At 41.1% G+C, this 115343-nt stretch carries 87 protein-coding genes and 1 riboswitch (2 of these 88 only partly in view); of the genes, 39 read left to right on the top strand and 48 right to left on the bottom strand.

Annotated features, from left to right (window positions below; translation table 11 throughout):
- The 3 genes from AAA970_RS07730 to AAA970_RS07740 all read right to left on the bottom strand — a co-directional run.
- On the bottom strand, positions 1-552 hold the 5' portion of the coding sequence (locus AAA970_RS07730; RefSeq protein ID WP_338236628.1) for a hypothetical protein. 75 nt of this gene lie to the left of the window's left edge; the window shows 552 of its 627 coding nt (coding positions 1-552); its start codon is at positions 550-552; the stop codon falls past the left edge of the window.
- A 2-nt stretch (positions 553-554) separates the two neighbouring features.
- A complete protein-coding gene (locus tag AAA970_RS07735; protein WP_338236629.1) occupies positions 555-776 on the bottom strand; it encodes a hypothetical protein in 222 nt (73 codons plus the stop codon).
- Between the two features lie 1232 nt (positions 777-2008).
- Positions 2009-3829: an arylsulfatase gene (locus AAA970_RS07740; protein ID WP_338236630.1), complete on the bottom strand. Its 1821-nt coding sequence runs from the start codon at positions 3827-3829 to the stop codon at positions 2009-2011.
- Positions 3830-4002: 173 nt separating this feature from the next.
- On the opposite strand from AAA970_RS07740, the gene AAA970_RS07745 reads away from it, so the two are divergent.
- From AAA970_RS07745 to AAA970_RS07755, 3 genes are all read left to right on the top strand, one after another.
- Positions 4003-4842 (top strand): bile acid:sodium symporter family protein, encoded by an 840-nt coding sequence (locus tag AAA970_RS07745; RefSeq protein WP_338236631.1) that lies wholly within the window; start codon positions 4003-4005, stop codon positions 4840-4842.
- A gap of 78 nt (positions 4843-4920) precedes the next feature.
- Positions 4921-6237, top strand: a complete 1317-nt coding sequence (locus AAA970_RS07750; protein ID WP_338236632.1) for an O-antigen ligase family protein — start codon at positions 4921-4923, stop codon at positions 6235-6237.
- Between the two features lie 629 nt (positions 6238-6866).
- Positions 6867-8030 (top strand): transposase, encoded by a 1164-nt coding sequence (locus AAA970_RS07755; RefSeq protein ID WP_338236633.1) that lies wholly within the window; start codon positions 6867-6869, stop codon positions 8028-8030.
- A gap of 91 nt (positions 8031-8121) precedes the next feature.
- Here AAA970_RS07755 and AAA970_RS07760 read toward each other — a convergent pair whose 3' ends face one another.
- Positions 8122-9246: a glycerate kinase gene (locus AAA970_RS07760; protein WP_338236634.1), complete on the bottom strand. Its 1125-nt coding sequence runs from the start codon at positions 9244-9246 to the stop codon at positions 8122-8124.
- Between the two features lie 514 nt (positions 9247-9760).
- Between AAA970_RS07760 and ctlX the strand changes: the two genes are divergently transcribed.
- The 5 genes from ctlX (at position 9761) to AAA970_RS07785 (ending at position 14038) form a co-directional block, all read left to right on the top strand.
- A complete protein-coding gene (ctlX, locus tag AAA970_RS07765) occupies positions 9761-10687 on the top strand; it encodes a citrulline utilization hydrolase CtlX (protein ID WP_338236635.1) in 927 nt (308 codons plus the stop codon).
- 139 nt (positions 10688-10826) lie between these two features.
- Complete coding sequence (locus tag AAA970_RS07770; protein ID WP_338236636.1) at positions 10827-11762, top strand: tetratricopeptide repeat protein; 936 nt, start codon at positions 10827-10829, stop codon at positions 11760-11762.
- Between the two features lie 133 nt (positions 11763-11895).
- The gene (locus AAA970_RS07775) at positions 11896-12270 is read left to right on the top strand and encodes a hypothetical protein (RefSeq protein ID WP_338236637.1); all 375 of its coding nucleotides are present in this window, start codon (positions 11896-11898) and stop codon (positions 12268-12270) included.
- Positions 12267-13241 carry an IS3 family transposase gene (locus AAA970_RS07780; protein ID WP_338236638.1) on the top strand — a complete coding sequence of 325 codons (975 nt, stop codon included), beginning with the start codon at positions 12267-12269 and terminating at the stop codon, positions 13239-13241. Before AAA970_RS07775 ends, AAA970_RS07780 begins: the two co-directional genes overlap by 4 nt.
- Positions 13242-13375: 134 nt before the next feature.
- A complete protein-coding gene (locus tag AAA970_RS07785; RefSeq protein WP_338236639.1) occupies positions 13376-14038 on the top strand; it encodes an IS3 family transposase in 663 nt (220 codons plus the stop codon).
- A 1461-nt stretch (positions 14039-15499) separates the two neighbouring features.
- Here the strand turns inward: AAA970_RS07785 and AAA970_RS07790 are convergent.
- Genes AAA970_RS07790 through AAA970_RS07805 form a run of 4 tightly spaced genes read right to left on the bottom strand, consistent with a single transcriptional unit; the run spans position 15500 to position 19063 of the window.
- The gene (locus AAA970_RS07790; RefSeq protein WP_338236640.1) at positions 15500-16492 is read right to left on the bottom strand and encodes an ABC transporter ATP-binding protein; all 993 of its coding nucleotides are present in this window, start codon (positions 16490-16492) and stop codon (positions 15500-15502) included.
- Positions 16489-17514, bottom strand: a complete 1026-nt coding sequence (locus AAA970_RS07795) for a FecCD family ABC transporter permease (RefSeq protein ID WP_338236641.1) — start codon at positions 17512-17514, stop codon at positions 16489-16491. The genes AAA970_RS07790 and AAA970_RS07795 overlap by 4 nt, the downstream gene beginning before the upstream one ends.
- On the bottom strand, positions 17514-18683 hold the full coding sequence (locus AAA970_RS07800) for an ABC transporter substrate-binding protein (RefSeq protein ID WP_053404900.1): 1170 nt from the start codon (positions 18681-18683) through the stop codon (positions 17514-17516). The genes AAA970_RS07795 and AAA970_RS07800 overlap by 1 nt, the downstream gene beginning before the upstream one ends.
- Positions 18684-18721: 38 nt before the next feature.
- On the bottom strand, positions 18722-19063 hold the full coding sequence (locus AAA970_RS07805) for a MarR family transcriptional regulator (RefSeq protein ID WP_338236642.1): 342 nt from the start codon (positions 19061-19063) through the stop codon (positions 18722-18724).
- 286 nt (positions 19064-19349) lie between these two features.
- On the opposite strand from AAA970_RS07805, the gene AAA970_RS07810 reads away from it, so the two are divergent.
- Both AAA970_RS07810 and AAA970_RS07815 read left to right on the top strand, forming a co-directional pair.
- Positions 19350-20771, top strand: coding sequence for an FGGY-family carbohydrate kinase (locus AAA970_RS07810; RefSeq protein ID WP_053404902.1), 1422 nt, complete (start codon positions 19350-19352; stop codon positions 20769-20771).
- Positions 20772-20937: 166 nt separating this feature from the next.
- Positions 20938-22047, top strand: coding sequence for a hybrid sensor histidine kinase/response regulator (locus AAA970_RS07815; protein WP_338236643.1), 1110 nt, complete (start codon positions 20938-20940; stop codon positions 22045-22047).
- A 459-nt stretch (positions 22048-22506) separates the two neighbouring features.
- Here the strand turns inward: AAA970_RS07815 and AAA970_RS07820 are convergent, their stop codons facing one another.
- From AAA970_RS07820 to folK, 9 genes are all read right to left on the bottom strand, one after another.
- On the bottom strand, positions 22507-23730 hold the full coding sequence (locus AAA970_RS07820; protein WP_338236644.1) for a tetratricopeptide repeat protein: 1224 nt from the start codon (positions 23728-23730) through the stop codon (positions 22507-22509).
- A gap of 35 nt (positions 23731-23765) precedes the next feature.
- A complete protein-coding gene (gene gyrA / locus AAA970_RS07825; RefSeq protein WP_338236645.1) occupies positions 23766-26333 on the bottom strand; it encodes a DNA gyrase subunit A in 2568 nt (855 codons plus the stop codon).
- A gap of 398 nt (positions 26334-26731) precedes the next feature.
- Complete coding sequence (locus tag AAA970_RS07830; protein ID WP_338236646.1) at positions 26732-27910, bottom strand: hypothetical protein; 1179 nt, start codon at positions 27908-27910, stop codon at positions 26732-26734.
- 3 nt (positions 27911-27913) lie between these two features.
- Positions 27914-28888: an FKBP-type peptidyl-prolyl cis-trans isomerase gene (locus AAA970_RS07835; RefSeq protein WP_338236647.1), complete on the bottom strand. Its 975-nt coding sequence runs from the start codon at positions 28886-28888 to the stop codon at positions 27914-27916.
- A 195-nt stretch (positions 28889-29083) separates the two neighbouring features.
- Positions 29084-30151: a response regulator gene (locus AAA970_RS07840; protein WP_053404908.1), complete on the bottom strand. Its 1068-nt coding sequence runs from the start codon at positions 30149-30151 to the stop codon at positions 29084-29086.
- Between the two features lie 96 nt (positions 30152-30247).
- Positions 30248-31867, bottom strand: a complete 1620-nt coding sequence (locus AAA970_RS07845; RefSeq protein ID WP_060686338.1) for an ATP-binding protein — start codon at positions 31865-31867, stop codon at positions 30248-30250.
- 47 nt (positions 31868-31914) lie between these two features.
- Positions 31915-32370, bottom strand: a complete 456-nt coding sequence (locus AAA970_RS07850; RefSeq protein WP_338236648.1) for a response regulator — start codon at positions 32368-32370, stop codon at positions 31915-31917.
- A gap of 225 nt (positions 32371-32595) precedes the next feature.
- Positions 32596-34101: a sensor histidine kinase gene (locus tag AAA970_RS07855; protein ID WP_338236649.1), complete on the bottom strand. Its 1506-nt coding sequence runs from the start codon at positions 34099-34101 to the stop codon at positions 32596-32598.
- A 31-nt stretch (positions 34102-34132) separates the two neighbouring features.
- Positions 34133-34621 carry a 2-amino-4-hydroxy-6-hydroxymethyldihydropteridine diphosphokinase gene (gene folK / locus AAA970_RS07860; RefSeq protein WP_338236650.1) on the bottom strand — a complete coding sequence of 163 codons (489 nt, stop codon included), beginning with the start codon at positions 34619-34621 and terminating at the stop codon, positions 34133-34135.
- Positions 34622-34725: 104 nt separating this feature from the next.
- Between folK and sppA the strand changes: the two genes are divergently transcribed.
- Positions 34726-36486: a signal peptide peptidase SppA gene (gene sppA, locus AAA970_RS07865; protein WP_338236651.1), complete on the top strand. Its 1761-nt coding sequence runs from the start codon at positions 34726-34728 to the stop codon at positions 36484-36486.
- Between the two features lie 90 nt (positions 36487-36576).
- On the opposite strand, the gene AAA970_RS07870 is transcribed toward sppA, so the two are convergent.
- From AAA970_RS07870 to AAA970_RS07890, 6 genes are all read right to left on the bottom strand, one after another.
- Positions 36577-38214, bottom strand: coding sequence for a hypothetical protein (locus AAA970_RS07870; RefSeq protein ID WP_338236652.1), 1638 nt, complete (start codon positions 38212-38214; stop codon positions 36577-36579).
- A 250-nt stretch (positions 38215-38464) separates the two neighbouring features.
- Complete coding sequence (locus AAA970_RS07875; RefSeq protein WP_338236653.1) at positions 38465-39118, bottom strand: potassium channel family protein; 654 nt, start codon at positions 39116-39118, stop codon at positions 38465-38467.
- Positions 39119-39238: 120 nt separating this feature from the next.
- Positions 39239-39700: a methyltransferase family protein gene (locus AAA970_RS27800; protein ID WP_420916714.1), complete on the bottom strand. Its 462-nt coding sequence runs from the start codon at positions 39698-39700 to the stop codon at positions 39239-39241.
- Between the two features lie 137 nt (positions 39701-39837).
- The gene (locus AAA970_RS07880; protein WP_338237710.1) at positions 39838-40935 is read right to left on the bottom strand and encodes an IS3 family transposase; all 1098 of its coding nucleotides are present in this window, start codon (positions 40933-40935) and stop codon (positions 39838-39840) included.
- Positions 40908-41219, bottom strand: a complete 312-nt coding sequence (locus AAA970_RS07885) for a transposase (RefSeq protein ID WP_053404356.1) — start codon at positions 41217-41219, stop codon at positions 40908-40910. Before AAA970_RS07885 ends, AAA970_RS07880 begins: the two co-directional genes overlap by 28 nt.
- 123 nt (positions 41220-41342) lie before the next feature.
- The gene (locus AAA970_RS07890) at positions 41343-42974 is read right to left on the bottom strand and encodes a hypothetical protein (protein ID WP_338236654.1); all 1632 of its coding nucleotides are present in this window, start codon (positions 42972-42974) and stop codon (positions 41343-41345) included.
- 220 nt (positions 42975-43194) lie between these two features.
- Here AAA970_RS07890 and AAA970_RS07895 point away from each other — a divergent pair, with 220 nt between their 5' ends.
- Positions 43195-43833 (top strand): Dph6-related ATP pyrophosphatase, encoded by a 639-nt coding sequence (locus tag AAA970_RS07895; RefSeq protein ID WP_338236655.1) that lies wholly within the window; start codon positions 43195-43197, stop codon positions 43831-43833.
- A 92-nt stretch (positions 43834-43925) separates the two neighbouring features.
- Here the strand turns inward: AAA970_RS07895 and AAA970_RS07900 are convergent, their stop codons facing one another.
- A complete protein-coding gene (locus tag AAA970_RS07900; protein WP_338236656.1) occupies positions 43926-47498 on the bottom strand; it encodes a BspA family leucine-rich repeat surface protein in 3573 nt (1190 codons plus the stop codon).
- A gap of 500 nt (positions 47499-47998) precedes the next feature.
- Positions 47999-50020, bottom strand: a complete 2022-nt coding sequence (locus AAA970_RS07905; protein WP_338236657.1) for a transketolase family protein — start codon at positions 50018-50020, stop codon at positions 47999-48001.
- A 221-nt stretch (positions 50021-50241) separates the two neighbouring features.
- Here AAA970_RS07905 and AAA970_RS07910 point away from each other — a divergent pair, with 221 nt between their 5' ends.
- From AAA970_RS07910 to AAA970_RS07930, 5 genes are all read left to right on the top strand, one after another.
- The gene (locus AAA970_RS07910; protein WP_338236658.1) at positions 50242-52116 is read left to right on the top strand and encodes an LTA synthase family protein; all 1875 of its coding nucleotides are present in this window, start codon (positions 50242-50244) and stop codon (positions 52114-52116) included.
- 617 nt (positions 52117-52733) lie between these two features.
- A complete protein-coding gene (locus AAA970_RS07915) occupies positions 52734-54731 on the top strand; it encodes a transglutaminase domain-containing protein (protein ID WP_338236659.1) in 1998 nt (665 codons plus the stop codon).
- 77 nt (positions 54732-54808) lie between these two features.
- Complete coding sequence (locus AAA970_RS07920; RefSeq protein ID WP_338236660.1) at positions 54809-56641, top strand: DUF3857 domain-containing protein; 1833 nt, start codon at positions 54809-54811, stop codon at positions 56639-56641.
- 4 nt (positions 56642-56645) lie between these two features.
- Entirely contained in the window at positions 56646-58550 is a 1905-nt protein-coding gene (locus AAA970_RS07925; RefSeq protein WP_338236661.1) for a DUF3857 domain-containing protein, read from the top strand.
- A gap of 10 nt (positions 58551-58560) precedes the next feature.
- The gene (locus AAA970_RS07930; RefSeq protein ID WP_338236662.1) at positions 58561-60447 is read left to right on the top strand and encodes a DUF3857 domain-containing protein; all 1887 of its coding nucleotides are present in this window, start codon (positions 58561-58563) and stop codon (positions 60445-60447) included.
- 479 nt (positions 60448-60926) lie between these two features.
- On the opposite strand, the gene AAA970_RS07935 is transcribed toward AAA970_RS07930, so the two are convergent.
- Positions 60927-62123, bottom strand: coding sequence for a BamA/TamA family outer membrane protein (locus AAA970_RS07935; RefSeq protein ID WP_338236663.1), 1197 nt, complete (start codon positions 62121-62123; stop codon positions 60927-60929).
- Between the two features lie 657 nt (positions 62124-62780).
- On the opposite strand from AAA970_RS07935, the gene AAA970_RS07940 reads away from it, so the two are divergent.
- Complete coding sequence (locus tag AAA970_RS07940) at positions 62781-64784, top strand: hypothetical protein (RefSeq protein ID WP_338236664.1); 2004 nt, start codon at positions 62781-62783, stop codon at positions 64782-64784.
- Between the two features lie 58 nt (positions 64785-64842).
- Here AAA970_RS07940 and AAA970_RS07945 read toward each other — a convergent pair whose 3' ends face one another.
- Together AAA970_RS07945 and AAA970_RS07950 are read right to left on the bottom strand one after the other, a co-directional pair.
- Positions 64843-64992 carry a hypothetical protein gene (locus tag AAA970_RS07945; RefSeq protein WP_338236665.1) on the bottom strand — a complete coding sequence of 50 codons (150 nt, stop codon included), beginning with the start codon at positions 64990-64992 and terminating at the stop codon, positions 64843-64845.
- Positions 64993-65788: 796 nt separating this feature from the next.
- A complete protein-coding gene (locus AAA970_RS07950) occupies positions 65789-66409 on the bottom strand; it encodes a hypothetical protein (protein ID WP_338236666.1) in 621 nt (206 codons plus the stop codon).
- A 194-nt stretch (positions 66410-66603) separates the two neighbouring features.
- Between AAA970_RS07950 and AAA970_RS07955 the strand changes: the two genes are divergently transcribed.
- Positions 66604-67110 carry a hypothetical protein gene (locus AAA970_RS07955; RefSeq protein WP_338236667.1) on the top strand — a complete coding sequence of 169 codons (507 nt, stop codon included), beginning with the start codon at positions 66604-66606 and terminating at the stop codon, positions 67108-67110.
- A 443-nt stretch (positions 67111-67553) separates the two neighbouring features.
- Here the strand turns inward: AAA970_RS07955 and AAA970_RS07960 are convergent, their stop codons facing one another.
- Genes AAA970_RS07960 through AAA970_RS07970 form a run of 3 tightly spaced genes read right to left on the bottom strand, consistent with a single transcriptional unit; the run spans position 67554 to position 69558 of the window.
- On the bottom strand, positions 67554-68321 hold the full coding sequence (locus tag AAA970_RS07960; protein WP_338236668.1) for a S1/P1 nuclease: 768 nt from the start codon (positions 68319-68321) through the stop codon (positions 67554-67556).
- A gap of 50 nt (positions 68322-68371) precedes the next feature.
- Positions 68372-69037, bottom strand: a complete 666-nt coding sequence (locus AAA970_RS07965; protein WP_338236669.1) for an HD domain-containing protein — start codon at positions 69035-69037, stop codon at positions 68372-68374.
- Positions 69037-69558: a gamma carbonic anhydrase family protein gene (locus AAA970_RS07970; RefSeq protein ID WP_053404943.1), complete on the bottom strand. Its 522-nt coding sequence runs from the start codon at positions 69556-69558 to the stop codon at positions 69037-69039. The genes AAA970_RS07965 and AAA970_RS07970 overlap by 1 nt, the downstream gene beginning before the upstream one ends.
- Before the next feature lie 34 nt (positions 69559-69592).
- Between AAA970_RS07970 and AAA970_RS07975 the strand changes: the two genes are divergently transcribed.
- The 6 genes from AAA970_RS07975 to AAA970_RS08000 all read left to right on the top strand — a co-directional run bounded on the left by AAA970_RS07975 (position 69593) and on the right by AAA970_RS08000 (position 79688).
- Positions 69593-70879, top strand: a complete 1287-nt coding sequence (locus AAA970_RS07975; RefSeq protein WP_338236670.1) for an anthranilate synthase component I family protein — start codon at positions 69593-69595, stop codon at positions 70877-70879.
- Positions 70880-70913: 34 nt separating this feature from the next.
- A complete protein-coding gene (locus AAA970_RS07980) occupies positions 70914-71702 on the top strand; it encodes a DUF3298 and DUF4163 domain-containing protein (RefSeq protein WP_338236671.1) in 789 nt (262 codons plus the stop codon).
- 328 nt (positions 71703-72030) lie between these two features.
- On the top strand, positions 72031-74373 hold the full coding sequence (locus tag AAA970_RS07985; protein ID WP_338236672.1) for an outer membrane beta-barrel protein: 2343 nt from the start codon (positions 72031-72033) through the stop codon (positions 74371-74373).
- Positions 74374-74613: 240 nt separating this feature from the next.
- Entirely contained in the window at positions 74614-76653 is a 2040-nt protein-coding gene (locus tag AAA970_RS07990) for a S9 family peptidase (protein WP_338236673.1), read from the top strand.
- 896 nt (positions 76654-77549) lie between these two features.
- The gene (locus AAA970_RS07995; RefSeq protein WP_338236674.1) at positions 77550-78767 is read left to right on the top strand and encodes a 6-phosphofructokinase; all 1218 of its coding nucleotides are present in this window, start codon (positions 77550-77552) and stop codon (positions 78765-78767) included.
- Positions 78768-79124: 357 nt separating this feature from the next.
- Entirely contained in the window at positions 79125-79688 is a 564-nt protein-coding gene (locus AAA970_RS08000) for a GNAT family N-acetyltransferase (RefSeq protein WP_338236675.1), read from the top strand.
- Between the two features lie 249 nt (positions 79689-79937).
- Here AAA970_RS08000 and AAA970_RS08005 read toward each other — a convergent pair whose 3' ends face one another.
- Positions 79938-81554, bottom strand: coding sequence for a SulP family inorganic anion transporter (locus tag AAA970_RS08005; RefSeq protein WP_338236676.1), 1617 nt, complete (start codon positions 81552-81554; stop codon positions 79938-79940).
- A 960-nt stretch (positions 81555-82514) separates the two neighbouring features.
- Between AAA970_RS08005 and AAA970_RS08010 the strand changes: the two genes are divergently transcribed.
- The gene (locus AAA970_RS08010) at positions 82515-83372 is read left to right on the top strand and encodes an alpha/beta hydrolase (protein ID WP_338236677.1); all 858 of its coding nucleotides are present in this window, start codon (positions 82515-82517) and stop codon (positions 83370-83372) included.
- Positions 83373-83437: 65 nt separating this feature from the next.
- Here the strand turns inward: AAA970_RS08010 and AAA970_RS08015 are convergent, their stop codons facing one another.
- Both AAA970_RS08015 and miaA read right to left on the bottom strand, forming a co-directional pair.
- Positions 83438-85018: a M1 family metallopeptidase gene (locus AAA970_RS08015; RefSeq protein ID WP_338236678.1), complete on the bottom strand. Its 1581-nt coding sequence runs from the start codon at positions 85016-85018 to the stop codon at positions 83438-83440.
- A 383-nt stretch (positions 85019-85401) separates the two neighbouring features.
- The gene (gene miaA, locus AAA970_RS08020) at positions 85402-86337 is read right to left on the bottom strand and encodes a tRNA (adenosine(37)-N6)-dimethylallyltransferase MiaA (RefSeq protein WP_338236679.1); all 936 of its coding nucleotides are present in this window, start codon (positions 86335-86337) and stop codon (positions 85402-85404) included.
- A gap of 124 nt (positions 86338-86461) precedes the next feature.
- Here miaA and AAA970_RS08025 point away from each other — a divergent pair, with 124 nt between their 5' ends.
- Together AAA970_RS08025 and AAA970_RS08030 are read left to right on the top strand one after the other, a co-directional pair.
- Positions 86462-86827, top strand: a complete 366-nt coding sequence (locus tag AAA970_RS08025; RefSeq protein ID WP_338236680.1) for an arsenate reductase family protein — start codon at positions 86462-86464, stop codon at positions 86825-86827.
- Between the two features lie 42 nt (positions 86828-86869).
- Positions 86870-87050, top strand: a riboswitch (cobalamin riboswitch).
- A 76-nt stretch (positions 87051-87126) separates the two neighbouring features.
- Complete coding sequence (locus AAA970_RS08030; protein WP_338236681.1) at positions 87127-87918, top strand: DUF4465 domain-containing protein; 792 nt, start codon at positions 87127-87129, stop codon at positions 87916-87918.
- A 38-nt stretch (positions 87919-87956) separates the two neighbouring features.
- On the opposite strand, the gene AAA970_RS08035 is transcribed toward AAA970_RS08030, so the two are convergent.
- On the bottom strand, positions 87957-88628 hold the full coding sequence (locus tag AAA970_RS08035) for a VOC family protein (RefSeq protein ID WP_338236682.1): 672 nt from the start codon (positions 88626-88628) through the stop codon (positions 87957-87959).
- Positions 88629-88717: 89 nt separating this feature from the next.
- Between AAA970_RS08035 and AAA970_RS08040 the strand changes: the two genes are divergently transcribed.
- Together AAA970_RS08040 and AAA970_RS08045 are read left to right on the top strand one after the other, a co-directional pair.
- Positions 88718-89440 (top strand): pseudouridine synthase, encoded by a 723-nt coding sequence (locus tag AAA970_RS08040; RefSeq protein ID WP_338236683.1) that lies wholly within the window; start codon positions 88718-88720, stop codon positions 89438-89440.
- Between the two features lie 9 nt (positions 89441-89449).
- The gene (locus AAA970_RS08045) at positions 89450-91198 is read left to right on the top strand and encodes an ABC transporter ATP-binding protein (RefSeq protein WP_338236685.1); all 1749 of its coding nucleotides are present in this window, start codon (positions 89450-89452) and stop codon (positions 91196-91198) included.
- 133 nt (positions 91199-91331) lie between these two features.
- On the opposite strand, the gene AAA970_RS08050 is transcribed toward AAA970_RS08045, so the two are convergent.
- Positions 91332-92096 (bottom strand): hypothetical protein, encoded by a 765-nt coding sequence (locus tag AAA970_RS08050; RefSeq protein WP_338236686.1) that lies wholly within the window; start codon positions 92094-92096, stop codon positions 91332-91334.
- The gene (locus AAA970_RS08055) at positions 92096-93484 is read right to left on the bottom strand and encodes a Tle-like phospholipase domain-containing protein (RefSeq protein ID WP_338236687.1); all 1389 of its coding nucleotides are present in this window, start codon (positions 93482-93484) and stop codon (positions 92096-92098) included. Before AAA970_RS08055 ends, AAA970_RS08050 begins: the two co-directional genes overlap by 1 nt.
- Positions 93485-93566: 82 nt before the next feature.
- Between AAA970_RS08055 and AAA970_RS08060 the strand changes: the two genes are divergently transcribed.
- The 7 genes from AAA970_RS08060 (at position 93567) to AAA970_RS08090 (ending at position 101638) form a co-directional block, all read left to right on the top strand.
- On the top strand, positions 93567-94916 hold the full coding sequence (locus tag AAA970_RS08060; RefSeq protein ID WP_338236688.1) for an ATP-binding protein: 1350 nt from the start codon (positions 93567-93569) through the stop codon (positions 94914-94916).
- Between the two features lie 203 nt (positions 94917-95119).
- Positions 95120-95368: a hypothetical protein gene (locus tag AAA970_RS08065; RefSeq protein ID WP_053404962.1), complete on the top strand. Its 249-nt coding sequence runs from the start codon at positions 95120-95122 to the stop codon at positions 95366-95368.
- Positions 95369-95462: 94 nt separating this feature from the next.
- Positions 95463-97355: a phosphoglycerate dehydrogenase gene (serA, locus tag AAA970_RS08070; protein ID WP_053404963.1), complete on the top strand. Its 1893-nt coding sequence runs from the start codon at positions 95463-95465 to the stop codon at positions 97353-97355.
- A gap of 25 nt (positions 97356-97380) precedes the next feature.
- On the top strand, positions 97381-98490 hold the full coding sequence (gene gmd, locus AAA970_RS08075; protein WP_053404964.1) for a GDP-mannose 4,6-dehydratase: 1110 nt from the start codon (positions 97381-97383) through the stop codon (positions 98488-98490).
- A 764-nt stretch (positions 98491-99254) separates the two neighbouring features.
- Entirely contained in the window at positions 99255-99626 is a 372-nt protein-coding gene (locus tag AAA970_RS08080) for a hypothetical protein (RefSeq protein WP_338236689.1), read from the top strand.
- A gap of 518 nt (positions 99627-100144) precedes the next feature.
- A complete protein-coding gene (locus AAA970_RS08085; protein WP_338236690.1) occupies positions 100145-100504 on the top strand; it encodes a hypothetical protein in 360 nt (119 codons plus the stop codon).
- A 117-nt stretch (positions 100505-100621) separates the two neighbouring features.
- A complete protein-coding gene (locus AAA970_RS08090) occupies positions 100622-101638 on the top strand; it encodes a universal stress protein (protein ID WP_338236691.1) in 1017 nt (338 codons plus the stop codon).
- A 704-nt stretch (positions 101639-102342) separates the two neighbouring features.
- Here AAA970_RS08090 and AAA970_RS08095 read toward each other — a convergent pair.
- Complete coding sequence (locus AAA970_RS08095; protein ID WP_338236692.1) at positions 102343-102612, bottom strand: hypothetical protein; 270 nt, start codon at positions 102610-102612, stop codon at positions 102343-102345.
- A 230-nt stretch (positions 102613-102842) separates the two neighbouring features.
- On the opposite strand from AAA970_RS08095, the gene AAA970_RS08100 reads away from it, so the two are divergent.
- The gene (locus AAA970_RS08100) at positions 102843-104882 is read left to right on the top strand and encodes a M3 family metallopeptidase (RefSeq protein ID WP_338236693.1); all 2040 of its coding nucleotides are present in this window, start codon (positions 102843-102845) and stop codon (positions 104880-104882) included.
- 670 nt (positions 104883-105552) lie between these two features.
- Here the strand turns inward: AAA970_RS08100 and AAA970_RS08105 are convergent.
- Positions 105553-106212, bottom strand: coding sequence for a hypothetical protein (locus AAA970_RS08105; protein ID WP_338236694.1), 660 nt, complete (start codon positions 106210-106212; stop codon positions 105553-105555).
- Between the two features lie 447 nt (positions 106213-106659).
- On the opposite strand from AAA970_RS08105, the gene AAA970_RS08110 reads away from it, so the two are divergent.
- Complete coding sequence (locus tag AAA970_RS08110) at positions 106660-107970, top strand: pyridoxal phosphate-dependent aminotransferase (RefSeq protein ID WP_338236695.1); 1311 nt, start codon at positions 106660-106662, stop codon at positions 107968-107970.
- A gap of 841 nt (positions 107971-108811) precedes the next feature.
- On the opposite strand, the gene hisIE is transcribed toward AAA970_RS08110, so the two are convergent.
- The 9 genes from hisIE to trpB all read right to left on the bottom strand — a co-directional run.
- On the bottom strand, positions 108812-109405 hold the full coding sequence (gene hisIE, locus AAA970_RS08115) for a bifunctional phosphoribosyl-AMP cyclohydrolase/phosphoribosyl-ATP diphosphatase HisIE (protein ID WP_053405054.1): 594 nt from the start codon (positions 109403-109405) through the stop codon (positions 108812-108814).
- Positions 109406-109419: 14 nt separating this feature from the next.
- On the bottom strand, positions 109420-109977 hold the full coding sequence (locus AAA970_RS08120; RefSeq protein WP_338236696.1) for a cysteine hydrolase family protein: 558 nt from the start codon (positions 109975-109977) through the stop codon (positions 109420-109422).
- 149 nt (positions 109978-110126) lie between these two features.
- The gene (hisF, locus tag AAA970_RS08125) at positions 110127-110882 is read right to left on the bottom strand and encodes an imidazole glycerol phosphate synthase subunit HisF (protein ID WP_338236697.1); all 756 of its coding nucleotides are present in this window, start codon (positions 110880-110882) and stop codon (positions 110127-110129) included.
- A gap of 13 nt (positions 110883-110895) precedes the next feature.
- Entirely contained in the window at positions 110896-111612 is a 717-nt protein-coding gene (hisA, locus tag AAA970_RS08130) for a 1-(5-phosphoribosyl)-5-[(5-phosphoribosylamino)methylideneamino]imidazole-4-carboxamide isomerase (protein WP_053405057.1), read from the bottom strand.
- A gap of 95 nt (positions 111613-111707) precedes the next feature.
- Positions 111708-112241 carry a hypothetical protein gene (locus AAA970_RS08135; RefSeq protein ID WP_338236698.1) on the bottom strand — a complete coding sequence of 178 codons (534 nt, stop codon included), beginning with the start codon at positions 112239-112241 and terminating at the stop codon, positions 111708-111710.
- Complete coding sequence (locus tag AAA970_RS08140; protein ID WP_338236699.1) at positions 112234-112776, bottom strand: hypothetical protein; 543 nt, start codon at positions 112774-112776, stop codon at positions 112234-112236. The genes AAA970_RS08135 and AAA970_RS08140 overlap by 8 nt, the downstream gene beginning before the upstream one ends.
- 313 nt (positions 112777-113089) lie before the next feature.
- Positions 113090-113674 (bottom strand): imidazole glycerol phosphate synthase subunit HisH, encoded by a 585-nt coding sequence (hisH, locus tag AAA970_RS08145; protein WP_338236700.1) that lies wholly within the window; start codon positions 113672-113674, stop codon positions 113090-113092.
- 55 nt (positions 113675-113729) lie between these two features.
- Positions 113730-114506: a tryptophan synthase subunit alpha gene (gene trpA, locus AAA970_RS08150; protein WP_338236701.1), complete on the bottom strand. Its 777-nt coding sequence runs from the start codon at positions 114504-114506 to the stop codon at positions 113730-113732.
- A gap of 20 nt (positions 114507-114526) precedes the next feature.
- Positions 114527-115343, bottom strand: the 3' portion of a protein-coding gene (trpB, locus tag AAA970_RS08155) for a tryptophan synthase subunit beta (RefSeq protein WP_338236702.1). Its footprint extends 371 nt past the window's final position; only the last 817 of its 1188 coding nucleotides appear in the window; its start codon lies off the right edge, out of view; its stop codon occupies positions 114527-114529.

Consider the following 115343-nt stretch of genomic DNA (forward strand, 5'->3'; position numbering starts at 1 on the left):
AAGTTTCGCTTCCACCTGGGAAAGAATTTCTTCTTTATCGCTGAGGTCCTTTTTGGAAACTTTGGAGTCCTTTTTCATTTCTTCTACCTTGGCCCGGGCTTCTTTCAATTTTGCCTTTCTTTCCTTTAGCTCCTTTTCGCTTTTGCTGATTTCGTCATTTAGTTGCGCTACATCTTTTTTGACTTTCGCACGCGCTTCTTCAGACCTGATTTTGCCAAATTCTTTCCCGCTTAATTCCCCTTTGTTTTTCCCATGGGCTTTTCCTTTATTGACCTCCTCCGCTTTGCCATTACCACCTTTGTGATTCTCTTTGGCTTCTAATCCAGCTTTTTTGTGTTCCTCGGATTTCCCCTTGGCTTTAGCCTTTTTTTCGGATTTATCCTTCTGTTTTCCTTTGCTGAATTCTTCCGCGGCTTCCTCTACAGTATCCTCTTCCTGTTTTAGCTCAGTTTTATTTTTTCCTTTTCCTTTCCCTTGGGAATTTCCCTGAGCCATAGCGCATACTCCAGTAAAAAGGAAAGAAAGGGTCAATAGGGTTAGTATCTTTCTCATAATTATATTTTCTGTAGTAATGAATCTACTTCCTGTAGTTGTTTTTCGGTTTTTTGGTGAATTTTCTCAGTAGCAGTTTTTATCTCACTACTTACTTTTTCTACCTGTTCCTTTTGTTCTTCGCTAACAGGTGTAGATGATTCTTTTACCTCTTTTTTACCTTCCTGACTTCCGCAAGCTGCTAAAGCAAGGCAAAATAGGCCCATTAAAAATATGTTTTTCATAAGTAAATTGGTTGGTGATTATTGGTGTTAATTAGGTATTTAGCGCATAATAGATTTAAAAAACATTAAAAACAATATTTTTTTAATCTACATCTAATCATTTTTAGAGGTTACTACTGTTGAATATCCTTTTCAATATCATGAAGGAAAGCCTTCTGAGCTAATACGAATACCATAAAGATTGAGGAACCATAATGAATGGTGGAGTAAAAATGGAATTCGCTTTAGAATCCCAGTACCAACAGGAACAGATATAGAAAAATTTTCTGTCTAATTGGTTGGAAAAACAAACAGCTGAGAGCTTTTATGGAAATATGTAAAATAACGGTTCGTGAAGGAGCAGTTTTTCACTATGCCTTTGAAAGGTGATTTTTAATTGTTGAGATTTTCCTGTTGTAGAATTTTTCTTTTTTACACTTTTCTAGCTGATTATCAAGGGGAAGGATTGGTGATTCAAAACAAAAGACCTTCCATTCCCTCAAAGAGGTTGATGTTTCCGACAGGGCTGGTTCCACCAATAACCACTCAATACCGGTGGGATTTTATTATGGATTACCGGTAGGCCAAAGGTCGGCTCCATTTCGGAAATCGACTCACTATTGGGGGAGTTTCAGCCCAAATCGCGCGGAAATGATAATGATATCCGGATTTCTGATGCTCATCAACACCCGTCTGAAAAGGCGGTATATAATTCGGGCTATACGTTCTGGGGCTTTTGCAGTCACCATTTTGTTTGGAGGACCACATCTTATCTGCTTTTTTACCGGCCAGTCCTCCTTTTTTTGGTGATTAACTGCCGGGGCATGGGCATTCATTGCCCTAAGGCGGTTCCTTTTGTTTTCGGTACTAATAACGGCCAGGTGGCTGTGGAGTTATTTTATTCCGGCTCCGCTTTTTGGGATTTCCATGCTTTGATAGTCGTGGAGGCAAAGCACCATAGATTTCTAAATAAAAACACCCTCCCGCATATCGAGGAAGGGTGTTTATTTTTGGAAAAATTAATTTCCTTTTTATATCCATCCCATTCCCATGGGCCTGTGAATGTTGCAGTGAATTAATTATCTAAAGAAATGCCTCATGCATGAATATTCCCTTTTCATAGAACCGATTGTACGTTTCGTTTGGTAATACTGAAAGGTTTTCTCCTCAATTAATGAAAGCATCCAGAGGCTTGCTTTATTTTTTTAGCAATTGACGGAGGTCCAAAACCTCTAGATTATGCTCCAATTTTTTTAAGAGTTGGAAGGGATTGCACTGATATAGATATAGTAAACACCATATTTTTCATTTCCCTCTATAAAGTCAGCGGTCAGGAAATTACGGCCCTTTTCCAGCTCAACAATGCAATCAATGGCCTCGTCTTCTTCGCTAATAGATTTTACCAAATTGTGCGTTCCAATACTGATGTTGACCTTTTCAGGTTTTATTGCTCGGTATTGAAAATGATTTTTGGGGTTTTCTGCAGGCACACCCCAAATTTTTCCCGGGCATTCTTTTGGCCATCGTCTACAAGAAATCTGGTATTTTCCTTTACGGTGAACATCCAGTGCAAATCGGTTATTGGTGTTTTTCATACCTTCAGCGACTTGTTCACTTTTCCATATCCCGCGGTCCGTTCCCATGGCGTGCTGTATGGTCAGTACTACTTCCTCCTGTTCTGGATGTCCCACTAAAGGAGCCGGAAGCTGCTGATAGGGCATGGCCGTTTTGGTGGCTTTCATAAAAGCCTCATTTTCCGCTTTTAATTGCGCTACCATCTCAGGCTGTTGTTGATATATGTCCTTGAGCTGAAGGGAATCCTCCGTAATGTGGTATAATTTTTTACCATGCAGCAAGCGCCATTCATTTTTCAGAATGGCGCTTCCTTGCCAATCATCCGGAGCAGCTGGATCCTGACGGTGGTGGATGAATACCGAGCGGTCAATGTCTTTCTTTTTCTGTAACAAGATCTCAGATAGATCGATACCATCAAGGTAAGCCGTTTCTTCAGGAGTAAAATCACAAAGTTGAGCAAGGGTCGGTAATAAATCCACATGGGCCGCCAGCTGATTACTTTCAAAGCCTGCCTCGATTCCACCTTTTGGCCAGCGAATATAGAATGGTACCCGGTGCCCGCCTTCTTCTTTATTGGATTTATTGCCACGGAAACCTTTATTGAAACCCATGTTTTTTTCATAACTGTAGCCATACTGGGTGCCGTTATCGGTCATGAAAATTAGGATGGTATTGTCTGCCAAACCACTTTCTTTTAAGTATTGATCCAATTTGCCAAAGTTCTCATCAATATTGGCGATCATTCCTAAATATGCCGCGCTGATAATTTGCTTGCCTTCATACTTTTCATAGGGTTGCTTATATTTATCCGCCACTATTAAGGGGGAGTGGGGAGCATTGGTGGCCAGGTAAATGAAAAAGGGTTTGTTTTGGTGGTTTTCAATATGGCGAATGGTTTCCTGAAACCAAACATCGGTACAATAGCCGGTAAATTTTTTGGGTTGGTTGTTTTCGAAATAAGTATCATTGAAATACGTATTCCCCCAATAGTCGGATAATTCTCCCACACCTCCGGAAAGGTGTTGTAGGGAATGATCAAAGCCCACATCGGTCGGGCGCACTGGAAAGTTATCTCCCAAATGCCATTTACCAAAGTGGGCGGTGTGATACCCCTGAGCCCTGAAAACATCCGCAATGGTGGGGAATTCCCTTTGTATAGCATCCCGGCCTTTAAAAGTGGCCCAGGCTCCATTGCGCACCGGGTATTGTCCGGTGATGATGGCCGAACGGGTGGGGGTACAAAGGGGACTCACATGGAAATTACTTAGCCCCGTGGATTCCGCTGCAAATTTATCCAAATTGGGGGTTTTGAGATATGGGTTACCATGGTAACTCAAATCACCAATTCCCTGGTCGTCTGTCATAACGATAATGACGTTCGGTTTATTGGGTTTTGAGATTTGATGGCAGCCGGTAAGAATCATGACTGCCGGAAGTAAAAATGCAAAAAAGCAGAGGCTGTTTTTTTTGTAAGTCTTTAAGAATAAATAGGGATTCATGTTTAAAAAATTTTGAAAATAAAGGTTTAAGCCTAGGAATTTCTACCAGAAAATTAACTGCATTATATTGCAGTATTGGGAACAAAGGCGCCGAATAGTGGGGAGGAAAAGCTTTTTCTTTAGCGGAGTAGCCTAGTTTCAATTTTTTTGTACTGAAAAAAATTTGGATTAGATTGTTAACTGTTTTATTACCAATAGCTTTAGCCTGGTTGATGTTCTGCGTAGGATTAAAGACGGAGCTTTCCGCCTTTAGAAAACTAGGGCAGGAAAAAGTGAAAATAATGCTGGGTGTCGGACTGCAAATTTTGGCTATGCCCTTACTGGTATGGTTGTTTTTACAGGTATTTTATCTCGACAATGTAGTCGCTTTGGGCTTGGTTTTAGTAGCACTTTCCCCGGGAGGAGCTTCTTCAAACTCCATTACCTATCTGAGTCGGGGGAATGTACCCTTATCTATTATGATGACTACTATCAGTAGTTTGTTAGTCCCTCTGACCTTGCCATTCTTTCTTTCGTATTTTACACATTTTGAAATAGCTATTCCTATAGAAAAAACGGTGCTGCAATTATTTGTGGTTACAGTGTTACCTTTAGGGCTGGGCCTACTGTTAGGACATTATTGGGGGCGGAATTCTCGCTGGGTTAATCGATTTGATAAAAGCGCTATTTGGGTTTTTATTTTTATGGTAGGTCTTGTGGTGGGCATGAATGAACATTTTTGGGAACATATTTTTACCTGGAATTCAATTTTGATTTTATCATTCTGTGTGCTGGCTTGTGGCTTAGGTTGGTTAAGCGCGCTATTGTTTAATTTTACGAGCAGGGACCAGGTCACGATGTCCATTGAGGTAGGCATTCAAAATGCCGGGACTGCTATTTTTGTCGCCATGTCTTTATTAGAAATGCCGGAGTCGGCCATCATTCCTTTACAATATGGCGTGTTGATGAATATACCCGCTCTTTGTTTTATTTTTCTGGGAAGAAAAAGAGAGCAATGGGTATTCTCCAGATAATTCTTTCTAAAGTTTATCCGATAAATTCAAAACATTTGCTGGCTGGTGCGTTTTCATTGGTGAGACTCGACCTTAGCCATGGAAATTACTTTTGATCGATTATTTCTTTTGGCCCGTAAAGGGCTATTTTTTTTCCTCCTGATGACCACCGTGCTGCAAATTATTTCTGCTGCGCATTCGGAAAGTATTAATTATTATATCTATTGTGCTTTACTAACGGACATGGTGGCCTTGTGCTATGCTTTGCTGGCAATTCAGCGTAAAGAAGGTATAGTTTTCAATTGGATGATCATATACTTTGCCTATCGCTTCTTAAATGTGATTTTTGTCCGGGGATTTCCGGGAGGCTTTGCCGCTTCCTATTTATTGTTGGTAAATACGATCATAGGACTGGGTTTTTATTTTTTACTTTATCATAATGAACGGAAGGATGTTTTTCGTTTTTGTGTTATTGCCTTAGTAGGCTTAGGTGTTTTTGAAGCCTGTATAGGAATTTCCCAAGCCACTACGGGGGAACCTTATTTTGAAAATTTAGTAGGGGAAGAGCTCCATACTTTTAACCGAAATTATTTCGCTTATATTTTTCCCGGAGGAGCGAAGTCTACTGTTTTGGGATCCGGTACTTTCCGTCACTTCAATGCTTTGGGTTCTTTTTTAGTGGTTGTATTTCCAATCGCCTATGCGCTATGGTATGAGAGTAGGAAGCGCTTAGCGCTTTTTGCACTGGTGGCCATATTTTTGGGTATTGTCTTTACTTTTTCAAGAGGGGCTTTGATCGGTACTTTTTTGATGTATACGATTTTGTATTTTTCCTTTACGAAGGACCGTTGGATGAAAATGGGCCTTATTGTAGCTGGGGGACTGATTATTTTAGCTTCCATTGCGCCACTGCTTATTTCTTATGCCAATGAAACAGGAAATGCCACGATTCGCTTCAATACCTGGATGGAAATGTGGAAACATGCCAAAACAGACTACCGCATGCTGGTATTTGGGTGGGGAGAAAATTACTTCCGCGATCGGGTATTGAACTGGGGCCATGGCGTTTGGATCATGAATAATACGCATAATACCTTCTTCCAAACCCTATTGGAAAACGGGGTGGTGGGCTTTTTAATTTTTGGAATAGCGATTGGCCAATTTATTTTTAAAGCGATACGGTTTAAGAATATTTGGGCCTATGCCGGAATTGCCATGATAGTGGGCTTCGCCTTTTCACAATTCTTCGAACATACTTTTTATGGTTTTGTCGGGACTATTTTCTTTGCGGTATTGGGATTTTTGCAAATCGCAATGCAAGCATCTTTTACTTATGCGGATGATTCAAAAGAGCTAAAAGAGAATAAAAACCTAACAGAACAGTCTGAGAGCCTAAAAGATATGGTGGAGAAATAAATGGGCAGGAGTTTTAGAGGGTGTTTTAATGCAAAAATTCCTAACGAAAATTTGATGTTTTTAAGAAGCGATACCCGATTATTTTGAGAGCATAGCAGCGGTATTGTTGAGAATTTAATCCAAATCGCCTCCTATAATTCGGATTTGTAGTCGGGGGGACGGTTTAAATACGCTCCAGAGGGGCTTATAAGTCTAATCACAGGTCGATGTAGGCATCCAAGCGAAGTCTTTAATATCAACTCAGATAGATAGGGGAGATAATGTTTGATAGCCCAATTTTAAGTAGGCTAGCTTTCTCTTCATTTTTCCTGCCTAACAACTCATTGAAAACTATAGCAAAAATAATTTGGCTTAAACCAGTGTTAAATTGACTCATATGAAAGAAGTCAATTTAACATAATGGCAGACACCTTCTTTTACTGATTAATACTCTTTATTCTCTGATATTACACGAATCAGCAATGACATTAGATTTTTTGTTTTTACGAATAGCTCTTAACACAATACTCCGTAGAGTTTTGAGCTATTGTAAAAAAAAATGGTGACCTGTATATTTGTATCGCCAAACACCAACATACTAAGTCACCATCAAGAGCATCGAAACACTCCTAGCGCAAATATTCCATAAAATGTTAGACATTAACAAATGGGAGAGGGATTTCATGATAGAAAATTTGAAAGGACTACTGTCTTTCCGTGGTCGTAATAATTTCACCAACATGAGTCGATATCTGCGGTACAATGAGGCCACGATTAGATCATGGTATGAAAAATATTTCAATTACCTTTTTTTCAATATTGAGCTCATTAAGACACTTAAAGATGAATTGCGCATCATTGCCTTTGATCCAAGTTATGTTTCCAAAAGTGGTCAACTCACCCCAGGTTTAGGGTACTTTTGGTCAGGCTGCGATAATTCAACAAAAAGAGGTCTAGAAATTACTGGAATAGCAAGTGTTGGCCTCGAAAGTAAAACCGCAATGCATTTAGAGGCCCATCAAACCTTTAAGAGTGAGGACGAGTCATTTAATTTGCTGACCTTTTATGCCAATTTGATTTTGTCAAATGTTGAATTGTACAAGCAAGTATCAGATAGTGTGGTTGTTGATGCTTACTTTTCGCGCTTTACGTTCGTCGATCCGCTAGTAGAAAAAGGGTTTATTATCATTAGTAAATTGGCTAAAAACGCATTTCTTCGTTACAGAAATACTGAACCACCTACCGGAAAAAGAGGGCGACCCAAGGTCTATGGAGAAAAAGTGAAATTTAATAATCTTGACCAAAGACACTTTACACTATGTTTCAAAAATGAAAACTCGGAGGCTTTCGAAGCAGAGGTTCATAGTAAAAGTCTTAAACGATGGATCAAGTGTGTGGTCGTCGTTACTGAGCTTGACAATGGGAAAACCAGACGAGAAATTTTATTCAGTACAGACATTAATCAAAGCGGTTCCGCAATAATTGAGCGTTATCGACTTCGGTTTCAAATTGAGTTTCTATTTCGAGATGCCAAACAATTCACCGGTTTGACTCACTGCCAAGCAAGGAGTAAAAATAAGATACATAATCACATCAATATGTCCCTAACGGCGGTGTCCGTGGCAAAAGCGCTTCACTATTTTGATAATAAAACCGAAGAAAAGGAACCCTTCTCATTATCAAGTATTAAGATGCTATATTTTAATCGAAACTATATCCAAAGAATATTTAAAGGGTTCGGGATTGCCCCCGAACCTTACGATAATTCAGAGCAAATGCTCCAGATAGAGAGATTTGGCTGTATTGCGGCCTAATTCTTTACGGAGTATTGTTAACAGGAATACAAATATATATCGATACAAATAAATAATAGAGCGTTGCTTTCTGAATGAATGGGTTTTGTGCTTATTCACCATATTGACCGATCCATTCCAGCACTGCATTTCTTAAATTTATCATTGCTTGCTTAGGTGCCATTGCCTCGGCTAAAGATTGACCTTCTAGGCTGATTTCATACGCCCTTATCTTTTTTATTTTCAGATCACTGAGGATATCAGCTTCAACTTTTCCTGCAAAGGCAATTATCGGAATTTGATAGGGGAGTGCCCTTTGATAAAGTCCATTCAAGACTTTTCCTTCCAGGCTTTGTCGATCCAATTTTCCTTCTCCAGTAATGATGAGATCTATCTCAGGTAAGAGTCGATCAATATTTTTTGCCTCGCAAATAATATCGAAACCGGGTTTTAACTTTCCATTTAATAAAGCCCATAGTCCTCCGCTGATGCCACCGCCAGCACCGGCGCCTGCAATTTTTTGAATTTCTTTACCATTATGTCGCGCTATAACATGGGCAAAGTTTCTTAAGCCCTGATCCAGTTGTTCGACCATTTGAGCATTCGCACCTTTTTGGGGCGCATAAATAAAAGCGGCCCCCTCTGGCCCAAAGAAGGGGTTTTGAACATCACAGGCAATTTGAAAATGACAGTTGTTTAGCTCCGGCAATACATTTTGCTCGCCAACACGGTGGATACGTGAAAGGATTTGACCGCCAGTACCCAAAATATTTCCCTGCACGTCAAAGAATTCAAAACCTAAAGCTTGTAGCAAGCCCGTGCCGGCATCATTGGTTGCGCTTCCACCGATTCCGATAATGAATTTTCGAATTCCCTTTGCAATCGCCTGCCTAATCATAACACCCGTCCCATAAGTACTGCTTAAACAGGGATTGAATTCTTCCTCCCGAAGTAAGGGAAGCCCGGAAGCGCTGGCCATTTCAATAATGGCGGTATCTTCATTCAGAATATATTGCGCGGTGATTGGCCGCCCCAGTGGGTCAGATGTTTTTACATCCATTATGCTAGAGGAATCCTTTTTTAGGCAGTCTACAAATCCTTCACCACCATCAGCAAGAGGGAAGGCAAATGATTGAATCGTATTTGAAAAATCAGATAAAGCATCCTGAATGATCTGAACCACTTCAGGAGCGGATAAACTACCTTTGAAAGCATCCGGGGCAATTAATATTTTCATATTTCAAAATATCAGTTAGGCCAAGGTAATAAAAACGTGGTATTTAAGGAATATCGGTTTTTATGTGTTTTAAATAAATGGATTAAAGTAACACAATTTCACCTAAGTTATCAACCCCTCAATTTATTGCCTTAACACCAGTAATTTGTATTAAGCTATTAATAGCTGTTGTCTTTGATTTGTAATAGCCCTAATTCAGGCAGGCTTGTATTCTTCTTAATCCTCTGCTTCATTGGAACAATCTTGAAATGGAGCATTAATCTTTCATCCTAACGAGTAGGATTAAGACAGATATCTAGCATGAAAAGCAAAACTACTATCAAACACCATTTTTGGAGGGCTAATTATAGTTATGCCGTTATATTTAAAACCTTGTCTTTTTAGGGTGGAAAGGGCATATTGCTATAACCGATTTGAGGTCAACCGATTATTGCTGCCTTAAAAAAAGATTATCCTCAGCATTTTTTCCATTGAATTGAATGTGTAATTTTGATTAAGGGAAAATAATGAATAGATGAAACAAACAGCCCATACAGTGATGATGGTGCGCCCAGTGCGCTTTGGTTTTAATGTAGAAACTGCGGAAAGTAATGCATTTCAACATTCAGAAACCCAATTAACACCTGCGGAAATTCAACAAAAAGCCTTAGCTGAATTTGATGAATTTGTAGAAAAGCTTCAGGCTAATGGTATTGAGGTTATGGTGGTAGAAGATACCGAACAGCCGCATACGCCTGATTCAATTTTTCCAAATAACTGGATTTCATTTCATGAAGATGGCAAAGTGGTGCTTTACCCAATGCTAGCCAACAATAGACGGCAGGAAAGAAGAACGGATGTAATCGGCAGGCTGCAATCGGAATTTGGCTTTAAAGTCAGGGAAGTATTGGATATTACCAATTATGAAAATCAGGATATTATCCTGGAGGGAACGGGATCCATTATCTTTGATTATCCTCATCAATTGGCTTATGCAACACGCTCCAGCCGTACCGAGGAAAAACTTTTCCGCCAGTTATGTGATCGTCTGGGATTTAAGCCGGTATTGTGTGATGCAGTGGATAAAGACGGCATGGATATTTACCATACCAATGTGGTAATGGCAATTGGTGATCAATTTGCCGTAATTTGTACGGATGCTTTAAAGCCGGATGAGGAGAAGAAAGCCTTTATCGCCAGCTTAGAAAATACCGGACATGAAATAGTGGACATTTCTTTTGACCAATTGTATGCCTTCGCTGGAAATATGATTCAGGTGGAAAATAAGGAGGGAAAGACTTTCCTTTTAATGTCGCAAACTTCATTTGATTCCCTGACAGACGTTCAGAAAAATCAATTGAAGCAATATACTTCACTTTTGCCAATGAATGTTCATACTATTGAACAATTCGGAGGAGGTTCTGTCAGATGTATGGTGGCAGGTGTTCATTTGCCTAAGTAATTTATATTTAACATAATTTAGAGGGATGAAAATTCCCTCTCATTTTTTTATGCAACACCGAAAATTTATCCTCGCTGGTATATTGTTCCTATCAAGCTGTGGTCTTTTTGACAAAGACCAAAGGCGTGATCAGTTTTTTTTGAAAGGGAAAATTGCCATTGAACAGGCAGAATGGGAAAAGGCAGAACAATATTTTGGACAAGCCATCGAGATGGATCCGAATTTTGTGGATGCCTATAATAATAGAGGTGTTTGTCGACAGAAATTAGGTAGAGTGGGAGCTGCCATAGAAGATTTCAATTCCGCATTGGCTTATGATCCAAATTTCACCGGAGCATATTATAATCGAGCCCAGGCTTTTTTAGATTATAAAGAATATTATCAATGCTTAAGAGATATTCAGCAGGTCGCGAAGGTATATCCTGATACTTTACCGGTGTTTTTCACGGAAGGATTAGCGAAAATGGCTTTGTATGAGTACGATGATGCCATCATTGCTTTTGGAAAAGCGATCCAAAAAGATAGCACCAATGAGGAGTTGTGGATTAACCGGGCTTCCAATTATTATTATTTAGGAGATTATTCAGCGGCTAAAGCGGATATACAAAAAGCGATGGAACTCGATGAAAAGAATCCTTTTGCCTTTAATGTCCGGGGAATGATTGCAGCAGCGGAAGGAGATTATCAATCCGCTATTAAAGATTACGGACAAGCTTTAATTATCAAAGGGGGATTGCCTTTTGTACTGAATAATCGCGCTTTTGCGCATTTACAGATGGATCAATTAGGTGCTGCACAAACAGACATTAATAATAGCATTCAAATAGATCCATATAATCAGTGGGCTTACCGAAATAAAGCGTACTTCTTCATTAAAAAGAAAAATTATTCTAGAGCCATCGCGCTTTTGGAAAAGGTCTATGAGAAAGACCCCAATATTCCGCTAACCACAAATTTGCTTGCTTATGCTTATCTTCAGCAAGGTCAGCTAGACAAAGCCTGTGCCTGGCATAATATATATATATCGAAAGAAGAGATTATTGAAGCAGTTTATGAAATTAATACTTGTATTTGAGAGAGGCTACCAGTAAGTGGTTAATAGGCAATGAATTAAAATACTTTATTTAACATAATACAAATTATAATTAAATTTGTAGCGTCCTAAAATTACTTGACACCAATAATATAATTTATTGATTTCAAGAATTATGACTAAAGTACAAAAAGAAAAAAAATCCATTAGCGCTAAAGAAAAACGGACACTTGTTCAAAAATATTACGCCAAACTTGTTTCAAAACAAGAAATTTTGGATGATTACGGAATCAATGAGCGAACCCTTCGACGCTGGTGTTGGTGGTATGAAGAGTTAATCCAAAAAAAGTATAAAATTCGACCTAAGATGAAAAAAAGTGATTTACCGGATGATCCTAAGGCTTTGAAAAAACTGATTATGGAAATTCAGCGGGAAAAAGAAAATGCTGAGTTAAAGGCTGAGGCTATGGAGATTATTGTCGATATCGCCTCTGAATCAACAGGTATTAACTTTAAAAAAAAAGTTGGTGGGAAGCGGTCGACAAAATGAAGCAGCGGTATCCAGCTGTCGGATTAAATCGAATTACCGCTTGTTTTGGATATACCCGACAAGCCTGGTACCAGCATGAAGATGTCTTGATGTCTCATTATGAAGTGGAAAAAGTTGTTGTTGAGCAGGTCAAGAGAAAGAGAAAAAAACTTAAATTGAGGAAGTTAGGCACAAGAAAACTTTATCATGTACTCAATGAAGAGCTTAAGGAATTAGGCGTTTATATAGGCCGAGATAAATTATTTACCATTCTAAGAGAAAATAATTTATTGATAAAAAAGAAAAGGAACCGGGCGATCACCACCAATTCAAATCATCGTTTCAAAAAATATAAGAATCTAATTCAGGGAACCACACCCACCCGACCTGATGAGCAATACGCTGCAGATATCACCTACATAAAGTTGTTAGGCCCAGAGGATTTTTGTTATCTGCACTTGATTACGGATTTGTATTCTCACAAAATTGTTGGGTGGCATCTTTCCCGATCTCTTGCCGCTAAAGAAAGCAGAAAAGCCTTGAAAATGGCGCTTAAACAACGAAAAAACAAGAATTTACCTCTTATTCATCATTCAGATCGTGGGGTTCAATACTGTAGTAATAAATACGTACAGGATTTAAGAAATGCCGGTGTCAGCATAAGTATGACGGAAAGTTATGATCCTTATCAAAATGCTGCTGCCGAGCGCGTGAATGGCATATTAAAGGACGAATTGGACTTGGGTGCCCGATTTATGAGTTTTGAAGAGGCATTTGCCTGGACAAGCGATGCTATAGAGGTTTACAATTTCAACAGGCCTCATCTAAGTATCAACATGTTAACACCGGATCAAGCCCATCAGATGAGTGGGCCAATAAAAAAATTATGGAAGAATTACTATCAATTAAAACTCAAGAATAGGGAAAGTAATAAACCTCTTGAGAAAAGAAGGAAGAAACGTTTTGATGGGGAGTTCATGCCAAGCAAATAGCAAATGCTATTTGCTGCATGGATGAGCTATCAAAATGACCCGCCGGGAGGCTCCACTCCTACTAGTGTTATTGAAATAGTACAATTATTTAGGGAGTATTATTACGTTGAAATGGTGTCAACGTATTTCAGGACGTGACACATCGTTTCAAAAAATATAAGAATCTAATTCAGGGAACCACACCCACCCGACCTGATGAGCAATACGCTGCAGATATCACCTACATAAAGTTGTTAGGCCCAGAGGATTTTTGTTATCTGCACTTGATTACGGATTTGTATTCTCACAAAATTGTTGGGTGGCATCTTTCCCGATCTCTTGCCGCTAAAGAAAGCAGAAAAGCCTTGAAAATGGCGCTTAAACAACGAAAAAACAAGAATTTACCTCTTATTCATCATTCAGATCGTGGGGTTCAATACTGTAGTAATAAATACGTACAGGATTTAAGAAATGCCGGTGTCAGCATAAGTATGACGGAAAGTTATGATCCTTATCAAAATGCTGCTGCCGAGCGCGTGAATGGCATATTAAAGGACGAATTGGACTTGGGTGCCCGATTTATGAGTTTTGAAGAGGCATTTGCCTGGACAAGCGATGCTATAGAGGTTTACAATTTCAACAGGCCTCATCTAAGTATCAACATGTTAACACCGGATCAAGCCCATCAGATGAGTGGGCCAATAAAAAAATTATGGAAGAATTACTATCAATTAAAACTCAAGAATAGGGAAAGTAATAAACCTCTTGAGAAAAGAAGGAAGAAACGTTTTGATGGGGAGTTCATGCCAAGCAAATAGCAAATGCTATTTGCTGCATGGATGAGCTATCAAAATGACCCGCCGGGAGGCTCCACTCCTACTAGTGTTATTGAAATAGTACAATTATTTAGGGAGTATTATTACGTTGAAATGGTGTCAACGTATTTCAGGACGTGACAAATTGAAATTGAAATAAGCTAAAATATGCCTACATCATAAAATAAATAAAATTCAATACAGAAATAAATAAATGCTTTTAGCTACTAAGTCAAAAAAATTAAATGGCCAATGGCATCTATACTTTGTAATTCAATGTACTTAAAAATTCATCGGCGCACCGTAAAAAGCTAACTTATTTGATCAAGGTCAGAAATTGCATTCAAACGGAAAATCTTGACCGCCAGAAAGCCCCGCTCTAAAGCTCTTTTGCTTTCAACAGGGTGCAAAATTTAATCACCCAAACCTGGAGTAGCAGTTTACATTAGCCGGCAATTATTAGCGATAAAATATACACGGCTAAAAACGGAATTAATTATTCTAACAACAGCATAATTTAGCCCATTTATTTACCACACCTGTTGAACGGCCCCCTCCAACTACGCACTAAATTAACCTAAGCGAACTATTGATTTCCTTATGTTGAGATTGTTTCCCCTGATTTTTAGAGGGAAATAATTCCTCACTTTCCCGCCTTGCAGCTATGTGAATTAGGGTTGGTTAACAAGCCTAACCCATACCGAAAATTTGAGTATTGCTGAAACGATAACCGATTTACTTTGACAGAATAGCATCCATCCAATAATTCCAAATCGCCGACGGAAGGTGCGCTTTTAAACACGCGCCTAAGCAAGCCAATTTCGTTTGAGTTATTGCTCCTGTCCAAATTCAATTCCACTATTTGCCAAATTAACCCGGCTTATTAATGCTTTAAATCCTCGATTAACTGTAAAGCGGAAAAAATGAAGGAATAGCTTCCTATTTCCGAGTTTTTTCCAACGAAACAAATGAGGAGAAAGCAAGCTTGACCAATTTTGGGCTATTATAATTCGAAGAAAATAAGTTTTAAAGGGTTGAAAATAAGTCACCCACGATGGTTTAATAAATATAGCGGTGAATAATTCGGGTTAAACAGGAAATAGACCCTACCGGTATATCGAAAATTAGCTATGTCATAATGACGGGGTCCGTGTTTTAGGTTTGCTAAATTTTTTAGCTCTCCATTTTTTTCAAGATTTGATTCGTGTCATAAATGAAAATTTATTCATTTTAAATTTAAACCCTGCCCTTCTTGTCGATTATGTCGCCTTTATAAATCAGTCTCTATATTCTGGATGGAGAGCTATTTCTCGAACTCTTTTCGTTACTTATTTTAGTTTCAAATTGAAACTAAAATAGCGCGCAAAAAAAATGCGGTAGTCGAAATTGACACCGCTCTTTCTAAGACCCTCCTATTTGTCAGAGCTGAAATATAGTTTTGCAATAATAGCCCCTCCTATTATGTTAAATAAGATCTTTACCTACCGCATTTACTAAATCAGATAGTCGCCTATAAATCACTTTATTAAAGACATAGTCATCACCGATTTTCTCTACTTTTTCTTGAACATTGGGATTAATCCCCACTCCAGTTTTTGCAAGAGCTTGTTGGAGCCATTTCTGCTCTAAAGCTGAAAAATTGACGAGCTGAATAGCTTTATTTAACACCAATGGCGCCTCAAATCTTCCACTTTCAGCATTGAAAGTCACTTCTTTTTTCTCAAAAAAAGCGGCAAATTCTCCGGAGAGCACCATCTCCTCCGGCATCCCAAATGCCGAACTTTTTTCCTTATGCAATAAAAGTATTTCATCGCAAAACTGCAGACTCAGGTCAAGCTCATGCGAGCTGATTAAAATCGTTTTGCCGGTAGCCGCCAACTCCCGAAGAATACTAAAAATCACAATCTTATTGGGCACATCTAAATGTGCTGCGGGTTCGTCCAGAAAAATAATGGGGGTGTCCTGGGCAAGTGCCCGGCCAATCAGTGCCAATTGTTTTTGCCCATCGGATAAATCCGTGATGGGTTGTTGAAGGATGTGACCAATGCCCAGCTTCTCCACAATTCGATCCACTATATCAACATCAGCCTGACTATGCCTTCCCCACCAATTGGTATGGGGACTTCGTCCACTAAATATTAATTCCTCTACCGTCAAAAAAGGCGTGCTAATTTTATCGGTAAGCACTACTGAAATTTCCTTAGCCAATGCCTGGTGGGCAATCATAGCCAGGTCTTTACCATTTAAAAAAACCTGTCCCTTTACAATGGGCTGCATTTTCAACAGGCTTCGCATCAGGGTAGATTTACCCACGCCATTTCCTCCAAGGAGACCAATCATTTTTCCGGAATGAATTTCAGCATTTAACCCGGCCTGCACAATATTCCAATGACCTGAGGTTTTCTGCGGATAACCGACCGTTAGATTTTCTATCCTTAACTGCGGAACTTCACTCATGACCTTCTTTTAATAATCACAAAAATTACGATAGGCGCTCCGACCAATCCCGTTACCGCATTCATGGGCAATACGGCCTGACTGTATGGTAATTTGCTAATCAAATCGCAAATTAACATTAATATCGCTCCTCCTAATACCGAGGCGGGAATTAAAGTCTTATGACTTGCCGTTAAAAAAAATCGCCGAGCTAAATGCGGAACCGCAATTCCTACAAATCCTATGGGACCCACAAAAGAAACCGTGGCGGCTGTTAAAACACTGGTGATTCCAATAATCGCTATCCGGATACGCTTGATAGAAAGCCCCATGGATAAGGCATAATTTTCTCCCAACAATAGTATATTCAATGGCTTGGCCATAAAAAAAGCAGCCAAAACACTCATTCCTACCAGGGTTCCCATTACCCATAGTTGGCTATTATTCAAACCTGCTAAACTACCCAGGGACCATAGCAGAAAATCCTGGATCATTTCTGGACTGGAAAAATACTGGCCAATGGCTACAATGGCGTTGGTTAAGAAGCCAATCATCACCCCGACAATTAACAAACTTACTGCATCTTTTAGCCTACTGGCCAATACTAAAATCAATAAAAAAACCATCAATGCTCCCACAAATGCCGCAGCAACCAAAAGCGAACTTTTACCCACATCCACGGTCTGTAGAAATGAGGCGGAAACATTACCTCCAATTCCTAAAACGACCATCGCTACACCAAGGCTGGCACCGGAAGAAATACCCAATACAGATGGACCGGCCAATGGGTTCCCAAAAAGAGATTGCATCAGCAAGCCTCCCACGGCTAATGCGGCCCCAACAATTATGGCCGCCAAAGCTCTGGGCATTCTGATTTTGAAAATGATGGCTTGAATAATTTCATCTTCTCCAGACCCTATTAAATGGGAAAAGGTTTCTGAAAAACTAATTTTTACAGATCCCATTCCCACATCCAGGAAAAAAAGAAGAATCAGAATGAAAATGAGCAAAAGCCAACGAACGGATTTGAATTCTCCTCTCATTAATTAATTGGACGATAATACACCAAAGTGGAATCTGAAAAAGCTTCCGGATGAATAATTTTGATCAAATCCTTCAGCACTAAGTCCGGGTTCAAATAGCCCGTGTACCAAAAGGCATTAACCCCATCAATCTCAAGTCCATTATTATTATAAATTCGATTAAGACTATAAGGTGGAAAAAGCGCATACCTTTCATCCAGGTCAACAAGTTCTTCTTTCGTTTTCACCGGCCCCACATTTAACCAAACCTGAGATTGTTGGGCTTTTTTAAAGACCACTTCAAAATCCACCGGTACTGCCGCAACCACATCATTTTCTTTAAACATAAAATTCCCTCCGGCCGCTTCTATAAACTGGGCAGTAAAACTTTTTCCCCCGGCCATATGCCAAACCCCTTTATAGGGTAAGCCACAAATTACATTCACGGAGCGATCCAAGGTATCAGCAAAGGATTTCCAGGAAAAATAATTTTCTCGCGTTCGGTCAAAGGCTAAAGTAGCGCGCTCAGGCTTATCCAATAACAAAGCCATCACTTTCAACCATTCCGTTCTTCCCAAGGGAGTTTCTTCCTGCCAGGAGGAAATAGGCAACAGGCAAATGCCCTGACTCTTTAATGCCGGATAGGTTTCATCTTGCCCCATATCATCATAAAGCACCACATCCGGTTTCATTGCCAGGATCAACTCTTCATTCAGTTTTGAATAAGCCCCCACTTCTTTAATTTCTCCGGATTCAATTTTCGTACGAATCGTCCTGTCAGGGATATAATCGTGCGCATCAACCCCCTTCAGGGCACTAAGACCTCTTAAGCGGTCCAGCATTCCCACATGGGTATTGGACAGGGCCACTACTTTTCTCACCGGAACTTCAATCACTTTGCTGGAATGGACTCCCTTAGGATAGGGCGTTCCCCGCTTGACCAGATAATATTCTGAGACCTCATGCTTATTATTCAAGCGGCTATGAAGTACTAATTTTTTAAAATTGGAATGTTTACTAATCTCAAAGTTCTTAGCAAATTCTATATTTAAAGAATCCTCAAAAAAAGTATAATCAGTTTGCTGTAAATCAATGGTTTCAGCGCCTTCATTTTTAGTATTATTCGAAGTACCACAAGCCGCGAAAAAACTCACTAAAATCAAGCAGGAATATAGACGGATATTAAACATTAATCTCGTATAGTTAAAAATACCAAAGGAACCATATATTAGCTTATGGTTGCCTTCAAACTATTATGCCACGAATTTAAGAAGTCAATCCCTTTCATGCACAGCTCAGGGGAAATTTCCTTCAAGCTTTTTTTCAACATCTGTTCAATCTCCAGATTCCAAATAGTGCAATTTCGCTTAGCCACCTTGGTAGAATAAATATTTTTTTCCCGGCTATCCTCATTCCCCGGAATTCTCACGACCATGGCTTCGTCCTCCAGCAGGTCCAGAAGCCGAGAAACCTGCACTTTAGATAAGCCCAACCTTTGGCCAATATCATGTTGAGAAATACCCTCCTTTTCAACTACTAATTGCAGGATTAAGAATGACTTATAAGACAATTTGATATTTTTTGATTTAAAAAATTCAAGTATCTGTTGTTCAAAATGATGAGATATAAATAAAAGAGAATGGCTGAAACTAATATTACTCATAATTGCAAATTAAGGCGCTTACTAAAAGATGAGCCAGTAAAGGGCATTATTTTCCAAAGACTATCCCGTATAAAGGCTCATTAAGGGACAAAAAGTTAGGAAAAATTGTCACAAACTAATAATTTCGTATCTTGAATTGAGCAGTCATTCGTGTGCCTGTTCATTTTTTCTATTCCACCATTGAATAACTCTTATGAGTAAATCTGTAATTGCAATTTTTGACATAGGTCGTACTTATAAAAAATTCTTTCTTTTTGACAGAAATTATGAGATCGTTCATGAGGAACTCACTCGTTTCGAAGACATAACGGATGAGGATGGGGATGCTTGTGAAGATTTAAATTCAATTGTAGAGTGGGTAAAGAAAACCTTTAAGGATGCCATGAAGATGAAAGATTTTCAGATTCGTGCATTGAATTTTACCTCCTACGGTGCGAGCTGGGTTCATATCAATAAAGCAGGTAAGCCTGTCACCCCGGTGTATAGCTACTGGAAGCCGATTCCTAAACATATACAGGAACAATTTTATAAAAAATACGGAGACGCTGACAAATTTGCTTTAGCAACCTCCTCGCCGCAACATGGCATGTTGAATGCCGGTATGCAATTATACTGGTTAAAGCATGACAAGCCGGAGGTTTTCAAGAAGATCCACACTTCTCTGGGAATTCCACAATACCTTTCGTATGTGATTACCGGAAAAGCATTTTCTGAAATTACCCATTTAGGATGTCATTCCTCTTTATGGGATTTTAAAAAGGATCGTTCACATGATTGGGTATATAAGGAAAAAATGTATTCCAAATTCCCTCCCATTGTGAACACCACTTCTTCTGAAAAGATTTTTGTAAAAAACCGCGAAGTGAAAGTCGGTATTGGAATTATTGGCGGCGCAGCCTCTATGGTTCCCTACCAATTAGGTTTCGAACGTAACTATGTAGTTTTAACAACCGGTACCTGGAGTACTGCCACGAACCCTTCATTGGATGCCAAAATGACCCCCGAAGATATCTACAACGATAACTTCGATCTTTTGAGTTTCCGTGGAGACGTTATGCGTACGGCCAGAATCTTTTTGGGTAGAGAGCACGAATTTCATTTGCAGCGTATTGCAAAGCATTTTGATATTGATCGGACTTTCTATAAATCGGTAATGGCTGATGAGAGCGTAATTTCTGATCTGATCAACCGCCTGACACCGGAAAGAAGATTTTATCCGCAGTCTGCTTTGGGTAGTCGCTTCTCTCCGGAAGAGCCGGAACCTCTGAATGATTTATCGGCCTTTAGTTCTCCTCAGGAAGCTTACCACCAATTAATTTTGGATCTTTCCTGTCTGCAGGCCTCCTCTATCACCTCTGTGATTGGAGATACGGATGTAGGGAAAGTATTTATGGCAGGTGGATTCTCATACAATGAATCTTTCAAAAGAATTTTGCCGGCTATTTTACCGGACATTCAGTTCTATACGAATGGCGTTCAAAGAGCCACTGCTTTGGGAGCCGCTTTAACACTTCACACCCATTGGAATAAGGAAACCAATTTGGATAACTTACTCCGTTTTGAAATGGTGGAAGAATTAAACATCCCTGATGTGGAAGGCCTGGAACTGGTTTAAAAAACTCCAAAATGACATTTTAGCCCTTTCGAGGGCTTTTTTTATCTACAAATTTTAATATTTAAATTCTAAATGTTATTATAAAACGCAATTTAGATTAATTTTACAAAGCGATAATATCCGCCTTTTTTGAAATTCAACATCGCACTTATAACCAATACTATATATGCAGTCTGCTCAGTTCCATGCAAAAATTTTGATTGTCGATGACATTCCAAAAAATATACAGGTAGCGGCAAATATCCTTAAACAGGAAAATTATAATATTACTTTTGCCAAAAGCGGCCCGCAGGCTTTGGAAAAAATTGAAAAAATAGAATTTGATTTAATTCTATTAGATGTCATGATGCCGGAGATGGATGGTTTTGAAGTCTGCCGAAGAATCAAAGAAGATCCTAAAAATCAGGGAATTCCAGTAATATTCCTGACGGCCAAAACTGAATCGGAGAGTATTGTCAAAGGTTTTGAAGTAGGTGGAATTGACTATGTCACCAAACCATTTAATGGCATTGAGCTATTGGCCAGGGTACGTAATCATATTAATCTCCGAAATACTCAAAAAGAATTAGAAAAAGCTAATGCCACCAAAGACCGCATGTTCTCTATTATCGGACATGACTTACGTGGCCCTATTGGCAATATTAAGTCCATTTTTTCTCTACTCACCGATAATCAAAAAAGCTTTGAACCTAAACAGTTCAAAACCTTTTTGGACCTGGGAAGAGAGTCTGCGGAATCTACCTTTTCCTTATTGGAAAACTTATTAAACTGGGCCCGAAGCCAAAGAAACCAAATTCAATTCAACCCCAGAAAGGTCGATGTTTATCGCCTTACACTGGAAATGATAAATTTAGTTTCGCTACAGGCCTCTCATAAAGATATTGAGCTAGTCAATGAAGTAGAGCCGCACGCCATAGTTTACGCCGATGATGAAATGATTAAAACCATTATCAGAAATTTGTTATCGAATGCGATTAAATTTACTGACGATGGAGGAAAGATCATGATCAGTGGTCAATCGGAAGGAGAGTATTTCCATATGGCGGTCAGAGATACGGGCCAGGGAATGACTGAAGATGTAGTCCAGCAATTAGTGGAAGAAGATGGTTATACCACTTCAGGAACCGCAGGAGAAAAAGGTTCTGGCTTAGGCCTTTATCTTTTCAAAAAATTTGTCAAAATGCATGGGGGAAGTTTTGATATTCAATCCGTTCCTGATCAGGGAAGTATTTTTTCTTTCAAAATCCCACTCCACCCTCCTCAAAAAACAAAGTAATATTTTAACCCGATCATGTGTCGGGTTTTTTATTGCCGAAAGATATTTTTTATGTTAAATAGACCTGCAGTATTTTCTCTCAATTTATATACAAGTACACAACACTGGGAATTTCAAAAGCAAATATGAGAGCACCTTCCCTCAACTTCCCCCAATTTAACCTGCATCCTTAAACCGGAATATTCCTACTTAAACCCTCGTGTTCCCATAAGACGAGAAAAATGAAGAAATTTTTCCTATTTCGACTTTTTCCCAAGCAGGCAGATGAATGTGGAGAACGCAAGCTTACCCCAATTTTGATGATCAACATATCAATAAACAACACCTTATCAGATTGAAAATAGCCGATTTAAGTCTGAATACTGAATTATGAGTGATATAAGTCAGGTTAAGTCGGCTATTTGGACAAAAAAAAAGCCGCTAAAAGCGGCTTTTCCTTATTTTCATACTTGTTATTCCTTATTCAGGTAGAGACTCTAGTTGTGTTTGAATCTCCGCAGCTTTATCTTTCTCACCAATTTTCAAGTAAGTACCTGCCAAAGTTTCCAACAACATGCGATCTTCCGGCTTCAACTCACGTGCCTTTTCGAAATATGGAATAGACTCACGGAATTGTTGTTTTGCCTTGTTTTCTACTTCTTCACCGCGCTTACGGTACTCTTCCATAGACATATCATTTGCCTCATTCCAAGTTGCCGCAGCAGTGTTGTAGTAATTTACGGCGATATTAAATACCGCATCATAATAATCAGGCTTGATTTCTACTGCACTTTCGTAAGCTTTCAATGCACTAGCAGAGTATTCAGCCATTTTCTCAGCATCTTCTGCTTTTTTAGCACCTGCCGCTAATTGATCATAAACATAGCCCAAATCGTAATAAAGGATTTCACTGTTTGGGTTAGCATCGATTTCCTTCTGAATTTTTGCAATAGCCTCCTCTGGCTGATCCAATTTCAAGTAAAGACCTACCATTTCCTGGATAAGGTTTTTATCCATTGGGTAGTATTTACGAGCATCATTTACCGCTGCTAAAGCCGCCTGATTATCTTCCTTGAAAGTTTTCTCAAGCAAAATAACTTGCTGATAATAAATCATATCAGCCGTATCATTCAATGCTTCTTTTGCTTCTACATAACCTTTGAAGTTATCCAAAGATTCTTGCTGCATTTCTGCCTGAGATGCCGCAATTGCAGTATACAAATAGTTAGTCGTATCTGATTTTACGATTTTAGCCTGGTTGAAATACTTCACCGCATTTTCGTAATCCGCCTCGCCATAAGCACCAGCACCTTTGTTGAACAAATCTCCCCAAAGGCCTTCAATTTGCTGTCCAGCCATGATATAGTTAGGAGAAGTTTCTTTCTCTAAGCTTTCAACTTTATGGAAAGCAGCAATCGCTTCTTTCAAAGCCGCCTCATCCAAATTTGTAGAATCTGCAGTAGCTACCGCTGCGTAAATTTTACCTTTGATAAAGTAATCTTTTCCTTTAGGGGCTTTTTTTGCTTTTTCTTTCGCCAACTCATTCATGTAATTGATAGCGTTATCAATTTCAGTCTTAGCCTGGTCAAGCTCACCCTTAGTCAAATAGCCTTCTGCTTTAGACGAAGAACCTTTTGTTACTTGCGCAAATGACATTGTAGCTGCAGTAGCTACCATCAATGCGGTTACAAATAGTCGTTTCATAACGTGATTTTGATAAATGATATAATAATCAGTTTTTAATTTTCTTCTGTTTCCGAATTTTCGTCGGTATTGTCTACCGCTTCATTCGATTCATTACCTTCTGCAGATTCCGCAGGAAGTTCCCCTTCTACATTTTCCAAATCTACCACTTCTTCCAACTGCTGTACGCGCTCAATGGAGGCAATTTCATCTCCTTCCTGAAGACGGATCAATTTCACGCCCTGTGTAGCACGACCCATCACTCTCAAGCCATCCACTGACATACGGATAGTAATACCGGATTTGGTGATGATCATCAAATCATCCGTATCCACTACCTCATTCAAGGCGACAAGCTTTCCGGTTTTTTCCGTGATGTTCATCGCACGAACGCCTTTTCCACCACGCTTGGTAATTCGGTAATCACTCATGAGCGAACGCTTACCAAAACCGTTTTCTGAAACCACCAAAATATTGGCTTCCTCTTCAGAATTAACGGCCACCATTCCGATTACCTCATCCTGATCATCCGCTAAAGTTACCCCGCGAACACCCGTTGCGGTACGGCCCATGGCACGAACATCCTCTTCATTGAATCGGATCGCCTGTCCGGCTTTGGTACCCAACATGATGAAGTCATTACCGGAAGTCAAGGCAACATCCAAAAGGCGATCGCCTTCATTAATAGAAATTGCATTAATACCTCCCTGACGTGGACGCGAGTAAGCACTCAAAATGGTTTTCTTCACTACCCCTTTGGTAGTCACCATCATCAGGTAGTTGTTATTCACATAATCCTCATCACGAAGATCTTTCACATTCACAATGGAGCGGATCTTATCCCCCTGCTCAATATTGATCAGGTTCTGAATCGCACGACCTTTAGCAGTCTTGGATCCTTCCGGAACTTCGTATACACGTTTCCAGAATACGCGTCCCATCTCCGTGAAAATCAACAGGAAGTTGTGAGCGGAAGCTACGAACATCAATTCAGTGAAATCATCTTCCTTAGAAGAAGCACCACGTGAACCTACACCGCCACGTCCCTGTGTTCTGTACTCAGACAATAAGGTACGTTTAATATAGCCCTCATGAGAAACGGTAATCACCATTTCCTCATTTGGAATGAAGTCTTCTACATCAAAGTCATCAGCAGAGTGAACAATCTCGGTACGGCGATCATCACCGAACTTCTCTCTTACCTCTTCTAATTCTTCCTTGATGATGTCCATTCTCATTTCCTCACTATTCAAAATAGCATTCAAATGATCAATCAACTTCTTCAATTCCGCATATTCGTTTTGGATTTTCTCGCGCTCCATGCCCGTCAAACGCTGCAGACGCATATCCAAAATGGCTTTCGCCTGAATCTCCGATAGGGCAAATTTCTCGATCAAAGAGTTTTTCGCCAATTCCGGATCACGGGAAGCTCGAATCAACGCAATGACCTCATCCAGATTATCCAAAGCAATCAGATAACCTTCCAAAATATGGGCTCGTTTTTCCGCTTCCGCCAATTCGTATTGGGTACGACGTACCACTACTTCATGACGGTGCTCCACATAGTATTTAATGATTTCTTTCAGGTTCAAAGTACGTGGACGTCCTTTTACCAGCGCTACGTTATTTACCCCAAAAGAAGACTGTAAAGCAGTATATTTGAAAAGATTATTCAATACGATATTCCCTACCGCATCTTTCTTCAATTCATAAACAATGCGCAAACCTTTACGGTCAGACTCATCGCGAATATCAGAAATCCCTTCAATTTTCTTTTCGTTGACCAAACCAGCAGTTTTCTCAATCATTGCCGCCTTATTCACCATATAAGGGATTTCGGTTACAATGATTTGTTCTCTACCGGTTTTAGTGGTTTCGATCGTTGCCTTGGCTCTCATCACCACTCGGCCCCTGCCCGTTTCAAAGGCAGACTTAACCCCCTGGAAACCATAAATCACACCACCTGTCGGGAAATCCGGGGCGGTAATGTGAGTCATCAATTCCGGAATGGTGATTTCGTTATTGTCAATATAGGCAATGGTACCATTCACCACCTCCGTCAGGTTATGCGGTGGCATATTGGTGGCCATACCTACGGCAATACCGGAAGCACCATTTATCAATAAGTTGGGTAATCTTGCTGGCAATACTTCCGGCTCTTTCAAAGAGTCATCGAAGTTGGGCTGAAAGTCTACCGTACTTTTATTGATATCAGACAATAACTCATCGGAAATTCTTTTAAGGCGAGCCTCCGTATAACGCATTGCTGCAGGAGAGTCACCGTCAATAGAACCGAAGTTACCTTGCCCATCCACCAAAGGATAACGTAAGGACCAGTCCTGGGCCATACGCACCATCGTATCATAAACAGAGGAATCTCCGTGTGGGTGGTACTTACCCAACACTTCCCCGACAATACGAGCAGATTTTTTGTAAGATTTATTATATGTGACTCCTAAGTCCAACATCCCGTACAGCACGCGGCGGTGTACAGGCTTCAAACCATCCCTAACATCAGGAAGCGCACGAGATACAATTACCGACATCGAATAATCGATGTAGGCACCTCTCATTTCATCTTCTATGTTAATCGGAATGATATTTTCATTCTCTCCTTTTGCCATATTGTTTTTAAAAGGTTTGCCCTAAAAAGTACATCCGGGCATATTCTTAAAAATATTTCTAATTCATTTAAGCTTTGACAAAAATAACAGATTTCAGCTGTATTGCACTATACTCAGGGGGCCTTTTAACGTTTTTTAGCTAAAAAATGAGCAACTAATGCCCTATTTGATCAAGCAAATTCAATTTAAAGCGTTTTAGCGCCCTTCTAAGCTTATGAAGTAAAAATTAGACGATAGATTATGTTAAATAACGACCTGAAATACCTTTGTACTGATTGTAGGTTTCAACATTATTTACCCGCCAAACTTAGGGTTGAATTCTGTAGAAAATCTGTAGAATTTCAGGATTTTTTAATAATGATAAACAAAAAAGGAGACTATTTTCCCCACAAACATTACTACTCGCTGGTACCTTTGGAGTTATCTCCTCCGGCGGAATTACCAGCTGGCTTTGGAGCCGCTTTACCACCCTTGCCTTTTTTCAGGTTTTTACGTTTCCAACGCAATTTCTGATAGGTTTGGGGAATTTGGCCAATTTGAGGATTCTGAGGATAGAAAATCGGCTGACCGCGAAATTCCCGGTCTCCATGCTGATGCTTTTGCTGGGTTTCACAATTTCGGATCGGACAACGACGAATCTCAGGTATGGTAAAACTCAAGCCAAAAGTAACCCTAAGACTATTTTGGTTGGTCTTAATGGCAGATGTTGCCCCGGGAATAGTAGTGGAATAGCCTCTGATTTCATAGGACGGACGAATAAAAACCCGAAAGTATTCCGACACATGAAAATACATTGGCAGCGCCAATTGAATATCTACCGTCGGCTTTTGAACATTCTTGTCATATGCACTCCCCAAGCTATATTTGCCAATACCTAATTCAGCAACATAACTCCAGCCCATAAACTGGAAAAACTCATAGCCTACCAATAGATTATATTTGAAATTCCAGGTAGAGAAATCATCCACATAACTTCCAATGAGGCCATTATAGGAATTATAGGGGTTTAAATAATCGAACTTATGATGTTCTGCCTCAAAGCCAAAACCCACTCTAAACTTTTTATAATTAAAGAAAATGGACATATGGATCGGTATGACTCTCGCCCTACCACGATACCCTAATTCCGGAAAATCCTGATTGGAATAATGAGAAACCGTATTGGCCGAATCCAATATCCCATCATCAACACCTCCGCCCGGAGGAATTGGATTAGGGATATCTGGAAAATCCCCTCCATTACCACCACCTCCGGTAATGCTTACAGCCTCTGGCCTTGTTAACCAGTTTCGATAAGCCACCGTATCCATGGAGCCGTTTTCCTGAGGAATGCCAATTAACAAATCATCTCCCCGGTAATACAGATCAAATCCTGACAAATCCTGATTGTAAAAGGATTGTCCCGTTCCCACTCCGGCATCGAAGGAAAACATATTCAGCACTCTGCGCACCGGACTGTATTTTATGGCAGGTCGGGTGGCATAAACATCGGATAAATTGAACTGAGCAAAAGCAGGAAGTGCCCACAAATAACCTATCACGAAGGCTCCAAAATATTTCAAGACGGATCTCTTCATGTTCTAATTATTTGCAGGTGGATTTGCCTTCACATACTCTTCAATGGTAAAAAGAGCGGTGGCAAATGGTAAGACATTCACAAAAGCAGGTGCGATAATGCCATCCTCCGCGCATTGTGCTCTTAAAAAAGAGGGAACAACCGTGACACTCGCATCATAAGCCATGGAACTGGCCATAGTCAGGTAGCCTGTTTTGTTGTATTGCATTTTTGGAAAGGCATGAATAAAGCCTTCAATATAATTGTTTCGCTCATCACCGGCACCATAGTAATAAAGGGTGCTGTCCGTAAAAGCGGTATATTGGGATTGGTCTAAATTTTTAAAATCCATATCCCCACGAAGCCTCCCATAGACCGATGGAGCAGAAACACCAAGTGGATCTTTCACATAATAGACTCCCCGACCTAAATCTTCTACCTCTAAATTTTGTCCGGAATTATCAGAAGCGATGACTTCATTGGCTAATTGCTCTGCCTCGGCAAATTCCCTGGCTTCCCAAGCCGCTTCACTAAAAACCGTAAGCACTTCTACATCTATCCGGAGATGAGTATCAGAAGGTAATAAATCAAAAGCATAAGATTTCCAGGCCAAAGAAGACGGTACTAAAAAACGAACAGACTGCCCTTGATTTAGACCAACCATGGCAGTATCCAAGGATCGTGGCAATAAAGCTTCCGATAAACTTCGAAAACGCTGTACCGCATTATCGATTTCCTGATCCTCTAAATTATACACCACCATACGGGCTTCTACCACCATTCCTGATGAAATCGTTCCTAAGTCAGGGTCACCTGTTGTCTCTTCATATTTATAAGAACCGTTTGGCTGTTTTTCATAGGGTAAATTACTCCCCGCCACATAGTCTTCCAAACTAATCGACACGACATTCTCCCGCTCTACCATGGGAGCCTTGCAGGCCTGAAAGAACATAAACAATGCTAAAATAATAGCAGAGAAAAGTAGTTTGGATTGCATCATAACACAAAAGGCCAATAGCCTGAGCACTATTCGCCGTATACACCTGTTTTTCCTAATTAACGTTCAAAATTGCCTATATTCTTCAAAAATCAAAGATATTTTATGATAATTATGGAAAATACTTACATAAAAAAACACCCTCAAATTCTACCAGGAATTCAAGGGTGTCTTTACTATAAGAATAACAGTTATTTATCAATAAAACCCATTTTTAATGGACTGCAATCTTCCTAATTCAATTACTTTAATATTTCTTCCCCGGATCTCAATCAGCCCTTCATCTTTGAAATCGGCCAAGGTCCGGATAACCGATTCTGTTGAAGTCCCCACGATATTCGCCAGGTCTTCCCGGGTGATGGACATGGTAAAATCACCGGGTTTATCCTTTTCATTATAACGCCCCTCCAGCATGATCAATGCTTCGGCCACGCGCTGGCGAACAGAATTATAAGCCAAATTCAACAAACGCTCTTCAGACTCCTTAAGATTATTGGATAAAATCTTAATGAATTTATGCGCCACTTCTCTTTTACTGGTGAGTAAAGAAAAGAAATCTTCTTTCGGGATAAAGCAAATTTCAGAATCTTCCAAAGCCATCGCAGACTCCGTATAATTCGTTATTTCCAACAATGCCATATACCCAATAAAATCTCCCGCTTTAAAAAGCCCGGTGATATACTCTTTGGCGTCTTCGTTGGTCTTATAGGTTTTTACTTTTCCTTTACTAATGAAGAACAATCCATTTGGAATCGCCTCTTCATGATAAATAATTTCCTTGCGCTTGTAGGTTTTCACCTTGCGATCTTTAGAAAGAGAAGCCAGGTCATTATTCTCTGCCGTATTAAAGAAATCATCCAAACCACCCAGATCCTGAGCAAAATCTTTTTTGAATAAATCACTTTTTTTCAAACGACTCTCGACCGCATTCAATAATTCCATATCATCGAAAGGCTTGGTCAGATAATCATCTGCCCCCATTTCCATTCCTTTGCGAAAATCCGAACGCTCTGCCTTGGCAGTTAGAAAAATGAATGGAATACTCGCTGATGCCGGATTTTTACCCAATAGATAAAGTACACCATAACCATCCAATTCAGGCATCATTACATCACACACAATAAGGTCAGGCAATTCCTTTTGAGCTTTTTCAACTCCTACCTTTCCGTTTTCAGCAGTAATCACCTCATAATTGGCCAACTCAAGGATTTCCGCGGTATTTTCCCGCATCTCATGGTTATCCTCAATTAAAAGTATTTTTTTCATCGGATTTTTCTTAGCGCTCCCCCTGACCCTAAGATCAGAGAAATGAAGGTTATAAATTTGATTGTAAGTTCAGCATTTTTTTTCAAAAAGGAAGCATTAGGCCTCAATTTGATGCGGAATATTAATATGGAAGGTGGTTCCTTCGCCCAGTGCACTCTCAAAGGAGATTTCACCACCAAGCATATCTACATATTTTTTGACAATATTCAGACCCAGACCTGTACCCTGAATATTTTGGGCATTATTGGCCCGGAAGAAACGCTCGAAGATGTGTACTTGCTCTGAGTCCGAAATGCCCATACCATTATCTTTCACGCGCACTTTCATTTGTTCAGCGCGCATTTCAATGCCCAGCACAATTTCCTTTCCTTCCTGCGAATACTTAATCGCATTGGACAACAGGTTGATCAGGATATTTTTAAAGATTTGCGGATCGATCTTGATCACATCTTCTTCCGCACCCTGGAAATCAAAATTAATCTGCTGCCCATTGCGCAAAAGTACCTGAATTTCATCGACCACCTGTTGGGCTTTCTCTTTAACCACTATAGTCTCGGGTGTATTTTTAATTTTGCCCTCTTCCAGTTTAGAAATGGAAAGGAAATCATTCAAAATTCCGGTCAAATTATTTACAGAAGATTTTATCCGCCCGACGTGCTTGTCTCTTCGGTCCTGCTGTTCGCTTTCCGTATACCGCCCAATTAAAGAGGCCGAAGACAAAATAGTACTTAAAGGCGTCCGGAATTCATGTGAAGCAGTAGTTACGAAACGCGTCTTTAACTCATTGAGCTCTATTTCTTTAGCCAAGGATCTCCGAATCTCTTCTTCCGCCTTTTTGGCCTCTGTAATATTTTGCAGCACCAAAAGAATCTGCTTGACATAGCCCAAAGAATTAAACAAGGGTACGCCATTCACTTTATAAGCACTGGTACCAATACTCACCTCAAAAGCTACCGTATTGCCCTGAAAAACAGAATTAAAATTCTCCATCCAGATACCCTTTTCTTCGGTCGCCAAAAAGTCAGTAGCCGGCATACCGATCATTCTTTTGGAGGCCAGACCAAGAATATCCAGTTCCTGTCCATCTATGAAGACAAAATCAAAATTTCGATCTACCACCGAAATAATCCCTTTAGGGAAATTTCGGGCGATGGCTTTATAAAGTCTTTGGGATTGACGTAAGGCTTTTTCGGTCGAACGCCGAACTTCAATTTGCTTTTCCAGTGAATCATTGGACCGCTTCAACTTTTTTACCGCAACGGCCAGTTCCCGCGTACGATCCTCTACGCGTTGCTCCAGCTCTTCATTCAGATGCTGAATATGCACCAGATTCTGCGCATGACGCAAACTATATCGGATAGAACGATCCAGTATGTAGGAATTCAAACCACCCTTATAGACATAATCCGCAGCGCCCACTTCTACCGCCTGGTCATCGACCTGCTGGTCCAGTTGCCCGGTAAGTAAAATCAAAGGAGCGGTAATGCCAAGCTGAACGGCCTCCCGGATTAATTCTATGCCGGTATAGGCCCCTAGCCTATAATCCACCAAATAGACGTCATGATCATGATGACGTATGGCCTGCAAACCATCCTGATAATTAGATATCCATTCAATACTATAATTCCGATTGGGGATTTCGGAAATCAAATCTTTTGTGATAATATAATCCTCCTCATCATCATCAATGAAGAGAATCCTCACCTGATCATCCATAAATGCGGGTTAAAGCTTGTTTTGTTGGGCAATTTATAAAATCACCATCAAAATCTACTAGCCAAAGGGGTTTTATTGAAAGAGAACCAATAGGTACAAAGGGAATTCATCAGGGCGACAAATTCGTCAAATTGTACAGGTTTGTTAAGGAAAGAGTTAACGCCTAAATCGTAGGATTTCACCATATCCTCATCGGCGCTGGAAGTGGTCAATACTACGATAGGAATTCTTTGAAAACAGGAATGCGCTTTGATCTCCTGTAGCGCTTCACGACCATCCTTTTTAGGCATATTAAGATCCAAAAGAATGAGACTTGGCAGTGGATATGCGCTTCTATCCGCATATTTACCAGCGCCGTGCAAATAATCCAACAATTCTTCCCCATCTTCTACAAAAAGCGTTTTGCCTTTATAGTGGCTTGCTTCTAGTGCCTCTTGCGCCAACAAACGATCTTCGATATCATCATCAGCAATTAGAATTACGGGACGGTTGGAATCGATCATATCTTTTCGATGGGTTTAACATTGAAGAATAAATTAGAATAATACAATTAACCTACTTCTTTCTTCCTTAACGCGAGCCATTATATTTCTTTATAGAGATATAAACAAATCAAAATATGATTTTTGTCAAAAATTCTAATTAAAACATGACAATTATCAACTTTTAGTCGCGAATCAAGCCAAAATCACCTTCAAAGCCCTAAAAAATGGACAAAACTACTCCAATCAGACTTCTTTCATCTTTACAGGAATAGTGACATTAAATTCCGCACCATGACCTAGCTCACCTTTTGCGGAAATCCCACCACCATGGAGTTCAGCAATTTTTTTACAAATCGCCAGACCAACGCCGGAACCATCGTATTTCTGACCTTCCAGTCTTTGGAAAATCGTAAATATCTTGTCTACATATTTTTGGTTAAAACCAATACCATTATCCTTTACCGAAAGGTGCACATTTTTCAGTTTCCCTTTCTTCCCGGAAGCCACTGCTTCGGCCTTTATTTGAATAAGCGGATCCACATCCGGCTTTCTGAATTTAAGCGCATTGGAGATTAAATTTTGAAATAGCTGCTGAATCAAAATAGGATCAGAATATATGACCGGCATTTCTCCTAATTCAATGGTCGCATTTTCCTTTTCAATCGCGTACTCCAAATCCATCAGCACTTCCTGCACGATCTGATTCAAATCCACCTCCTTGAAAGTCCCTTTGCGAGAACCCACCCGGCTAAATCTCAGCAGATCATTAATCAGCTTCTGCATTCTTTTGGCCGCATTATTCATCCTGTCCAGATAATCTACGCCGGTTTCACTCAGGTTAGCTTCTTCTTTTACTTTTAGCCGATCTCCAAAAGCGCGGATTTTACGAAGAGGTTCCTGTAAGTCATGGGAAGAGACATAAGCAAATTCTTCCAGATCGCGATTGGAGCGCTCCAGGTCTTGGGCATAGCTTTTCAGCTTGGCTTCCACCGCTTTCATTTCTGTAAGATCGTGAAGAATACAGGTAAACATTTTGCGATCTGGCAAATGCACCACACCCACCGAAAGCTTGACCGGCACCTCATCCCCAGACTGCGTTTTACACAAAATTTCTCTGGAAGAAGGAATAGACACGCCGGGCTCATAAGACAGTAATATTTCATTTTCCCCTTCGCTTTGGCTGTCATTCGGGTGTACCAATTCCTGGAAATTTTTCCCGTACAGTTCCCGTTGTTTGTAACCAAACAGCCCGGCTGCAGTCGGATTTACGGTTTCAATATTTCCCTGAGCATCCAGGGTAATGATCCCATCTGCGGCGCTATTGATAATGGCGTTTAGCTTATTGGTATTTTCTGTAAAACCTTTCTCCAGTATGGCTTCCTGTGATTTATCCAGGATCAGTTCAGCAAAAAATAAAGCATCCCCTTCCATTTTGCGGGAAAGCCAAACATCCGCCGGAAATACATAACCATTTGCTTTTCGGCCTTTCATCCGAAATTCGTCAGAAGGATTCGTTTCTGAAGCCAGTCTGCTCACCCGCCGGATACTATAAAGGTGATCACTATGGTATTCCTCATCATAGAGGACATTTATGTGTTGCCCAATTAGTTCCTGGGATTCCTTTCCAAATAATTCCTCCGCCTTAGCATTAACATGCACAATGGAACAAGCCTCATCGAAAACCACCAAACCGACCATCTGCTCGCGCTGTAAAATCTCATTGGCCCAGCTGTCAAAATTCATCATCATCTTTGCTTTATCAAATGCTTACAACTCCTTATTAATCTGCAGAATAGACCCACACCTTTAAATCATCTTTACAATCGGATAATAGCGCCTTCATATCCTTTTGAAATACCGGATGTTGAAAGCTTCCGGCAATTTCTGCCATGGGCAAAAGGGTGAATTTCCTGTTTTGAATTTCCGGATGTGGCACGGTTAATCTTTGAGCATTAATCTGCTCGTTGCCATAAAACAAGATATCAATATCAATAGTGCGTTCGCCCCACCTTTCATGCCTTACCCTTCCCAACTGTTTTTCAATTTGCTGAATGCCCAAAAGTAAATCCATCGGCGCCAAAGCAGTCTCTATCTCCAATACCTGATTCAGGAATAAGGGCTGCTCTCGCACGCCCCAGGCTTCGGTTTCGTAAATATTACTTTTTCGTAAAACTTTCCCTAAGCGCAAATCAATAGTTTCCGCGGCCTCTCGAAGTAGCTTCTCGCGGTCCTGAAGATTGCTCCCTAATAACAGATATACTCCTTTCATCCTCAAATTATGTTCAACAGTATAAATTCACAAGTCCAAAAGTAGTCAATTATTTAAATTTACATGGTATAGATAAATAGAAATAGAACCTATTTAACAATCCTATGAAATTCTTAAGAAACGTTTTGGCTGCCTTGGTCGCATTGACCCTTTTCTTTGGGCTGCCAATGTTCTTTTTCCTGATGATCGCCATGGTGAGTGGCTCGGCTGATGGATCTGAACCAATCACAAAAGAAAGCATTCTGAGACTGAAGTTATCTACTCCTATAGTGGAACGATTGAATGAGGATCCTATGGACATCATCGCTCAGCTACAGGGGGAAGAGCGACCAATTGGCTTAAATGAAATAAAAAAAGCACTCCAGCATGCGGCCGAGGATGACAAAATTAAAGCTGTATATCTTGAGGCGCCGATGATTTCCGCCGGCCCCAGCACCGCCCTGGAAATACATAAAGCATTGGTTGAGTTTAAGAATGAGAGTGATAAACCGGTATTTGCCTACTCTCCTTATTATAGCCAATTGTCTTATTATGTTGCTTCCGCTGCAGATAGCTTATATATGAACCCGGTCGGGGGAATGGAACTGAAAGGATTAAGCGCCAATATTTCTTTCTTTAAAGGTACTTTAGACAAGCTCGGCATCAAGGCCGAAATCTTTAGAGTCGGAGATTTTAAAAGTGCGGTAGAGCCTTATTTCAGAACGAATATGAGTGAGGAAAACCGCCTGCAGTACCAGGAATTACTTGGAGGTGTAAATGACATTATGCTAGAAGGCATAAGCAAGGGCCGAAAGATTGCCCCGACTGCGCTTCATAATATTTCCGACAGCCTTTTGGTTCGATCCACTCAGGATGCAATGCGATACCAATTGGTGGATGGCTTATTGTACGAGGATGAGGTCAATGCTAAATTAAGAGCCTTCATGGAATTAGAAGAAGATGACAGAATTCCATTTGTTGGGTTGAGCCGTTACAATAGCAGTGTCAAAAACAAAGTAAATACCAGCCGGGATAAAATTGCCGTTATTTATGCTGATGGGGCAATCCAAACGGGCAAAAGCAAGGAAGGAAAGATCATCGGATCAAAGACCCTGATGGAAGAATTGGCCAAAGCCAGAAAAGATGATAAGGTGAAGGCTGTAGTGTTGAGGGTAAATAGCCCTGGAGGTAGTGCTTTAGCGTCGGACATGATCTGGCGGGAAGTATTGCTGACCCGTGAAAAGAAACCCGTGATTGCCTCTATGGGGGATTATGCCGCTTCCGGTGGATATTATATCTCCATGGCAGCAGACACCATCGTGGCCCAGCCAAACACCATCACCGGCTCTATTGGCATTTTTGCCGTATTAATGAATTTTGAGGAATTCCTTAATGATAAAATAGGGATCAGTCATGACATTGTTAAAACCGGATTGTTTTCCGATTTAGGCAACCCTACTCGTCCAATGTCCGCCTATGAGCGTCAAATTATTCAAAGTGGTGTAAATGAAGGCTATGAAATCTTTACTTCCAAAGCGGCTGAGGGCCGTCAGATGTCAAAGGAAGATTTATTGAAAATTGCCGGTGGACGCGTATGGACTGGAGCGAAAGCGCAGGAACTGGGGCTGGTAGATGTCATGGGTGGCATGGAAACAGCAATTGAAATTGCTGCAGATAAAGCGGGACTGGAAGAATATAAAATCTCTTACCGTCCGGAGGTAAAGGATAAGTTTCAAATGCTATTTGAAAACCTGAATGATGAGGTGCAATCCAAAATGGTGGAATACCGCTTCGGACCCTTTGCCAATTATGCCGAGGAACTTCAAAGACTGGAAGCCATTGAAGGACCACAAGCCCGAATGGTATTTGATCTTGAAATTGAATAATCTTCAACAGCAAATAGATTAGTTTAGTCGCAAAAGGCTGCCCTATCAGAGGCAGCCTTTTTTTATAAGCATTGTTCTCCATAGAAATGCTTACTCTTCATCTTCAATTTCAGCCCTCAATTTGCTATCAGGATTATACCGTATAAACCTCCAATTCTTGATGTTTTTGGCCCCCAGAAAAACAAAATCGCCTCTATCGGTAAGGAAGGTATCATTCGCTTTTATTGTGACATCTGCCTGATCAGCATCGAAAAGTACGGAACGATTCATTTGCCCATTTTGATCTATCCGGACCATTATCGCCTCTGTTTTGGTCCATTTCCCCCACTTTACCGTCTTCTTATTCAATTCGGTAAAAAAACAAAATAACTGCCCATTTTGCTCCATTAATTTATAGGAAGCCATTAATCCGGCAACTCCTGAAGCCTCCTGTGCCTTCTCTATACGATGAAATGCATTGATCTTTCCCTGAGCCGAAATATCGAGTAAAGCAATGTCATCCGTATGATCAATTTGTTCAAGGGTGACATTCCCACTTCCATCTTTATGTGAAATCACATGCGTCATCGTACGTTCTCCGGAAAACACATAACCACCATCTGATTTGTATAAGACTTCATTTAGGGTAAACCGATAATCCCTAAACCTTTTTCCGGTAGAGAGAAATCCTTTTGTCTTATTTTTTTCGTTACTAGGCTTGCTGAAACTTCCCGGTAAAACCTGAGCATCCTGTTGTAAAACTTCCCCTTTTTTATTCATGCTAAGCACAACCATTCCTTCAGGTACCGTACTTTCATGCGCTCCAAAAAAAGACATCGCCATTAACCCTTGAGCGGTGGTAATGATATCTGTTGTAATTAAAAATTTATCCTGATAACTAATAGGCGTTATCGTGAGCTGATCTCCCTGTCCAAAACTAATCAATCGATGTTCAAAATTAGGCTCAATCACAAAGGACCGACTATTGGACAGCAGTCCGTTTTTCTCCAAATCTGTAGATTTCTTTACCATTTTCTTATTCGGATAATAAGTCGTCAGTAAATAAACCGTACCATCATTGGCAATCCGGAATTGATCCATGCTATAAATACCATCCTCCATCTGAAAAGACTTCGCCCAACGGTTTGTTGCAGTTTGTTGGTCATCTAACACCAAATACCCAAAACTCACTAAGTAATTTTTCTTATCTGTTAAAGAATAACTTACGAGCAGCTGTGATTTATCAGGCGAAAATTCATGCGTAAAATTGATGTGTTTAAACTTATCTTCAGGAAAATCGACAGCTAATACTTCCTTCGCTCGCCCATTAGGGGCTAAATTTTTACTATTGATCTTTTGTGCGAATAGTCTAATTTTATCCTTTCGCTTATCTTTTACAGAAAGATAAGTAATGATGGACTCCCCTTGCTGTACAACAAACTCCAATTTACTGTTCATATCTGGTAAATCCGGAATGGGAGCAACCTGCTCAATAACCATCGTTTGAGGATTAAATCTACCCAAAAGTTCCGCATGTTTAGACCCAATGACAATACCAGTGGTGTGAACAAGTTTTTCAATAGGGACTAAGACAAAATAGCTACCTTTGGCTGTAGTGGAAATATGCTCTAAATCAGCCCAATATTTTTCCTTATCGATTTTTATCATGGGGCCCATTTGCAGATTTTTTTGGGCATAAAGAGATACACTATTGCATAGCAACAATGCTAAAAGAATAAAATTTTTCACGATTTTTATAGGTTGTTTTGGTTAATAAAAGAAAAAATTATGCACTTGTTCTGAGCATGTAATGATTGAAAGAAAATCAAATTATTTGGAGATTATACTTTCGATTTTCTTTTATGCATTTTAGTGGTTTACTATTTCGATATACAATTTTTTCTCCTAGCGCTTAGATTCAGTATTTCAACTTTTTATAATTTCATTGTATACCGCCTCAATACCTTGAAAATACAGGTATTGCCACAAATGTAAAAAATCACGGAGTACCTTTAGAATTAGAATATTTACTAATCAACAAAGCCATCACCACCGCCAGATAAAACTGACCGGCCATTCCCAAAAACATACTCAACACCCTTGCCAGTGGATGCTGAGGGGTAATATCTCCATAACCCACTGTGGTCAGGGTCATAAAGGAATAATAAAAAGAATCTTTCCAATCACTGGGATCCATATTATTGAAAGCATCCGGGATAGTAATCATAATCGCAATCATGATGAGCGCGCAGTTAATCCCGATAAGCATATATCCGGAAAAGGCCGCATAGAACGTGTTTTGATTGACCTCTGGCGTGCTTAACAAAAATTTCAATACCCGCCATTGAATAAAAGTATAAAAGCCAATGGTATAAAGCAGATAGATATCCTGATACCAAATATTCTCTACAAAATAACCGATCACCTGAAAAATGATTCCTCCTCCACCCAGAATATAGGCATACATTTTTCTTCTACGGTCCGGACTAATGGATATGATAGCGCCCATAGACACCAAAATCAAGCTTAGCGGAAAAAAGAATCGCATGATTTGCCCGTTCGGCAATACCGCGGCCTGAGATAATAACATGAAGCAAAGCATGAAAAACAATACCATGAAATTATTCTTGAGCACAAAGCGGATAACTTTCATTGAATGGGAATTTTGATGAGCAATTTTCTCAAAGTTAAAGCAATAAATTTATCTATTTGTTAAAAGTCAAATTGAAATTTCAATTTCGTTACAAATAAGGAATCAAAATTAATTGCTTCCTCACAAATAACGACGGACGGACTTGCAATAATTATGGTACGCTTCGCCAAATTTTTCCGCCAGAAATAATTCCTCTGCCAGAATGATTCGGTGATAGATTATAATATTAAAAATGGCGATCACCCATGCCCACCAAAGGTGCAATGACAAAGCCGAGGCAAATAATATTAAATAAAGTCCCAGGTAAATCGGATTACGGCTAAATCGGTAAAGCCCGCTGGTTTTCAGCTTTGTCTGTTCCCTGGGGAGACCGAAGCTTAATGAATTTCCCAAAAATTTAAGAGAAGTCAATATGATTAAAATACCTCCTATCAATAACCAAAAAGAAATATCCTTCCACCATATCGAAAAGGAGGGCATGTTGAGCAATTTTTTAAGATAAAAACCAATCAAAACATATCCAGATATTTTGCCCCCATAAAATAACAGGGGTTGAATCGGGGGTATACCAAAAAAATCCATAGACCAATAAATAAAATTTCTAATCTTAAAGCGTATCCTGGTTTAGCCCCCATATTTTCGGACTTTTTTGATTTTGCCTCTTGTGAGGTCTATTTTTCCATTATAAGTTTGTGTTAGCAAAGAACGATCGACGGCGATTAATTTACCGAAGGTTGTAATGAATTTGGAGTGTTGGGCCCATTCACATCCTCATTCAAATATCCCTCCCCATTTAGGGTCGGTATATTTGAGCAAAGAACTTCTCTCTGACTCATAATCCCCGAAAGTTGACTATGGGGTACTGTAAGTCTAAATTTCACCTTTCGCTCGTTTATTACTGTGCGTTCAATCAAATCATATTCCCACGCCTTCCAAAACAAATTGGGACTAAGATGAGCTATTGACCCATGTAATCTAACATTGTTATATTTTTCATAAAACACTTCTAACCTTTCTCTTAATTCCTCTAAGTTCCAAAATGGCGCTTGTCCCAAGCCCTTCTTAAGAATGCTATGAAAGCTTTCAATATGGCCATTCTCCTGGGGCGTATAAGGATGTGTAAAGGTTTGATGAATACTATTTTCCCTTAAAAATTCTTGAACGCTTTTAGCGCTAAATTGAGATCCATTATCATTCCTTAATTCAACATGAAGATCCTGTTTCAATAAGTCATTTGGTTGCAAATAATTATCTATTACCCTTTCCCAGGCTTTAATGACCATTTTTTGATCCATTTGATAGCCAACCGACCAATCTAATATTACTCTTGTAAATGTATCAATAATGCTTAATATATAAGCATGACGCCTATGCTCTGTTACCCAAACCATTTTAATATCCATTTCTAAAACCTGCAATGGGCGTTCTGGGCATACACAGCGATATTTGACGTAATTTTTATCACTAACCTTCCTTTTTTCCTGAAGTAAATCTGCGTCCTTCATCAAACGGAAAACCTTTTTATGATTAATATTATATCCTTCAAGCTTCAATTGACTGGTCATCATACGATAGCCATAATTAGTGATTGGATCTTCTTTTAAGCGCTTAATTTGCCCTATTACATCCTCATTGGGTACTACCGAATGCCCCTTTTGAGTTGTAGTAGTGGCTTTTCTGCCTATATGTTTACGATCTTTAATAGGCTGGTAATAGTATTTGTGTTTTGTTATTTGGGCAATCAAAATAGCTTTATCTCGTTTTAGCCCCAGACCAGTGTATTTTCGTGCTATTTCCGCCCTTTCGTCTGAGGATATTTCTTTTTTAGCAGCTCATCCTTCATTTTGGATTCAAGCTCCTTTTCAGCGATGATTTCCTTTAATAGGGCATTCTCTTTCTCAAGACGCTTTATCTCCTTTAATTGAGGTATAGTCATCCCGCGAGTGAAACCTGCCTCTCCCATGGTTTCATATTTTTTCACCCAATTTTTATAGGTGGCTGGATAAACTCCATACTTACTTAGAGTTTCTTCTACTCCTCTTTCCTCGCATTCTTTTAGAATAGCTAGCTTCTCTTCCTTGGTTCGTGTTACTCTTTTCATCGGATTTCAAATATTGTAAAAAAAAATTTAAGTCCGACTATTTATGGGGCGGAATCAATCCAAAGCACACCATCCGGCTTCGAATTTTGGCTTTCAAACACCCTCTTATCAATTGATGTTCACCTAAAATGAAACCGGACTAAAGTGTGGCTTCATTTGATTTATCCACATATTATTCAATTGTTGCTGCTGTAAGGAGTGATTTTGCGGAAATCTCCCAATGGATTGCCTGCGTTGATTCAATTCCAAATCAATGAGGGACTCTCCATAAAATGAGTGATAATGGAATAAAAAAAGGTGTTCAGTATAATAAGGATAGGTTTGTGCAGTGACATTTAGCGATGGACTGGATAACTCCTCTAATTTGGATACTAAAAAAGATTGAAACGGACTGGAGATCAAAGGGGCTTCTGTTGAAACTGCACCACCCATCTCATCAAAAAGGAAAATGGATACTCCTAGTCCGTTAGTGTCCTGATTCGATAGCTGAGATGGAATTTTATATTCTGTTAGTTTTTTCATTAAACCCTTTACAAATTTATCATAACGCCTCTTATCCACTAATTGATTAATCCATTGTCCATCCTGATACGGAAAGTAGGATCCCACTAATTCCCCCTGACTATATTTTCTGGAAATTTCAATGCCCCTAATGGAATCTTGAAAATGCTCCACCAATCCTGCTTTTTGCTCGGCAATGGCTAGCGATTGTCCATCTGCTAACCTAACCTCTTTAAAAGAAAAGCCTCCCTTGCTCCCATAAACCATATGATAATGAAGGCTACCATCAGGATAAAAAGTTTTCTCCTTACGCTTTTGCCCTTTCTCATTGAACAAAACTTCCCGTCTTAAAGTAATCCCATCCGGATAATAAAAGCTTCTTTTTTTATACCGTTCATTATGCGCTAAACGCTCAAGGCCCTCCATATCATAGGGAATATCCATTTGTTGAATCTCGACCAAAACATCTTCCTGAATGGTTCTAATCACCAAACTCATTCGTTCATCTATAATTTTGTACGCTCCATAAAATACGGCACCCTCCGGACTTCGAAGACTTCTCCAATATTGGTCATAGTATTCCATTTTATTCGGCCAGGCATAGGCTTCATATTCACTGATCATTTTAGGGATGTCCGCCAAATAGGCATATTGACTACTTTTAATTTTTTGGCGCACGGAAACGCAATCACCGAATACGTCCAACCATCTGCTCTCTTTATCCCTGCTGTTCTTCACATATAAAGGAAAAACACCGAGATCTCCTTTCAAACCAAAATAATAATGGTAATGCGATTTGCCTTCTTTTCCCGGCGTTCTGAAAATAGAAAATTTCTCCGTATCCGTTACATGCAGAAGTAAAGCCCCTTTTGCTCCATTTTTTTCATAGGGATGAGGGAGATAGCTGCTGTAAATCAGAGAATCATTCCCCACCTTAACCGCCCGGAGATTTACTAATGGAAAATGGACAGGCTCATCATAAATGGCAGATGAATTATTCCTCACCTTTTTCTTTCGCATGTCTACCATGACCTCCCTTTTCAAAATAGGGCCATGCGTATACACCTCCGCAGGAAGGGCATGCAAAAAATAATTGAAACCAAGAAAAGGGTAACTATCCTCCACATAATCACGATCCAAATAACCGTAAATCACCTGATGAGGTAACAGGTAATGACCAATGGGCAAAGAACCTGTCTGCCCCATGGCACCAAAAGAAAATAAAGACGAAAAAAGTAATAATAGGAATCTCATAAAAAAATTTTAATAAAAATATAAAATTTAAATTTTATATAAAAATAAATAAGAAAATTCCCTTTTATTTCAAAAAAACAACCTTCCTCCCTAATGCTTTTAGGCCAAAAATACTCTTCGAAATAATGATCTACCAAAAGGTTTTGAGCCGAATGGTATTTATTTGAACACTTTAAGCCTATCTTGGCCTTATATTTTTTTTATCCCTTTCAAAAGCTTAATGAAAAACGCAGTAGTTCTATGGACGGGCGGTAAAGATTCTGCCATGGCCCTTTATGAGTCAATGAATAAATACAAAATAGTAAAGTTTGTCACCTTTGTGCCTGCGGTAAAAAAAGATTTTATCGCCCATCCTTTGGGCTTGATGGAGGCACAGTCCGCTGCCATTGGTATAGACCATGACTTTGTGAAAATTGGCGAACCCTATGCCGACAGCTACCGTAAGGCGATTGCCCGGTTGAAAGATGAAGGTATTGAGGTTTTGATTACCGGCGATATTTCTACCATTAATGGCGCCCCCAACTGGATCAGGCAATGCGCTGAAGGATTGGTTGAAGTGGACACTCCCCTATGGGAACATGACCGAAAGCAGCTACTGGAAAAATTTATTCAAAGAGATTTTGAAGTGATCTGCTCCCTGTCCTATAAAGCCTATTTTCAAAGCCCGGTGGTTGGGCAGCGATTAAATGAGGAACTGGTCCGAAAATTTGAAGCCATCAATATTGACCTCTGTGGAGAGAATGGTGAATATCACACTTGTGTGTTGAATGCGCCTTTCTTCAAAAAGAAAATTGAACTTGATTTTGATATCCTAGAGGCCGAAGATTATTTCCATTTGAAAATCAATCACATCAATTAAGGTATTGATCCTCCAATAACATTCCATCCAAAAAAAGCTCACCGGTCACCGATGAGCTTTTTTATGTTAAACAGGATTTCCGGTCTATTATTCTACTCTTTCATCAATTTCCCGATCACCTGACCATTGATCACCAGTTGATAGATACCGGTGCCCAGTGCACTGATGTCAAACTGTGAAGCCACTTCTGAAACTTTTGTTTCCAAAACTACTCTTCCCGAAAGATCCAATATCCTCACCTCTCCTGTGGTTTGCAGTCCTTCGATGAAGACTTGACCTTGGGACGGGTTTGGGTAAAATTTAATTTCCGTCTGTAGCTCATTGGACAAAATACGATCGAAAAGGGCGGTGATTGTATAATCTTCTACCACATTTTCAAAAGTATAAGTGCTTACTGCTCCTACGGATTCGCCCTCTACCAACACATCCACAATTTTGTAATAGGTATCCGGAGTGACTGTGAAAGTTTGGGAATCGCCAAAGGCTACGGAGGTAGTTTCCGGAGAGATGGTACCGTTTTCGGTTTGGCTTACGGTAATTTGATATGCTGCAGGAACAATAATCGCTTTGACGTCTACTGCCTCCACTACAGGATAAATATCATAATAATTCACTGCCCCGACACTTTCTCCGTTGATCAACACATCCGTCAATAAATAATCCTCAAGGGCATAAATCTGAATTGACAATTGGGAACCCTTGCGAATACGATCAATAAAGGGACTGATCACTCCATGATCACCCGCATCTTTTGTAAAGGCAAAGGTCTGCACCACTTCCGCCTCGACAGTGGTCTCTTCCGTCACATTCTCTAGGAGAAAATCTTTGCTATAATGCCCCTGAGAAAAACCATTTACCTTCCAATCTACTACCTCATAGTCTTCCGGCATGGTCAAAGTAAAGTTCTGATCTTCCCCATGCGTAACACTGATTTCCTCCGGACTAATCGTTGCTCCTTCATTCACCGTGGCCGTTACTATATAGCTTTTCAACTTAAAGCGCACATTCACCTGAACCTCTTGTTGAATATTGGCAATCATAAACTCATTTTGCTCATCCCACTCCCTCGTTTCACCATCAACCAAAATTTGATCTATTTCATAAAATTCTTCCGGAACAACTTTTAAAGTAACAGCAGTACCTGCGGTAGCAAAAAGTGGCCCCTCAATATTTCCATTGCCCTCCTTGGATACCGTGATCGCTATTAAATCTTTTTGGAAGAAAGGACGAATATTTTCTCCATCACTGCCGATCCCCCAAAGATTTTCAAAATCCCAGCCGTTAAAATTAGATTGCAATTGAAAATCAACCGTTGCCAATCCCGCAGAGGCATTGGAACCTGGTGAACTGCTTTGACCAGTGGTTTCCTTATCCCAATAGGCGTTCTCCACTAATAAACCGGTGGTATTAACCCCTACCACACCACCGATATTACTGCCGCTGGCTTTTATCAAGCCTGCAGCATAAACATGCGCTGTTCTACCGGCATTATTTCTTGCCACCACTCCCCCTACATTGCTGATTGCCTTTATGTATACGTTGCTATAACTGTTCACAATATTGGCGTTCTGGGCATCTCCCACCAAACCACCAACATAACTGCTCGCATTAATAATTCCATGCGCAGATGCATTTCTAATGTCAGTGGAATAACCTCCTGCCCCCCACACATAATTGGCATAACCCACCAATCCACCTACTTCATTGGTACCATTGAGCTCAACTTGAGCCTTGGCATCAGATACTTTACTATTGATTAAAACACCAGCCACACCCCCTAAACGATCATTCCCTTGCAGGTAACCTTCCACTTTAATATTTTCTATGGCAGTTGTATAAGCATTACCGACAACTCCCACTCCTGTACCCCCATTTATATTATAATCTTTCAAAGACAGATTGCGAATATCAGCACCTGTTGTTCTTCCGAAAAAACCTATATTATCCCTATTCGAATCATCTATTCTCAAAGACTGAATGGAGAAACCATTTCCATTAAAATGAGCACGGAAGCTGACTTCCTCATTTCCTATGGGAGCAAAGCCTTTTCCTTCATTCCAAATTCGGCTTTCTATGGCGTCGATATTTTGGCTTAACTCATAATACGTCCCCGCCTGCCATCTTTCCGCATCTGACAAGCCACCTTCAAGCCCTTCTGACAACCAACGAAGCTCCGCCAAATTAGAAATCAGATAAGGGTTGGACTCTGTTCCCTCTCCACTTGGAGGAAAAGATTCTGTAAAAAACACGGGATATAAATTGGTTTCATCTTCAGTAAAAGTATTTTGATCAAAGTCCCATAGTACAATCGGATAATTATCAAGATCAATAGACCACCCCAAGAATTCAGCCCCTTCTTTTTGGGGATAAAAACTAGGTTCCTTTAACTTCCCACTAAGGTGACCTAGGAAAAGTAATAATGTATCTGAATTTATTTTTTCTTCCTTAAAGCAGTAAACGATTTTTCCACACTCTTTTATAATCTCACTAATATCCCAAAAATTATTATCTATAATTATCTGTCTCTTCTCTAAGGATAAATCATTACAGTAATATTTTGGGGCGTAAAATCTCACATTTTCATTTAATTCTTGTCTAAACCAACTATCCCATAATTTGTCACTCAAGTAGGGAGAATAGTCCTGTGTATTTTCAAACATGAATGCTAAATTTTTCACATTAGAGATTTTCCATGAACTAAGATCTTGATTAAATTTTTCCGCGAAGCGAAACATACTCCCCATGTATTCAGCACTTGCCAAATTCCAATTACTTAAATCACCATTAAAGTTTTTGGAAAATGAAAACATTTCACTCAAATCCTCCACTTCACTAACATTCCATTGGTTTAAATCCCCGTTAAAAGCATTCGAAGCTGAAAACATTAAAGGCATTCTCTTAACACTCCCAACATTCCACATTCCTATATCCTGATTGAAATCTCTAGTATTTGCAAACATAAAGCTCATATCAATCACATTACTCACATCCCAATCTTTCAATTCTCTGTTGAAAGCCAAAGCTCCATCAAACATTCCGGGCATATTTGTAACTGCCCCAACATCCCACGAACTAATATCCCCATTGAAACTAATAGCATCTCGAAACATGAACGCCAAATTAGTTACATTACTTACATCCCAAGAATTCAGATCTTGGTTGAAGTTAGTTGCCTCACTAAACATAGAATTCATCATTTCAACTTTAGAAAAGTCCGGTTTCTCTTCGGTCATCTCTAAAAGATTAGAAGCAGATTTAAACATATAGCCGGTACTGTACCACTTATTTGTTCCCCATTGCTCAACCCGCTTGACTCTTGAAGCATTAATTTTTTCTGAATCATCAGGAGCATAAGAAAAATTACTAAAAGTAAGCTGTGGCAACTTCCCGCTCATACTCACCTGATATTCCCCCGCAGTGGCATAGGTATGATTGACAGTTTCCTCCGAGGAGCTACCTCCTGACGTTGTGGTGCCATCTCCCCAATCAATGGTATAATCACTGGCACCGGAGCCATTTACATCTCCCTTGATCTTTACAAAAAAATCTTTGCTGTCTTCCGGGATTTCTATCGTGATAATAAAAGGCCGCTCTTCCTCAGCGGCATAGGTAAGTTGTGTCAGACTGATCATCAACAGGCTGAACCAAAAAAAGTAAGCTTTCATAATATAGGTTTAAAATTTAGTCAGCTTCGAAGTTAGGGACAATTCACTAAATTTTATATTGAAAAAATCAAATTCAATGTTGTAAATCAACCATAATATTTGACGAAAAATCATCTTAAACCTTATAAATCATTACTAAATAGTAACTTACACCTATAGAATAAAGACACACTCCACTGATGTTAATTATAAATTTATAATTCTTTGATTAGGCTATTATCTTCGCAGATGTTAATTCAGAAATCACCCCTTTTAAATGGAAAGCCGGTAGGATTCAGAAGTACTGCCCCACTACCCTTATCGGGAAGCAAAAAAAGCTCACCGTTCACCGATGAGCTTTTCGTTTTTATGTTAAATAAGATTTGATATCGAAAAACTACAGACTATAGATTGAATCAAGGAGGAGTCAATATAACTTACCTGTATCGAATGAAAAGCATAGAAAAAGCCCGCTGGAGAAACCAGCGGGCTTTACTATTTATATCTTATGAACGCAAATATTAGGCTTTCACTTCCGCCAAATATTCCGTCACTTGCTTCACTACATTTTCACCAGTGAAACCGAATTTCTCATCCAATACCCCTGCAGGCGCAGAATAACCGAAGTGATCCAAACCGAATACCTTACCGAAAGGACCTACCAGGCCTTCTAATGTTACAGGCAAACCAGCCGTCATACCGAAAGTAGGAACGTTCGTTGGCAATACTGCTTGCTGATAAGCTTTATCCTGCGTACGGAACAAACCTTCAGAAGGAGCAGAAACGATACGAACTTTCAATCCGTCGGCTTCAAGCTTTCCAGCACCATCCGCCAAAGTCGCTACTTCAGAACCGGAAGCTACCAAAATTACATCTGGATTCTCCACATCTTTCACGATGTAAGCACCACGCTCAGCACCCAAAGCTTCCGTGTAGGAAACCTGAGATTTGATGTTCTGACGAGAGAAAATCAAAGCCGTAGGCGTCTTGGTGTTCTCCATCGCCATTTTCCAAGCCACTGTGGTTTCATCAGCATCTGCAGGACGCAAAGCCAACAAAGACATATCACCGTGGTGGTTTTTCAATTTCTCCATCAAACGGATCTGTGCTTCCTGCTCGATTGGCTGGTGAGTAGGACCATCCTCTCCTACGCGGAAAGCATCGTGTGTCCAGATATATTTCACTGGCAAGCCCATCAATGCAGACAACCGGAAGGCTGGCTTCATATAATCAGAGAATACGAAGAAAGTCGCTACCGCTACCTGAACACCGCCGTGCAATGCAATACCGTTTGCAATTACCGCCATGGTAAATTCACAAACCCCTGCTTGCAAGAAAGCACCAGAGAAGTCTCCTTTTTTCAATACAGTGGTCTTCTTCAAGAAGCCATCTGTTTTATCTGAGTTAGACAAATCCGCAGAAGAAACGATCATGTTTTCTACGTTCTCTGCCAAGTGACCCAATACGGTTGCAGAAGCTGCACGCGTAGCAACACCTTGCTTTTGCTCAATAGATTCCCAATTGATCGCAGTAGCCTCACCGGAGAAGAATTGCTCCAACTTCGCTGCTAATTCGGGATGTGCTTTCGCCCACTCTGCCTGTGCTGCTTTTTTCTCTGAAGCGTAATCTGCTTTTTCTTCCAATACTTTCGCATAGAAAGCGGCTACATCTTCGAATACTACGAATGGGTTCGCAGCATCACCTCCCAGGTTCTCGATGGTTTTATCCAAAGAAGCACCTGCAGCAGTCAATGGCTGACCGTGAGTAGAAACTTTGCGCTCGAAGCTTTCGCCTTCAGCGGTTACCGCTCCTTTACCCATGATCGTCTTACCGATGATCAAAGAAGGGCGATCATCCGCATTCGCCGCAACCAATGCCTCACGAAGGGCCTCCACATTGTTACCTTCTACGGTAACAACATGCCAGTTCCAGGCTTCATATTTTTTAGCAACATCCTCAGAAGTTACCTCATCCACTTCTGTTGACAGCTGAATATCGTTGGCATCATAGAACATGATCAAGTTCCCCAAGCCTAAGTGACCTGCGATACGACCTGCTCCCTGAGAAATTTCTTCCTGAATACCTCCATCGGAAATGAAAGCATAAGTTTTGTGTGCCATCCACTCGCCAAAGCGTGCTACCAAAAAGCGCTCTGCAATCGCTGCACCTACTGCCATGGCATGTCCCTGACCCAATGGTCCGGAAGTATTTTCAACACCTCGGTCCAAGTCCACTTCAGGGTGTCCTGGAGTTGGGCTTCCCCACTGACGGAAATTTTTCAAATCCTCCATGCTATAGTGCCCCAACATATGAAGCTGGCTGTACAACATCGGAGACATGTGTCCCGGATCCATGAAGAAACGATCGCGGTTGATCCAGCGTGGATCTTTTGGATCGTAATTTAAAAATTCGGTATAAAGTAAGTTAATAAAGTCAGCACCACCCATTGCACCCCCTGGGTGTCCAGACTTTGCTTTTTCTACCATGGAAGCAGAAAGGATACGGATATTATCCGCCGCACGATTTAAGATTTCGTTATTCATCAGTTTTGTAACGTGTTGAAATTGCTCGCAAATATAATCAAAAGCCGACATTTAGCAGGCAAAAAACCAGCCAAAGCACAGAAAAATGGGCGGGGGTCCAATATTTCCCGAAAACCATTGGATTATTTTTAGCTTATTAATAGAGGATCCAACATTAACCAAAAAGAAATGTCATTGCTCTATTATAAAAAATACCAACTTTGGATCAGCTGCGTAAAAATTTGTTTCAATCAAATATAGTATTTACCCTACAACTATTCCTTTTTTGGGTGTTGTTTTTCGGCCTTTGCCGTTCGATTTTCATACTTCATAATTGGGATGCTTTTGAAACCGTTCCCAATGATGAAATTTTCAAATCCTTTTGGAAGGCCCTCCCCCTGGATGCTTCAGCTTCCGGATATTTAATCATTATCCCGACGGTTTTAGGTCTTTTCATGAACCTCTTCGCTGGCGAGGGCACCATCAAAAAGTTTTTATTGTTCTATCATTTATTCCTTATTGGCCTGATCAGTCTGATGTGCAGTGCGGAGCTTTCCCTCTTCGATGAATGGCAAAGCCGACTCAATTATCGGGTATTGGATTATCTGGCCAATCCCGGGCTTATTATTGATTCTCTCAGTTCGGGTATTATCATTACCACCAGCCTCTACTTTTGCCTACTCTATTTCAGTGGAAGATGGGTATTTCACCAATTAATCAAGCGAAAAGCCCGGATCTCAAAGATCGCCTGGCCATGGGCCTTGAGTTCTTTTCTGGTGGCAGGCTTTATTATTGCCTCTGCCATGCGTGGGGGACTGCTACGGGCCATTCCCATTTCGCAATCGGATGTGTACTTTAGCCAAAACGCCATTGTCAATACCGCCACCATCAATGGCCCTTGGGGATTTTTCCAAAGCATTGAAAATAATGCGCAGACTTCTTCCAGGAATCGATTTTCTCATTATTTGAAACCGGAAGAAGCCAATGAAATTTTCCATTCACTCGTCGACATCCCCAAAGACACCACGATATACCTTTTTCAACAGGACCGACCCAATATCGTATTTTTCTTATTGGAAAGCTTTACTTCTGACCTGATTGAACCCCTGGGAGGATTTCCGGAAGTAAGCCCGAACCTGAATGAAATTATTAAGGAAGGTTATACCTTTTCCAACTGCATCACCTCGGCCTCCCGAACCGACCAGGGCATCTCCGCCACTCAGTCCGGCTATCCGGCGCAACCGATGACCTCTATTATCGGGCAGCTTTCCAAGCATAAAAACCTTCCCTCCATTACGCAGGAACTTAAAAAGGAAAACTATTTTTCGGCCTTTTATTACGGAGGACAACTCTCTTATGTCAATATTAAAGCCTGGCTGTATACCTCGGGTTGGGACCATATCGTAGATCAGGCCAACCTGAAGGAGTATCCTAACAAAGGTGGGCTGGGGTATCATGAAGAGGTGTATTTCCAAAAATTCCTGGAAGATGTGGATCAATACCCAAAAGACCAACCCTTTTACACGCTGCTCTTATCGATCAGCACGCATCAGCCCTATGATCAGAAAAGCTTGCGCAACTTTCAATACGGAAAAGACCGAAACCAAATTTTGGATGCCGCGCATTATACCGACCATCAAATCGGGAAATTATTGGAAGCTGCGCGAGAAAAAGACTGGTACGACAATACAATTTTTGTCTTTCTGGCCGATCACTCCGGTATTACCCCCCGGCACTGGCCATTGGACTCCTATCAGCACCGGCTGATTCCCTGGATCTTTTATGGGGAACCGTTGAAAAGAGAATTCCGCGGAAAAATGAATGAGCAGTTAGTTTCGCAGGTTGATGTCACCCAGACCTTATTAAAACAACTAAAAATAGATTCCGACCGATACCCCTTTAGCAAAAATGTGATGAATCCCTATAGCCCGCAATACGCCTACTTTTCCTCTCAGGAGCATATCGGCTGGGCATGCCCGGAGGATTACCTCGTCTACGACTTCAGGACCAACCGGATTACTTATCAAAAAACCACTCAGGACAGTATCGCTTCGCGCAGTCAAAATTATCTGAAAAGCTATATTATTAAACTAAAAGACGATTACCTGAATCGTTAAGAGAATGAAGCAATTGAGTTAACCCTAATTATTCAGGCTCAAAACCTCATTGAGCTGCAAGGCGGGAAAATGGAGGAATTTTTCATATTGCACGCTTTTTTCAAGGAGGCGGATGAATGAGGAGAAGGCAAGCTTGCCCAAATTTGGGCTATAAAAAAATCAGCAGAAATAATCCTACTGAGTTGATTTTAAATTAGTTAAGGTGAGTTACTTAATTTAGCGGTGAATAATTCGGGTTAATTTGGCAATTAATAATCAAAGAAAAACAACCCATTAAACTGAAAATAGCACCTTTTAGCGGTATCGGTAAATTTGTCGGTGAATACATTTAGGCTGATTTTCACAAAAAAGGTCGCAATAAATTGGAAGGAACCGCCCCCCGATTGTAAAGGCGAAATCCCCAATCGCTTTCAAATATTTGAATTTGTACGAATGCTGCGGTTTCTACAACGCTCTTGAAAAAAATGATGCTGTTTATCCACCACCTCCAACCTCAGGAAAAAACTTATCAAGAATGAATATAAAATAGCAATATCAAAAAGGCTGTATTTGCTATATTTCATATAATCTAAAATAATTATTATTTTTAGCGATATTTTACCGAAAATAGCTCCAACATGAAGTATTTTTTCTTTCTTTTATCCCTATTTTTAATATCTACCATCGGCTATTCTGCTGAGAAAGAACTTCCCAAATTTAAAATGGGAAAAGTCTCTGCAGCCTTATTTACCAAAACCTTTGAAGGTGTCGATAATGAAGATGATGCGCTTATCATCTACGACGAGGGAAATGAAATCATTAGCTATACCAAAGATCTGGGTTGGATGCGCTCCTTCAAGCACCACAAAATTATCAGAATTCAAAAAGAAGCCGGCACCCAATATGCCAATATTGAACTGGATATCTACGATCTATCAGGAGGCAGAAAAGATTTGATTAATATCAAAGGATATACCTACAATTTAGAAGGAGGAAAAGTTTCCAGAATAAAATTAAGCAACGATAATATATTAAGAGAAAAAGTAACCGATACTCACTTTAAAAGAAAGATAATGTTCCCCAATGTGAAGGAAGGAAGCATTATTGAATTGGAATATACCCTAAGGACAGACCGCGCCTATGACCTTGAAACCTGGCGTTTTCAGTCTAACATCCCAACGGTTTGGAGTAAACACACGACCACTATTCCGGAATATTTCAAATTCAGCACCCCTACTCAGGGATTTCATGCCCCATTTCATGCTGATAGTAGAACTGCCTCCGGATCCATATCTTTCGGCACCGATAGCCAACCCCTTAACTATGTCAATAACATCCATGAATATGTCTATCACAATCTACCCGCTTTGAAGCCCCAAAAGTTCTCCACGGCTTTGGTCGATTTTTACCAGCAAATTCGCTTTAATCTTAATTATTACAGAAGCCCGGGCGATAATTCCATTCAGAACTTCCTAAACTCCTGGGAAAAGATTTCTAAAGAACTGGAGAATAACGCCCATTTTGGGGGATATTATTTAGCCAAAAAAGGCACCTATAAAGCCATTTTGGAATCCATTGCCCCGCAATCTGAACATTCCTTGGAACAGGTGGTCGCCATTTACGAGTACGTTAAAAACAATTATCAATGGAATAGCAAAAACCGTCTGACGACCAAAGTGAATCATCCTAAAAAATTCATCGAAAGTCAAACCGGTAATGCAGCGGAAATGAATTTATTCCTGGCGGGACTCCTGCACCATGCAGGCTATATGGTAAAGCCGGTATTGGTAAGTACCAGAGACCATGGTCGCCCGAATTTTGCCGTTCCAATCATCGAAGATTATAATTATCCGCTCGTCTTACTTTCGTTCAATAACCAACGCTTGTTCCTCGATGCTACTTCCAAACTCCAGCCATTGGGGCAGGTGCCTTTCCGTTGTTTATCTGATCGGGGACAGCTTTTAGCAGAAAAACATAGCCAGGTGATCGATATCCCCACCGGCCACGGCTGGACCAGCGCCAAACAATTATCCATTAAGCCACAGGAAGACGGAAGTATCCATTATGAAGGAAAAATAATTTCCAAAGGCTACTCCGCCCTTCGCAAAAGAAGTAACCATCTGGGAAAAGAAAATGATGAAATTTTGGAAGCCTATACCAGTAGTCTGCCCGATTTCGAAGTGGAATCAGTGGAGGGTATAGACCTGGAGCATATTTACAAACCATATACAGAAAATATTAGCCTGCGGTATGATGAAGGAGCCGGGGCATTGGGCGAACAAATCTACATCCCCCTTCCTTTCAAGGAAGAGGACAATGATTTTCTGGAAGAAAACAGGGTTATTCCGCTGAATTTTGGCTGTACCATGAAGGATAAATATATGTACCAGATCCATATTCCGGAGGGATATAAACTGGAAAATAAACTGGAACCTGTCCGAGTGAGCTTTCCGGATAAGAAGACCTATTTTCATTTTACTCCTTCTGTTACCAACAACGTTATTACGCTTATTTATGAAGTAAAAACGGGTCATAGCCAATATGAGCCTGACCAGTTCGGATTCTTCAAAACTTTGTATGACGAAGCCCTGCGGGTTTTTGGAGAAGAAATAATCCTTACTAAAACTGCCCTCTAATCATGATCGGTAAAAAAATATTCCTGAGCAGCATGCTAATTACATGCTGCTTTTCTTCCTTTGGGCAAATCAAAAAAATGCCTTATAGTGCTTGGTTCCGGCAACCGGCAGTAGAAAACACCAATGCCAGGATTCATTACGACTCTACTCATATACAGATTAACTCCTCTAAAAGCATGCGGGAGTACCAGAAAAAAGTGCTAACGATCTATAACAAAAAGGCGGAAAAATTAGCCATGCATTACGCCTATTATAACCGAAACTCGGAGATCACCACTTTTAATGCCCGTATTTTGGACGACAGAGGCAAGACGGTACTCAAACTAAAAAAGGCGGACATCATTGACGTCAGCGCTTCCGGTAATAATGATGTAACCGACAGCCGACTGCAATACGCAGAAATGAATCGGGCAAAATACCCCATGCATCTGGAGCTGGAGTATGAGAAAGTATATAAAAAAGGATTTTATAGTATCCCTCCCTGGACGCCACAGGAGGCATTAAAAGTTCAGGTGGATCAATCCATTTATGTGGTAAACTATCCCCAAGACTATGCCTTTGAGACTTTTGAACAATTGCTTGAGGGCAACGAATTTTCGAAAGTCAAACAAATAGAAGCCATCAGGTGGTCAGCGGTAAATCTGCCACCCAAAAAAGAATGGGAGTCGCACTTTCCGGCAAGTAACCAAATCCCTGTTCTGCAATTGATCCCTGAAAGTTTTGAATACGAAAAATGGAAAGGGTCCAATAGCTCCTGGGCTATGTTGGGAAATTGGTATTCGGAGCTGAATCAGGGCCGGGAGGAAATCCCGGAAAAGCTTCAGGCTATAGTAGACCAACTGGTAGCAGGTAAATCGGAAAAAGAAAAAATCCAGGCCATTTATGAATGGGTGCAGGACAATACCCGCTATATCTCTATTCAGGTGGGGATTGGTGGAAATCAAAGCCAAACCGCTGCCAAAACTTTCGATACCGGCTACGGAGACTGTAAAGCGCTTACCACCCTGACGATGGGCATGCTGAAGCATGCAGGCATTAAATCACATCCTGCCCTGGTGTATGGCGGAAGGCAAAATACCATTTTTGAAACTGATCCGGTTATGGACCAGTTCAATCATGTGATTTTGGGCGTTCCACATCCACAAGACACCACCTGGATTGAATGCACCAGCTCAAGCTTGCCCGCTGGCTATTTGGGAACATTTACCGGCAACCGGTATGCCTTATGGGTGGATGGAGCGCAGAGCCAACTGGTCAAAACTCAAAACTTTAAAGCGGAGGAGAATCTGGAGGAACATAAAGCGACCATAAGCATTGATAAGCATCTCAAAGGAACCGTCAGCCTCCACAGCAGCTACCGGGGCCAAAATTATGATTATCTGGAACACCTCAGTCAAAAGAAAGAAAGTGAACTCAAGGATTACTATTATAAACGATTACCCCTAAAATCTTTCCAAATCAATGATTTGAAAATCGAAAACCGAAAGGAAAGCTGCGCTTTTGAAGAACAATTAGACCTTAGCGTTCCGCAGGTTGTGAAAAAAGCCGGGAATCGCCTTTTACTCAGTCCGGGAATATTGTCCGCTGGAGGAAAAAAAATCATCGACAAAGAACGCCATTTCCCTATGATGTTCTTTAACGGCTTTTCCAGCGAGCAGGAAATCATATGGGAAATCCCGGTGGAATATTCCGCCCAAAAACTACCGGAAGAAATTCATTTGGAAAGTGAGTTCGGCTGGTATAAATGCGCCATCACCTGCCGGGACCAACAACTTATTTTCCATAGAACCTATCATCTGAAAGCAGGGCAATACGCACCTGAACTTTATTCGGAATATGTGAAATTCAGAAATCAGATTCGCAAATATGACAATCAAAAGATCAGCTTGATCCAGACGCTTAATCATTAACGGTTTGCAAAAATTTCATTTATTTTTAAAGCTACTTTTCGGAAGCATTTTCCTTATTTTTTCGCATCCTTCCTGCCCGCAGTCGCAGTCAAAGGATGCGGAAAATTATATCGATGAAAAATCTGAAGCACTTGAATTATTAATGGATTGTGTGGTCAGGTGGGAAAATGGCATACACTACCGACACCATTATAAAAGAAAAATCCTCCGGGATAATTATGGGGAGGCGGCAAACATCAAAATCAAATATTTTGCCTTTAAATCCCTGGAGTCCATCCGGGATCTGAAAGCGGTGATCTACACCCCTAAAGGAGACGGCACTTTTCAAAAAAAGGAACTTGCCCCTGAGAATATAATTGAGGTAAATCTGGACAATAAGTACCGACAAGTCAATCTATTATTTCCAAAGGTGCAAAAAGGCGCCATTTTGGAGTGGAAATATACGATTTCCTCTTACTCGTTTTTGGGAATTGGCCCCTGGCACTTTTCCTCCGTCTACCCGATTAAAAAATCTTCCTTCGCCGTAAATATCTACAGCATTCCCTGGCACATTATGCTCCGGGGGAAGGAATTACTCGAAAAATATCAAGGTGATGAGGGCCGCCTGCTTTATCGCTGGGAAATGGAAAACATTAAAGCTCAAAATCAAAATATTCCTTTCTTAGATAATGTTCAAAATTATTCCAATTCCGTGACCTTACACCAAGGAAGACTCCAGGCTGTGTCCCGGAAAAAAAAAGGGAATTCCAATCATTTTACCAATAGCCCAATCGACACACTTTGGCTACCACAACAGCTCAATACCATCGTCACCGACATCTTTATGGCTGGGGAAAGTCCTAAGTATAAAAACGAATCCCATGCCTATAAAAAATATTTCGAAACTCATTTCCCGGATTCCATCGCAGGGGATGCCTTAAAAATCATCGACTGGTATAAAAATGAATTCAAATGGAATAATTCCTATTCTTATTCGGCCAGCCAACCGCTAAGGTCATTTTTAAAAAAGAAAAGCGGTAATGATACAGAGATGGCCTTAGGCCTATTTGGCTTTTTAAAATCACAGGGTTTTGAATCCGAAATGATCCTCTCCGCCCCTACCCAACACATTAAAATACAACCGGAATACCCTTTCTTGCCGAACTTTTCGGCCATGTTCCTCCGGCTCAAACTTAATGAAGAGTGGACTTATATCGACCCTTGCCAACCGCATTTACCCCCGGGCTTTATTAATCCCAATTATCTGGAAAATGCCGCCATTTGTTGTTCGGAAACTCCATGGATCATCGAAAGCCTCTCGGATAAAGGCCGAAGCCAGGTGTTATGGAATATCGTTCTTGACCTGAAAGCGACTCAGCCTAAATACCAGATAAAATTAAGAGCTAATGGGCATAAGATGCAAGAAATCATCCCTCAGCCTAAGCGTTATATTGCCCGCCGCCTCAACATACAGCCGGAAAACATTGAACAATTCTCCATAGTAAAAAATGAGAAAGGGATTCAGATCGAATGTTACGCAGCTTATGATTCGGAAGGGGAATCCACCTTAGCCGTACTCCCTTTTAAATCCTTTACAAAAAATCCATTTGCCTCTGACAAGGAGAGAATTTATCCGATAGATTTGGGCTATCCTGCAAGTGAAAAAATAATATTCAATGTATTATTTCCAAAAACAATAGTCCCCCTCTCGTCACCTGATGAACAAAAGTACCTATTACCCAATAAAATGGGCGGCTTCACCTTAAAGAGTGCCTATATGGGAAACGCATTAACAACCATTAGTCATTTTTATAACAATCAACGCTTTTTACCGGCTGAATTTTTTCCCATTCTTCGTCAATTATCAGAAGATCTCATGGCTTTGCAGGAGCAGGTCATCCTACTGAAAAATAATCCCAATAAACAATAAGACATGTGTTATGAAACGCCTTTTTTTATACTTCAACATTTTTTGCTTACTATTTACGGCCAGCCCTTCCTGGGCCAAAGCCCCAAAATTTGGCAAGCTCAGCAAGGAAGAACATAACTTAATTACGGTAGATTTTGAACCCGAAGCCGACGCCGTGGAACTGTTTCAAAACTGTAAAGTTACCTTTGGCCCTGCCGTCTTCCATAAAAAACATTTCCGAAGAAAATTACTCACTGATCAAGTAGAGGAATCAGGAAAGGTGGAAATCATTTTCTATCATCATCAGGATATGGAAAGTATTCATAGCTTAAATGCCTTGGTGCACATTCCGCAGCCTGATGGAAGTTATACCAAAATCAAGTTGAGTAAGGAACAAATGCCCACAGCGGAAATTTCCGAACTTAGAAGTAAAGTTTCCCTGATCTTCCCTCAATTACAAAAAGGTGCAATCATTGAGTGGGAATACACTTTGGCCTCCAAGCGGTTCTTTTTCATCGGTCCATGGAATTATTTATCGCGCTACCCCATTTTAAAATCCACCTTTTCCTTTTTAGCGCCTTCTTACCTGAAATATCAAATGGTCATGAAAGGCAATGAAATGACAGAAAAATACGCCAATAAAAACACCAATACCTGGACTTTAGAAAATATCAAAGGTTATGACCCCAATGCTCGATTTGTAGACAATCCTTTCAACTATGCCAATAAGCTTTCCCTTCAATTAAAGGAATACCCTGCCAGTGGAGCAATGGGAGGAACTGAAATGAAATCTTATGTGCATGACATTCAGGACCTGGCCAATGAACTTCGGAAAAGCGGGAACAATTATAGATTTTTGCGCAAAGTGACTTCCCTGGCGGAAAGCATGCCTGTGAACGTCAATGACTATGAGGGCATCGAAAAGGCAAAGTTCATCTTAAGGGAAGTACAAAATAAATATCAGTGGAATGACATGTACAGTTCCTCCGCCAGGAGAACGCCGGCACAATTAGCCAAAGAGAAGAAAGGTAATTCTGCGGAAATCAATCTGGTGTTGTATTCCATTTTAAAGTCCTACGGACTGGACGCCCAATTAATGGCCACCTCGCCAACCCAACATGGCTTTATTACGAAAGTAGGCGCATTTCGGGATCAATTCAGCACCTTTATTGTGGGCATCCCAGCGGAACATGGATGGCATTTTATGGATGCTACCCAGCCCTCTTTACCCATGGGCTATATCAATCCCGATTGCTGGAATAATCAGGCGTTGGTATGTGAAAGTAAAGCGAGCTGGATAGAAAACCTAGAACCCAAATCCCCAAGTAAATCCCTTTGGAGTTTGTACTTAAACCTCAACGAAGAAAATCCTCAATATCAGGTGACCCTTAGTCTAATTGGCAATTGCATCGATAACATCACTGGAGGAGTATCGGAATATATTGCCCGAAAATTCCATATTAATCAGGAGGAAATTGCGGATTTAAAGGTAGAACATCAATTTAAGCAAACTAAAATCACCTGCAGCCTTCCCTACCAGTCAGAAGCCGCGGATTTACTCCCTTTGATCCCGATCAAAACGATGGATGAAAATCCCTTTCAATCGGATAAAGAGCGAAATTTACCGCTCGATTTGAACTATGCTTACTCCGAACAAATCATCCTAAATTATGTACTTCCCACGGACCTAAAGGCCGCTAATCCTCCGGAAAATATCCGCATCGCACTCCCTAATAAAGCCGGGAGTCTTACCCTGCTCACCCAGATCAATCAAAACTCGGTAGCGGTAAGTTCCAAATATGTACAACAATACCGATTCCTGAATGCCAACTACTACCCTTATCTCCGAAATATGGCGGAAGAAGTCATCAACCGACAATCCGCCTATCTGACCATTGAGAAAAATCAGGCCAATTAGCAATAATCCGTTTCGAAAAATCCCCACTTTCCAGTGGGGATTTTTTGTTTTTCAAGAAAAATCGGATTTTCATTAAGCCGAAAAATTCATGCTTAAATCCTCGTTTAACTGCAAGGCGGGAAAAATGAAGGAATAGTTTCCTATTTCGAGTTTTTTCCAACGAAGCAGATGAATGAGGAGAAAGCAAGCTTGCCCAAATTTGGGCTATAAAAAAATCAGGAAAAATGAGCCTATTGAGTTGATAATAATTAAGTTAAGGTGAATTACTTAATTTAGCGGTGAATAATTCGGGTAAAGCCGGATGGTACGTTTTAACCACGCCCTCAATCAACCGCAAAATTTTAAAGCATACTATAGCCTATTTTTTAAATCAACAGGCAAATATCACCCGCTGAGAAAAAGGCGTAATAAAAGATGCAGTCTGAAGAAATCCTTGGAGAGCTCCTCTCGAAAGTCAGCATTTGTGGCTGCTACCTTATTTAAAAGGATTCCGTGATGCCGAAATAAAATACCGAGCCCGTTTTGCCATAGGCATAATCAAATTTTAGATTCAACCGCTCATATGGGAGCAATCTATACCGAACTCCCGCCGCAACAGCAGGCAACCATTCTGCATCCTTAAAATCCTTCGACATACCGGAGGAATGCTTGCTACTTCCAAAAACTTTACCTGTAGATACAGCGGCGACAAATCCCAATTTACTATTCAGCCAGGGAGTTTCCTTCCTGTATTCGACCTCCATATTCACCAGGTTTCGATCATTATATCGTCCTGTTTCATATCCTCGTTGAGCGATGCCTCCGGCACGCCCATAAGAAGACCAAAAAGAGCGGGAAGCATCTGCAGAAATAAACCTCCCAAATGCATGCACAGCCAACACATTACTCACATTATCCCCTAAGGTGAAAAATTGACGGTAATCGGCCAGAAAAATATTTTGCTTGTCTGAGCCAAGCATTTGATCCATGCTCACCTTTACAATCATTCCGGAATATGGATAATTTACATTATCCCGGGTATCATAGCTCAATGCATAACGCAGGCCGTGCATATGTTCAAATTCATCTCCAAAATGATTTTTATCGAGCAATTCTTGTGAAGCGGAGTCCCGTCCTTCTACCAGGCGGCCATTATATTGATAACCCAGCCCCAAATAGACTCTGGAAAAGATTTTCCGTTCTACCATGAAATTCCCGATCGCTATATTGGTCGTTACTTTGGCTAATCCCATGGGGGCTTCCTCCTGCCCCGGAGCAGTGGATAAATACATTTCCGTATTAAAAGCGCCATAAAACCCAAATGCGGTTAATCGCCACAGATCTTCTTTCAAATAAATCTTATTAAAAACTCCCGCCATCCAGCTGTTGTTGGTGGTGTAATTCGCCATAGCGCCAGAGGTAGAAGGCGGAGATTTTAAATCCCCTTTAGAGGGATAATAATTAATGAGATTAATCAATGAAATACCCCATTTTGAAGCGGGGTCATAAGAGGGTAAAGGCACAAGATTGTATTTAACCCCTTTACGTTCCTTTTTGTCATCAAAAATTTGACGACCGTGCTCATCTTTTTTCACCTCTTCCTTCTCTTGCCCTACCGGTAATTGAGCAAAAGCGCTTAATGTGGAAAAAGTTAAAATTAAAAATGAAAATAGTACTTTTTTTGTTTTATTTAACATGACATAATTTTTCAAAAAGCTAATCTGCCTAAAGACCAGCCATTGAGCTCATCAAAAAATCATCCAAATTTCATCACTTTGTTGAATTTCATTAAAATATAATTCAACGCTCTCTTTTTTCTAATAAAGAAGGTTTTAGGCTCATGTCGAATAGATCTAACCCAAACGACACCTCTACTCCAAACAGAATTAATCCATAATCCTGCTTATTCAAAAAAGGGTGGAAGAATAAAATTACCCTAAGCCCGATCCAATTAGCATAAAAAATTGATTTTGCACTACAGCCCGATACTCATATAGAATAACCAAAAGAAAATACTAAAAAAATGAGGGTAAATATTCAAATCAGCGATCATAAAACCCCACAACCAACTGACCTACAATTGGATACAAAACCCCATTAACTTCTCCAGCAAAATCCCCCATAATGACAAGAGAAAATCTAACCGTCTACAACTTGCATAATTCTCACATTATCGGGCAAGCGAACTACTTAAACAAGCTGTTTATTAGTGGGGTAAAGGATTCAATAAGATATTTGCAATAATTAAAGAAATTAGTATAAGATGCTATATTTATAATTAAACCAATAAAAAATTTACGATATTCAAGTAATATTGTGTACACGATCTCATGAAAAAACTGCTCCTCCTTATATTGATAAGCACTCAAGCCGCGCTGGCCTTTGCTTCAGGCAACAACAATGTTCCTGAATCTACTTTTGGGACTATCAATAAAAATCTAATTACTGACAGCGTCTCCAGCTTCTTACATCAGGATCAGGCGGCCATATTATGGGATCAGGCCAATTTTGAAATAAAACCCACAGCGCTCTCCGGTAAGTTAACCGCCACGGTAACCATTCACCGTCAAATTTTGATTCAGAACATGGAAGCCGCCCAATCTTTATTGAATTTTATCATTAAACTGCCTCAGCACACGGAGGGTGAACTCGATCAGTTTAGATCAAAATGGTACAAATTATCAGAAGGACAATTTTCTCCGATCAAGACGGATATTCATCATATTAAAAAAGCCAATACGCGTACTAATTTAGCCTATTCGATCAATATTGATGGAATTTCAGGTCCTTGCATATTGGAATACGAATATACTTACCATTACAGAGACAATCTTCATCTGCCGGATTGGAGCTTTCAAGCTGAATTTCCTACGCTCTGGTCTATTTTGCAGGTTCAGTATCCGGAAAATTTAACTTATAATTTCAGTCCAAGGGGAAATTTAGATTTTCACACCTCCTCCCAGCAAAGCCTGACTGCTCGTGTTAAAATTCAAGAAGACAAAAAGAAGGTAAAACACGATTACAATATTGAGCGTCGGAAATTTATTATTCATCAGGCTCCCGCAATCAAACCTGTGGCTCATGCCACCTATGTTCAAAATTACTTTCAAAGAATGAACATTTATCTGATGGAAGTCGCTCCTTTTTTAAATGAAGGCGAGCGAATAGAAGTTGCTAAGGATTGGGAGGACATACAGCAATACCTGATTTCTATGAGCAAATTTGGTAAATTCTATCTCCGCCATCAGGAAGAATATGAAAAGCTACTGCGGGAAATTGGAGTTACCGCTGCCGATGAAGAAAATTTGCAGAAGATTTATGAATACGTTACGCAACATGTGAGGTGGAATAATAAATTTCGATTGATTGCCAGAGCAGATGGCCCATCCGAATTATTGGATAGGCGTGACGGTAATTCAGCAGATATCAACCTGACCATTTTGGGCCTGGCACATCATGCTGGATTTAATGCCACCCCCTATATCTCCTCTATCAGACAAAAACCTCTGGCCAACCCAAACTTCCCGACTTTAACAGATTATCATTACGTTTGCCCCATTATTTCAATTAATGGACAGCGCATATTCATCGATGGGACTAGTCCATACCGAACGATGGGAGAGCTTCCACTGGCATGTGGAGTGAATGCGGGAAAGCATTTAACCCAACCTCAGGTCAAAACAATCAAGCCGATTATCGGAAGGGGATATTTTATGGAGCAATCAACCCAAATTTCCACTGAAAACCAACGAAGATTCTCCTATAAAAACGAATATATTTCGGAAGGCATTACGGCTTACGAACGAAGAAAACATCGCTCTGAAAAGCCACAAAATTACCAGATTAAAAAATGGACGATCCCTCACTTTTTCACTATTATAAGTAACCGGGCACTAAATCTGGAGAAAGTACAAGAACCCCTCAAAGAAATATTTGAATTTGAAGTAGAAGAGGCCGACTATCATTCAGAACAAATCAACATCTTCCTTCCGGTAGAGTTTGAAGCTCATCAAATACGAACTACGGACAGAAACATTCCGCTGGATTTAGGGGCTCCCTTGCATCAAAAAATCACCTACCACATCCCAATTCCAAGGGGTTATCAGTTACAACACCAATTTTTCAACCAAAAAATTCAGCTTAGTGGTGGTTTAAATTACTTTTCCTGCACCCTGCTTCCTGAAGCAGAAAGCTTAACTTTGATTTTCGAATTGGAATTATCGGATAGTATCTATCCTTTGACTGCTTTTCCAAAACTTAATGAAATGATTAACGCTTGGGAAGATATCTCGACCTCCCCTATCGTTTTGAAAAAGCGCCCCAACACCATAGCAGAGGAAGCTGTTGAAGAATATTAAAGCGCCCGGATTTTCTTGTTTAAACCCTCGTTTAGCGGTAAGGCGAAAATAAAAGATTTTATCCTGTTTCGAGTTTTTCCAAAGCAGCAGAGGAATGAGGAGAAAGCGAGCCGACCGCAATTTGTGCTATTTGAAAATCAGTAAAATCAATCCCAACAAACTGATCAAAACCTGCTTTGTGTGGCTCACGAAACCACGGCTTTTTCATAAAACTACAAATGGGCAAATTATTGGAATGAGCTTGTTCCCAGGGAGGGTCTATTTGATTTGAGCGCTTGTTTATGAGTTAGATTACTATCTTTTACAGTATTGATATTATGGTATAAAATCTTCCACATCAACAGCCCGGCCTTGATCAATGGGCGGATAGACAAGGGGTCTGCTGGCAACTAGAAGGCATCACAGCGACATTTTAGCAATATTTTCACCAGTCTTTTGCCCTCTCCAAATGTCGCCTTGATGGATTCCGTCAGCAGGTTCTTTGTTCCGCCAATATTGATCACAGCCCTGATTTTTTTGCTTCGTTTGTTATCAAGAAAAAATGAAAAAGAAACCCATGAATATTAAATATAAGGTATTAAATGGCTGATCTATATTTTTATGAAAAAGCCCTGCTTACGAAACCTATTGAGGAATAAATCGGATTAAATTTGACAAGTGGAAATAATTTCGCCTTCAGCAATTTATATCCTTTACTAAGAGCATGCTTAATAGCGCACCATCCGACTGCAAATTCAAATTATTGGAAGTGATTTTGGATAATTGCTCAACAATAGCGCATCTATTCTCTCAAAAATAATCCGGTATCGCTTCTGCTATAATCAAATTTTCATTACGAATTTTGACTTTTAAACACGCTTTAAATGAAGGGGTGCGTAATTTTTAATGACCACAAAAAGCTAATACTCCCTGAACATCAAAAAATAACCATTGATTCAGAGAAGGTTTTACTTTTACTGGCAATAAAGGTAGCATAAGGCACCCCTTCGTATACTATGATTTACTTATTCGTGAATTGAATAGATTGTCTGCGGATTTTGAAACCTTTGACAAGCACTCCAAATCAAATAGGCGATCACCCCTATTCCTACGGCCCAAACGCCCTCTACCCCTAAAAACTCAAAGGCCATGGTCATCAGTTTTTTAATGCCCCGATTTCTACCACTGTAAGAAATCTCCTCCCCGCGGGCCAAAGCGGCATTAGTGGTTAATCCCAACCAAATCATGCCTCCAACAAATGCCATCCAAAACGCATTTATGGCCAGTGGCAACCATTTTTTTTCAGCTCTTTGCGTTGTTACAAAATTTCGACTGTCCTTCAATTGCTGTATAACATAAGCCCGGTCTTCTGTATTGGCCATCACCACCGATTTGCTCTTTTCTTTGCCCTCGGCATTTCGAAAAAATATTTCCAAAGCGTATTCCTCTTCCCGGTAATCCAGTCTTATTACTTGACTTAGGGGGATTCTGCTTAAATTTTCGAGCATTCCCTTTTTCTCCAGAGATTTTAGTACACTCTCTGCTGTCTTGTGCTTTTTATCACTAATGATAATTTCCTCGCTGGTTAAAGCAAGTACTTTATTATGCTTTTCATTTAAGGGAAAAACGGTGATGGTCAATTCCATAGGTCAATAATTTGTGTAAAATTTAATTAAAGATAGAAAAAATATAAATTAAATACCTAAAATATAGATTAAAATATAAATAAATTCCCATTACTTTCATTGAAATATTACATAAATATAGCCAAACGACTGATTATCACTTTTATACCACCAATCAATAGGCTATATTATATACAGCTAATTATACCTTTATCATGAAAAAATTTAACCTCCTTATTTTTTTACTTATTTACATGGGAGCATGTACGAAAGATCCTAAACCACTCACCAGAACCGACATAGAGGAAAGTATCATGGTGTGGGAGCGTTTCAAAAAAACGAATGCCAACTCTTATTTCTTTACCAGTGTAACCTCCTCCTTCTCTTCTTTGAAAACAGAAAGCACCATTTTTGTTGCCAACGGGAATATTATTCGAAAGGATTATTATGCCACTTACCGAAATGATAATGGTGATTGGGTAGAAGAACGCTTTCAGGAAACAGGAAGTAATGTGGGACAATCTCCCCAAGGTTTGGCTCCGATGACCATGGATGACATCTATAAAATGGCACTAGAAAAATGGCTAAAACCTGATGTGAAAGCGGAAGTCGTATTTGAAACCGACAGTAAGGGAATCCTCTCGAAGGCCGGTTATTATCCGGAAGGATGTCGGGATGACTGTTTTGAAGGGATCATCATAAAAACAATATCACCTTTATAAGCAGCCCGGTACTTTAATAAATAAGTGTTACTAGCAACCCCTATTTTCACTGTAATAAAGGATTACTGAAAGCAGTATGGAATCTTTATTTCAATCATGGGACCACTAAATCGGGGATCACCTTTTAATAAAGCCGCATTTCGTAAAAAACACCGGCTATAAATCCGGATTATTCAGGATTAAATCCTCGGATAGCGGGAAGGCGGCTAAATGAAGCAATATTTTCCTATTTCGAGTTTTTTTCCAAAGAAGGAGGAGAAAGCAAGCTTCTCCAAATTTGGCTTATTGAAAAATCGATAAATTTATTCAGGACGCTATGTTAATGGGGTATGCTAGCCGATTTAATAAATCTAGCGTTAGAAAATTCTGTTTTAACCGGAAAGCCAAAAAAAATCCTCTGAAGGCAGCCCTCAGAGGATTGTTATTATGTTAAATCCAGTAGATTAACCGAATAACTCATTCAGGTAGCCAGCCAGACGAACGCCACCCTTAAGAATCTGGTGATACATCACATCTTTATAATCATAAACGTAACGGTAACCAAAATTCCCGTCCCCAACATTGTCATACAACTCATTGGCGATCAGGTGCGACTCCTCTACCCAATCCAATACCTTGGCAGATTGCCATTCCTTGACTTCAGCCTCTTTGGCAATTCCTACATGGCGCGCCAATTCGGTATAGCTTAAATCCAGATAATTGATAATATCTGAATCCCAAACACGGTGCAGGTTAGAGTCCTTACGGAACCACTTTACTTTCACCATGTTTCCACCTAAATCTTCGGCATGGCCAACGTGCATCGGCTGATGTAAATCTCCCACTATATGAACAATATAACGGAATGCTTCACGTTTTTTCTCTACCGTGGCATTCGGATCCTTCAAAATAGAAGACATCAACTCCAAAGCCATCACCGCATCGCCTTCCGGATTTTTTGTTGAACGCTCATAAGTCTCATCTCCTTTCATGTTCACGTAATGATAAACATTACAAGAATCATAGGCGTGATCTGACTTCACTTCATCTGCCCAGGTAGAAGCCATGGCCAGATTCTCATCACCCATTAACGTCAGGATAGCCTTGCGCGCTTTACTGGAAAGGTGTTGCTCCGCAATTTCACCTACGGCGCGGTGACCGTTAGCCCCCCAACCGAATGACTGCCCTACCAGAGCGACCATCATCAGCACTACCAAATTTAGTTTCTTCATCAATCTCAGATTTGTTTCATTCTTCTAATAATGCAAAGAAAGCGGAAAAATTATTTCTTCCCATCCCATTCCGCATAAAATCGCATTAGAAAGTCCTCCATAAAAGCATGGCGATCTTCAGCAATCACTTTAGCGGCATCGGTGTTCATCCTTTCTTTTAAAAGCAACAGCTTCTCATAGAAATGGTTAATGGTACTTCCCCTGCTATTTTTATAGGATTCAAAATCTTTATGCAGGACTGGCTCCTGCTCCGGATCATGCATCGGGTTCCCCACACTGCCTCCATAGGCAAAAGTACGGGCCACACCAATGGCGCCAATAGCATCCAGACGGTCTGCATCCTGCACGACCAAACCTTCGATAGATTCCATTTTGTTTTCTACCCCGGCTCCCTTATAAGAAATATGTTCAATGATGTGAACCACCGCAGCAATGTCCTGCTCGGCAACACCGAGCCCCTCCATATACTCGCGGGCCACCCTCGGACCCACGGTCTCATCTCCATCATGAAATTTAAAATCAGCAATATCATGCAGCAGGGCACCCATTTCAGAAATAAACATATTTGCTTTCGGTACCCCCTGCAAAATCAACTTTGTATTTTTCCAGACCCGATAAATATGCCACCAGTCATGACCGGTGCCTTCTCCCAAAAATTTCTCCCGCACATAAGCGGCGGTTTGTTCAACCCACTGCTGCTTTTGATCTTCCTTCATTATTCTTCCTCTTTATACCAGGTCGCGTATTTTTGGTAATAGTTTTCACCAATGCGCTGAATCATTTCCTTACGATCCCCAATTTCCTTCACTTTCTTCGCCGGAATGCCCGCATAGATGGTACCGGATTCTACTACTGTATTTTCCAAAACTACGGCCCCGGCCGCTACGATCGCACCTTCTTTCACCACTACACCGTCCAGAAGCACCGAATTCATCCCGATCAGGCAATTGTCTTCAATGGTACAACCGTGGATCATGGCTTTATGGCCAATGGTTACATTAGAACCAATCGTAGTCGGATGAGTTTGGTAAGAACAATGGATACAAGCCAAGTCCTGAATATTGGTATTATCCCCCACTTTAATATAATGCACGTCTCCACGAACCACTGCATTAAACCATACGGAGCAATTGTCTCCCAACTCTACTTCCCCAATTACGGTGGCATTGTCGGCTAAAAATACATTTTTCCCAAATTTAGGGCTTACATTTCCTCTGATGGTCTTTATTAGTGCCATAGCTTTTTTACTTTTGTGAAAAAATTAAACATCCTTGAAAAGAAATCAGCTTTCCTTTCCTTCCTTTTCGGAAAAACAATTACTGCAGTGGGCGGCCAGCTACGAACAGCTTTTGTTTTTAAACCCCAATCATTATGGGCAACAGGAAAAATTTTCCCATTTCCCCAAAATGCTGGCCGTGGGCGCAAAAGCTACCCTACATATTCCCGAAGGTGGAAAGGCCAAAGCTTTCGAGCAACTTAAAGCTTTCCACCAAAAGCATGGCGACTGGCTGTTTGGCCACCTGAACTACGACCTGAAAAATGAGGTAGAGGATATGAAAAGTCGACACAAGGCCAAAACCGAATTCCCAGACCTCCATTTTTTCGTTCCGGAGCATCTTTGCTTTTTCGAAAAAGACGGCGTAAGAATAGAAACTTATAGTTCCCCAAGCAAGCTAAAAGAGGAAATATTGGCCACCAAGATAGCCGATAATCCGCAACTGACTAAGCTTCACTTTCATCCGCAAATTTCGCAGGAGGCTTATTTAAATATGATCGACCGGCTTAAGGAACACATCCGGCAGGGAGATTTTTACGAAATTAATTTCTGTCAGGAATTTATTGCAGAGCAGGCCGAGATTCAACCGGTACCCGCCTATTGGGCATTAAATGAAATGTCGCCCATGCCCTTTTCAGCCTTTTACAAACTGAAGGACCAATATGCCATGGTAGCCTCGCCAGAGCGCTATGTCAAAAAAGTGGGGCATCAGATTTATTCAGAACCGATTAAAGGCACCAGCCGAAGAAGAACGGATCCATTGAAAGATCAGGAGCAAATCAATTATCTGAAAACTTCTGAAAAGGAAATGGCGGAAAACATGATGATTGTGGACCTGGTTCGGAATGATTTGGCCCGAACGGCCATCCCAGGGACTGTTCGGGTTCCGGAGCTGTTCGAAGTGTATTCTTTTCCGCAGGTGCATCAACTGATTTCAACCATCAGCGCCACTATGGCTCCGGAATACCACTGGACAGATGTACTGGAAAATTCCTTCCCGATGGGTTCCATGACCGGTGCGCCGAAAATCTCCGTGATGCAACATGCCGACCAATATGAAAGTGGAAGGCGGGAATTATATGCCGGCACACTGGGCTATGTGAGCCCTGAAGGAGACTTCGATTTTAATGTAGTGATCCGCAGTCTTTTTTATAATGACCAAAAGAAATTCGCCCATTATTGGGTGGGCGGTGCCATTACCATTGATTCGGAAGCCGAGGATGAATACCGGGAGTGTCTGCTAAAAGCCAAAGCGATTCAAAGTATCTTTTCAAAAAATTAAAATGAATTCTAAGCCCTCAAAACCTATCAACCTTATGAAAAATTTCGGACTGATTGTCATGTGCCTCCTTACTGGACTCATCGCATGCGAAACCAAGAGCAACAAGGAGGAGCATTTCGAGCAAAATGCCCTTGAATTTGAAACATTAACCTTTCGAGTAGACGAAAAAGATTGTGAAGAAGAGGAAAAGAATGCCTGCACCTATTTTGAGGTGGAATTACCTTATATCACGAAAGCAACATTATCCGGGAAGGAGGAAAGATTTAATCAGGCCGTGATGGACTTCTTTGAGGAAGATAGTATAAAATCGGTCAAGGAAATTTCGGCATTTATAGAAAATGACATGGTCATCTATGAAGAATTTACTGAATTTTTAGGAGATAATAGAACCAAATGGTTTTATTCAAAAAAAGTAGATTTAATATATACCACCCCTCAATTATGGTCCTTTCACTTTACGCAAGAAGAATATTTGGGAGGCGCACATGGAAATACTTCCCATCAGTATAAAGTAATTAATAGTGCCACCGGCCAAAAACTCACTTTAACCGATTTATTCCGACCAGATTTTCTCCCTGAATTAACCGCCATGGGCGAAGCCGCTTTTAAAGAAGCAAGAGGCATTTCAGACTCCACCTCTTTATCATCTTCAGGGTTTCAATTCCCCAAAAATGAATTTGAACTCAACAATAATTTTGGCTTAAGCGAGGAAGGTATTCGTTTTTATTACAATCCTTATGAAATAGGCCCCTATAGCCTGGGTGCATCTTTTTTTGACCTGCCCATGGAACAAATAAAAGCAGGTCTGAAATTTGATATTTAAAGCGCCAGTTCTCCCGAAATTCCAGCCATAAAACATTATGAAATTGACTGAAATTTCGGGGATAAATTAAATAATCATTAAGACTTCAAATTATTCTTTGCATCCTTTCTAAAAATTTCCATGCGATAGATTTCTTTAATATCACTAAAAAAGGGGAAAACCAAGATTTTCAGGCATGTCCATCAAAATCATTAAGCATTGATTTACAGTCTATTCCAAAATCTATCAAAAAAATTAACGATTCTAACCGAATCCTAATGTATTTATTTCGATAATGGCGAGGTTTCTGCCTATCATTGAACAATATTATTAGAGAAATTGGAGAAAAATGAAGTTTCGCTTACCGCTTTTTAAGCTCGCTTTCTTTCTTGTTTTTCTGTTCAGCCTTACCGTTACTCAAGCACAAACCATTGTTAGTGTTTCAGGCCAGTTTGTTGATTCGGAAAAAGATGAAGGCGTCCCATTTGCTACTGTAGCCATTTTTAAAAATAAAGGGGATGTTAATCCTATTGGCTCTGGATTTTCAGAAGAAGATGGATCCTTTGAAATAATTTTAACAGAATCTGGCACCTTTTTTATGCAAGTGCAGTGTATGGGTTTTGATGGATATGAGCAAGCGCTGGCTGTTGATATCAGTGATATCAAATTGGGACAAATTCCACTGAAAAGCCAGACTCAAATGCTGGAGAGTGTGGTGATCACCGGAGAAAAAGTATCCGGTACTTCCACCCCGGGAGCTATGAAATTCAATATGGATGCTCAGGGTTCGGATGATATGGAGGAAATCGTATCCAATATGCCCGGGGTCGAAATGGACTTTGACGGAAATGCCTCTATCCGTGGACTAAGTGTTACTTATTTAGTAAATGGAGAAGAATCTGGAATGGAAAATCCGCTTCAGGAAATCCCGAAACAATCTATTGCTTCTATCGAATTAATGACGAACCCACCGGTAGAATATGCCTCTTCCGGACCGGTAATCAATATTATTCTAAAAGAGGATGCCAAAATAGGTAACAGCTTTCGAATGGGTGGAAACTTCGGCAACCTTAATTCCGCTAAAGGCTACGTTGGTGGATCTGTCCGTACCGAAAACCTGACCATTAACCCATGGGTTTATTATTCTCAGCGCGACCGCGAAACTTTTGGCAACAATGAGCAACTGAATTACGACGAACGTTTCATGGAGCAAAGCCATACCAGTAAAAATGGCTGGAGGTACGGAAGTGCCGGCACCTGGTGGGCGTATAAGTTCAAAGATAAATCCGAATTAAGTGGAACCATCAGATACTCCCTTTCAGATAATTTTTCCGAAAGTTGGAACAATAACGATTTCTACGATCTGGATTCGGTAACTTTCCGGAACACCAACGTTCGGACCAATGAAAACAACGGCTTCACCAGAGATTTCAGTTATGAAAACAAATACCGAAAAACCTGGGAAAGTGGCCAAAAGCTGTCCTTACGTTATCTGATGAATTATAAGGAAAGCTTTTCTTCTCAACACCAGGGCAGTGACTATATCTACAATGCCGAGGAGGATAATGCAACAATTCTTGATCGCGGTGACCGTACCAATGATAATATGCGTCATCGTTTTCAGGCACGCTTCACGCAGCCAATAAATGAAGAAATGCGTGTGGTGACCGGTTATTATTTCGATTATCGGAAAAATAATCAGACGGCAGAATATGATCGAAAAGAAAATGAAGGCGACTGGATCTATAATCCGGATCGTCGTCAGGATGCCAGCACGGAAACCATGGCTCATGATGTTTTTGCCAGCTTTACCGGAAAATGGGATCGTTTTGGATTAAACCTGGGGATGCGCTATAAAACGGGTAAAACTGATATTCACCAATGGGATGCCGGAATGGGCGTTTATGATGACTTTCTGAACCAGTTCTCTAACCTGAATAACACCATCAAGCTGAGTTACGATTTGAAAGAAGAAGGCGAAAATATTATGCTTTCTTATCGGAATAACGTTCGCCCTCCAAGTGCCGGGCAATTAAACCCTTTCGTGAACGATGCCAATCCGCTTTGGATCACCATGGGTAATCCTGATTTGAATTCGACGAAAACACACTATCTCGAATTAGAATATTTGAAAGTCGGAGATACCTATACTTTTAAGGGAGGAGCATTCGGCCGGAAGATCTTTGATCAGGTGGCCAGATACCAGTGGTCAGAAGCCGATACTATTTACAATTCCTACCACAATATTGAAGGCGTATCTGTTGCCGGATTAAACGTGTACTTACAAAAAGACATTGTACCCGGACTTCGCGGAACAGTCGACGGATCCTGGTCTTATGAATACATGCCGGATCGTGAAGGGGATTTGAGTAAATCACAAACCTACTACTTCATTAAGGGGAATGTGGAATACAAATTTGCCAAGAATTACCGTATCGCCCTGACGGGTCGCTATACCTCCACCAAACTTTCCAATAATGCCCAGACAGCGGGCTATGGAAGTATGGACATTAACTTTGAAAGGAAATTCTACGACGGTAAAGGGAAGATTTATCTGAACATCCGAGATGTCCTAAACACCTTCGAGCAGAATGTATTGACCTCCTCGGATTCCTTTATTCGGGACAGCTTCGCAAAACAAGAAACCAGAATGTTCATGCTCGGCATGTCCTTCTACTTAAACGGCTTATAGATCAACAAAGCACTAATTATTCTAGTCGTATATCCGGCCTCCTCTGAAATATCAGGGGAGGCTTTTTTTGTTCTAATTTGAGTCAAACCACCCCAACCAACAATCTTCTCCCTTTCCTCAAAATCCATAACAATTCCTTAAGCCGGATGATATTCCCGTAACATTTAGTTTGGGAAATTCGCCACGGACCAATTAAAACTGTATTTTTGCGGGCATTATACACAACCAAAATACAGTTTTATGTTCAAAAGAGGTTTACTGTTGTTCTCCTGCCTGCTGATGGCCTGGAGTGTAACAGCTCAAAAGGTATTGACTCCGGAATTGTTATGGGAAATGGGCCGTGTAAACGGAGGAGAAATCTCTCCTGACCAGACCACATTGCTTTTCGGCGTAGTAAATTATGAATTATCTGAGAACAGTGGCAAGAACACCCTGTTTCTGAAAGATCTTAAAAGCGGTGAAGACCGTGAATTAAAATTACCTTCCAGTGCTTCTTCCGCAGTTTGGACTCCTGACGGGCAGATGATCGCCTTTTTGATGGGAGGACAAGTTTACGAAATCCGTCCGGATGGTTCAGGACTTCGCAAAGTAACCGAGGTGGAAAGCGGTGTTTCCTCTTTTAACTACGCTGCTTCCGGTGATAAACTGGCTTACTCCACTTCTGTAAAATTAAAGCCCACCACAGCAGATCTTTACCCGGATTACACCAAGGCGAATGCCGTAGTGATTGATGATTTGATGTACCGTCACTGGGCGGCATGGTCAGATGAATTCTTCAACCACGTATTCGTGGCAGACTATAAAGAAGGAAGCATTTCTAACGCCAAAGACATCATGGGCAAGGAAGCTTTTGACTGCCCAACGATGCCATTCGGCGGTGGAGATGATTATACTTTCAGCCCTGACGGGAGCAAATTGGTTTACGTTTGCAAAAAGAAAGAAGGAAAAGAATATGCCGTATCTACCAATACGGATTTGTACGTGTATGACATCGCTGCTGGTACTACTCAGAATTTCACGGAGGGCATGATGGGTTATGACACCCACCCTACTTTCTCCAACGATGGCACCAAATTGGCCTGGTTGAGCATGGCCCGTGATGGTTACGAGTCGGATAAAAACGACATCGTGGTTTATGATTTCACAGCGCAAACCAAAACCAACATCACCAAAGATTGGGACAACACCGTCGATGGATTCATCTGGGGAGAAAAAGACCGCAACATTTACTTTGTAGCAGGTAAAGAGGCGACTTACCAATTGTGGGATTATAAATTGGGCAAAAAAGTAGCCGACACCAAAGTAGCGGATATCCGCATGATCACCGAGGGAGTTCACAACTACGGTTCGGTAGCGCAATTAGACAGCAAGACTTTGATCGGTTCTCGTATGTCTATGTCTTCTGCTTCAGAGCTTTTCAAGGTAGACATCAAAAAAGGTACAGAAACCGCTTTAACCAAAGTGAACCAGCCTATCTACGATTCCATCGAAATGGGTAAATTAGAGAAACGCATGGTCCCAACCTCTGATGGTAAGGAAGAATTGGTATGGGTAATCTATCCTCCAAACTTCGACCCGAACAAAAAATATCCGGCCTTGCTATATTGCCAGGGTGGTCCACAGTCAGCGGTTTCACAGTTCTTCTCTTTCCGTTGGAACTTCCAGTTAATGGCGGCAAACGGTTATATCGTGGTAGCACCTAACCGTCGTGGTTTGCCATCATTTGGCACCAAGTGGAACGAAGACATCTCCGGGGACTGGGGTGGCCAGCCAATGCGTGACTACTTAGCAGCCATTGATGCCGTAGCCGCAGAACCTTATGTCGATAACAACGCCCTTGGTTGTATCGGTGCGTCTTATGGAGGTTACTCTACTTATATGTTAGCCGGCATCCACGAAGGTAGATTCTCCGCTTTTGTTTCCCACTGTGGATTGTTCGACATGCGTTCCTGGTATGGTACTACTGAAGAATTATTCTTCGCCAACTGGGATTTGGGTGGCGCTTATTGGGAGAAAGATACCCCAAAGGCGTATACCGAATTCAACCCATCCAGCTATGTGCAAAACTGGGATACGCCAATGATGGTGATTCACGGTGGAAAAGATTTCCGTGTACCGGAAGGTCAGGGAATGCAGGCTTTCCAGGCGGCGAAATTGCAAGGCATTCCTTCCCGTTTCCTTTACTTCCCGGAAGAAGGACACTGGGTATTGTCTCCGCAAAACGGTATGATCTGGCACACGGAGTTCTTCCGTTGGTTGGATGAGTGGTTGAAAAAATAATCTTCCACCACATAGCAAAAAAGGATTTGGTCGCTGGCCAAATCCTTTTTTTATGTCTGGAAAACAATACGATGGCCTTAATCGGAATTATTCTTACCTAATCCGGATTATTCATGCTTCAATTCCCTTTTAGCTGCAAGGCGGGCAAAATGAAGGAATTTTTCCTATTTCGAGTTTTTTCCAACGAAACAAATGAATGAGGAGTAAGCAAGCTTCCCCAATTAGGGCTATACAAAAACCAGCAGGAATGAATGCAGTGAAATGATAATAAGGCAGTTAAAGCAATTCGCTAAATCTGGCGGTGAATAATTCGGGTTAAATCCTTGTTTAGTTGCAAAGCCAAAAAATGACGGAATTATGCCTATTTCGAGTTATTTCCAGAGAAGAAGATCCATGACTACAAAACAAGCCTGTCCAAAATTAGGCTATTGGAATATCAGTAACATCAATATTAAAAAGCTAAAAACACCCCCCCTTAAAGTGGCTCCCTGAATCTAGCTTTGAATAATTCGGCTTAGGACGAATCCAACAACCTGCTTCCGTAAAACCGGGATTCGCTCCCTCCAGTTCGCTAAAATCACCCGCCGAAAACGCTTTTTTTTCCCAGCATAGCAAAAATGGTGAAACATCCTCCTATTTTGACTTTTTTCATCGAAGAACCTGATCAAACAGAAAACAGCGTTGAATAGTCAAGAAAAAGGATGTATTCGGTTTAAAAAGCTACTATTTCCTCACAATAGTCCACTCAAAAAAAATTTCAACCAGCCACTTCAGCCGGTACCATTACCATACCAGCGGGATTGTAAACGCCGAGAGGCAAAAATCCCTTTAAGTTTAACATCAAATCCTTACCTTTGCATTCGGGATAAATCTCGATTTAGAAGTAAAAACAAATTATGAAAGACGCTATTGCAATTTTGTGTGGAGGGGGACCTGCGCCCGGTATCAACACCGTGATCAGTTCCGTGGCCAAAGTTTTCCTCAACAACGGTTATCGCGTAATCGGTCTTCACGAAGGCTACAAGGGCCTTTTTAGCAATGAAACTCGTATAGACGAGATTGACTACAATTTCGCTGACGACATCTACACCCGCGGTGGTTCCGCCCTACAAATGAGCCGTTTCAAGCCGGATCTGAGCACCTTGAATGTAGCATTCTTCCGTGAAAACAACATCAAATTATTGGTGACCATCGGTGGAGATGACACCGCCTCCACCGCCAACCGTATCTCCAAATACCTGGAAGAAAAGAATGTGAAGTTGCAGAACATCCACGTTCCGAAAACCATTGACAACGACCTCCCTCTTCCGGAAGGTGTACCTACTTTTGGTTATAACTCCGCCAAAAACGAAGGAGTAATGATTGCCAACACCGTTTTGGAGGATGCCCGTACCAGCCAAAACTGGTTCATCCTTTCTGCCATGGGCCGTGAGGCGGGTCACCTGACCATCGGTATTGGTTCCGCTTGCCACTACCCGATGATCATCATTCCGGAAATGTTCAATAATGCCGAGGTGACTTTCGAAAATATTATCCGTCTGAACATCTCTTCCATCATCAAGCGTAAAATCCTGGGCTTGAAATACGGGGCTTCCATCATCTCTGAAGGCGTATTCCACTTCATGAAAGAGGAGGAAATCAGAAACTCGGGCATCAATTTTACATTCGATGCACACGGCCATCCGGAATTGCACTCCATCTCCAAATCCCACGTTTTCGCCTCATTGGTACAAAAACGGGTAAAAGAATTGGGCTTGGACAACAAGATGCGTCCGGTAGAGTTAGGCTTCGAATTACGATGCACCAAGCCAATCGGATACGACCTGACCTACTGTACCCTATTGGGCTTCGGCGTTTACCAATTATTTGAGCAAGGCCACTCCCGTTGTATGGTTTCTGTAGATCACACCGGTAAAGTGGATCCATTATTCCTTAAAGATGTGGAAGATGAAAACGGTCGTGTACAGGCACGTTTGGTGAACATCAACGCCTCCAATACGCAAGCGGTACTGAACCACGGAATGCACTACCTTACTGAGAAAGACTACGAAGCGGCCAAAGCTTATGTAGAAAATCCGGAATACTATGACTTCAACAAAATTCTAAATCGATAGATTTTCTCCTCAAGAGAAATGACAGATCACTCAAAACTCCCGCGGTATAACCGTTGGGAGTTTTTTATTGGGCAGCAATGACTATCTGATTTTTCACGAAATACCCTCCATATTTAAAAATCCCAGCCACTCTGGCCACTGCTTCCCTGAGCACGCCAATTACAAAAAAAGCCTTTTTATGCAGCATTAGGGAAATGCGGGTGAGATTTAAGCAGCCTATACTAGGGAAAATAATACCGGAAAATCGACTTAATGATAAGGTAAATATTGATCAGCAGTCAACAACATAGGCTTAATTTCTAAAAATTAAAATGAATTCATAAAGGAAATTAGATATCTTTCCGTAAAGCATTGCCTATGAGAACGATCGAAGACCTTCCCCTGCTAAAGGGCCCGAAAATCCACCTGAAAAAACCCAGCCATCAGGATATCCCCAGGATTTGTGAACTTCTGAACGAGAAGGAGGTATCCGCCTACACTTTATTTATTCCTCACCCATATCAGGAAAAAGATGCCGTTTTTTGGCTCAATATGGGACATCAGGGCTTGACTAATCAAAACCAATTCATCTTTGGTATCTATAAAAATGACAATGGGGAATTTATCGGTGGGATAGACTTAAGACTGGAGCGAAGGCATAAAAAGGGCGAATTAGGCTACTGGCTGGGCAAACCCTTCTGGAACCAGGGCCTCATGACCGAGGCCCTGGAGCTGATAATTTCCTGGGCGATGGAAGATTTAAAGGTCAATAAAGTCATCGCCCTTCATGACATCAATAATCCCGCATCCGGCAGGGTGATGGAAAAAGCAGGAATGCAAAAAGAAGCGACCCTGTTTGAGCATTATTATATCAATGGAAAATTCATCAGCCTGAATCAGTATTATATCCACCAGCATTTATATAATAAACATCAAAAATAAAGGCATTGGTGACCGCTGATTCATCAGGAAAATTCGACTTCAACCGAGTCGTTTATGCGAAATGCTTCATTTGGCTAGGAGTCGCGAAAAAAGGAAGGAATTTAGCCTGTTTTGAGTTATTGCCAACGAAACAGATGAAGGAGGAGAAAGTGAGCATACCCGAATTTGGGCTATTTAAAAACTGAACAAAACCAATCCTGACATCAAACCCCTTAAAACCCTAATAAACCTGACGGTAAATCACTCGGCTTAAACAGGCATGGCCGGCTCCGGAAGTGCCCCATCAATTCGCCATTTTGCTGGAATATTCAATTGGGGCAAGCCTTTCACCCGAAATTGTATTTGATGTTCAGCCGCATGATGGGCAAAATTCTCAATCTCCTCCAATACATCCTCATCAATAAAATGACAGTCACGGCCATCCACCAACAAGGCACAATCTTCCGGAATATCTTCCAGCATCAGGGCAATGGATGCCCGATTTAAAAATGATACTTCCTGTGCCAAACGAATGGTGATCTGCCCTCCATCCAAGTTTTTCACATGACTCAAAAATGCCGGGGTGTGATAATTATTCAACAGAATATAAAATAAGGCCAAGGACATTCCAATGGCAATACCCATCAGCATATCCGTAAAAACCAAGCCCAAAACGGTCAACATAAAGGGTACAAATTGACGACGCCCCTTCTGAAATATCGATTTAAAGACCGAAGGTTTTGCCAGTTTATATCCCACCATAATCAAAATGGCCGAAAGACTCGCCAATGGAATTTTATTCAAAAAAGCAGGAATCAGCAGTACAAAAAGCAACATGAACAAACCATGAAAAATAGCGGCCAGCTTGGTTTTTCCACCCGATACAATATTGGTGGAGGAGCGCACTATCACCTGAGTGATCGGTAAACCACCAATCAATCCACTGCAAAAATTCCCCCAACCCTGGGCAATCAACTCCCGATTTTTAGAGGAAACCCGCTTGTAAGGATCCATTTTATCCGTAGCCTCCAAACTTAACAAACTTTCTAAACTCCCGACAATTGCCAGCGTAATGGCCACCACATAAACTTCTTTTTGGGCGATGCCGCCAAAATCAGGAAGCACCAACAAGCCCTTTAATTCCGAAAAGGAAACCACCTCCGGAAGATTGACTAAATGGATATTCCCATAATCATTAGATATGGCCCATAATGGGAAATAGTGGAGGAAAATCTCATTCAATCCGATCCCCAGCATGACCACCAATAAAGGAGCCGGAATTAGCTTTAACCACTGCTTCGACTTTATCCATTTTGATTCCCATCCAATTAACAAAATAATGGAGAAAACTGAAATCATTACCGCCCCCGGACTAAAATACAAAAAGGCATATACAATTTCATAAAATGTATTCCCTCCACTTGACTGCATAAAGGCAAGCTCCCCCTCAAAACTACGGTCATAACCCAAGGCATGCTGAATTTGCTTTAATATGATAATAATCCCAATGCCCGCCAACATGCCCTTAATCACGGAAGTAGGAAAAAAAGCCGCAACAATCCCGGCGCGCAAGTAACCCATAGCCACTTGAATAAGCCCGGAAATCATTACAGCCAATAAGAAAACCTCAAACCCTAAATCCACTATAGCGCCAGCCACAATTACCACCAACCCAGCGGCAGGGCCACTGACTCCCAAAGCTGAATTGGAGATCCCCGCTACAATTAAACCTCCCACTACCCCGGCAATAATTCCTGAAAACATCGGCGCCCCTGAGGCCAATGCAATGCCCAGACACAAAGGAAGGGCTACTAAAAACACTACCAAACCAGCGAGTAAATCACCGGGCCAGGATTTACTTAATGAAAGAGACTGAGAATTTTTCATAAGGTAGATCTTTAGAAAATTGAAGGAAAACATTCAATTTAGCGCGCACCAATAAGCACGGCCAGCAGTATTGACACCAAGGCAATTAAGAGAGGTGCTTTTCAGCAGTGAAAAAAAACTACAAAATAAGAATTTGAAAAATCTCACCTCTGAAAAATCAAATGATTGATATTGGTATATTTTTATTTCTGAAAGCAATAATCTCCTCTCTCAATACCTCCCAAAAAAAATGCTGCGTTACAAAAATACAATTAGGCTTTCTAATTAAAACTACACTCATTCGTTTTCAACCCCATCAAGCTGCCAACCAGACCACAAATGGATGAAAACATATTTTATAAGAGCGCACTTAAAAGTGAAAATCTGATTATTCAAAAGCGATACCCCATTATTTGAAGAAAATAGCAGTGCTATTGTTAAGCAATTATCCAAAATCGCTTCCAAAATTTCCTTTTGCAGCCGGATATTGTGCTTTTAAACCACCCTCCAATGCTTCACCGCGACTGATGAATAGAAAACAGAAGCTCACCAAAACTTTCCCTTCTCCAACATACAAAAGTCCATATTTAGGTTTTTTGTCCCCTCGTTTCGATGAAGAATAAATATACTTTTAAGTCAATCGGCCTAAAAACAATCATAAAATTGGTAACGCAAAAACAGGAACAGATGAGCCCAAAATCCCTTACTATAAATTTTAACTTCAAGCTATAATTAAGGCCTGCAATTACTATTATTAAAATAGTAAAAAAAGCGATGATTAACTCAAACCCCTCATTATATTTATATTAAAATTGACATAGAAACGGATAAAGAATATCCATACAATCCAAAAAGCATGCGCTCACAGGTTATTTTTTTTGACTATATTTCTGATAACATAATTTCTCGACACAGAAAATCATTGCGTAAATGACCAAAAAGTACGGAGGGTTTTATTAAGTTTGAGATAAATCCAAGCTGATGACTGACTTCAAAACAAGAACCTACAAAGCTTTAGGCTTTTTAACCTTTCTTTACCTGACGGTAAGTGGCATTTTCTTCTTCCAACAGGAAAAATTAATGTTTCACCCTAATCCGCTTGAAAAAAATCATCGATTTGAAACTAAAGTACCCCATTATGAACACTATTTCAAAATGGCTGATGGTACCAAGCTTCACGGTGTATATTTAGAGGCAGAAAACCCCAAAGGACTCGTTTATTATTATCATGGCAATACCGGAGACATCAGCACCTACCTTCCCTCCTGTGAATTTTATGTAGCATCAGGATTTGATGTTTTCTTAATGGATTATCGGGGCTTTGGCAAAAGTGACGGAAAAATCAGTAGTGAGCAGCAATTTTTATCTGATGCTTTAGAAGTTTATAAAATGGTGGGCACTGACTTTACCAGCGAAGAGAAAATTATCATCGGCTACTCCATTGGTACTGCCCCCGCCGCCTATGTAGCTTCGAAAGTTAACAGTAAGGAAGTTATTTTGCTGGCCCCATTCACCAGCATGCATTACCTAAGGGAGCATTTATATCCCTGGTTACCCAGCATTGCCGTAAACTATCCCTTAGATATCCAGCAATTTTTAAAGGAGGCCCCTATGCCGGTCACTATTTTTCATGGCCTGGAAGACAACATCATTCCCTTTGATTGTGCCCTACAATTACGAAAAGACTTTAAGGAAGAAGATCAATTATTTCCTATCCCCGGACAGGATCACATGAAATTTGAAAATCAAAAGCAATACAGAAAGCAGGTGAAAAAAATTCTTCACCGTGCTCCGCAAGCTAAAAAATCCCCCCTTTTTATTAAGCCAGCGACTACCTAAACTCCCGCCAGAGCAAGGAAGGGCAGTAAATAAAAAAAGCACCGATCGAAGATCAGTGCTTTTTTTTATTCTGCCAATTCAAATAACAGATGCCCATTCGGGTCTAATTTAATGGCATTGGGTTCCTCTCCTACCGCCAGTCTGAAAACTTGCTCTTTTTCACTTAGCTTTTCAGAAAAATAAATCTTATCCCCTTCAAAGGTAATGGCCATTAATTCCAGAGGAAAGCTCGTGAGGTTTTGTTGTTCCTGCCGAACAGTGACGATGGATTCCTTCCTTTCCTTATCATAAGTCACCTTATAACTTAGTCGTGGAAGCCCTGCTTCCATTAACCAGGGATAAAAAAAGCTTTTTAATGATCTGCCGCTTACCGACTCCATCGTTGCTACGAAATCCTCCGTGTTAGCATTTCCACCCGCAAATGTCTGGTAATACTGCTGAATTCCATCCCTAAAAGCCAAATCCCCTATTTCCTGACGAAGCATATGCAAAACCCAGGCGCCCTTATAATAGGAATACTTATTCAGCATTTTATTCGGGTCTTCTACCACCTCGGGCACCACTACTTTAGATGGAAACTGCTTTTTATAATTGAACACCTTATCCTTGCCCTCTTTCATAAAGGCGATCAAAGCGGGTGTCCCATACTGATGCTCCAGATACATGGCCGTGAAATAGGTTGCAAAACCTTCTGATAGCCACAGATCATTCCAACGGACCTCTGTAACCGTATTTCCCCACCATTGGTGAGCGATCTCATGAGCGATCAAACGCTCCATCTGCTTTGGATTATCCACTGCACGCTCATCATAAAAAATACAAGCGGCATTTTCCATTCCCCCATAACGGGTAGTGGACTGCGACTGCCAGAGTGACTCAAATGGATATGGCGCAATATACTCTCCAAAGAAATTCAGGACATCCTGTGTCACGCTCAGGGCCTGCTTCATATGCTCGGCATCCTCCGGATAGGCATAACCTTTCATTGGCAAAGCACCCTCCAGTGGCCAGGCCTCCAATTGAGCCGCTCCAAAAACCATCACCTTCGTAGGAATATCCTGCTTTTCCTCGAAAAACCACTCTTTATACATTCCACCAAAAGGCCGAACCTCTTTCAAAATACCATTGGCCAATACTTCATAATGCTCCGGAGCCAAAATATGCCAGTTCACCGTAGCCTTATCCGAGGGATGATCTACCACCGGTAAATAATGATGCGCCCGGTTCGGCCAGTTATCCCCGAAAATAGTCCTTTTACCATATCGATTTTGCCCGATGATCAATCCATCTTTCGGTACGCCTCGATAGGCCACCTTTATGGAGGCTGTATCTCCCTGCTGCAAACTTAGGTCTACCACCAATTGCCTTTTCAGTTGCTCAAACTTCACCGATTGCCCCAATCGGCTTACCGACAACACCTCCATTCCTCCATTTTCATCAGCGCTGACCAGTTCTAATGTACACTGGTCCAGGTCTTCAGTGGCCAAAAAATGGATTTGAGCCGTGGCATTGAGACTGTCATTTAAACTATTTACCATCATATGGAAATCATAATGATGAACATCAATCCCTTGCTGAGCAAAAGATTTACTGGCAATAGTCAACAGAGCACTCAATACACCTGCTCGCAAAATTTTATATATCATAGATGAATGGGTTAAAGGAATAGATTCTAATCGATTGCCCAAAATTAAAATTACTTTCCTACTATTGGAATTTTCGGAAAAGTAATTTTCATCAGAAACAACGCCCCGATGGTGTTCAGAAGGAAAATGTTGGGCATAAAAAAAGGCAACTCCCTCAGGAACTGCCTTTTTGTTCAAATATATTACTTTGAGTTCAAATTAAATTTTCCCTATTGATTTGATCTCACTCGCACGGGCGCCAATTTACGTTTCGGCTTATTGTTGTTCTTGAACTGGTCATACAGCACAATCATCATTATCAGGGAAATTATAAAACTAATCATATAACATTATTTAGTTCTGCTATTAGTACAGCAAGAATCATTCCAACCAAACGATGTGCCCTAAGACCGCTGCCATTCTGCCAAAAGTTCTTGTATGTTTTGATCTACACCTGCTTCACTCTTTAACCAGTAAATCTGATGTCCCATCTTTTCCATTCTACGGAAAAAAGTCATCTGACGTTTAGCAAAACGATGAATTTGCGCTTCTAATGACGAAAACATCTCTTCGTAGCTTAACTTTCCCTGTAAATGCTCGGTAATCATCTTATACTCTAAACCGTAGTAAATCAAGCCTTCAGCAGGTACTTTTTTAAGCAAAGCCTCTACTTCAACGACCATTCCTTCCTCAAATCTTTTTTTCAGACGAAGAGAAATTTTACGCCTTCTTGCTTCCCGATCAATCTCAATACCCACCAACAATTGCTTTTCGGCTGCTACCGGTCTTACGTAAGCGGGTAATTCCTCCGGGGGGTGTTGGTCAAAATACCGTTTCACCTCCAGCGCCCGGATCATCCGTTTCCGATGCCCCCAATCTTTAAAATAGGCCGGGGCACCCCATTCCTTCAGCTTTTGCTCAACTTCCCTATCGGATAATAATTCCGCTGCTGCACGCCAGCGAATATCTTCCGGCACCAGTGTGTTGATATTTCCTTCCAGTATGGTTTGAATATACAAACCTGTTCCCCCACAGAGAATGGGTAATTTTCTCCGCTCACTTATATCATTAAAAGCCAAATGAAAATCTTCCTGAAACTCCCGAAGATTATATTGATAACCTGCTGGGCGAATATCAATCAAATGGTAGGGAATATTGCCGTATTCAGCCAGATCCTTCCCCGTTCCCAAATCCATATCTTTATAAACCTGTCGGCTATCTCCACTAATGATTTCACCCTCCAACTCCTTTGCCAGCCTTACCGCCAGGGCGGTCTTTCCAGAAGCTGTGGGCCCTATGATCGTGATTAAGGCCTTATGTTTTTCATTGGACTGTTGCATTCCGCAAAATTAGAAAATCTTACCCAAAGCAGCCTCATTCAAAAAATCAATTGGCTAATTAATTTTTCCCATTTGCCCCGGGGATGAAAATTCCTCAAATTTGATTTTCAAAATTATCATTTCTATGAGCAGAAAAATATATCACCTTTCCACCTGCAGTACCTGTAAAAAGATTATTGCAGAAATTCAACCAGATCAGACTTTTGAATTGCAAGACATCAAAACCGAAAAAATATCGGAAGCCCAATTAGCAGAAATGCAGGCTTTAGCCGGAAATTACGAAAGTTTATTCAGCCGCAGGGCCCGAAACTATGCCGCCCGAGGACTAAAAGATCAAATTCTAACAGAAGAAGATTTTAAAAATCTCATTTTGGAAGATTACACTTTCTTAAAGCGCCCCGTCATTCTTTTTGAAAATCAGATATTTATCGGGAACAGCAAGAAAACTGTAGCGGCCGCCATAGAAAGTATCCAAAATCATTCTGCATAATATGATCTAAATCCTTTTTTAGTAGCTGGAATTTTAACTAATTCGCCACAGTATTTTTAAGGTACATCCTCGGATGTTGAAAAGGGAACCGGGTGTAAATCCCGGGCAGTACCCGCTGCTGTAATTTCCCCAAGTTCGCCTACCCTCTGCCACTGACTACCGTCGGGAAGGCCAGGCGAATATGGGAATGAGCCAGAAGACCTGCCTGTAAACTATGTTAAACACTTTCGGGAGTTAGAGTGGAATATTTTTTCGATCATCGAAAGATGGATCACCCTTCCGTATTTTTCAAAAAACCAATGTTAAAAAGAACGCTACTTTTGATGAGCTTGGCGGCTACTGTTGTATTGTCTGCCTGTAACAATGATGATGATCCGGTAAAAGATACCGTGATTGATTTTTCAAATTTGACGCTTGAAGAGGAGGAGACCTACTGGAATGGCTCGGATAAGTCAGGTGATATGGAAGAAGAAGAAAATGGAGATCTTACTTACCTAACCAATCTTAAGTCTGGCATTTTTAATGCACCTAATCAGTTTACTTATACAGCGGCCTGGGATTATTGGGGCTGGGAAGGCTTTGCATACTCTAACCAAAGTGACCTTACTTTTGATATGGAGGATGACAATGATGCCAATTTTTACAATTATCAATTTGTGGCAGCAGCAAATTATGATAAAAATTATTTGATTGCCTACCCACAAGAAACCAATCACATCACCTTTGACCAAGAAGTAAACCTAAAAACCATCACGCTTACCAATACCGGAACCGCCTATTTAGTCATCAAACACGGTAATGCTTTTTCAAAACCTTTCGGAGGCGAAAGCGGAGATGACCCTGATTACTTCAAGGTGATTTTCACAGGAAAAGATGCTGAAGGAAAAGAAACAGGAGTGGTTGAACACTTCCTTGCAGATTACAGATTTGAAGACAATTCTCAGGACTACATTCAGTCTGAATGGGAACAGATTGATGTGACCGGACTTGGAGCTGTCAGTCAGGTAGAAATTGCTTTTGAAAGTACAGATATTGCTAATGGCGGTAGTCAAACACCTGCCTATGTTGCCATCGGTCAGCTGACTTACTAATCAGCCACCAAAAAAATTATTCAAATCCCCTGATCACCTCAGGGGATTTTTTTTATCTCTTCAAAAACACCATTCCTGACTTTTGCTAAAAACCGCCCCCCGCTATCAATCCACTCTAACTCCAGATCATTCACCACAGATGGTTTTGTGGTCGGCAACCAATTCCTTCCGGCCTTTACACAAATCATGACGCCCTGATGATCGCCCACCCAACAGAAATTGGGTCGGAAACTTTCCGGTGCTATGGGTTTAATGCCGAAAGTCGTCTGTAAATATTGGGCTAAGGCCAAAGGGTCCTCTGAAGGCAAACCCACTTCATTAACTCCCAAGACTTCCGTTAAAGAAAAAGCCCCTTTTACAGAAGCAGCAAAACCCGGCCGCTCAATAAACTCCACGATATTACCTGCCGGATCATAAAAATAGATCGCGCGGCCATTTGTAAATTCAATAATTTCGGACGCTTCAAAAGGCAAAAGTCCTATTCCTTTTTGCTTCACAAATTCCAGGGCCGCCTGAATTCTTCCCCGGGGGATTAAAAAAGCAAAATGATAATAGGGCGCCCCAACTTGTTCTTGAAAAATGAGCTGCGTCCAGCCAGCTTTCATTTCCATAAGACTCCCCTCCCGTCTTAGCTCAAAACCCATATGTTCATAAAAAGACAACTGGGCAGGAAGCTCACTACAAAACAATTTCAATCGGTGAATTTGCATAGGCTTTGATTCATACCATTCAGAAATAAAAAGAATATAAGCACATACTGTTTCAATTCCTGTTTCAAGCCCCTATTTTTGCGCGCTATATGGAACAGAATACACTATCCATGGAATTGGAAATATTATACCTCGACGAATACTTTTGTGCCATCAACAAACCGGCCGGATTGATGGTCCATAAATCCCGTGTTGCCCGGGACGTAAAAACCTTCGCCATGCAGGAATTGAGAAACCAGCTGGATCGCTATGTTTATCCGGTGCACCGGTTGGATCGCGCCACTTCAGGCATTCTGCTTTTTGCCCTGAGCCCGGAGGATTGCACGCTGGCCCAGCAAATGATTACAGACCGAAAAATCACCAAAAAATACTGGACAGTTCTACGCGGCTACACACCGGAGGAAGGAGAAATTGACAAAGCCCTGACGTCCGAATTCAATGATACCCCCAAGGAGTCCCTGACCATTTATAAAAAACTGGAACAGCAGGAATCTCCCTTTAAAGTATCGGAAAGATATCCGGCCTGCAGAACTTCTCTGGTAGAAGCACAGCCGATAACCGGCCGAACGCATCAATTGCGTCAGCATTTTGCCAAAATCCGGCACTATATTATCGGAGACAATAAGCATGGGGACCATAAACTGAACAAAGGCTTTAAGTCTGAAGTAGGCGTGGAGAACATGTTGCTGCATGCCAGAAGTTTGACTTTTATTCATCCGCATAGCGGGGAAAACGTTCATATAGAAGCCCCATTGCCTGATTATTATTCCGAAATATTGGATAAATTAGGTTATCAATATCATCAACAATAAACTATACTCGTGTCCAAAACCACTAAAACCTCCCTAAACTCCATTCAGTACGCTTTCAAATCCATCATCTGGCCCAGACGAAAACTGCTCTTTTTAGGATTAATCCTGATTGTCATTAATCGTCTGGCAGGATTGGTGTTACCCGGCGCCTCCAAATACCTGATTGATAATATCATCACTCCTGGAAATTTAGACTTGCTACAATATTTATTAATGGCCGTGGGCGCTGCTGTAGCCGTACAGGCGATCACCTCTTTTTTCCTGACCAAATTACTCAGCGTAGAAGCTCAAAAACTCATTGCGGAACTGAGAGTAAAAGTTCACCGTCAGGTGATTCAGCTTCCGCTGCATTATTTTGATGATCATAAATCCGGTGAAGTAGTTTCGCGAATTATGAACGATGTAGAAGGGGTTCGGAATTTAGTCGGCACCGGACTGGTGCAATTAATCGGTGGTATTTTGACCGCTATCCTGTCGCTAATCCTGTTGATCAACATCTCCCCCAGCCTCACCGGATTTGCCTTATTGCCCCTGATTCTATTTGCCGTAATTTCCACTCAGGCCTTTAAATTTATCCGCCCTATTTTTCGGGAGCGCTCTAAAATTCAGGCTGAAGTTACCGGAAGGCTGACCGAATCCATCGGTGGAATTCGCGTGGTGAAGGGATTCAATGCGGAGGAATTTGAATTGACCACCTTTGAAAGCGGCGTGGACCGACTTTTTCAAAATGTTAAAAAGACCCTCACCTCCACTTCCCTGATCACTTCTTCGGCCACCTTATTATTGGGTATAGCTTCCACGGCCATCATGGGACTGGGCGCCTACCGAATCACTCAGGGCGATATGACCGTCGGAGACTTTTTCGCCTTTACGCTATATCTGGGTTTTATGGTCGCACCGATTGTACAGATGAGTTCCATCGGGACACAAATCACGGAGGCTTTTGCCGGCCTGGACCGAATGGAAGAAATCTTCCAGCAGGAAAAAGAAGGAGAAGAAAATGACCGAACTTTGGACCTGAAAAATACCCAGGGGAATTTCTCCTTTCAAAAAGTCAACTTTTCCTATGAGGAAGGAAAAGAAGTGCTGCATGACATCAACTTCGAAATGCCCTCCGGATCGGTAACGGCGCTGGTAGGCAGTTCCGGCTCAGGAAAATCCACCATTGCCAGCCTGACCGCCACTTTCCTGCAACCATCTTCCGGTGAAATTTTGCTGGATGATCAGCCACTTGCTCACATCAAACTGTCCGCCTACCGGGACCATTTGGGCTTGGTGTTACAGGAAGATTTTCTGTTTGAAGGTACGATCAAAGAAAATATTCTTTTTGCCAAGCCGGAAGCACAGGCGCATGAGGTGGAAAATGCCATTAAATCCGCCTATGTGAATGAGTTTACGGATCGTTTTGAAGATGGCCTGGACACCTTAATCGGAGAAAGAGGCGTAAAATTATCCGGTGGACAGCGACAGCGGATCGCTATTGCCCGGGCGCTATTGGCAGATCCGAAAATATTGATACTCGATGAGGCCACTTCCAATCTGGACACAGAAAGTGAAGCGATGATACAGGAATCCCTGGCGCATCTGATGAAAGGCCGGACCACATTGGTAATCGCCCACCGATTAAGCACTATCCAAAAGGCCGATCAGATTCTGGTGCTGGAGAAAGGTGAGATTGTGGAGCGGGGCAATCACGAAAGTCTGATCGCAGCAAAAGGCCGATATCACCAACTCTATACCTATCAAAGTAGAATTTAGCAGGTTAAACACTTCGCCAAACGGCTTATAAAAACTTCGAAAAGCCCCGCAAAAAGAGAATTACTATTTTTCATCTGAATAAAAAAAGGATTCGATCAATCACCGAATCCTTTTTCCTTTTAAGACGAATATTTTATTGATTAAGGGATAAACGCTTATTGGTTTTGGCAAAAGTACCAGGACTTACCTCCCGAACCAAACTCAAAAGGGTATCCACATTAAAATCAGAAACTGGCTTATTTGATTTGAAAATAATATTCAGTCGCTGCTGCACCAATGATTCCTCAACTTCCACCGTTTTATTGATCAACCCCCGGTCAACGACCTCTTTGGGGGTAGTAGCTTTAAGAAATTTAAAGTCTATCCAAAAGGAAGCCTTTGGATGATCTTTAAACTTTTCCAACAATTGCTGTAAGTCCCCCAGCATTTGCGTTTGATTCTCCGCATTCACTTCCCCAATAATATCTGCAAAAATCTTCACCGAAACATAAGGCTCATTTATCAGCATTGTGGTGGACACCTCTGATTGCGCCCAAACCTCCTCCGTATAACGCTCATCCGAAAGCACTACGGAAGCATAAATATAAGCGGTTCCAAATTTGGACTTCCAATGGTCATTGATGTAACGATTAAACTTATAGGAAAAGACCTCACGATCATATTCATCCATAAACTGTTGAAATCCCTCATCGTGATACCCACGAAATACGATATTGGGATTTTTTAATGGATAAGCCTGAAAACCGTAGTTACCACGTACAGCAGAAAACTCATCTCTGATAATATGAAATTCTTCCTGATACTTTTCTTCTAAATGTGCTTTTAGCTTCTTTTCCATGGAGGTATTACAGGACAATAATGTTAAAACGAGCGTAAAAATAAAAAAAATACGGATCATCAGGCGTTCATTTCAATTTTTGACCAATCAAAAGTTTCAATACTCTGCACCACATACTTTTCATCTGCTGTCATGGTTCGATTTTCCGAGGCAATTTTTCCGAAAATTGTTGCTTTTATTTTTTTGAAAATTTCGATTAACTCCTGCTTAGCCTCCTGAATAAATTTAACAACATTACCTATTTTATCTCTCACACCTTCAGCTACTGCTCTTTCAGACTGAAATGGATAATATTCATGACCGGAAATAACCGCCGCTTCATTAATTTTTTCCAACCCAAGCCCCTCTCCTTTGGCAAAATGCTCCTGACTGGAATAATAGGTCTCATCTAACTCCGTGGTACGCCGAAGTTCCTGAAACTGATCAGAGGAAAAAACATGTTTTAAATGCCCTTCTTTCACTCCGGCGATAATGGTTTTCAAGGTTCCATATAAATCCCAAAGCCTGGTCTCCATGATTTGTTGAGTGGTCATCCAGGGTGTCCCAAAATCATGCGTGTAAAATACGCCGGGTATACTTTCATCACCGGCTTTATCCACCAAATCGCCCACCACAATATGATGAAATACTTCCGGACGATCTTCCTCCGGAGTTTGCTTAAATTTTTCGACAGAAGCCGTATCAATTCCCGGCGCCTGAAAGATAAACGCCTGCCCGATACGGGAGGCATAATTTGCCGTCACCAATTGCGCCAATGCACCCCCCAGACTATGACCGGTTACATCCACCTTCCCATCGGAGCGGGCAATCAACTTTTCTATTAATTCCTGATTCGCTATAAATTGCGGCATACCCACGGCGATCGGGTCCAAATCTGCCAAAATGGTATCAAACTCACTGACTTCCGTTCCCCGAAATGCAATGATATCGTTCCCTTCGTCATTGCCCAAATAAGCATACTGAAACCCTTTTTTACCGCGCTTGATTTCCACAAAGTAATAACCAAAGCTTTCAATCAAATCATTCAGTCTTTCGGGCAATTCGGTAGTCTCCTCCTGATAAGCCAGGTTATGCGCCACAAACTCAAAAAACGCGTGCCGATCGGCATCCGTCTTTAAGGCCTGGGTAAGCTCCTGCCCTTTTTGGTATTCCTCCTCAGAATTGTAGTGAATAGGACGAATGCTTTCCCCCTCCCCATTTTTCCCAGTAATTTCAACACCCTCTTCATTTCTCCGAATACTCCCGTCTTTCAAACCCTCCACCCCACGGACCGTCTCATGGGCATCATACTGCCGGTGATCATAGCTTTGGTATGGGTCCATAAGCAACTCATCAGCCAAAGTTCGAAAATCTGGCGACTGGTATTGATATTGATGTAGTGGATCGTTGTGGAGCAAGCCATTCCTTGGATTATTCCCAATATTATGATCCGGCCGAAGTGATCTCATATTATTTAATACAATTATACTTAATCAATATATTTATATTTTTATAATTATCTTAAATTAACCCCTTAGAATTAGAAGATAAATGGAAATTAATAACCAAAACCTAGGGGTAATAAGTAGCGACATCCTATCGCTCATTAAAATAATTGAAGAAAATTTCCCTGATAATCAATCACTTGAAGGAGAATTCAGACAATTCAAGGGTATTGATCCGGAAAGAATTATTCAATTATATATTCAGTCAGCATTTAAAGATCAAATTGAGCCAGAACTCAACCCTGTTGAGTATTTTATTTTACTTTGCGCGGTAGCTCCCCACCTTTACCCCCCGACCTTTCAAAGGTTCGTGTTTTTACTCCAACAAAACCCCATTACCTTTGCCGCGGTGGGCGGACAGTTTCAAAAAGAACAGCCCCTTTTCTACCCGACCATTGAGACGATATTATTCTTACTTTTGGGACATAAATTGAAAGATCGGATTAGTTTTTTAACCCTTTTCGATCCCACAAATGCCCTTTTCACCCAGAACCTTGTTCAACTCACCAGTGTCTCTCCGCAGTTTTCTGCCAATACCCGACAAATTTACCCCACTGCCGAAATATTAGCATTGGTGCGAAGCCAAACCTATTTACCGGAATACAGTACCGATTTCCCCGCCAGCAGAATTTCTACCGAGCTTGACTGGGAAGATTTAGTATTACCACATGACACCCTGGAAAGTCTTGAAGAATTAAAAATGTGGATGTTCCATGGGAAAGAACTACATCAGCATCCGGAATTAAGAAAAAAAATCAAACCGGGTTACCGTGTGCTTTTCTATGGTCCTTCCGGCACCGGAAAAACATTAACGGCCTCCTTAATTGGAAAAACTTTCCAATTGCCCGTTTACCGCATAGACCTGAGCATGGTGGTTTCTAAGTGGGTGGGGGAAACCGAGAAAAACCTCAAGCAGTTATTTGACACCGCAGAAAACAAAAACTGGATTCTATTTTTTGATGAGGCCGACTCCATTTTTGGAAAACGTACCCAAACCAATAGCTCCAATGATAAATACGCCAATCAGGAAGTCTCCTACCTATTACAAAGAATAGAGGATTTTCCCGGACTGATTATTCTGGCCTCCAATTTAAAAAGTAATATCGATAATGCCTTTAATCGAAGATTTCAGTCCAATATCATCTTTCCCATGCCTGATGAAGACATGCGTTACGCCCTCTGGGAAAAGGCTTTCCCAAAAGATTTCCCCCTAAGTGAAGAAGTGGATTTATGGGAAATTTCCAGAAATTATGAATTGGCCGGTGGGTCCATCACCAATATTATCCGCTATTGTGTATTGAAAGCCATGCAGGGCAGTGAAAAAATGATACAATCGCAGGACTTGCGATATGCTATTGTAAGGGAATTCAAGAAAAGTGGTAAAATGGTAAAATAGCTAAAATAAATGGAGGATGTTCTGCCTTAAATGAATTCGGATCAGCAGCACGAAATTCCCTTCTATGCTTTTCCATATAAATAGTATGATCTTCTTTTTTCAAAAACCCTATTAATCAACTGCTTAAAAACAGCGCTCGCACTCGCTGCAGTATTATTAGGATCAAAAATGCCTCAATTGATAATTTTCTGTATTTTTGGTACATGAGATCCATTATTTTAAAGATTATCATTAAAAAAATGGGAAATGCCATTCCCTTGGATATTTCCCAACACCGACGTATCCCATGCTACTCTCTGACAAGTTTTGAGTTCGAGGAAAAACTTTTTCAAATCCAATACAACCCTCAGGAGGGCACCACGGAGGCTGCTATTATTCAGGAACACCTGATTGCCCTCCATAAAAAATACAAAATTCACCGTTTCGAAATTTTAAAACCAGAAGCGAAATAGTTGTGAAAAATCTCGTTTTATAGATAAAACATTTGAAAATTAACAATTAAATAAGGAATTTCCATTTTTAATATTACCAAACAACCATTCATCCATGGAAGCGCAGAACAATTTCATCATTGACTATGACAGCACCTTTATCCAAGTGGAGTCTCTGGACTTTTTAGCCAATAAGGCCTTTTCCAGAGCTGCAAATGCTGAAGAACTTATTTCGACCTTTAAAGCGATAACAGACCGGGGGATGAATGGAGAAATTTCTTTTGAAGAATCCATCAATCACCGCCTGAACCTACTAAAAGCAGATAAAAGCCTCATTGCCGAAACTGTAGAGGAACTTAAAGCTTTAGTGACGCCTTCATTCAAGAGAAATGCCGAATTCCTCAAAAAAAATGCGGAGAACATTTACATTGTTTCCAATGGTTTCTTTGAACTGATTGCTCCTGTAGTAGGAGAATACGGAATTCCGGAGTCCAATATTTTCGCAAACCGCTTTGTATTTGGCCCTGAAAACCGCATTATCGGTATGAATAAGGAAAATCCATTATCCGGAAATCAGGGAAAAGTGACCGTAGCCAAAGCTTTGACACTGGAAGGGTTCACCTATGTGATTGGTGATGGCTATACGGATTATGAAATTCGCCAGGCGGGTCTGGCGGATCGTTTTTATGCATTCACCGCCAATGTGAGCCGTAAAAGAGTGTTGGAGGTTGCAGATCACGAAGCTCCTAGTCTGGACGAAATCCTTTACGACTTAAAAATTGAAGGAGCCGTTTCCTACCCCAAGTCCCGAATTAAGATTTTATTACTGGAAAACGTACATCCTAATGCGGCAGAGGCACTTCGTAAAGATGGATTCCATGTAGAAACTTATCCGGCAGCCATGGATGAGGACATGCTTCTGGAGAAAATCAAAGGGGTTTCTATCCTAGGCCTGCGTTCCAAAACTAAATTGACCCGAAAAGTGGTAGAGGCTGCCGATCGATTAATTGCGGTGGGCGCATTCTGTATTGGCACCAATCAAATAGATCTCCCTGCCTGTACAGAGAAAGGAATAGCTATTTTCAATGCCCCATTCTCTAACACCCGCTCCGTAGTGGAATTGGCCTTGGGACAGATCATCATGTTGATGAGAAATGTGCATGATGCCAGCATCAGCATGCACCAGGGGAAATGGAGCAAGACAGCCAAGGGTTGTTTCGAAATCCGTGGAAAAAAACTGGGCATCATTGGCTATGGCAATATTGGTTCACAGTTGTCCATTTTGGCAGAAGCAGCCGGTATGGATGTCTACTATTACGATTTGGGCGAAAAACTACCGCTTGGTAATGTCACCAAATGCGAAACGATGGAAGGCTTACTTTCTATTGCAGATGTGGTTTCCCTGCACGTAGATGGTCGCCCTGAAAACAAGAGTTTCTTTGGGGAACGCGAATTCAAATTGATGAAAAACGGATCTGTGTTCATTAACCTGAGCCGGGGCCATGTGGTGGACATTGAGGCACTGAAGGAAAATATTGATTCCGGCAAATTGCTGGGAGCCGCTGTGGACGTATTCCCATCCGAGCCAAGAAGTAATGATGATCCTTTTGAGTCTATTTTGATCGGATGCAGAAATACCATTCTCACTTCCCACATTGGCGGATCTACACTAGAAGCGCAGGAAAATATCGCGGACTTCGTCCCTACCAAATTAGCCCAATATGTGAACAGTGGCTCCACTTTAAACAGTGTCAACTTCCCTGAAATTCAGTTGGGTAAAATTGAAGGTGCACACCGCCTGATTCACATTCACCGTAATGTTCCGGGGATTTTGGCCAACATCAACCAGGTGTTCGCTAAGCATAAATGTAATATTTTGGGACAAAATTTAAAAACAAATGAGTCTATAGGCTATTTAATCACGGCAATAGACAAACAATACGATGATGAGGTGGTTCAGGATTTAAAAAATATCCCTGATACCATTCGCTTCAGGGTATTATATTAATCCCTACATCATCAAACATATTTTTATGAAAAAGGCGCTAATCACCGGTGTAACCGGACAAGATGGAGCATATTTGGCGGAACTGCTTTTGGAAAAAGGCTATGAGGTGCACGGTATTAAAAGACGAAGCTCTTTATTCAATACTTCCCGCATTGACCACCTTTATCAGGATCCGCACGATAAGGATATCCGCTTTAAGTTACACTACGGTGATTTAACCGATTCCATGAACCTCACCCGCATTATTCAGGAGGTACAGCCGGATGAAATCTATAACCTTGGGGCCATGTCCCATGTAAAAGTTTCCTTCGACACTCCTGAATATACGGCCAATGCTGATGCGGTGGGTACCTTAAGAATTTTGGAAGCTATTCGGTTATTGGGGCTGGAGAAAAAAACCAAATTCTATCAGGCCTCAACCTCGGAGCTTTATGGATTAGTGCAGGAAATCCCACAAAAAGAAACCACTCCTTTCTACCCTCGTTCCCCCTATGCGGTGGCTAAAATGTACGGCTACTGGATTACGGTGAACTATCGGGAGGCTTATAATATGTACGCCTGTAATGGTATTCTTTTTAATCACGAGTCTCCTTTAAGAGGAGAAACTTTCGTCACCAGAAAGATTACCCGTGGGGCCGCAAAAATCGCCCTTGGGCTGGAGGAAACCATTTTCTTAGGAAATATGGACGCCAAGCGGGACTGGGGACATGCCAAAGATTATGTAAAAGCCATGTGGCTGATGCTGCAGCAGGATGAAGCGGAAGATTATGTGGTCGCCACAGGGGTAACCACCACTGTTCGTGATTTTGTAAAAATGGCTTTTGGGGAATTAGGCATTGAGGTGGAATTTTCAGGAGAAGGTGTCAAAGAAGTAGGACGGGTGAAAAGCTGTTCCGGGGAATACCAATTACCGGAAGGCGCAGAGGTTGTGAAAGTGGATCCGAAATATTTCCGCCCCACCGAAGTAGATTTACTAATAGGAGATCCGACCAAAGCCAAAACCAAGTTAGGCTGGGAACTGGAATATGATTTACAGGCGCTGGTAAAAGATATGGTATTAAGCGATATGGAAATTTTCAAACGGGATCAATTCCTTTTGAAAGGAGGACACAAAGTTTATAACCAATACGAATAAAAAAACGGGAGTCAAAAGACTCCTTTTTTTATGCAATGCACCTAAAGCTTCAAAAGAAGGATTTCCCAAATTCGCAATTATCCGGGCAATTGAAACCTTCACATTGGAAATATCACCATAACACCCCTTAAAATACCCTATCCAAACTAATCAAACACCCTTGCCCAGCATCAAACCATATAAAATTTCGATTTTTCAGCCCCGCTCGCAATTTAATTCCAGAAACGGATTATTTCACTTCCTAAAGTCTTCCTTTTAATCACTAAAACCAATCTGTGATAAAAGTCATAAATATTCAAAAAGTACAATTAAGGAAAAATTTTAGGCAGGCTGTATTCTCTCCCCAATTTCCACCTTAACAATCAATTCACAGTAAGATTATCGAAAACACCACAGAATCTATCTGTTTTTGAAAAATTCATAATTAGCCCACTAACATTTAATAAATCCGTAATATTTAAGCGTAAATCAGGTAAATAATCAACACTAAAGCCCAAATAGAAAGTTTTTTTTTAAAAATTTCAAAAAAAATTAAAAAGCCTCCAAATCACCCCAAACAGAATAAAAGGTGTCCTTTTTGACCAAAACAAAATAAATTATGGTATTTACCATTCCCGCAAAATTCTCTAAACAGGCCGTATTTTAAGGTTTTTCGAGCGGACTTGTTCTTTAAAAATTACTATGTACATTTGTAATGTCATCAGGGAATAAAACACTACTGATGACAACATAAAGGATCATTAATTATTCAATTCTTTTCAGTCATGAAAGCCCTTAAAATTTTAGTAGCACTTTTTATGATAAGCGGGAGCGCTTATGCTACTACTCCTCCATCAGGAGATGCTGTTGTGGGTGAGGCCAATGTCGACATGATGATCGTGAGCTTTGATCACGAAAATGCTGATTTAGTTTTATCTATGGAGGCGCATGCAGATCATGTGATCAGTACCATGATTGATCTGACAAGAGTTAATGAACTGGCATATAAAACCAGAATTTACCGTTATTTCGGTGGCTTGTTAAAAGCGGAAAATATGGCTTTCAACACCATTACCTTAAAGAAAAACGGTGAAACCACTTCTGTTCCATTTACAAGAGAAAATCTTTCTTCTGTAGTAGAACAGGCCATGAATTAGAAAGTAATAAGGTTAAAGGATAAGCATTATAGGTAATTGGGACTCCTGCTGTAAAGGCAGGAGTTTTTTTTTTGTACATCAGGGAAAAATCTCAAAAAAATTCAATTGGCTAATTCCCCCCACCCTTTGAAAAATCACCCTCCTTCACCCGTTCTACCCACCTACTCCGGTCACTTAGGAGCAAGCTAACTTGTCTCGCTCCTACTTTACGAATTTGTTAATTTTAAGCTAATTTTTAGTGCCTATTTTACGAAATACATTTATTGTGAACTTTTTGAAAAAAATTTTATAAGGACAATCGTGAGAAAGGACAATATTATTCCGCTTTCCCGGTAAAAACAAGCTGCCCGAAATGTACTTTGCCTTAAAGTCGAAATGTTGAAAACCCAACAATCTCCCAGGTCCTCACAGAGGCTTTGACATTTAAATAATCCTACCTACCTTCATAACATCAAAGGGACAAAAGGCCAAGATGACCTCCCTTTTTACATTTTTTTTACCTTGTAAATTTTACCGTGATGAGAGCTTTTAAAATGATCGCAGTGTTTTTCTTTTTAGGTTTAGGAAGCGTTGCTATGGCATCGGAAAATAACGATGCTGAAAAAGCGAATCGTGTTGTAGTTTCATTTAATCATCAAAATAAATCCCTGATTCTTAAAAGAGGGGCTGATTGCTGCCCCAATACCAATGCCACCATCAATTTGAACCGAGTGGATGAATTGGCCTATAAAACCAAAATATACCGCTACTTTGGAGGAATCCTCCGATCCAACGCCCTGGGCTTTGAAACAATTGTAGTGGAAGAAGGCGGTGAACAAAACATTCTGGATTTCAATCGCGAAAATATTGCATTAGTGGTGAATAATCTTATAGATTAAATTCAACCCACTCTTGAAAAAGCACCATTCTTTTTGAATGGTGCTTTTTTTTGCATTATTCAAAGGACAACATTAAAAAATCTACATGGTTTTGTTTTAAAGAACAAAAACAAAACCATGTATTATAAAATAAAAAGGATACTTGTTCCCCTTGATTTCTCTGCACAGGATGACCGAATTCTTCAGTTCCTATCCATGATCTGTCGAATAGTGGACGTTAAAGAAATTTACTTTCTGCATATCATCCCGAAAGAAGACTGGACCTCCGCCTATAAAAACAAAGCGGACCGGAATCTGGAGGAGATTTTAATGGACAGCATCGAACAGTCTGTGGAGCGTTACTTCAAAGATCAACAAAGCCGCATTCACTTCCGCATTAAAAAGGGTAATAAAGCGGAAACAATTGTACAGTATGCCAAAACAAAAATGGTGGATTTAATTGCTATTGGGAAGAAAGAACGTCAAAACACCCCAATGATGGAGGAGGAAGAAGATAAACCAAAAGTATTCCCTGAATTTGCCCAAGAGATCGAATTATTACCCTCCGGTATCAGAGGCAGTATGGATACCAGTGGATATTTGGTCCGAAAAGTGGCCAATATGGCCCCTTGTTCCATGCTGATTATTCCGGAGACGCTACCGGAGAAAATTGACCACGTCATTGTCCCTGTTGATTTTACCGATGCCTCTCGACTGGCGTTGGAAAAGGCCTATGAAATTGCTTTCCAGTCAGCCAACAAACCCATTATTGACTGTGTTCATGTATTCTCGGCACCCATTGGAAATTATTCTGTGGGTATTCCTTATGATGAATGGGTGGAAACTATCCGGAAAAATCGTAAAAAGGAATTTGAGCAATTTCTGAAAAAAAGCAGAATCCCGGAGAGAGATGCCGTTCAGTGCAAATTCCTGCTGGATAACGAAGGTAACCCAGCAGAAATTATCTCTGATTACGCCCAAAAGATAAAGGCTTCTGCTATCTGTATTGGTACGGAAGGAAAATCCTTCTTGGCTTCCCTCATCCTCGGAGATGTAGCCGAACGTCTGATCAATTACCCTTTCAGTAAGCCTCTGTTTATTATTAAAGACAAAACGAAAAATATGGGATTTTTCGATGCCTTACTTAAATTATAGATTATGCCTCTGGAATCAACTCGAAAACTCTCCCTATAAGCCGGATTAACCCGGATTGTTCATGCTTAAATCCTCGTTCAGCTGTAAGGCGGAAAAAATGAAGGAATTTTTCCTATTTCGAATTTTTTCCAACGAAACAGATGAATGAGGAGAAAGCAAGCTTGCCCAGATTTGGGCTATTATAAATCAAAAAAACAATTTATAATGAACTGAAAATGAGTTACTTAAGACTAGTCAGTAAATTTAGCGGTGATTAATTCGGGTTAAACCTACTTTTATCCAGGTCTAGACGAAGGGCGTTGAAAGAAAAAAACGCCCTTTATTGGAGTTTTTTCTGGGGGAAGCAGATGAATAGGAAACAATTTAGCAAGGCCGTTTGAAAACTGAAAAATCACAGAATTACAGCTGGCCTCTATAATTGAATTTACCTGAATTATGAAGGCTAAAACCTCGTTCAGTATCAAGGGAGGAAAATGAAGGAACAATTCCTTATTTCGAGTTTTATCCAACTAAGCAGAGGTATGCGGAAGAAAGCAAGCTTGCTCAAATTCTGACTATCAACAAGCATATCCACCCGCAAAGCACTGCCAATCACCCCTTAAATGGGTTGATGAATGCTGCAGTACATCATTCGATCAATCAGATTGTTTGGCAGTTAAAAACGAGGCATAATGGCATTTTAAAGCTTAGACATTCACAATACATTATGCCTTGAGCTGTTTAGGAGGACGAGTCATTTTTATCAATTGCTTAAACTCATCAATACTTAAGGGAGCAATCACCTCCTCTACCTGAGGCTCAGATTTTTTCAGATGCTCTTTTTGACTTTGTTTCCGCTGTATTCCCTTCTCTTGCTTTTGTTCTTTCTTATGAGACCTCTTCTCTCGATCCTTATGAGGTTCTTGCTCCGCCATGGCAGAAGAACCAAAAAGAAAGCATATCCCAAAAATGATTACCTGTAAAGTTCTCTTCATAATTGTGCAAATAATGTTGTAAAATTAAAGCTACATAAGCACAACTACCTGTAATTTAAATTGATAACTCACCAGTGTAAGAATTGGTTTAAACCCATAGTTTTTAGATCAATAGCAGGAAAAAAGTCTTAAATTAATCTGCTCCGCCGGACCTTTTTGGATGAAATCACGTAAATTTTTACAAAACTGTCCTATTTTTGGAATTATTCCCATAATGAAAAATCGATCTAATGAGTCATAACCCACTTTTAGTAGAGAAATTCGCCGGATCTTACGAGGCAATTCCTTTTGATCAAATAGAAGAAAAACATTTTTTGCCTGCTTTGGAGGAAGCCATTGCCAGTGGCAAAAAAGATATTGAGGCCATAAAAGCCAATACTGCACCAGCAGATTTTGATAATACCATCGTTGCTTTGGATGAAGCCGGGAAATTGGTAGGTCGTGTATCTTCCATCTTTTTCAATTTGAATTCCGCCGAAACCAATGATGAAATTCAAAAAATCGCTCAGGAATTCGCTCCGAAATTAACGGTTTATTCCAATGAGATTTTGTTAGATGAGGCCCTTTTCGAAAGGGTAAAAACGGTTTTTGAAAATACCAACCTTGATGCGCTTTCTCCAGAAGACAAGACCCTTTTGGAAAAGACTTACAAAGGTTTCGTTAGAAATGGTGCTCTTTTAGCCGAGGATCAAAAAGCCCGGCTGACCGAAATCTCCACTGAACTTTCCAAAACAAGTCTTCAGTTTGGAGAAAACGTACTGGCCGAAACCAATAAATATGTCAAAATTGTAGAGAACAAGGAAGACTTAGCCGGTCTGCCGGATTTTGCTTTGGAAGCCGCAGCAGCGGAAGCCAAAAACCAGGAGGCAGAAGGCCAATACGCCCTGACACTCCAGTACCCTTCTTATATCCCGACCATGACCTATGCTGACAATCGGGAATTAAGAAAGGAATTATTCCTGGCTTTTGGACAAAAGGGTTTCCATGGAGATGATTTGGACAATCAGGAAATCATTAAAAAAATCGTAAGCCTCCGCCATGAAAAGGCCCGGATTCTGGGCTATAAAAACCATGCGGACTTCACCTTAGAAGAACGTATGGCAGGCAGCCCCGAAGCCGTAAAAGGCTTTTTGAATGACCTTTTAGAAAAAGCGAAGCCGGTAGCTGATGAACAGGTCGCGGAAGTGAAAGCATTTGCCGCTTCCAAGGGACTGGAAGGAGAATTGCAAAGATGGGACTGGGCTTACTATGCCGAAAAGCTAAAAAAGGAAAAGTTTGCCATTGATGACGAAATCCTCAAACCTTATTTCCAACTGGAAAAAGTAGTGGACGGGGTTTTTGAAACGGCTCGCAGACTTTTCGGCATTACCTTTAAGCAGATTGACATCCCGGTTTACCATGAAGAAGTCACCGCCTACGAGGTAAAAACAGAGGCTGGCGACTATGTAGGCTTATTTTACGCAGATTTCTTCCCAAGAAAAGGAAAAAGAAACGGTGCCTGGATGACCTCTTACCGTGGACAATCCAACGTACATGGCGATCAACAACGTCCGCACATCTCTATTGTATGTAACTTCACCAAACCAACTGCTACCAAACCAAGCCTGCTGACTTTCAATGAAGTCACCACGCTTTTCCATGAGTTCGGACATGCCCTGCATGGTTTGCTGGCCAACACCACATACAGCAGCCTTTCCGGCACCAGCGTTTATTGGGACTTTGTGGAGCTCCCAAGCCAGATCCTGGAAAACTGGGCCTATGAAAAAGAATGCCTGGACTTATTCGCCAAGCATTACGAAACCGGCGAAAGCATTCCAATGGAGTTGATCACTAAAATTAAAGAATCGGCCAACTTCCTGGAGGGCTACCAAACCCTTCGCCAGTTGAGCTTTGGACTCCTAGACATGGCCTGGCACGGGCAGGCTCCTGAGGAAAACACCAAAGTGGGTGAGTTTGAGAAAAAGGCCATGGCACCCACCGAGCTTTTCCCCACAGTAGAAAGTACCTGTATGAGTACGAGCTTCAGCCACATTTTTCAGGGCGGCTATTCCGCGGGATACTACTCCTACAAATGGGCCGAAGTGTTGGACGCCGATGCCTTTGAAGCATTTCAGGAAAAAGGCATTTTTGATGTCACTACCGCCACTTCCTTTAAAGAAAATATCCTTTCCAAAGGAGGAAGTGAACACCCCATGACTTTATATAAACGTTTCCGTGGAGACGAACCCAAAACTGATGCACTGCTCAAGCGTGCCGGTTTGTTGAAATAATATTAGCCTAAAAGGTCGGAAAATTTCCGGCCTTTTTTTATTCCCCATTACACAGGAACGATCCATACTGAGTTTTGGGGGCCTTTTGCTAACGCAAAACCGGGCTGGCGGCACTCGCTTTTTGGCCCTATCAGCCTCCATTAGAGGAGCCAAAAGAGCTCAAACAAACTGCCTTCATCCCTGGCCCGGAACCCAACTTGCACCAACCTCCGGAAATGGAAAGGCTGAAGCTATTAATCAGGGACTTCTCCACCAAATCAACTTTGTTTATAACATCATCGCAATAATACAAGCTTGCTTGCTCCTCCTTCACCTGTTTCGTTGAAAAAACTCGAAATAGAAAACCATTCCTTCATTTTTCCGCCTTACAGCTAAACGAGGATTTTAGCATGAATAATCCGGCTTAAAGGAATTTTCCCTAATTCGTTATTTCCAAATAAGCAGGTGAATTTGGAAAATGCTTCCATAGCTCAATTGGGGCTATTAATTAGCAAGCACATCCTTATTGAGCCGAAATTTAACTTATGGTATTTCGCTAAATCAAGCGGTGGATAATTCGGAATAATGGATTTATGGCAATTTATTCAACTTATTTCACCCTTTCCACCTTATGCCTTTCACAAGGATACCCACCCACAAGAATGCTGGAATTTAGCTGGAAACGAATAATTCATCGCAAACGAAAACGTGATGGTGACGGCTCATAGTACTGTTCCCCAATCCAAAATCCGGCATTTAACTCTAAAATAATCACCTTATCAGACAAGGGCTCAAACACCCCTTGCTCCAGGCCATCCAACACCGGATTCCACAAAAATGCTTTGGCCAGTTGAGGCGCATACTCTTTTCTGATTCGCTTGGACAAACCCCTTAAGGTATTCACATCATTCATCTGAGATAACCAACTCTCTTCCAGAGAATTAATACTCACCCCTTCAATATCAAAATAAAGATGATCCATGATCAAATCAGCCGCAATAATTATGGAATCACCCTGTGAATAAATTTGTGTTTTCTCCCCATCACCAAAGTCTACCATAAAGGAACATCTGCCCGGCACATAAAATACCCGACTGGTGGTAGCATCATACAGAGAGAAACCCAAAACGGTGTAGGGCTCTACCTTCTTCACCGTATCCACATACACAAACTCTTCCACCGCCAGCTCTACCCTTCCACTACTTTTAATTTGCTCAATATACAGGCGTTCCCGTTTCAATCGGGCTTCCCGATCGGCCATTGCCTTCTGAGAAAGCCGCTGCTCATGAAAGAAAAATGCAGCTACTAACACAACTACTGTTGAAATCAAAAAATACCAAATTCTATTCATCCTGTTAAATATCCATATTCTCTTATAACAGCCTTCAAACAGGGATTATCTGCCCCGGATTCCTGACCTCTGATCAAAATCCAAATAATCATACCCTAAAACGCTCTCCCACCTTTGAATTTTGAAGAAATAATAAGAATTTCACAAACTTTACAACATTATAATTCACAAAATCAAAATTAATCCGCCACTCCCGGAAAAAACCGGAAGATTCTGGCACCAAATGAAGGCATACACACCGCCATTAATTTTAATGGAAATTAACGCAAAACGCCACAAATAGCCCAATCAGGCATTAATTTTGTATAAAATAATCACCTCTATTCCATCAACGGAATAGAACTGCCAGAAATTCATCATCAATCAAAAGTTGAATTTTTCGCAATTTAATTTAGACGGGAAAGCCATGGCTACCTGAATGCCCGTCATTAATGAGTATAATTTAATATGAGACAACGTCTTTTAAGAGAGGGAGCAAGCGAGCTAACGTACGAAATCCGGGGCATTGTAAAAAAGGCGGAACAACTGAAAAAGGTTGGTCAGCCTATTTACTGGGAAAACATTGGGGATCCCATTCAGAAAAATGCCAAAATGCCCGATTGGATGAAGGACATTATTGGCCAATTGGTAAAGGAGGATGATACTTTTGGATATTGCCATTCCAAAGGGATTCCGGAAACACGAGCCTTTTTGGCCGCCAGGACCAATACCCTGGGGGGTGCCCAAATCTCTGCTGAAGACATTTTATTTTTCAATGGTCTGGGAGATGCCATATCAAAGGTGTATCAATTCCTGATGCCGACCTCCCGAATTATTGGCCCGTCTCCGGCCTATTCCACGCACTCTTCTTCTGAAGGAGCGCATGCGAACACCAGCCCCCTGACCTATAAGCTGGATCCGGACAATCACTGGTATCCGGATATGGATGATTTATACCTGAAGATCAAATACAATCCCAATGTGGTGGGCATCTTGATTATTAATCCGGATAACCCTACGGGAATGGTATACCCAAAAGAAATTCTGGATCGTTTTGTAGAAATTGCCAGAGAGTTCAATCTGATGTTGATCTCCGATGAGATTTATTGCAATGTGACCTATAACAATGCCCGCGCATGGCAACTGGCGGAGTACATTCAGGAAGTTCCGGGCATTGCATTGAAAGGTATTTCCAAAGAATTCCCCTGGCCAGGTGCGCGTTGTGGATGGATGGAATATTACAATCGTGGAGCCGACGAACAGTTCGAACGTTTCTGTCAGACCCTGGACAATGCCAAAATGATTGAGGTTTGTTCTACCAAACTACCACAGAAAGCGATTCCGATCATTATGGGGGATGAGCGCTACCAGCCCTACCGTATTGAAAAGAATAAAGAAATCGGACAGAGAAGTAATATCATCACGGATATCCTGAAGGACATCCCCTACATTACCTTCAACCCCACCAATGGTGCATTTTATAACACCATCATTTTCCGGGAAGGCGTACTGAAAAAAGGGCAGCATTTAAAGATTGAAAATCCCGAAGCAGCAGCACTTCTGAAAAGTTGGGAAGATGCTGAGCCTAATATGTCTTTGGACAAGCACTTTGTTTATTCACTCTTAGCCGCGGAAGGCGTTTGTGTAGTCCCAACCTCTTCCTTCGCCAGTGAGTTACAGGGATTCCGCGTAACCCTACTGGAGGAGAATGAAGAGTTATTAAAATCGACCTTCGGCAAAATTAAAAAAGCCTTGATGGCTTACTGTGAGAGCATTTAATTTTTTATTGAATACCCATAATCTAAAAAGCACGATCCCTTACCGATCGTGCTTTTTTCATTTACTCAAAAATGATTTTCATTCTTACCATGTTTTCGTCACATTTTCAACAACCTCCCATAAACTGAAAATCGCCCAATTAAATTTACGAAGACTAAAAACAGATGTCCCTTATTCAAATCCCTCCGGTATACGGTGTTTATTATCCGTTTCCCCGCCATCTTTCATAAGGTCGGCTGACTTTACAGCACCAAAATTTCCACTTCAACACAACGGCCTTGATCAATTGGCGAAAAGCCATGGAGACTGCTACCGATGAGAAGTCATCATAGCGTTATTTCCTCAATATTTTCTTCTAACCCCTCAGAGCTCAAATAACGCCTTGATGAATTCCGGTAGTAGGCACAATGGCCCGCCCGAATTGATCACAGCCTTGATTTTTTTGTTTCGTTTTTTATCAATAAAAAATGAAAACAGAGCTGTTAAATAGAATCCCGTGCATGATATGACTTACTGCCTGAATCAATAAAAAAGTGAAATGTCATTAAGACTTTAGATTCATTACCCTCCCCAAAATGAAATTCCAGCCCTTATATATAATGCCAAAGAGAAGCCTTCTCTTGATAGGTAGCTAATGTAACGCTGGCATTAACAAAGTGCTTTTCCAGCAAAAGACGAGATTGGCTAAGTGGAATTAATAAAATTTCCGCCGATCTGTCTCGTTGCAGAAAGTGGTTAATCCGCATTTTATCGCAATATCAATTACCCATAAACGCAAAAAGCACGATCCCTTTCCGATCGTGCTTTTTTTTTCATTTACTAAAAAATGATTTGCTTATCCTTATTTATGGCGTTCTCGCAGTACATCCGCCACCTCTTCCAAAGAATGTCCTTTGGCCTCCAACAGCACTAAATAGTGATACAACAAATCTGCAGACTCATTCAGGAATAATTCCGCATTGTCATCCTTAGCTTCAATCACCACCTCGACAGCTTCCTCTCCTACCTTCTGAGCCACTTTATTGATCCCTCTTTTCACCAACTTATTCGTATAAGAATTCGGGTCATCCTCGGCAATTCGATCGTGAATCGTCTTTCTCAAATGATCAATAAAGGCCAGGCTGCTATCATTCTTTTCATCCCAACAAGTATCCGCCCCCGTATGGCATACCGGCCCTACAGGATCCACCTTAATCAGCAAAGTATCCCGGTCACAATCCAACCGAATGTCCTTTACCATTAAAAAATTACCGCTTTCTTCCCCCTTCGTCCATAACCTGTTCTTGGACCGGCTGAAAAAAGTCACCTTGCCTTCCTCCTTTGTTTGGGCAAAAGCAGCCTCATTCATATAGCCCAGCATCAACACCTTTGCGGTCGCAAAATCCTGAATAATCACGGGCACCAAACCGTCCCCCTTTTGAAAATCAATATTCATAATATAAAAATTTATTACTCAACTAAATCCACCCCCAGCTTTTCCAGTATTTCCGCTGAAGGCACCACACGCACGTGTCCTTCTGTCGGGCTTAAATCCGCCCATATTTCGTTATAATGATCAATGGCCTGCCTGGCCGAAATATGCGTTCTGTCCGCCGTCGTATGCCCGTCAGCCACCACAACCACCTGGTAATCCTTCACCAAAGCCGATTGCACCGAAGCCTCCACACAATAATCCGTCGCACAGCCGGTCACATAAATGGTCTTTATGTCCTTTCTGTCTAATATTTCACGCAGATCAGTTTTATAGAACATATCATTCGCCTGCTTACTTACCAGCAGATCCGAAGCCTTCCGATCAAGGCTATCCAAAATCTCCCATGCCTCCGTTTCCGGAAAAAAACCACCTTCCCGGCTCCCATCATGCTGAATGAAAATCACGGGCCAGGCCAATGCGTTGAATCGCTTACTGAGCGAATTAATTCGGGCCACCACCTGATCCGCCGCATAGCGGGGAGTTTCAGGAGTAAAGGAACCCTTCTGCATATCAATTATAATGAGTGCTTCCATTGTTTATCTTTTTTTTGGGGCTGCCCACCTGACGGCGGTCGGGCTATTGGCAGTCGCTCTTTTTGCGAGCCGCTACGCCCTAAGGCTGCAAAAAGGAGCTCCAACAACGGCTTCGCCTCTGCCGCTATCCCTCAGCCAGCCCACTCAACTTATAAGCGAACTTCCACGCCCTGCTCCCGCAAATAAGCCTTCAGCTCCGGCACCGGAATCTCTTTAAAGTGAAAAATACTTGCCGCCAGCGCAGCGTCGGCTTTTCCGTCAGTGAAAACATCCACAAAATGTGGCATCGTACCCGCACCGCCGGAAGCAATCACCGGAATCGGTAACATCCCCGAAAGCTCCGCAGTAATTTCATTGGCAAAGCCCGCCTTGGTTCCATCATGATCCATGGAGGTCAGCAAAATCTCTCCGGCACCGCGTTCCGCCACTTCCTTGGCCCACTCCTGGGTGATAATTTTCGTAGGTTTTGTGCCTCCATGCGTATGCACCAAATCCACATCACCCACACGGCGCGTATCAATCGCCACCACCACACACTGACTGCCGAATTCCTGCGCCAATTCATTGATCAATTCCGGACGGCGCACCGCCGAGCTATTAATACTGATTTTATCCGCCCCGGCATTCAACAGTGCCCGCACATCTTCCACGGAACTAATCCCGCCGCCCACGGTAAAGGGAATATTGATCTGACGCGCCACCTGATCGACCAAATCCACCAGAGTCTTGCGCTTTTCCTGCGTGGCAGAAATGTCCAGAAATACCAATTCATCGGCACCTTCCTTGGCGTAAACCTTCGCCAACTCCACCGGATCTCCGGCATCGCGAAGCTCCACAAAGTTCACCCCTTTGACTGTGCGGCCATCTTTAATATCCAAACAGGGAATTATTCTTTTCGCTAACATAATCTTCTATTTTTCAGGCGAATGAGGCCAACTGTTCCAAACTGATTCTCCCTTCATAAAAAGCCTTCCCGACAATCGTTCCGTAAACGCCAATGTCCTCCAGCCTCTTCAAATCATCGAATTCCGCCACGCCACCACTGGCAATCAACTTCACCTCCGGAAAAGCAGCCAATATTTTTTGATATAATGCCACATTCGGCCCCTGCAGTAAGCCATCCTTGCTTACATCTGTACAAATTACATATTGCAAACCTAACCCAAGGTATTCCTCCAGGAAAGGTAACAACTTACGGTCTGAAGATTCGGCCCAGCCACTCACGGCAATATTCTCCCCATGCACATCGGCACCGAGAATAATCTTATCACCACCAAAATCCTGAATCCAGCGCTTGAAGGTCTCCGGATCTTTCACCGCTATGGAACCTCCGGTAATTTGCTTCGCCCCGCTCTCAAAGGCAATTTTCAAATCTTCATCTGTCCGCAGGCCACCACCAAAATCTATATGTAGCGCCGTATTTTCAGCTACTCTTTTCAGTACGGCATCATTGGTGATTTTTCGGGCTTTGGCCCCATCTAAATCCACCAGATGCAGGCGCTGAATACCAGCGGCCTCAAAGCTTTTGGCCATTTTCAGTGGATCGGATTCATAAACTTTTTTTTGGGCATAGTCACCCTGCGTCAACCGGACGCATTGACCGTCGATAAGGTCTATTGCTGGAATAATTTCCATAATTTGTTAAAGGCTAAAAGATGTTTAAAAATGCATTAATGGTCAGTATCGCCCAATTAATAAAAATAATATTTCGGGAACGATCCGGATTTTCGCTAATCCTCCGACGTCAGAGGTAACTTATCCACTTGTTTACTTAAATAATAAAGGCCGTCAAAATCATATTTAATGGATTTATAAGTCCAGTACCTTCCATGCGCCAACCAGTGACGATAGTGAAAAGCCCCCTTAATTTCTGAAATTAAAGCTGGGGAAACCAGCCCACTGGATTTCCATAAATTAAAAATCCCCTGATCCAAAGGACAGTGGTATTGGTAACGTTGAAATAGCATCCTCATTTGTTTGGATAAGGGATCTTTCAATTTTCGTTCACAACGATGGCTATAATCCAATCTGAATTTAGCCTCTATACCTGCCAAAAGATTTAAACAAGCATCTTTTTCTGCTTCAGAGATTTGTTCAACCTTTAAAAAGTGGACTTCCTCAGAGAGCAAACCCGCAAAAACCAGTGAAAACTTTGGATTTTCTTCAGAAAAATACAATTGCAGAGATTTACAACGATAATGATAAACCTCTGCAATATTTTCTAAGCTCAAATGTTGATTTGAAACCGATAGTCGTTTAGCCATTCACCACCTTCATCAGGATATCAAAAAAAGCATTGGCATCCAGATGGGTATATTTCACCTCTGGAGGACGAGTAGCCAACTTCCAGGCCCAATCCACTTTCACAAAATACTGGCCCGTAGCCTCAAAAACTTCGACCTCTCCATTAGGAGTGATATAGGTCGCAATATTTGGTTCACTGGCTGTTTTATCTACGAGTAACAGGCGTTGCGTGGCTTTAGGACCAATGACATCCACCCGCCCGACAGATCCGATTAAACGGGTACCGACAGGGGTAATGGAAATAATATGATGACCGAATTCCAAACGAAGCCCCTTCACGGTATAACTTCCTAATCCTTCTTCAATAAGGGTTTTCTCCTCTTCAGAAATAACAATACTCCCGGCCTCTACATATTTGGCCAGCCATTGATGAATATCAGCCCGCAAAACCTGTAGCTTATCCTGCCAAAGCACCAAACGATCCTCCCAATTTTCTGTAGTGGAGAAATCACCCTCTGCCTCTTTCAAAAATGCTTCAAATTCCCGCTCGCTCATAATATCAAATTTTTTCTTATTGAATTTCAAAATGGGTATTCCCACCCACAACTAAAACTTATAACTCTCCATCATGGAAAACGTCCCCATTCAACGCTTTGTTTGCCTTACTTATTAACCCGACGCTATTTAACCGCTATAGAGATAACTCACTATTAGCATCTTACAAAATCAAGAATAGACTATAAATTATCGCCAGGTTAATAACTTGCTCCATCTGAAAAACCAAACTTCCCGGTATTCTTCAATTTACTTCAACTTATCCCTCAGGAAAAATAAACTGCACCAACTACCAGACAAAAGGATCAACCCACTATAGCTTAAGAAAATTCTCCAGAATCTTCGCCCCCACTTCCCCGCTCTTCTCCGGATGCGCCTGAATGGCATAAAAATTATCCCGATGCAAAGCGGTGGCAAAAGGCAAAATGTAATTCGCCTCCGCAATCTCCCATTCGTTGGCCTCGGCATAATAGCTGTGCACAAAATACACATAAGGCTTTACCAGGCCCTCAAACAAGGGAGACTTCAATTTACTCAGGGAATTCCAGCCCACATGAGGTACTTTATCCTCGGGAGGAAAACGCTTCACTAAAACATCAAAAATACCCAGACAGTCCGCATCTCCTTCTTCGGTATGTTTACACATCAACTGCAAGCCCAGGCAGATGCCCAAAACCGGCTGTTTCAGATTTTTGATAACTTCGTCCAATCCTTTTTCTTTCAAAAAATTCATGGCCGTAGAGGCTTCACCCACGCCGGGAAAAATCACCTTATCCGCAGCTTTCAGTTCCTCCGGATCATCGGTGATGACAGGATCAACCCCCAGTCGGTGCAGGGTATTCTCCACCGACCGGACATTGCCGGCATTATATTTTACAATCGCAATTTTGCTCATCATGTTGAGTCGTTCAAATAGGTGTTAAAAATTAAGTTTAGGCAATATTTAGCAAAGCCTATCCATTTTTGACACGGCTAACAAAATTCGTGATCGCTGTTGGAATATCTTCTGCCTCCGTCAGGCTATTCACAAAAGCAGAACCGATGATCGCACCATTGGCATAGTTACAAGCCGTACTGAAGGAATCGTGATCTGAAATTCCGAAACCTATCAAACGCGGGTTTTTCAATTTCATATCCTGAATACGTTCAAAATACGTCAATTGCGCTTCAGAAATTCCTTTGCGTGCTCCCGTAGTTCCAGCATCTGACACCATATAGATAAAGCCATCCGTCTTTTCATCAATCAGACGAATACGCTCGGCTGAAGTCTGTGGAGAAATCAGAAATACATTACGAATGCCATAGGCATCAAAGGTAGCTTTATAATCATCCAAATAAGCTTGTAGCGGTAAGTCTGGCACGATGATACCATCTACACCCACACGCTGACACTCCTTGCAGAACTCCTCAATTCCAAACTGAATCACCGGATTCACATAGCCCATCAAAATCACCGGCGCCTTTACAGTATCGCGCATGCCGTCCAATTGCTCAAACAACAGCTTCAGACTCATGCCCTGCGCCAGGGCTTTTTCATTGCTGCGCTGAATCACCGGACCATCTGCCACGGGATCAGAAAAAGGAATACCAATTTCAATCAGGTCAGCACCGGCAGCATCCAGACTTTCCAATACCGTTCTGGTATCGGCCGTATTCGGGTAACCGGCGGTAAAATATACATTCAGCAGATTGCTGTCTTTTTCTTCAAATAATTGATTGATTCTGTTCATTTTCAAAAAATTGGCTGCCGTTAATATTTTCCGTATTTGATGTAAGTGGCCAAATCCTTATCCCCTCTACCGGATAAATTCACCACGACCACATCGTCTGCCTTAAATTCCATTTTCTCCAAAGCCGCAAAAGCATGTGCCGACTCCACTGCTGGAATAATGCCCTCCAGCTTGCTCAGCTTCACGCCAGCTTCCATGGCTTCATCATCCGTAATCGACAGGAAAGTTCCGCGTTTGCTATCGAATAAATGCGCATGCAATGGCCCAATGCCCGGATAATCCAAACCTGCAGAAATAGAATAAGGCTCTACAATCTGCCCATCTTCCGTCTGCATCAAAATGGTCTTGGAACCATGCAAAACTCCTTCGGTACCAATGCTGGTCGTTGCTGCTGTTTTTCCGGAATCAACTCCCAATCCGCCGGCTTCTGTGGCGACCAATTGCACTTCCGGCTCCTCCATAAAATGATAGAAAGCGCCAGCCGCATTGGAACCACCACCCACACAGGCGATCACATAATCCGGATTCTCACGTCCCTCCTTCTCCAGCAATTGCTTTCTGATTTCCTCTGAAATCACGGACTGGAATTTAGCCACCATGTCCGGATATGGGTGAGGCCCCACGACCGACCCAATAATATAATGCGTATCGGTCGGATGCTGAATCCAATGACGCATCGCCTCATTCGTGGCATCTTTCAGGGTCTTGGAACCACTGGTCGCCGGTACTACTTCGGCACCCAAAATTCGCATACGTTCCACATTCGGCTTTTGGCGCTCCATATCAATCTCGCCCATGTATACGATACACTCCATGCCCATCAACGCACAAACGGTC

The sequence above is a fragment of the Persicobacter diffluens genome (assembly GCF_036244895.1).
Classification (GTDB): domain Bacteria; phylum Bacteroidota; class Bacteroidia; order Cytophagales; family Cyclobacteriaceae; genus Persicobacter; species Persicobacter diffluens.

Coding starts and splice junctions, on each gene's coding strand:
- AAA970_RS07775 (WP_338236637.1), top strand. CDS start 11,896: ATGACTAAAGTACAAAAAGAAAAAAAATCCATTAGCGCTAAAGAAAAA.
- AAA970_RS08065 (WP_053404962.1), top strand. CDS start 95,120: ATGAGATCCATTATTTTAAAGATTATCATTAAAAAAATGGGAAATGCC.
- AAA970_RS08080 (WP_338236689.1), top strand. CDS start 99,255: ATGAAAGCCCTTAAAATTTTAGTAGCACTTTTTATGATAAGCGGGAGC.
- AAA970_RS07845 (WP_060686338.1), bottom strand. CDS start 31,867: ATGGATGATCAGGTGAGGATTCTCTTCATTGATGATGATGAGGAGGAT.
- AAA970_RS07905 (WP_338236657.1), bottom strand. CDS start 50,020: ATGAATAACGAAATCTTAAATCGTGCGGCGGATAATATCCGTATCCTT.
- AAA970_RS07850 (WP_338236648.1), bottom strand. CDS start 32,370: ATGATCGATTCCAACCGTCCCGTAATTCTAATTGCTGATGATGATATC.
- AAA970_RS08050 (WP_338236686.1), bottom strand. CDS start 92,096: ATGATCCGTATTTTTTTTATTTTTACGCTCGTTTTAACATTATTGTCC.
- AAA970_RS07950 (WP_338236666.1), bottom strand. CDS start 66,409: ATGGAATTGACCATCACCGTTTTTCCCTTAAATGAAAAGCATAATAAA.
- AAA970_RS07990 (WP_338236673.1), top strand. CDS start 74,614: ATGTTCAAAAGAGGTTTACTGTTGTTCTCCTGCCTGCTGATGGCCTGG.
- AAA970_RS08015 (WP_338236678.1), bottom strand. CDS start 85,018: ATGATATATAAAATTTTGCGAGCAGGTGTATTGAGTGCTCTGTTGACT.
- AAA970_RS07830 (WP_338236646.1), bottom strand. CDS start 27,910: ATGAAGAGATCCGTCTTGAAATATTTTGGAGCCTTCGTGATAGGTTAT.
- AAA970_RS07885 (WP_053404356.1), bottom strand. CDS start 41,219: ATGAAAAGAGTAACACGAACCAAGGAAGAGAAGCTAGCTATTCTAAAA.
- AAA970_RS08110 (WP_338236695.1), top strand. CDS start 106,660: ATGAGACAACGTCTTTTAAGAGAGGGAGCAAGCGAGCTAACGTACGAA.
- AAA970_RS07900 (WP_338236656.1), bottom strand. CDS start 47,498: ATGAAAGCTTACTTTTTTTGGTTCAGCCTGTTGATGATCAGTCTGACA.
- AAA970_RS08000 (WP_338236675.1), top strand. CDS start 79,125: ATGAGAACGATCGAAGACCTTCCCCTGCTAAAGGGCCCGAAAATCCAC.
- hisF (WP_338236697.1), bottom strand. CDS start 110,882: ATGTTAGCGAAAAGAATAATTCCCTGTTTGGATATTAAAGATGGCCGC.
- AAA970_RS07810 (WP_053404902.1), top strand. CDS start 19,350: ATGAGTAAATCTGTAATTGCAATTTTTGACATAGGTCGTACTTATAAA.
- AAA970_RS08035 (WP_338236682.1), bottom strand. CDS start 88,628: ATGCAAATTCACCGATTGAAATTGTTTTGTAGTGAGCTTCCTGCCCAG.
- AAA970_RS07915 (WP_338236659.1), top strand. CDS start 52,734: ATGAAGTATTTTTTCTTTCTTTTATCCCTATTTTTAATATCTACCATC.
- AAA970_RS07735 (WP_338236629.1), bottom strand. CDS start 776: ATGAAAAACATATTTTTAATGGGCCTATTTTGCCTTGCTTTAGCAGCT.
- folK (WP_338236650.1), bottom strand. CDS start 34,621: ATGAAAGGAGTATATCTGTTATTAGGGAGCAATCTTCAGGACCGCGAG.
- AAA970_RS07820 (WP_338236644.1), bottom strand. CDS start 23,730: ATGAAACGACTATTTGTAACCGCATTGATGGTAGCTACTGCAGCTACA.
- AAA970_RS07930 (WP_338236662.1), top strand. CDS start 58,561: ATGAAACGCCTTTTTTTATACTTCAACATTTTTTGCTTACTATTTACG.
- AAA970_RS08120 (WP_338236696.1), bottom strand. CDS start 109,977: ATGGAAGCACTCATTATAATTGATATGCAGAAGGGTTCCTTTACTCCT.
- AAA970_RS27800 (WP_420916714.1), bottom strand. CDS start 39,700: ATGGATTTTTTTGGTATACCCCCGATTCAACCCCTGTTATTTTATGGG.
- AAA970_RS08090 (WP_338236691.1), top strand. CDS start 100,622: ATGTATTATAAAATAAAAAGGATACTTGTTCCCCTTGATTTCTCTGCA.
- AAA970_RS08005 (WP_338236676.1), bottom strand. CDS start 81,554: ATGAAAAATTCTCAGTCTCTTTCATTAAGTAAATCCTGGCCCGGTGAT.
- hisH (WP_338236700.1), bottom strand. CDS start 113,674: ATGATGAGCAAAATTGCGATTGTAAAATATAATGCCGGCAATGTCCGG.
- AAA970_RS08085 (WP_338236690.1), top strand. CDS start 100,145: ATGAGAGCTTTTAAAATGATCGCAGTGTTTTTCTTTTTAGGTTTAGGA.
- ctlX (WP_338236635.1), top strand. CDS start 9,761: ATGAAACAAACAGCCCATACAGTGATGATGGTGCGCCCAGTGCGCTTT.
- AAA970_RS07945 (WP_338236665.1), bottom strand. CDS start 64,992: ATGAAAAAGCCGTGGTTTCGTGAGCCACACAAAGCAGGTTTTGATCAG.
- hisA (WP_053405057.1), bottom strand. CDS start 111,612: ATGGAAATTATTCCAGCAATAGACCTTATCGACGGTCAATGCGTCCGG.
- AAA970_RS07795 (WP_338236641.1), bottom strand. CDS start 17,514: ATGAGAGGAGAATTCAAATCCGTTCGTTGGCTTTTGCTCATTTTCATT.
- AAA970_RS07890 (WP_338236654.1), bottom strand. CDS start 42,974: ATGAGATTCCTATTATTACTTTTTTCGTCTTTATTTTCTTTTGGTGCC.
- AAA970_RS08030 (WP_338236681.1), top strand. CDS start 87,127: ATGTTAAAAAGAACGCTACTTTTGATGAGCTTGGCGGCTACTGTTGTA.
- AAA970_RS07920 (WP_338236660.1), top strand. CDS start 54,809: ATGCCTTATAGTGCTTGGTTCCGGCAACCGGCAGTAGAAAACACCAAT.
- AAA970_RS08055 (WP_338236687.1), bottom strand. CDS start 93,484: ATGAGATCACTTCGGCCGGATCATAATATTGGGAATAATCCAAGGAAT.
- gmd (WP_053404964.1), top strand. CDS start 97,381: ATGAAAAAGGCGCTAATCACCGGTGTAACCGGACAAGATGGAGCATAT.
- miaA (WP_338236679.1), bottom strand. CDS start 86,337: ATGCAACAGTCCAATGAAAAACATAAGGCCTTAATCACGATCATAGGG.
- sppA (WP_338236651.1), top strand. CDS start 34,726: ATGAAATTCTTAAGAAACGTTTTGGCTGCCTTGGTCGCATTGACCCTT.
- trpA (WP_338236701.1), bottom strand. CDS start 114,506: ATGAACAGAATCAATCAATTATTTGAAGAAAAAGACAGCAATCTGCTG.
- AAA970_RS07760 (WP_338236634.1), bottom strand. CDS start 9,246: ATGAAAATATTAATTGCCCCGGATGCTTTCAAAGGTAGTTTATCCGCT.
- AAA970_RS08095 (WP_338236692.1), bottom strand. CDS start 102,612: ATGAAGAGAACTTTACAGGTAATCATTTTTGGGATATGCTTTCTTTTT.
- AAA970_RS08140 (WP_338236699.1), bottom strand. CDS start 112,776: ATGAGCGAGCGGGAATTTGAAGCATTTTTGAAAGAGGCAGAGGGTGAT.
- AAA970_RS07960 (WP_338236668.1), bottom strand. CDS start 68,321: ATGAAGAAACTAAATTTGGTAGTGCTGATGATGGTCGCTCTGGTAGGG.
- AAA970_RS07755 (WP_338236633.1), top strand. CDS start 6,867: ATGTTAGACATTAACAAATGGGAGAGGGATTTCATGATAGAAAATTTG.
- AAA970_RS08100 (WP_338236693.1), top strand. CDS start 102,843: ATGAGTCATAACCCACTTTTAGTAGAGAAATTCGCCGGATCTTACGAG.
- AAA970_RS08135 (WP_338236698.1), bottom strand. CDS start 112,241: ATGGCTAAACGACTATCGGTTTCAAATCAACATTTGAGCTTAGAAAAT.
- AAA970_RS07955 (WP_338236667.1), top strand. CDS start 66,604: ATGAAAAAATTTAACCTCCTTATTTTTTTACTTATTTACATGGGAGCA.
- AAA970_RS08010 (WP_338236677.1), top strand. CDS start 82,515: ATGACTGACTTCAAAACAAGAACCTACAAAGCTTTAGGCTTTTTAACC.
- AAA970_RS07815 (WP_338236643.1), top strand. CDS start 20,938: ATGCAGTCTGCTCAGTTCCATGCAAAAATTTTGATTGTCGATGACATT.
- AAA970_RS08040 (WP_338236683.1), top strand. CDS start 88,718: ATGGAACAGAATACACTATCCATGGAATTGGAAATATTATACCTCGAC.
- hisIE (WP_053405054.1), bottom strand. CDS start 109,405: ATGAATATTGATTTTCAAAAGGGGGACGGTTTGGTGCCCGTGATTATT.
- AAA970_RS07840 (WP_053404908.1), bottom strand. CDS start 30,151: ATGAAAAAAATACTTTTAATTGAGGATAACCATGAGATGCGGGAAAAT.
- AAA970_RS07835 (WP_338236647.1), bottom strand. CDS start 28,888: ATGATGCAATCCAAACTACTTTTCTCTGCTATTATTTTAGCATTGTTT.
- AAA970_RS07895 (WP_338236655.1), top strand. CDS start 43,195: ATGAAAAACGCAGTAGTTCTATGGACGGGCGGTAAAGATTCTGCCATG.
- AAA970_RS07965 (WP_338236669.1), bottom strand. CDS start 69,037: ATGAAGGAAGATCAAAAGCAGCAGTGGGTTGAACAAACCGCCGCTTAT.
- AAA970_RS08060 (WP_338236688.1), top strand. CDS start 93,567: ATGGAAATTAATAACCAAAACCTAGGGGTAATAAGTAGCGACATCCTA.
- AAA970_RS07800 (WP_053404900.1), bottom strand. CDS start 18,683: ATGTTTAATATCCGTCTATATTCCTGCTTGATTTTAGTGAGTTTTTTC.
- AAA970_RS07970 (WP_053404943.1), bottom strand. CDS start 69,558: ATGGCACTAATAAAGACCATCAGAGGAAATGTAAGCCCTAAATTTGGG.
- AAA970_RS07780 (WP_338236638.1), top strand. CDS start 12,267: ATGAAGCAGCGGTATCCAGCTGTCGGATTAAATCGAATTACCGCTTGT.
- AAA970_RS07790 (WP_338236640.1), bottom strand. CDS start 16,492: ATGAGTGAAGTTCCGCAGTTAAGGATAGAAAATCTAACGGTCGGTTAT.
- AAA970_RS07875 (WP_338236653.1), bottom strand. CDS start 39,118: ATGAAAGTTATCCGCTTTGTGCTCAAGAATAATTTCATGGTATTGTTT.
- AAA970_RS08105 (WP_338236694.1), bottom strand. CDS start 106,212: ATGAATAGAATTTGGTATTTTTTGATTTCAACAGTAGTTGTGTTAGTA.
- AAA970_RS07750 (WP_338236632.1), top strand. CDS start 4,921: ATGGAAATTACTTTTGATCGATTATTTCTTTTGGCCCGTAAAGGGCTA.
- AAA970_RS07980 (WP_338236671.1), top strand. CDS start 70,914: ATGAAAAATTTCGGACTGATTGTCATGTGCCTCCTTACTGGACTCATC.
- AAA970_RS07995 (WP_338236674.1), top strand. CDS start 77,550: ATGAAAGACGCTATTGCAATTTTGTGTGGAGGGGGACCTGCGCCCGGT.
- AAA970_RS07935 (WP_338236663.1), bottom strand. CDS start 62,123: ATGTTAAATAAAACAAAAAAAGTACTATTTTCATTTTTAATTTTAACT.
- AAA970_RS07855 (WP_338236649.1), bottom strand. CDS start 34,101: ATGATGATGAATTTTGACAGCTGGGCCAATGAGATTTTACAGCGCGAG.
- AAA970_RS08025 (WP_338236680.1), top strand. CDS start 86,462: ATGAGCAGAAAAATATATCACCTTTCCACCTGCAGTACCTGTAAAAAG.
- AAA970_RS07740 (WP_338236630.1), bottom strand. CDS start 3,829: ATGAATCCCTATTTATTCTTAAAGACTTACAAAAAAAACAGCCTCTGC.
- gyrA (WP_338236645.1), bottom strand. CDS start 26,333: ATGGCAAAAGGAGAGAATGAAAATATCATTCCGATTAACATAGAAGAT.
- serA (WP_053404963.1), top strand. CDS start 95,463: ATGGAAGCGCAGAACAATTTCATCATTGACTATGACAGCACCTTTATC.
- AAA970_RS07985 (WP_338236672.1), top strand. CDS start 72,031: ATGAAGTTTCGCTTACCGCTTTTTAAGCTCGCTTTCTTTCTTGTTTTT.